General features: G+C 70.0%; 105 protein-coding genes and 3 tRNA genes (2 of these 108 running past the window's edge). 38 read left to right on the top strand and 70 right to left on the bottom strand.

Features of this window, described 5'->3' with window-relative positions; translation table 11 throughout:
- The 10 genes from ACOPJ3_RS08340 to ftsY form a co-directional block, all read right to left on the bottom strand.
- Positions 1–588, bottom strand: the 5' portion of a protein-coding gene (locus ACOPJ3_RS08340) for a type 1 glutamine amidotransferase (protein WP_427868729.1). It extends 204 nt beyond the left edge of the window; 588 of the gene's 792 nt are visible here — the first part of the coding sequence; it begins with the start codon at positions 586–588; the stop codon falls past the left edge of the window.
- On the bottom strand, positions 585–1907 hold the full coding sequence (locus ACOPJ3_RS08335; RefSeq protein WP_427868728.1) for a MurT ligase domain-containing protein: 1323 nt from the start codon (positions 1905–1907) through the stop codon (positions 585–587). The genes ACOPJ3_RS08340 and ACOPJ3_RS08335 overlap by 4 nt, the downstream gene beginning before the upstream one ends.
- A gap of 20 nt (positions 1908–1927) precedes the next feature.
- Positions 1928–2665, bottom strand: coding sequence for a tRNA (guanosine(37)-N1)-methyltransferase TrmD (trmD, locus tag ACOPJ3_RS08330; RefSeq protein ID WP_427868727.1), 738 nt, complete (start codon positions 2663–2665; stop codon positions 1928–1930).
- The gene (gene rimM, locus ACOPJ3_RS08325; RefSeq protein WP_427868726.1) at positions 2665–3246 is read right to left on the bottom strand and encodes a ribosome maturation factor RimM; all 582 of its coding nucleotides are present in this window, start codon (positions 3244–3246) and stop codon (positions 2665–2667) included. Before rimM ends, trmD begins: the two co-directional genes overlap by 1 nt.
- Complete coding sequence (locus tag ACOPJ3_RS08320) at positions 3246–3530, bottom strand: RNA-binding protein (protein WP_427871192.1); 285 nt, start codon at positions 3528–3530, stop codon at positions 3246–3248. Before ACOPJ3_RS08320 ends, rimM begins: the two co-directional genes overlap by 1 nt.
- Positions 3531–3547: 17 nt before the next feature.
- Complete coding sequence (rpsP, locus tag ACOPJ3_RS08315; RefSeq protein ID WP_427868725.1) at positions 3548–3982, bottom strand: 30S ribosomal protein S16; 435 nt, start codon at positions 3980–3982, stop codon at positions 3548–3550.
- Positions 3983–4161: 179 nt separating this feature from the next.
- Positions 4162–5457 (bottom strand): alpha/beta fold hydrolase, encoded by a 1296-nt coding sequence (locus tag ACOPJ3_RS08310; protein ID WP_427868724.1) that lies wholly within the window; start codon positions 5455–5457, stop codon positions 4162–4164.
- Positions 5458–5515: 58 nt separating this feature from the next.
- Positions 5516–7081, bottom strand: a complete 1566-nt coding sequence (gene ffh / locus ACOPJ3_RS08305; protein ID WP_427868723.1) for a signal recognition particle protein — start codon at positions 7079–7081, stop codon at positions 5516–5518.
- Between the two features lie 31 nt (positions 7082–7112).
- Positions 7113–9434 carry a tetratricopeptide repeat protein gene (locus tag ACOPJ3_RS08300; RefSeq protein WP_427868722.1) on the bottom strand — a complete coding sequence of 774 codons (2322 nt, stop codon included), beginning with the start codon at positions 9432–9434 and terminating at the stop codon, positions 7113–7115.
- Between the two features lie 87 nt (positions 9435–9521).
- Positions 9522–10397: a signal recognition particle-docking protein FtsY gene (gene ftsY, locus ACOPJ3_RS08295; RefSeq protein WP_427871191.1), complete on the bottom strand. Its 876-nt coding sequence runs from the start codon at positions 10395–10397 to the stop codon at positions 9522–9524.
- Positions 10398–10537: 140 nt separating this feature from the next.
- Here ftsY and ACOPJ3_RS08290 point away from each other — a divergent pair, with 140 nt between their 5' ends.
- Genes ACOPJ3_RS08290 through ACOPJ3_RS08275 form a run of 4 tightly spaced genes read left to right on the top strand, consistent with a single transcriptional unit; the run spans position 10538 to position 14803 of the window.
- Complete coding sequence (locus ACOPJ3_RS08290; protein ID WP_427868721.1) at positions 10538–12031, top strand: branched-chain amino acid ABC transporter permease; 1494 nt, start codon at positions 10538–10540, stop codon at positions 12029–12031.
- A gap of 9 nt (positions 12032–12040) precedes the next feature.
- The gene (locus tag ACOPJ3_RS08285; RefSeq protein ID WP_427868720.1) at positions 12041–13027 is read left to right on the top strand and encodes a branched-chain amino acid ABC transporter permease; all 987 of its coding nucleotides are present in this window, start codon (positions 12041–12043) and stop codon (positions 13025–13027) included.
- Complete coding sequence (locus ACOPJ3_RS08280; protein WP_427868719.1) at positions 13020–13994, top strand: ABC transporter ATP-binding protein; 975 nt, start codon at positions 13020–13022, stop codon at positions 13992–13994. Before ACOPJ3_RS08285 ends, ACOPJ3_RS08280 begins: the two co-directional genes overlap by 8 nt.
- A complete protein-coding gene (locus ACOPJ3_RS08275) occupies positions 13991–14803 on the top strand; it encodes an ABC transporter ATP-binding protein (protein ID WP_427868718.1) in 813 nt (270 codons plus the stop codon). The genes ACOPJ3_RS08280 and ACOPJ3_RS08275 overlap by 4 nt, the downstream gene beginning before the upstream one ends.
- 89 nt (positions 14804–14892) lie before the next feature.
- On the opposite strand, the gene ACOPJ3_RS08270 is transcribed toward ACOPJ3_RS08275, so the two are convergent.
- On the bottom strand, positions 14893–16161 hold the full coding sequence (locus ACOPJ3_RS08270) for an ABC transporter substrate-binding protein (RefSeq protein ID WP_427868717.1): 1269 nt from the start codon (positions 16159–16161) through the stop codon (positions 14893–14895).
- A gap of 329 nt (positions 16162–16490) precedes the next feature.
- Positions 16491–20189 carry a chromosome segregation protein SMC gene (smc, locus tag ACOPJ3_RS08265; protein WP_427868716.1) on the bottom strand — a complete coding sequence of 1233 codons (3699 nt, stop codon included), beginning with the start codon at positions 20187–20189 and terminating at the stop codon, positions 16491–16493.
- A 165-nt stretch (positions 20190–20354) separates the two neighbouring features.
- Here smc and ACOPJ3_RS08260 point away from each other — a divergent pair, with 165 nt between their 5' ends.
- From ACOPJ3_RS08260 to ACOPJ3_RS08235, 6 genes are all read left to right on the top strand, one after another.
- Positions 20355–20885 carry a GNAT family N-acetyltransferase gene (locus ACOPJ3_RS08260; RefSeq protein ID WP_427868715.1) on the top strand — a complete coding sequence of 177 codons (531 nt, stop codon included), beginning with the start codon at positions 20355–20357 and terminating at the stop codon, positions 20883–20885.
- Between the two features lie 9 nt (positions 20886–20894).
- Complete coding sequence (locus ACOPJ3_RS08255) at positions 20895–21389, top strand: DUF3995 domain-containing protein (RefSeq protein WP_427868714.1); 495 nt, start codon at positions 20895–20897, stop codon at positions 21387–21389.
- A complete protein-coding gene (locus tag ACOPJ3_RS08250; RefSeq protein WP_427868713.1) occupies positions 21376–22119 on the top strand; it encodes an AAA family ATPase in 744 nt (247 codons plus the stop codon). Before ACOPJ3_RS08255 ends, ACOPJ3_RS08250 begins: the two co-directional genes overlap by 14 nt.
- 41 nt (positions 22120–22160) lie before the next feature.
- Positions 22161–22661 (top strand): hypothetical protein, encoded by a 501-nt coding sequence (locus ACOPJ3_RS08245; RefSeq protein WP_427868712.1) that lies wholly within the window; start codon positions 22161–22163, stop codon positions 22659–22661.
- Between the two features lie 62 nt (positions 22662–22723).
- Positions 22724–23782 (top strand): DUF6892 domain-containing protein, encoded by a 1059-nt coding sequence (locus ACOPJ3_RS08240; RefSeq protein ID WP_427868711.1) that lies wholly within the window; start codon positions 22724–22726, stop codon positions 23780–23782.
- A gap of 319 nt (positions 23783–24101) precedes the next feature.
- Complete coding sequence (locus tag ACOPJ3_RS08235; protein WP_427868710.1) at positions 24102–24545, top strand: hypothetical protein; 444 nt, start codon at positions 24102–24104, stop codon at positions 24543–24545.
- A gap of 6 nt (positions 24546–24551) precedes the next feature.
- Here the strand turns inward: ACOPJ3_RS08235 and ACOPJ3_RS08230 are convergent, their stop codons facing one another.
- The 3 genes from ACOPJ3_RS08230 to ACOPJ3_RS08220 form a co-directional block, all read right to left on the bottom strand.
- Positions 24552–25172, bottom strand: a complete 621-nt coding sequence (locus ACOPJ3_RS08230; RefSeq protein ID WP_427868709.1) for a class I SAM-dependent methyltransferase — start codon at positions 25170–25172, stop codon at positions 24552–24554.
- Positions 25173–25278: 106 nt separating this feature from the next.
- Positions 25279–25506 carry a DUF378 domain-containing protein gene (locus tag ACOPJ3_RS08225; protein WP_427868708.1) on the bottom strand — a complete coding sequence of 76 codons (228 nt, stop codon included), beginning with the start codon at positions 25504–25506 and terminating at the stop codon, positions 25279–25281.
- The gene (locus ACOPJ3_RS08220; protein WP_427868707.1) at positions 25503–25775 is read right to left on the bottom strand and encodes a hypothetical protein; all 273 of its coding nucleotides are present in this window, start codon (positions 25773–25775) and stop codon (positions 25503–25505) included. Before ACOPJ3_RS08220 ends, ACOPJ3_RS08225 begins: the two co-directional genes overlap by 4 nt.
- 341 nt (positions 25776–26116) lie before the next feature.
- Here ACOPJ3_RS08220 and ACOPJ3_RS08215 point away from each other — a divergent pair, with 341 nt between their 5' ends.
- Positions 26117–26917: an RCC1 domain-containing protein gene (locus ACOPJ3_RS08215; RefSeq protein ID WP_427868706.1), complete on the top strand. Its 801-nt coding sequence runs from the start codon at positions 26117–26119 to the stop codon at positions 26915–26917.
- Positions 26918–27258: 341 nt separating this feature from the next.
- On the opposite strand, the gene ACOPJ3_RS08210 is transcribed toward ACOPJ3_RS08215, so the two are convergent.
- Complete coding sequence (locus tag ACOPJ3_RS08210) at positions 27259–28500, bottom strand: type II toxin-antitoxin system HipA family toxin (protein ID WP_427868705.1); 1242 nt, start codon at positions 28498–28500, stop codon at positions 27259–27261.
- Positions 28497–28784, bottom strand: a complete 288-nt coding sequence (locus tag ACOPJ3_RS08205; RefSeq protein WP_427868704.1) for a helix-turn-helix domain-containing protein — start codon at positions 28782–28784, stop codon at positions 28497–28499. Before ACOPJ3_RS08205 ends, ACOPJ3_RS08210 begins: the two co-directional genes overlap by 4 nt.
- Positions 28785–29336: 552 nt before the next feature.
- Here ACOPJ3_RS08205 and ACOPJ3_RS08200 point away from each other — a divergent pair.
- On the top strand, positions 29337–29726 hold the full coding sequence (locus tag ACOPJ3_RS08200; protein ID WP_427868703.1) for a hypothetical protein: 390 nt from the start codon (positions 29337–29339) through the stop codon (positions 29724–29726).
- A 155-nt stretch (positions 29727–29881) separates the two neighbouring features.
- Here ACOPJ3_RS08200 and ACOPJ3_RS08195 read toward each other — a convergent pair whose 3' ends face one another.
- The 10 genes from ACOPJ3_RS08195 to ACOPJ3_RS08150 form a co-directional block, all read right to left on the bottom strand.
- A complete protein-coding gene (locus tag ACOPJ3_RS08195; protein ID WP_427868702.1) occupies positions 29882–30904 on the bottom strand; it encodes a DNA-formamidopyrimidine glycosylase family protein in 1023 nt (340 codons plus the stop codon).
- 15 nt (positions 30905–30919) lie between these two features.
- Positions 30920–31624 carry a ribonuclease III gene (rnc, locus tag ACOPJ3_RS08190; protein WP_427871190.1) on the bottom strand — a complete coding sequence of 235 codons (705 nt, stop codon included), beginning with the start codon at positions 31622–31624 and terminating at the stop codon, positions 30920–30922.
- A 52-nt stretch (positions 31625–31676) separates the two neighbouring features.
- Positions 31677–31880, bottom strand: a complete 204-nt coding sequence (rpmF, locus tag ACOPJ3_RS08185; protein ID WP_017885009.1) for a 50S ribosomal protein L32 — start codon at positions 31878–31880, stop codon at positions 31677–31679.
- Positions 31881–31893: 13 nt separating this feature from the next.
- Positions 31894–32448 (bottom strand): YceD family protein, encoded by a 555-nt coding sequence (locus tag ACOPJ3_RS08180; RefSeq protein ID WP_427868701.1) that lies wholly within the window; start codon positions 32446–32448, stop codon positions 31894–31896.
- A complete protein-coding gene (gene coaD, locus ACOPJ3_RS08175; RefSeq protein WP_427868700.1) occupies positions 32448–32942 on the bottom strand; it encodes a pantetheine-phosphate adenylyltransferase in 495 nt (164 codons plus the stop codon). The genes ACOPJ3_RS08180 and coaD overlap by 1 nt, the downstream gene beginning before the upstream one ends.
- Before the next feature lie 97 nt (positions 32943–33039).
- Complete coding sequence (locus ACOPJ3_RS08170; RefSeq protein ID WP_427868699.1) at positions 33040–33741, bottom strand: response regulator; 702 nt, start codon at positions 33739–33741, stop codon at positions 33040–33042.
- Positions 33738–35180 carry a sensor histidine kinase gene (locus ACOPJ3_RS08165; RefSeq protein WP_427868698.1) on the bottom strand — a complete coding sequence of 481 codons (1443 nt, stop codon included), beginning with the start codon at positions 35178–35180 and terminating at the stop codon, positions 33738–33740. The genes ACOPJ3_RS08170 and ACOPJ3_RS08165 overlap by 4 nt, the downstream gene beginning before the upstream one ends.
- A 61-nt stretch (positions 35181–35241) precedes the next feature.
- On the bottom strand, positions 35242–36279 hold the full coding sequence (locus ACOPJ3_RS08160; RefSeq protein ID WP_427868697.1) for an ABC transporter permease subunit: 1038 nt from the start codon (positions 36277–36279) through the stop codon (positions 35242–35244).
- A gap of 45 nt (positions 36280–36324) precedes the next feature.
- Entirely contained in the window at positions 36325–37278 is a 954-nt protein-coding gene (locus ACOPJ3_RS08155) for an ABC transporter ATP-binding protein (RefSeq protein ID WP_427868696.1), read from the bottom strand.
- 140 nt (positions 37279–37418) lie between these two features.
- A complete protein-coding gene (locus tag ACOPJ3_RS08150) occupies positions 37419–39605 on the bottom strand; it encodes an ATP-dependent DNA helicase RecG (protein ID WP_427868695.1) in 2187 nt (728 codons plus the stop codon).
- Positions 39606–39743: 138 nt separating this feature from the next.
- Here ACOPJ3_RS08150 and rsmD point away from each other — a divergent pair, with 138 nt between their 5' ends.
- A complete protein-coding gene (gene rsmD / locus ACOPJ3_RS08145; RefSeq protein ID WP_427868694.1) occupies positions 39744–40343 on the top strand; it encodes a 16S rRNA (guanine(966)-N(2))-methyltransferase RsmD in 600 nt (199 codons plus the stop codon).
- A 207-nt stretch (positions 40344–40550) separates the two neighbouring features.
- On the opposite strand, the gene ACOPJ3_RS08140 is transcribed toward rsmD, so the two are convergent.
- Both ACOPJ3_RS08140 and gabT read right to left on the bottom strand, forming a co-directional pair.
- Complete coding sequence (locus ACOPJ3_RS08140) at positions 40551–42017, bottom strand: NAD-dependent succinate-semialdehyde dehydrogenase (RefSeq protein ID WP_427868693.1); 1467 nt, start codon at positions 42015–42017, stop codon at positions 40551–40553.
- Positions 42018–42084: 67 nt separating this feature from the next.
- Positions 42085–43425: a 4-aminobutyrate--2-oxoglutarate transaminase gene (gene gabT / locus ACOPJ3_RS08135; protein ID WP_427868692.1), complete on the bottom strand. Its 1341-nt coding sequence runs from the start codon at positions 43423–43425 to the stop codon at positions 42085–42087.
- A gap of 162 nt (positions 43426–43587) precedes the next feature.
- Between gabT and ACOPJ3_RS08130 the strand changes: the two genes are divergently transcribed.
- The gene (locus ACOPJ3_RS08130; protein WP_427868691.1) at positions 43588–45192 is read left to right on the top strand and encodes a PucR family transcriptional regulator; all 1605 of its coding nucleotides are present in this window, start codon (positions 43588–43590) and stop codon (positions 45190–45192) included.
- A 52-nt stretch (positions 45193–45244) separates the two neighbouring features.
- Here the strand turns inward: ACOPJ3_RS08130 and thiL are convergent, their stop codons facing one another.
- On the bottom strand, positions 45245–46255 hold the full coding sequence (thiL, locus tag ACOPJ3_RS08125; RefSeq protein ID WP_427868690.1) for a thiamine-phosphate kinase: 1011 nt from the start codon (positions 46253–46255) through the stop codon (positions 45245–45247).
- A gap of 62 nt (positions 46256–46317) precedes the next feature.
- Here thiL and ACOPJ3_RS08120 point away from each other — a divergent pair, with 62 nt between their 5' ends.
- On the top strand, positions 46318–46809 hold the full coding sequence (locus tag ACOPJ3_RS08120) for a DUF3515 domain-containing protein (protein WP_427868689.1): 492 nt from the start codon (positions 46318–46320) through the stop codon (positions 46807–46809).
- Between the two features lie 48 nt (positions 46810–46857).
- On the opposite strand, the gene ACOPJ3_RS08115 is transcribed toward ACOPJ3_RS08120, so the two are convergent.
- The 7 genes from ACOPJ3_RS08115 to ACOPJ3_RS08085 all read right to left on the bottom strand — a co-directional run bounded on the left by ACOPJ3_RS08115 (position 46858) and on the right by ACOPJ3_RS08085 (position 54889).
- Positions 46858–48006, bottom strand: coding sequence for a D-alanine--D-alanine ligase family protein (locus ACOPJ3_RS08115; protein ID WP_427868688.1), 1149 nt, complete (start codon positions 48004–48006; stop codon positions 46858–46860).
- The gene (locus ACOPJ3_RS08110) at positions 48003–49100 is read right to left on the bottom strand and encodes an NAD(P)H-dependent glycerol-3-phosphate dehydrogenase (RefSeq protein WP_427868687.1); all 1098 of its coding nucleotides are present in this window, start codon (positions 49098–49100) and stop codon (positions 48003–48005) included. Before ACOPJ3_RS08110 ends, ACOPJ3_RS08115 begins: the two co-directional genes overlap by 4 nt.
- A 20-nt stretch (positions 49101–49120) precedes the next feature.
- On the bottom strand, positions 49121–49897 hold the full coding sequence (locus tag ACOPJ3_RS08105; protein ID WP_427868686.1) for a lysophospholipid acyltransferase family protein: 777 nt from the start codon (positions 49895–49897) through the stop codon (positions 49121–49123).
- Positions 49898–49966: 69 nt separating this feature from the next.
- Complete coding sequence (gene murA / locus ACOPJ3_RS08100; protein WP_427871189.1) at positions 49967–51274, bottom strand: UDP-N-acetylglucosamine 1-carboxyvinyltransferase; 1308 nt, start codon at positions 51272–51274, stop codon at positions 49967–49969.
- Positions 51275–51420: 146 nt separating this feature from the next.
- Entirely contained in the window at positions 51421–52023 is a 603-nt protein-coding gene (gene leuD / locus ACOPJ3_RS08095) for a 3-isopropylmalate dehydratase small subunit (protein WP_427868685.1), read from the bottom strand.
- Positions 52024–52026: 3 nt separating this feature from the next.
- Positions 52027–53571, bottom strand: coding sequence for a 3-isopropylmalate dehydratase large subunit (leuC, locus tag ACOPJ3_RS08090; protein ID WP_427868684.1), 1545 nt, complete (start codon positions 53569–53571; stop codon positions 52027–52029).
- A gap of 295 nt (positions 53572–53866) precedes the next feature.
- Positions 53867–54889 carry a TerC family protein gene (locus ACOPJ3_RS08085; RefSeq protein ID WP_427868683.1) on the bottom strand — a complete coding sequence of 341 codons (1023 nt, stop codon included), beginning with the start codon at positions 54887–54889 and terminating at the stop codon, positions 53867–53869.
- Between the two features lie 234 nt (positions 54890–55123).
- Here ACOPJ3_RS08085 and ACOPJ3_RS08080 point away from each other — a divergent pair, with 234 nt between their 5' ends.
- Positions 55124–55891 (top strand): TIGR00645 family protein, encoded by a 768-nt coding sequence (locus ACOPJ3_RS08080; protein ID WP_427868682.1) that lies wholly within the window; start codon positions 55124–55126, stop codon positions 55889–55891.
- Between the two features lie 237 nt (positions 55892–56128).
- Positions 56129–56210, top strand: a tRNA-Leu gene (locus ACOPJ3_RS08075).
- A gap of 123 nt (positions 56211–56333) precedes the next feature.
- On the opposite strand, the gene ACOPJ3_RS08070 is transcribed toward ACOPJ3_RS08075, so the two are convergent.
- Positions 56334–57035 (bottom strand): TetR/AcrR family transcriptional regulator, encoded by a 702-nt coding sequence (locus tag ACOPJ3_RS08070; RefSeq protein ID WP_427868681.1) that lies wholly within the window; start codon positions 57033–57035, stop codon positions 56334–56336.
- Positions 57036–57287: 252 nt separating this feature from the next.
- On the opposite strand from ACOPJ3_RS08070, the gene ACOPJ3_RS08065 reads away from it, so the two are divergent.
- The 5 genes from ACOPJ3_RS08065 to ACOPJ3_RS08045 all read left to right on the top strand — a co-directional run bounded on the left by ACOPJ3_RS08065 (position 57288) and on the right by ACOPJ3_RS08045 (position 63712).
- A complete protein-coding gene (locus ACOPJ3_RS08065; RefSeq protein WP_427868680.1) occupies positions 57288–59054 on the top strand; it encodes an ABC transporter ATP-binding protein in 1767 nt (588 codons plus the stop codon).
- The gene (locus ACOPJ3_RS08060) at positions 59051–60784 is read left to right on the top strand and encodes an ABC transporter ATP-binding protein (RefSeq protein WP_427868679.1); all 1734 of its coding nucleotides are present in this window, start codon (positions 59051–59053) and stop codon (positions 60782–60784) included. The genes ACOPJ3_RS08065 and ACOPJ3_RS08060 overlap by 4 nt, the downstream gene beginning before the upstream one ends.
- A gap of 144 nt (positions 60785–60928) precedes the next feature.
- Positions 60929–61510, top strand: a complete 582-nt coding sequence (locus ACOPJ3_RS08055; protein ID WP_427868678.1) for an MptD family putative ECF transporter S component — start codon at positions 60929–60931, stop codon at positions 61508–61510.
- The gene (locus ACOPJ3_RS08050; RefSeq protein WP_427868677.1) at positions 61503–62207 is read left to right on the top strand and encodes an energy-coupling factor transporter transmembrane component T; all 705 of its coding nucleotides are present in this window, start codon (positions 61503–61505) and stop codon (positions 62205–62207) included. The genes ACOPJ3_RS08055 and ACOPJ3_RS08050 overlap by 8 nt, the downstream gene beginning before the upstream one ends.
- Positions 62204–63712, top strand: a complete 1509-nt coding sequence (locus tag ACOPJ3_RS08045; protein ID WP_427868676.1) for an ABC transporter ATP-binding protein — start codon at positions 62204–62206, stop codon at positions 63710–63712. Before ACOPJ3_RS08050 ends, ACOPJ3_RS08045 begins: the two co-directional genes overlap by 4 nt.
- A 125-nt stretch (positions 63713–63837) precedes the next feature.
- Here ACOPJ3_RS08045 and ACOPJ3_RS08040 read toward each other — a convergent pair whose 3' ends face one another.
- From ACOPJ3_RS08040 to ACOPJ3_RS08030, 3 genes are all read right to left on the bottom strand, one after another.
- Entirely contained in the window at positions 63838–64764 is a 927-nt protein-coding gene (locus ACOPJ3_RS08040) for a dihydrodipicolinate synthase family protein (protein WP_427868675.1), read from the bottom strand.
- Positions 64761–65345: a peroxiredoxin gene (locus ACOPJ3_RS08035; RefSeq protein WP_427868674.1), complete on the bottom strand. Its 585-nt coding sequence runs from the start codon at positions 65343–65345 to the stop codon at positions 64761–64763. The genes ACOPJ3_RS08040 and ACOPJ3_RS08035 overlap by 4 nt, the downstream gene beginning before the upstream one ends.
- 78 nt (positions 65346–65423) lie before the next feature.
- Positions 65424–66623 (bottom strand): low temperature requirement protein A, encoded by a 1200-nt coding sequence (locus ACOPJ3_RS08030; protein ID WP_427868673.1) that lies wholly within the window; start codon positions 66621–66623, stop codon positions 65424–65426.
- Between the two features lie 413 nt (positions 66624–67036).
- Between ACOPJ3_RS08030 and mgtE the strand changes: the two genes are divergently transcribed.
- Positions 67037–68395, top strand: coding sequence for a magnesium transporter (gene mgtE, locus ACOPJ3_RS08025; RefSeq protein ID WP_427868672.1), 1359 nt, complete (start codon positions 67037–67039; stop codon positions 68393–68395).
- A gap of 96 nt (positions 68396–68491) precedes the next feature.
- Positions 68492–69130: a LysE family translocator gene (locus ACOPJ3_RS08020; protein WP_427868671.1), complete on the top strand. Its 639-nt coding sequence runs from the start codon at positions 68492–68494 to the stop codon at positions 69128–69130.
- Between the two features lie 275 nt (positions 69131–69405).
- Here the strand turns inward: ACOPJ3_RS08020 and ACOPJ3_RS08015 are convergent, their stop codons facing one another.
- From ACOPJ3_RS08015 to ACOPJ3_RS07970, 10 genes are all read right to left on the bottom strand, one after another.
- Positions 69406–72519, bottom strand: a complete 3114-nt coding sequence (locus ACOPJ3_RS08015) for an aminotransferase class III-fold pyridoxal phosphate-dependent enzyme (RefSeq protein ID WP_427868670.1) — start codon at positions 72517–72519, stop codon at positions 69406–69408.
- Between the two features lie 52 nt (positions 72520–72571).
- Positions 72572–73189 (bottom strand): RdgB/HAM1 family non-canonical purine NTP pyrophosphatase, encoded by a 618-nt coding sequence (rdgB, locus tag ACOPJ3_RS08010; RefSeq protein WP_427868669.1) that lies wholly within the window; start codon positions 73187–73189, stop codon positions 72572–72574.
- The gene (gene rph / locus ACOPJ3_RS08005) at positions 73186–73926 is read right to left on the bottom strand and encodes a ribonuclease PH (protein WP_427868668.1); all 741 of its coding nucleotides are present in this window, start codon (positions 73924–73926) and stop codon (positions 73186–73188) included. Before rph ends, rdgB begins: the two co-directional genes overlap by 4 nt.
- A 102-nt stretch (positions 73927–74028) precedes the next feature.
- Entirely contained in the window at positions 74029–74886 is an 858-nt protein-coding gene (murI, locus tag ACOPJ3_RS08000; protein ID WP_427868667.1) for a glutamate racemase, read from the bottom strand.
- Complete coding sequence (locus ACOPJ3_RS07995) at positions 74883–75548, bottom strand: ribonuclease HII (RefSeq protein WP_427868666.1); 666 nt, start codon at positions 75546–75548, stop codon at positions 74883–74885. The genes murI and ACOPJ3_RS07995 overlap by 4 nt, the downstream gene beginning before the upstream one ends.
- A gap of 1 nt (position 75549) precedes the next feature.
- Complete coding sequence (lepB, locus tag ACOPJ3_RS07990; RefSeq protein ID WP_427868665.1) at positions 75550–76272, bottom strand: signal peptidase I; 723 nt, start codon at positions 76270–76272, stop codon at positions 75550–75552.
- A 120-nt stretch (positions 76273–76392) separates the two neighbouring features.
- Positions 76393–76740 (bottom strand): 50S ribosomal protein L19, encoded by a 348-nt coding sequence (rplS, locus tag ACOPJ3_RS07985; protein ID WP_427868664.1) that lies wholly within the window; start codon positions 76738–76740, stop codon positions 76393–76395.
- A 191-nt stretch (positions 76741–76931) separates the two neighbouring features.
- The gene (locus tag ACOPJ3_RS07980; protein ID WP_427868663.1) at positions 76932–77960 is read right to left on the bottom strand and encodes an Fpg/Nei family DNA glycosylase; all 1029 of its coding nucleotides are present in this window, start codon (positions 77958–77960) and stop codon (positions 76932–76934) included.
- A complete protein-coding gene (locus tag ACOPJ3_RS07975; protein WP_427868662.1) occupies positions 77960–78451 on the bottom strand; it encodes a ribose-5-phosphate isomerase in 492 nt (163 codons plus the stop codon). Before ACOPJ3_RS07975 ends, ACOPJ3_RS07980 begins: the two co-directional genes overlap by 1 nt.
- A 79-nt stretch (positions 78452–78530) precedes the next feature.
- Positions 78531–79151 (bottom strand): DsbA family protein, encoded by a 621-nt coding sequence (locus ACOPJ3_RS07970; protein ID WP_427868661.1) that lies wholly within the window; start codon positions 79149–79151, stop codon positions 78531–78533.
- A gap of 70 nt (positions 79152–79221) precedes the next feature.
- Between ACOPJ3_RS07970 and pepN the strand changes: the two genes are divergently transcribed.
- The 6 genes from pepN to ACOPJ3_RS07940 all read left to right on the top strand — a co-directional run bounded on the left by pepN (position 79222) and on the right by ACOPJ3_RS07940 (position 85999).
- Entirely contained in the window at positions 79222–81795 is a 2574-nt protein-coding gene (gene pepN / locus ACOPJ3_RS07965) for an aminopeptidase N (RefSeq protein ID WP_427868660.1), read from the top strand.
- Complete coding sequence (locus tag ACOPJ3_RS07960) at positions 81796–82713, top strand: mechanosensitive ion channel family protein (protein WP_427868659.1); 918 nt, start codon at positions 81796–81798, stop codon at positions 82711–82713.
- Between the two features lie 116 nt (positions 82714–82829).
- The gene (locus ACOPJ3_RS07955) at positions 82830–83219 is read left to right on the top strand and encodes a globin (protein ID WP_427871188.1); all 390 of its coding nucleotides are present in this window, start codon (positions 82830–82832) and stop codon (positions 83217–83219) included.
- Positions 83220–83460: 241 nt separating this feature from the next.
- Positions 83461–85056, top strand: a complete 1596-nt coding sequence (locus ACOPJ3_RS07950) for an isocitrate lyase (protein WP_427868658.1) — start codon at positions 83461–83463, stop codon at positions 85054–85056.
- A gap of 187 nt (positions 85057–85243) precedes the next feature.
- The gene (locus ACOPJ3_RS07945; protein ID WP_427868657.1) at positions 85244–85825 is read left to right on the top strand and encodes an HhH-GPD-type base excision DNA repair protein; all 582 of its coding nucleotides are present in this window, start codon (positions 85244–85246) and stop codon (positions 85823–85825) included.
- Between the two features lie 98 nt (positions 85826–85923).
- Positions 85924–85999: transfer RNA gene (locus ACOPJ3_RS07940), tRNA-Arg, on the top strand.
- Between the two features lie 83 nt (positions 86000–86082).
- Here ACOPJ3_RS07940 and ACOPJ3_RS07935 read toward each other — a convergent pair.
- The 7 genes from ACOPJ3_RS07935 to ACOPJ3_RS07905 all read right to left on the bottom strand — a co-directional run bounded on the left by ACOPJ3_RS07935 (position 86083) and on the right by ACOPJ3_RS07905 (position 94044).
- Complete coding sequence (locus ACOPJ3_RS07935; RefSeq protein WP_427868656.1) at positions 86083–86913, bottom strand: hypothetical protein; 831 nt, start codon at positions 86911–86913, stop codon at positions 86083–86085.
- Positions 86910–87215 (bottom strand): hypothetical protein, encoded by a 306-nt coding sequence (locus tag ACOPJ3_RS07930; protein ID WP_427868655.1) that lies wholly within the window; start codon positions 87213–87215, stop codon positions 86910–86912. The genes ACOPJ3_RS07935 and ACOPJ3_RS07930 overlap by 4 nt, the downstream gene beginning before the upstream one ends.
- 171 nt (positions 87216–87386) lie before the next feature.
- On the bottom strand, positions 87387–88298 hold the full coding sequence (locus tag ACOPJ3_RS07925; protein ID WP_427868654.1) for a sensor histidine kinase: 912 nt from the start codon (positions 88296–88298) through the stop codon (positions 87387–87389).
- 17 nt (positions 88299–88315) lie between these two features.
- Positions 88316–88996, bottom strand: coding sequence for a response regulator transcription factor (locus ACOPJ3_RS07920; protein ID WP_427868653.1), 681 nt, complete (start codon positions 88994–88996; stop codon positions 88316–88318).
- A 102-nt stretch (positions 88997–89098) separates the two neighbouring features.
- Positions 89099–90028 (bottom strand): class C sortase, encoded by a 930-nt coding sequence (locus ACOPJ3_RS07915; RefSeq protein WP_427868652.1) that lies wholly within the window; start codon positions 90026–90028, stop codon positions 89099–89101.
- A gap of 81 nt (positions 90029–90109) precedes the next feature.
- Entirely contained in the window at positions 90110–91543 is a 1434-nt protein-coding gene (locus tag ACOPJ3_RS07910) for a SpaH/EbpB family LPXTG-anchored major pilin (protein ID WP_427868651.1), read from the bottom strand.
- 29 nt (positions 91544–91572) lie between these two features.
- Complete coding sequence (locus ACOPJ3_RS07905) at positions 91573–94044, bottom strand: SpaA isopeptide-forming pilin-related protein (RefSeq protein ID WP_427868650.1); 2472 nt, start codon at positions 94042–94044, stop codon at positions 91573–91575.
- Between the two features lie 494 nt (positions 94045–94538).
- Here ACOPJ3_RS07905 and ACOPJ3_RS07900 point away from each other — a divergent pair, with 494 nt between their 5' ends.
- Together ACOPJ3_RS07900 and ACOPJ3_RS07895 are read left to right on the top strand one after the other, a co-directional pair.
- Positions 94539–96194 (top strand): helix-turn-helix domain-containing protein, encoded by a 1656-nt coding sequence (locus ACOPJ3_RS07900; RefSeq protein ID WP_427868649.1) that lies wholly within the window; start codon positions 94539–94541, stop codon positions 96192–96194.
- Between the two features lie 50 nt (positions 96195–96244).
- On the top strand, positions 96245–97498 hold the full coding sequence (locus tag ACOPJ3_RS07895; protein WP_427868648.1) for an MFS transporter: 1254 nt from the start codon (positions 96245–96247) through the stop codon (positions 97496–97498).
- Positions 97499–97539: 41 nt separating this feature from the next.
- Here the strand turns inward: ACOPJ3_RS07895 and def are convergent, their stop codons facing one another.
- The gene (def, locus tag ACOPJ3_RS07890) at positions 97540–98103 is read right to left on the bottom strand and encodes a peptide deformylase (RefSeq protein ID WP_427868647.1); all 564 of its coding nucleotides are present in this window, start codon (positions 98101–98103) and stop codon (positions 97540–97542) included.
- 116 nt (positions 98104–98219) lie between these two features.
- Here def and orn point away from each other — a divergent pair, with 116 nt between their 5' ends.
- Positions 98220–98903 carry an oligoribonuclease gene (orn, locus tag ACOPJ3_RS07885; RefSeq protein WP_427868646.1) on the top strand — a complete coding sequence of 228 codons (684 nt, stop codon included), beginning with the start codon at positions 98220–98222 and terminating at the stop codon, positions 98901–98903.
- A gap of 11 nt (positions 98904–98914) precedes the next feature.
- Here the strand turns inward: orn and ACOPJ3_RS07880 are convergent, their stop codons facing one another.
- From ACOPJ3_RS07880 to ACOPJ3_RS07870, 3 genes are all read right to left on the bottom strand, one after another.
- On the bottom strand, positions 98915–100540 hold the full coding sequence (locus tag ACOPJ3_RS07880) for an ABC transporter permease (protein WP_427868645.1): 1626 nt from the start codon (positions 100538–100540) through the stop codon (positions 98915–98917).
- Complete coding sequence (locus tag ACOPJ3_RS07875; RefSeq protein WP_427868644.1) at positions 100537–101469, bottom strand: ABC transporter ATP-binding protein; 933 nt, start codon at positions 101467–101469, stop codon at positions 100537–100539. Before ACOPJ3_RS07875 ends, ACOPJ3_RS07880 begins: the two co-directional genes overlap by 4 nt.
- 78 nt (positions 101470–101547) lie before the next feature.
- The gene (locus tag ACOPJ3_RS07870) at positions 101548–101973 is read right to left on the bottom strand and encodes a DUF1801 domain-containing protein (RefSeq protein ID WP_427868643.1); all 426 of its coding nucleotides are present in this window, start codon (positions 101971–101973) and stop codon (positions 101548–101550) included.
- A 64-nt stretch (positions 101974–102037) separates the two neighbouring features.
- Between ACOPJ3_RS07870 and ACOPJ3_RS07865 the strand changes: the two genes are divergently transcribed.
- A complete protein-coding gene (locus ACOPJ3_RS07865) occupies positions 102038–102448 on the top strand; it encodes a DUF6157 family protein (protein ID WP_427868642.1) in 411 nt (136 codons plus the stop codon).
- A 71-nt stretch (positions 102449–102519) separates the two neighbouring features.
- Here ACOPJ3_RS07865 and ACOPJ3_RS07860 read toward each other — a convergent pair.
- A tRNA-His gene (locus ACOPJ3_RS07860) sits at positions 102520–102595 on the bottom strand.
- A gap of 164 nt (positions 102596–102759) precedes the next feature.
- On the opposite strand from ACOPJ3_RS07860, the gene ACOPJ3_RS07855 reads away from it, so the two are divergent.
- From ACOPJ3_RS07855 to ACOPJ3_RS07845, 3 genes are read left to right on the top strand one after another with little or no spacing between them, the layout of a single operon-like run.
- Positions 102760–103107, top strand: a complete 348-nt coding sequence (locus tag ACOPJ3_RS07855) for a metallopeptidase family protein (RefSeq protein ID WP_427868641.1) — start codon at positions 102760–102762, stop codon at positions 103105–103107.
- Positions 103108–103109: 2 nt separating this feature from the next.
- Entirely contained in the window at positions 103110–103400 is a 291-nt protein-coding gene (gene clpS / locus ACOPJ3_RS07850; protein ID WP_427868640.1) for an ATP-dependent Clp protease adapter ClpS, read from the top strand.
- Positions 103397–103993 (top strand): DUF2017 family protein, encoded by a 597-nt coding sequence (locus ACOPJ3_RS07845; protein WP_427868639.1) that lies wholly within the window; start codon positions 103397–103399, stop codon positions 103991–103993. The genes clpS and ACOPJ3_RS07845 overlap by 4 nt, the downstream gene beginning before the upstream one ends.
- 13 nt (positions 103994–104006) lie before the next feature.
- Here ACOPJ3_RS07845 and dinB read toward each other — a convergent pair whose 3' ends face one another.
- A complete protein-coding gene (gene dinB / locus ACOPJ3_RS07840) occupies positions 104007–105224 on the bottom strand; it encodes a DNA polymerase IV (protein WP_427868638.1) in 1218 nt (405 codons plus the stop codon).
- A 141-nt stretch (positions 105225–105365) separates the two neighbouring features.
- Between dinB and ACOPJ3_RS07835 the strand changes: the two genes are divergently transcribed.
- Positions 105366–107147: an FAD-dependent oxidoreductase gene (locus ACOPJ3_RS07835; protein WP_427868637.1), complete on the top strand. Its 1782-nt coding sequence runs from the start codon at positions 105366–105368 to the stop codon at positions 107145–107147.
- Positions 107148–107373: 226 nt separating this feature from the next.
- Here the strand turns inward: ACOPJ3_RS07835 and gatB are convergent, their stop codons facing one another.
- The 6 genes from gatB to ligA all read right to left on the bottom strand — a co-directional run.
- Positions 107374–108873 (bottom strand): Asp-tRNA(Asn)/Glu-tRNA(Gln) amidotransferase subunit GatB, encoded by a 1500-nt coding sequence (gatB, locus tag ACOPJ3_RS07830; protein WP_427871187.1) that lies wholly within the window; start codon positions 108871–108873, stop codon positions 107374–107376.
- The gene (gene gatA / locus ACOPJ3_RS07825) at positions 108873–110408 is read right to left on the bottom strand and encodes an Asp-tRNA(Asn)/Glu-tRNA(Gln) amidotransferase subunit GatA (protein ID WP_427868636.1); all 1536 of its coding nucleotides are present in this window, start codon (positions 110406–110408) and stop codon (positions 108873–108875) included. The genes gatB and gatA overlap by 1 nt, the downstream gene beginning before the upstream one ends.
- Positions 110408–110743, bottom strand: coding sequence for an Asp-tRNA(Asn)/Glu-tRNA(Gln) amidotransferase subunit GatC (gene gatC / locus ACOPJ3_RS07820; RefSeq protein ID WP_427868635.1), 336 nt, complete (start codon positions 110741–110743; stop codon positions 110408–110410). The genes gatA and gatC overlap by 1 nt, the downstream gene beginning before the upstream one ends.
- Before the next feature lie 41 nt (positions 110744–110784).
- Complete coding sequence (locus tag ACOPJ3_RS07815; protein ID WP_427868634.1) at positions 110785–111426, bottom strand: DNA-3-methyladenine glycosylase I; 642 nt, start codon at positions 111424–111426, stop codon at positions 110785–110787.
- Positions 111427–111636: 210 nt separating this feature from the next.
- The gene (locus ACOPJ3_RS07810; protein ID WP_427868633.1) at positions 111637–112707 is read right to left on the bottom strand and encodes a S41 family peptidase; all 1071 of its coding nucleotides are present in this window, start codon (positions 112705–112707) and stop codon (positions 111637–111639) included.
- 159 nt (positions 112708–112866) lie between these two features.
- Positions 112867–113396 carry the 3' end of an NAD-dependent DNA ligase LigA gene (gene ligA / locus ACOPJ3_RS07805; RefSeq protein WP_427868632.1) on the bottom strand. It continues 1858 nt past the right edge of the window, so only the last 530 of its 2388 coding nucleotides appear in the window; its start codon lies beyond the right edge, outside the window; it ends in the stop codon at positions 112867–112869.

The raw sequence follows: 113396 nt of genomic DNA, 5'->3' as shown, positions 1-113396 counted from the left end.
GCCGTCGCTCGGGTTGTTGCCCGCCCCCTGCACAACGCGGCCGAGCGGCTGGGAGCCCGGGCCGAGCGTCGTGTTGCCGCTGTGGTTCTCGTAGCCGATGATCTCACCGAACTCGGGCGACTCGAGCACGATGTTGCCGATCATACGCTCGGTGCCGCCGCGGGTCTCCACGTCGAGCACGCCGATCCCCGTGAGCTCGTCGCCCGTGTGCGTCACGAAGCGATGCCCGAAGAGCTGGTAGAGGCCGCAGATCATGAGCATGGGCGTGCCCGCGGTCGCGAGCCCGCGGAACTCGTCCGCGCGCGCCTGCAGGTCGAGCGCCACGCGGCCCTGACCGGAGTCCTGTCCCCCGCCGCCGATGACGATGTCGACCCGCTCGGGGAGAGCGTCCCCCGGGTTGACCTCGACGACGACCGGATCGTAGCCGTGCGCCCGGGCGCGCCGCGAGAGCGAGAGCACGTTGCCGCGGTCGCCGTAGATGTTCATGTCGCGCGGGTAGAGCGAGACGATGACGAGCTCCGGGCGATCCGCGCCGTCCCGATCCGCGCCGTCCCGATCCGGCGTCTCCTGCTGGGCCGATCCGTTCACCAGATGTCCTCCACGTCCGTGAGTTCCGCGAGCGATTTCCGCAGCTCGAGCATCGCCGTGTACGTGCAGAAGATGCGCCGCGGACGCCCGGCTGTGCGTGCCCGGAACGCCGCGAGCGCCGCGCCGAGGTTCTCCTCGACGTGGCCCACGGCAACGTCGTCGTGCTCGAGCCTGAGCGCCATGTCCCACGCCCTCGTGCCGCTCACGGTGTCGACGCCGTCGCCCGCGAGGGATCCGAAGTCGACGTCCCACAGCCAGGACATGTCGCGGCCGTCCGCGTACTGGTCGTTGATCGCAATCATGGCCGCTACCCCGTCGGCCGCGAAGGAGGCGAGGCCGAGCCGGAAGCCGGCCGGGTTCTTCACAAGCACGAGCTCGAGCGGCTGGCCGTCGAGTTCGAGCTGCTCGCCGCGGCCGAACGCCGGCCGCACCTCGGCGAGCGCGGCGACGAGGGCGGCCGTCGTGGGCCGCGGGCGGCGCTCCGCGTCGAGGCCGGCGAGGGGGCCCGCCGAGAGCACCATCCGCACCGTCGCGAGCGCGGCGGCCGCGTTGAAGGTGTTGTAGAGGCCCTCGAGCTTGAGGCTCGTGTCGAAGCGCTCCCCGTCGATCTCGAACGTTGCGGCGTGGTCGCCGAGGCCGACGAGCGTCACGTCCGAGTCGCCGCGCGTCTCGAGCACGGCGGCGGGCCCCGCGTGGAAGTCGTCGTCGCTCGGGAACGTCGCGAGCAGGTCGTCGGACAGGCCGAAGGAGATGACCTGGGGACCACCCGTCCGCGCCGCGGTGCGCTCGCCGATGGCGGCGACGAGCCGGTCCTCCCGGTTCACGACGAGCCCCTCGGTCGTCGCGTCAGCGATCCGCTGCAGGAGCTTCGCGGTCGTGTCGATCTCGCCGAAGCGATCGAGCTGATCCCGCAGCACATTGAGGAGCAGGGTGAAGCGCGGCGGCACTCGATCGATGAAGTACATCGCGTGCGCCTCGTCGAGCTCGAGCACGGCGATGTCCGCCGCGAGCCTGCCGCCGATCGAGCACTCCTGGATCGCCGCGGCGACGACGCCGCGCGAGAAGTTCGAGCCGGTCTTGTTCGTGAAGACGCGAAGGCCCTCGGCCTCGAGCATCTCAACGACCATTTTCGTGGTGGTCGTCTTGCCGTTCGTGCCGCTCACCGCGATCACGCCGTAGGGCAGGCGCCCGAGCACGCGGCCGAGGAAGCCGGGGTCGAACTTCTCGACGACGAGCCCAGGGAGGGCGGATCCGCCGCCCCGCAGCCGCGCCACGGCCCGCACCGATTTGCCGACGAGGGCGGAGAACAGATCACGCATGCGACAAGCCTAGCGGCGCGCTACTCGGCCGCGTGCCGCCCGCGCGCCTCGCCGCGCAGTTCGCGCGGCAGGAGCTCGGGGCGCCCGGCGCGGGTTCGCTCGATGCTCTGCTCGCGCCGCCACTCGGCGATCGCCGCGTGGTTGCCGCTGAGGAGGACCGGGGGCACGGCGCGGCCGCGCCACTCGGCCGGCTTCGTGTAGCTCGGGTACTCGAGGAGCCCGTCCTCCTCGTGCGACTCCTCGACAAGGCTTTCGGGGTTGCCGACGACGCCGGGAATGAGGCGCGCGATCGCCTCGATCATCGCGATCGTCGCGACCTCTCCCCCGTTCAGCACGTAATCGCCGATGCTCACGAGCTTCACGCGGGCACGGGAGCCGTACTCCTCGAAGACGCGCTGGTCGATCCCCTCGTAGCGGCCGCAGCCGAAGACGAGGTGGCGTTCGCCGGCGAGCTCGCGCGCCATGCGCTGCGTGAACACCTCGCCGGCGGGAGACGGGAAGATGATGAGCGGATCCGGATCCGCCCCCTCCGCCTCGAGGATGCCGTCGAGCGCCTCGCCCCACGGCTCGGGCTTCATGACCATGCCGGCGCCGCCACCCGTCGGGGTGTCGTCGACCGTGCGGTGGCGATCGTGCGCGGCGTCGCGCAGGTCGTGCACGCCCACCTCGATGAGCCCGCGCTGCTTGGCCTTGCCGAGCAGCGAGAGCTCGAGCACGTCGAAGTAGCCGGGGAAGATCGAGACGATGTCGATCCTCATCAGGCGTCGTCCCCGCTCTCGAAGAGCCCGTCAGGCGGGGTGATCGTCACGATGCCGGCCTCGAGATCGACGCTCGGCACGATGGCCTCGACGAACGGCACGAGCACGGGCCCGGCCGGGGTCGCGACCGTGAGGAGATCCTGCGCCGGGAAGTGCTGCACCTCGGAGACCTTGCCGACGACCTCGCCGTCGCGCACGACGTCGAGCCCGACGAGCTGGTGGTCGTACCAGGCGTTCTCCTCCTCGCCGGCCTCGACGGCGTCCTCGTCGATCCACAGGATCGCGCGGACGATACTCTCGGCGGCGGTGCGGTCCTCAACCTCGGCGAAGAAGCCGACGGGCGCCTCGTTGAACCAGCGCAGTTCGCGCATCGTGATCGTGCGGCCGAACCACTCGGAGTCCTCGGGGACCTGCAGGTGGAACACCGCGCCGGGCACGAAGCGCAGCTCGGGGTTGTCCGTGAAGAGTTCGAGCTTGATGCCACCCTTCAGCCCGTGGGGCTTCGTGAGGCGGCCAACACGCAAACTCCCCGCCCCGCTTGCGGGACGGGGAGCTCTCACGCGATCGCGAGGATCCGCCATCAGGCGTCGCCCTCCTGGCCGGGGGCGCTGCTCTCGGTCGCGCCGCCGGCGTCGTCCGTGTCGACGACGTCGACGCGGACGCGCTCACCGTCGGAGAGCGCGGAGACGACCGTGCGGAGCGAGGAGGCGGTGCGCCCGCCGCGCCCGATCACGCGGCCGAGGTCGCCCGGGTGCACGCGCACCTCGAGGACCTCGCCGCGCGCGGTGCCGCGAGCGTCGACGCGCACGTCTTCAGGACGGTCGACGATCCCCTTGACGAGGTGCTCGAGCGCCTCGGAGAGCATGTGCTCGGCCAAGGTGATTAGGCCTCGGTGTTCTCGGCTGCCGCGTCCTCGGCGGGAGCCTCGGCCTCAGCGGCCTCCTCGGCGGGAGCCTCTGCGGGCTTCTCCGCCTTGGGGCGCAGGACGGTCTTCTTCGAGGAGTCTGCCTCGAAGGCGGCCTTGGCCTCGGGGGCCTTGACCTGCGACTCGGTCGAGCCCTCGCCCGTGAACTTGCCCCAGTCGCCCGTGAGCTTGAGGATCGCGGCGACCTGCTCGGTCGGCTGCGCGCCGACGCTCAGCCAGTACTGCGCGCGATCCGAGTCGACCTCGATGAAGGAGGGGTTCTCGGTCGGGTGGTACTTGCCGATCTCCTCGATCACGCGGCCGTCGCGCTTGGTGCGCGAGTCGGCGACGACGATGCGGTAGAAGGGGGCGCGGATCTTGCCGAGGCGCTTGAGGCGAATCTTGACAGCCATGGATGACTCCTTGGATCGTGAGTGAATGTCACCGCCGCTCAGCACCCCTCGTGAGGGGCGAGCGCGGAAGCACGGGCGCGCGGAAGTGCGCGAACAGATCAAGTGTGCCACAGCGACACCTGTTTTGCAAACTTCGTTGGGATCAGGGGTTTTTCCCAAAATGGGTGATCGGCGGCAGGTCAGCGGGCCGCCCGCGTGCCCCCGATCCGGCGTTCGAGCGCCGTGAACAGCCGCTCCGCGACGCCGTCGTGGTGCACGCCGTCGTGCTCGTACTCGTTCGTGACCCAGGCGTTCAGCCCCGCGACCCGGGCCGCCGTGTCGAGCGAGAGCTCGGCGTCGACGTACATGTCGTCGAAGTAGACGGCGGCCTCGACCGGCACCTCGTTCTGCGCGAGCCGCGCCGCGTCGTACATCTCGATCGGCCACTCGCGGCCAGCGAGGAGCTCGACGCCCGCGCGGAAGCCGCGCAGGGCCCGGATCTCCTCGAACATCCACGGGAACACCATTTCCCCCGTGAAGTTCAGCGGTCTCGCGGTCTCTGCGAACTCGGGGCGGCGATCCCGCTCGGCCTGCGCGGCCCACCCTGACGGCCCGGGGCCGTAGATGCTCTCCTGGAGCGCGATAAAGAGCGGGTTCGTCGCGAAGCCCGTCTCCGCGGCGACGGACTCGATGAAGCTGTCGCTCAGCCGCGTCTCCCCCGCATCAGCAAACGCCTCGTCCAGGATCCAGTGCACCCGGTCGTAGCCCGGCGCCATACCGAAGTCGAGGCCGAGGGTCTGGAGCCTGCGCACGGTGAGCCGATCCCCGTCGGGCAGCTCGACGCGCTCGGCGTCCAGCAGCTCGGCGATCCGCGCGACGCGGCCGGCGAGGTGGGGCGCCCGCTCCCGGAAGACCCGGTTCTTCGCGGCGACCCGCGGGAACGTGCGGCGATACACCTCCGCGGGATCCGGATCGAGCCCCGCGAGCCCGCCCGTCACGGCGGAGGCGACGAGCGCCTCGGGCGCGACCGAGAGGTAGTGCAGCGTGAGGAAGCCGCCGTAGCTCTGCCCAATGGACCACCACTGGCGGCCGTCGTAGTGCCTCGCGCGGATCGCCTCGAGATCCTGCACGATCGAATCGGCCCGGTGTAGCGAGAGCCGCCGCGCCGATTCCTCCGCTGGCATCTCGGCGTGATCGCGCCCGGACAGCGGGGTCGAGCGGCCGGTGCCCCGCTGATCCGGTATCACGAGCCGGAAGCGCTCGAGCGCGGCCGCCACCCACGCGGAGCGCGAGAGCGGCCGCGTGCCCTTTCCGCCCGGACCGCCCTGCAGGTGCACGAGGAGCGGAAGATCGTCATGCCGCTTCTCGGCCGCCACGAGCTCGCGCGCGAACACGCGGATCGTCTCCCCCTCGGGATCCGACCAGTCGAGCGGCACCTCCGTCCAGACGTCGCGCGCCACGATGTCGGTTCCGATCAGGTATTCGCCGCTCGCCAAGTGCTCGCCTTCCGGTCAGGGGCGCATCGTCGCCCGGGTGTGGGGCTCGGGGAGGCCGCTAGCGCAGGCCCTTGCCGAGCATCTGCTGCAGCTTCGCGAGCTCTTCCTCGCTCGGCGCGGCGGCACCGCCCCCGCCGAGCCCGAAGCCCGAGCCTGTGGGTGCCTCCGCCTGCTTCGCGGCGATGCCCGCCTCCTGCTGCGCGCGCTTCGCGGGGTTGCCCGAGCGCTTCGCGCCCTTGCCCTTGCCCTGCACCTTCTTCTTGCCGCCGTGCCCACCCATTCCGGGCATCGGTCCCATGCCGGGGATCTGCGGGACGCCGCCGCGCGCGACCGTCTTCATCATCTTCGCGGCCTGCTCGAAGCGCTGCACGAGCGAGTTCACGTCGGTCACGGTCATGCCGGAGCCGCGCGCGATGCGCAGGCGGCGGGAGCCGTTCAGGATCTTCGGGTCGCGGCGCTCGTCCTTCGTCATCGACTGGATGATGGCCTCGGTGCGCAGGATCTCGCGCTCGTCGAAGTTGTCGAGCTGCTCCTTCATCTTCCCCATGCCGGGGAGCATGCCCATCATCTTCTTCAGGGAGCCGGCGCCGCGCAGCTGCTGCATCTGGCCGAGGAAGTCGTCGAGGGTGAACTCGTCCTTCGCGATCTTCTCGGCGACCTTGCGGGCCTCCTCCTCGTCGAACGCGGTCTGCGCCTGCTCGATGAGGGTGAGGATGTCGCCGAGATCAAGGATCCGGCTCGCCATGCGGTCGGGGTGGAAGGGCTCGAAGTCGCCGAGGCCCTCGCCCGTCGACGCGAAGAGGATCGGGCGGCCCGTGACGCTCCGGATCGAGAGCGCGGCGCCGCCGCGGGCGTCGCCGTCGAGCTTCGTGAGGACGACGCCCGTGAAGTCGACGCCCTCCTGGAAGGCCTGCGCCGTCGCGACCGCGTCCTGGCCGATCATGGCGTCGATGACGAACAGCACCTCGTCGGGGTCGATCGCCTTGCGGATGTTCGCGGCCTGCTGCATGAGCTCCTGGTCGACGCCCAGGCGGCCGGCCGTATCGACGATGACGAAGTCGTACTGCTTCGACTTCGCCTCGGCGACGCCGTTCTTCGCGACCTTGACCGGATCACCGACGCCGTTGCCCGGCTCGGGGGCATAGATCGCGACGCCGGCCTGCTCGGCGACGACGCCGAGCTGCGTGACGGCGTTCGGGCGCTGCAGGTCACAGGCGACGAGGAGCGGGGTGTGGCCCTGCTCGCGCAGCCACTTCGCGAGCTTGCCCGCGAGCGTCGTCTTACCCGCGCCCTGAAGGCCGGCGAGCATGATGATCGTCGGCGGGTTCTTCGCGAACTGGAGCCTGCGCTGCTCGCCGCCCAGGATCTCGACGAGCTCCTCGTTGACGATCTGGACGACCTGCTGGGCAGGGTTCAGCGCCTGGTTGACCTCGTCGCCGAGGGCGCGCTCGCGCACCTTCCCGGTGAACGACTTGACGACGTCGAGCGAGACGTCGGCCTCGAGCAGGGCGCGCCGGATCTCGCGGACCGTGCTGTCGACGTCCGACGCCGAGAGCTTGCCCTTCGCGCGGAGGTTCTTGAAAGTGTCCGTGAGCCGTGCGGACAGGTTTCCGAAAGTAGCCATGATGCTCCGATTCTAGCCGCCCCGGAGCCGCTCATTCACTGCGGGCGGATTCCTGCCGCATGCGTTCGAGCGCGCGCACGCGGCCGACCGTGTGCGGATGGCTGTTCCCGAGTACGCGCGCGGAGAGCTCCGCCGCCCGTTCCGCGAGCGGAAGCGCCGCGCGCACGTCGCCAGCGCGTCGAATCGACGCCGCGAGGCTCGCGAGTGAGGAGATCGCGTCCGGATCCTCCGCTCCGAGCGCGTCGACGCGTCGATCGAGCACGCGCTCGAGCAACCGCGCGGCGCGCTCAGGCCTGCCGAGGTGCAGCTCCTCGAGGGCACGCCGGTGCATGGTGGCGAGGGTCTGCCTGTGGTCCACACCGAGGAGCAGGATCTGCCTCGCGAGGAGTGTGTCGTAGACCTGGGCCGCTTCCTCGTCCCGATCCTGGCCGCACAGCGCGATCGCGAGGTTGCCGAGCGCCGTGACCATGCGCGGCCCCTCACCCTCACCCGCCTCGCCGAGGCGATCAAGCGCCTGCCGCACGACGCGCTCAGCCTCGGCCGGGCGGTCGACTGCGAGGTAGAGGTTCGAGAGGTCGAGCAGGTAGCCGATCTCGCCCGAATCCTCGGCGAGGCCCGCGAGCTCCTCAGCGGCCTCGTCGACGCGGCCGAGTTCCTGCAGGCCGAGCGCCCTGACGTCGCGCAGCCGCGCAATCATCTCCGGGCGCACCTGGCGCCGCACGGCCTCGCCGATCGCGGCCTCGAGCCCCTCGACGGCCTCGCCCGCGCGCCCCAGCCTGCGGCGCGCGAGTGCGACCATCAGCTCGGAGCGGGCGACGCGCTCCGCGGGCCCTTCGCCGCCGGGCACGTTGCCGAGGGCGCGCTCGAGCTCGAGCGACCGCTCCCCCTCTCGCAGCGAGTCGTCGGCGCGCTCGGCCGCGAGCAACTCCTCCGACAAACGGCCCCGGATCAGGATCTCGGCGTCAAGGCCTGCGGCCCCGTCCGTGTCGCTCGCGAGCGCCTCGGCGCCCGCCGCGAGCTCGGAGTGCCGTTCCTCGGTGCCCGCCGAGTACCAGTCGGCGCTCGCCTCAATGGTCCAGCGGAGTTCGTCGATGAAGCGGTCGCAGTTCTCAACGTCCTCGGCGGATGCGCCGTCGACGGCCAGGTTGCGCAGGCGGCGGAGCGCCTGGAGGCCCTCGGCGCGCGCGCCCTCGGCCTGGCCGGGGAGCTCGGCGCAGCGCCGCAGCACGCGCTGCCGGAGCCGGCCGAGCGAGAATCCGAGCGAGGAGTAGCCCCCGAACGCGTGGTCCAGGTCCTCGGCAAGGATCGCGGCCTGCAGGCGCGCGTCCTCGGGAAGGTCGAGCTCGTCGAGCAGGTCGACGATCATGATCCGGGAGCCGAGCGCTTCGGTGCTTTCCTCGCCGTAGCGCGCCGTCTCGAGCAGCGCGATCCTGCGCACGAGCTCGAGCGCGTCCTCCCTGAGGCTCCGCCCCGCGTCGCCGGCCTCGGCACCGATGCGCTGCAGTGTGCGCACCTTGAAGCGGGCCGCCATGAGCGACGGCTCGGAGTCCTCGCCGTACACCGCGATGTATACGGGGAGAAGCCTTGTCAGCTCGGCGTCGGCGCGCGCCACCTGATCGGCCCAGTACAGTGCCCGAATCTGCCACCACCAGGCGTCGAGGGCATCCTGCGAATCCGGCCCGAAGAGTTCGCTGCGCCCCTCGTGCACGCGCTCCCACAGCATCGCGGCCTCGCCGTCCCGGTCGAGCATCGAGAGCGCCGCAGCCTTCTCGCCGAGCGCGTGGAGATGCAGCGCGCCGCCCTCCTCCGCGCCAGCGGCGCGCGCGATGAGCGTGTCGAACACGGCGAGCGCGTGCTCGTCGTTCGTCGTCACCAGGCGTCGGCCCCGCTGCTCCATAAGCCAGAACGTCCGGGGATGATCGGAGCCGAGGTCTGCCTCGGCGACCGAGATGAGCTCGACGAGGGCCTCGTCGCAACGGGTCGCCGCGGCGACCTCGACGCCGTCCGCGCTCTCCTTCGCGTCGCCGGAAAGCAGGCACAGGTTCGCGCGCGCCTCGAGCAGGTCGTCGAGCACGTCAGCGGCGCCCGCGGTGAGTTCCTGTTCTGCAAGCTGGGCGAGTTCTCCGAAGAGTTCCGCGGCGCGCGCACGGTCGCCCGAGACCCTGGCGCACTCGGCAAGCACGCGCAGGCCACGGCGGTGTTCTCCGCTCCCCGCCCCGAGTTCGCCGATCACCTCCGGCATGAGGCTGCGCACTCGTGCGCCCGCCTTCGCCGCGCCCGTGCCAGCGCCGAGCCGCACGGCCTCCTCAGCGGCCTCGAGCGCACGCTCGAACACGATCAGCCCTTTCCCCACCCACGGCTCCCCTCGCGAAACGTGGCGCGCGCCTTCGCGCACCGGCTGGTTTCAGCCTAGCCGAGCATAACGCCGCTGGCGGACGCGTCAACCGACGAGCTGCTGCGCGAAGACATGCGGCGTAAAGCCCGTGAGATCGCCGATCCCCTCACCCTGTCCGACCAGCTTGATCGGCAGATCCGTTTTCTCCTGCACAGACAGCACAAATCCGCCCTTGGCCGAGCCGTCGAGCTTGGTCAGCACGAGCCCGGAGACCCCGGCATGTTGAATAAAGGCCTCCGCCTGCGCCAGGCCATTCTGTCCAGTTGTTGCATCCAGGACAAGAAGTACCTCGGACACGGGCGCGAGCTTTTCGATCACGCGGCGGACCTTGCCGAGCTCGTCCATCAGCCCGCCCTTCGTCTGCAGGCGACCCGCGGTGTCGATGATGGCGATGTCGCAGGACTCGTCGATCGCCCGCTGCACCGTCTGGAACGCCACCGAGGCGGGGTCCTGGCCCTGCTGCTGCGGGCGCACGATCTCCACGCCGGCGCGCTCCGCCCAGGTGGCCAGCTGCTCGACCGCCGCGGCACGGAACGTGTCCGCAGCGCCGACGATGATCCGCTTGTCGAATGCCTTCAGATAGTTCGCGAACTTGCCGATCGTGGTGGTCTTCCCGACCCCGTTCACGCCGACCACAAGGATCACGGCGGGGCGCTCCGAGAGCCGAAGCGTGGGATCGTACACGGCGAGTCGCTCCTCGATGGCGTCTCTCAGCATCCGGCGCATCTCCTTCACTTCCGTCACGCGGTGGCGCTCGACGTCGGTGCGCAGCTGATCCAGGATCGAGTCGGTCACATCCGGGCCGAAATCGGCTGTGATCAGTGCGGTCTCGAGGTCATCCCACGTCTCCTCCGTGATGAGTTCGGGGCCGCTGAATATGTTGCGGAACGCTTTCGAGAAGGACCAGGATCGCTCAGCCATGCCCTCGATCCTAGTCGCCGCGCCACGCCCTTTCGTTTTGGGGGCGAGCACGGGCATTGGATTCCGCTACGATCTTCCCTGAAAGCTCTGAGATCAGCGTCGAGGGGAGCATCGGCGCACAGGTGACCCCCGGAGGCACAGTGACCCGCAAGAAGTTCCCGACGCACGTCGTCGGGCCCAGGCGACGGCTTGTGGGCATTGCCCTGCTCGTCGCCGCCCTCGCAATGACCATCGCCACGGCGCTCATTCCAGCGCCAGCGCAGGCCGCAGAGTCGTGCGTGCCCGACGCGAGCACCGCGTGCATCCAGGGCATCATCAAGACGAGCGCGGGCGAACCCGCGGCCGGCATCGGCCTCGACCTCACGGGCGCGGGCGATCCGGCCTCGACGCAGACCGACGCCGAGGGCCGCTGGGTCTTCGCGGTCACGAAGGCCGGCGAGTACACGGTCAAGCTCGACCAGGCGACCCTCCCCGAGGGGCAGTTCCCGAAGAACGCCGACTCGCGCACGGTCAACGTCGAGCTCTACAACAGCGCGAGCGCCCTGTTCCCGCTCACCGACGACCAGGCGGCAGCTGGCGGCTCGGGATCCGGGTCCGGATCCGGATCCGGAACCGACGGGGGCGGCTCGGACTCGGCGAGCGGCTCAGATTCGGCCTCCGGCTCGGATTCGACGCAGGGGCCCGCGAGCACGAACCAGCAGGGCGGCGGCGACACCGCGGCGGGAACCGGCACGAGCATCGACGGCGGCGGCTTCTCCTGGCCGCGGTTCTGGCAGCAGTTCGCCTCGGGCATCCGCATGGGCCTCCTGCTCTCGCTCGCGGCGCTCGGCCTCTCGCTCGTCTTCGGCACCACGGGCCTCAGCAACTTCGCGCAGGGCGAGATGCTCTCCCTCGGCGGCATCCTGGCCTGGGCGATCATGTCCCTCACCCACAACATCTGGCTCGCCGGCCTCGCGGTCGTCGTGCTCATGGCCGCCTTCGGCTGGGTGCAAGACGCAGCGCTCTGGAAACCCCTGCGCAAACGCAGACTCAGCCTCATGCAGATGATGATCGTCTCCATCGGCCTCTCGATCGCGCTGCAGAACCTGATCCAGTTCTTCGTCGGCGCGCGGGTGCTCCGGATCGACAACTCGACGCCGAAGACGGTCACGATCCTCGGTGTGACCCTCACGGTCCAGTCCTACGTCGCGATGGGCATCGCGCTCGCCGCGGTCATCGCTGTCGGCCTCGCGCTCAAGTACACGCGCTTCGGTCGCGCGACCCGCGCCGTCTCCGACAACCCGGCGCTCGCCGAGGCGTCGGGCATCGACGTGAACCGCGTGATCCGGCTCGTCTGGACCGTCGGCACGGCGCTCGCCGGCCTCTCCGGCGTGCTGCTCGGCCTCGTGCTCAACGGCGTCGCGTGGAACACCGGCTGGTCCTTCCTGCTGCTGCTCTTCGCCGCGGTCGTGCTCGGCGGCATCGGCACCGCGTTCGGCGCGTTCATCGGGGCCATGATCATCGGGCTCATCGTCGAGATGGCGAACATCTGGCTGCCGGGCGACCTCAAGCACGCCGCGGCCCTCTTCATTCTCATCGTCGTCCTGCTCGTCAGGCCGCAGGGCATCTTCGGACGCCGCGAACGGATCGGGTAAGGGATCACCATGGACTTTCTCGTCAGCCTGCTGGAGTCGATGCTCCAGACCGCGCTCTCCCCGATCACCGCGGCGTTCGTGATCGCCGCAATCGGCCTCAACATCCACTTCGGCTTCACCGGCCTCATGAACATGGGCCAGGCGGGCTTCATGCTCGTCGGCGGCTACGGCTTCGTGATCTCCGTCATGAACGGCCTCGGCTTCTTCCCCGCGATCATCATCTCGATCCTCGCCTCGGCGCTCTTCGCGCTCCTGCTCGGGATCCCGACGCTGAAGCTCCGCGGCGACTACCTCGCGATCGTCACGATCGGCGCGGCGGAGATCCTGCGCATGGTCGCGAGGCTCGCGAACCTCACCCCCATCACGGGCGGCCCGTCCGGGATCCAGAGCCCGCAGTTCCGCGAGCAGCTGAACGCGCTGTCGCCGCTTCCCGAGGGACGCACCTCGATCCTGGGGCTCGACTACATCAACACGGGCGTCGACGACTGGTGGTCTCGGATCGTGGCCTGGGGGCTCGTCGCACTCTTCCTGCTCGTGACCTGGCTCCTGATCCGGAGCCCGTGGGGCCGCGTGCTCAAGGGCATCCGCGAGGACGAGGACGCCGTGCGCAGCCTCGGCAAGAGCACCTTCTCCTACAAGATGCAGGCGCTCATGATCGGCGGCGTGATGGGCGGCTTCGGCGGCATCATCATGTCGCTCCCCGCGGCGATCAACCCCGACGGCATGGGCCGCGCGACCACATTCAACCTGTGGATGATCATGCTGCTCGGCGGCGCCGCGACGATCCTCGGCCCGCTGCTCGGCTCGATCCTCTTCTTCGTCGTCCGCCTCGTGATCACGAGCGTCGCCACCGAGTTCGTGCCGAGCTCGATCCTGAACGCGCAGCAGACGGAACTCGTGTCCTGGATCCTGATCGGCGCGCTGCTCATGATCCTCGTGATATTCAGGCCACAGGGCATCCTCGGGAACAAGAAGGAGCTGTCGTTCAATGTCTGACGCTCAGAACTACCCTTACGACCGCGCCGCCCTGCGCGCGGAGCTCGCGACGCTCGAGCAGACGCCGGGCGTCTCGAAGCCCGACCCGATCCTCACGGTCGACCGCATGGAGCGCCGCTTCGGCGGCATGACCGCGGTCGACGTCGAGCACCTCGAGGTGCAGCGCGGCGCGATCACCGCGCTCATCGGCCCGAACGGTGCGGGCAAGACGACCTTCTTCAACCTGCTCACGGGCTTCGACCGGCCGTCGAACGGCGCGGGCGGGGGCGCGGGCAAGGCCGGCTGGTCGTTCGAGGGCCGCGCCCTCGGCCGCACGAACGCGACGAAGGTCGCGCGGGCGGGCATGATCCGCACATTCCAGCTGACGAAGGCGCTCGGCCGCATGACCGTGCTCGAGAACATGCTGATCGGCGCGAACAACCAGCCGGGCGAGAACCTCTTCGTCGGGCTCGTGAAGCCGCTCTGGGCGAAGCGCGAGCAGGAGAACATCGAGCGCGCGGACGAGCTCCTCAAGCGCTTCAAGCTCGACGCGAAGCGCGACGACCTGGCCGGCGGCCTCTCCGGCGGCCAGAAGAAGCTCCTCGAGATGGCGCGGGCGCTCATGGCGAACCCGTCGATGATCATGCTCGACGAGCCCATGGCCGGCGTGAACCCCGCGCTCACGCAGAGCCTGCTCGAGCACATCCAGACCCTCCGCGACGAGGGCACGACCGTGCTCTTTGTCGAGCACGACATGCACATGGTGCGCCACATCTCCGACTGGGTCGTCGTCATGGCCCAGGGCAAGGTGATCGCCGAGGGGCTGCCCGAGGAGGTCATGACGAGCCAGGCCGTCGTCGACGCCTACCTCGGCGCGCACCACGACCGCGACCTCGGCGACGACGACGTGCTCACCACAGGGGTCATCAACGCGATCGCGGCCGAGGTCGCCGAAGAGGTCGCCGACGAGAAGGAGGACGCGCGATGAGCGAGACCGCGATCCCGAACAGCGCCGAAATTCCGAGCGAGCAGGTGATCCCGAGCGAGCCCGTGATCCTCCGGGCCGACGGACTCGACGCCGGCTACCTCCCGGGCATCAACATCCTGAACAACTGCTCGCTCGAGGCGCGCGAGGGCGAGCTCGTCGGCATCATCGGCCCGAACGGCGCCGGCAAGTCGACGCTCCTCAAGTCGCTCTTCGGACTCGTGAACATCCGCAAGGGCACCGTCACGCTGAACGGCAAGGACGTGACAGGGCACCGCACGAACCAGCTCGTGCGCGAGGGCGTCGGCTTCGTGCCGCAGACGAACAACGTCTTCCCCTCGCTCAGCATCGAGGAGAACCTGCAGATGGGCCTCTTCCTGAAGCCCAAGGAGTTCGCCGCGCGCTCCGCAGAGATGTGGGAGCTCTTCCCCATGCTCGCCGACCGCCGAAAGCAGCTCGCCGGCTCGCTCTCCGGCGGCGAGCGGCAGTCCGTCGCCATGGCGCGCGCGCTCATGATGAACCCGAGCGTGCTGCTCCTCGACGAGCCGAGCGCCGGCCTCTCCCCCGTGCGCCAGGACGAGACCTTCATCCGCACGCGCCAGATCAACCGCACGGGCGTCACGATCGTGATGGTTGAGCAGAACGCGCGGCGCTGCCTGCAGATCTGCGACCGCGCCTACGTGCTCGACCAGGGCACGAACGCCTACGAGGGCACGGGGCGCGAGCTCGCGAACGACCCGCGCGTCATCGAGCTCTACCTCGGCACGCTCGCGACCGACGTCGAGGCGAAGGCGGCCGGATCCGGATCCTGATCCGGATCCTGATCCTGCCCCGCACACACTGAGGCGGGCGGCCCGGATTGCTCCGGACCGCCCGCCTTCGTGTGTTGTGTGATCGGGGGTTATCCCTCGATCTCGCCCACTGCCTCAGGCTCGTTCTGGGCGTTGAACTTGTAGATGCCGACGAGCGCGCTCGACGGATCGTTCTTGTCGTTCAACGGCCCGATGCCCGCCTTGCCCTTGTACTGGATGTCCTTTCCATCCTTCACGAGGGCGACGCAGTCCTTGAACGTCGTGCACTCTTCGCCGCCGTCGGCGCCGGAGACCGCGAGCAGGTTCGCGCGGATCGTCTCGGAGTCGGCCGAGCCGCCCTTCTCCGCGGCGAGAGCCGCGAGCACGACGGCGTCGTACGCCTCGGGCGAGAAGTTCAGGCTCTTGCTCGCGTCGGGCGACACGCTGACGAGCTCCTTCTCGAAGCCGTCGTCGACCGTGCGGCCGGGGGTCGTGCCCTGGGCGCCCTCAAGGAGGCCCGGATCGAAGTCGGGGTACGGGACCGTGTTGCCGTCGACCAGGTACAGCTTCGAGAGGTCGAAGCCCTGCGCCGCGAGCTCGGGGATGATCTGCGTGGCCTCGATGTAGCTGAGGATCGCGATCGCGTCGGGCTTCGTCGCGAGGACGGCCGAGACCTCCGAGGAGAACGCGGTCTGGCCCTCAGGGAACTCCTGGCCCTTGCCCTCTGCGCCGTAGCTGACCTCGGCGCCGCTGTCCTCGAGCGTCTTCTGGAGGTTGTCGCGCAGGCCCTTGCCGTAGTCGTTGTTGAGGGCGAGGATGCCGACCGACGCGTGCCCGTCCTTCAGGATCAGGTTGCCGAGCGCGCTGCCCTGCACCGTGTCCGGGGCGATCGTGCGGAAGTAGAGGGGGTTGACGCCCGAGAGCGCGATGCCCGTGTTGGAGGGCGAACCCATGAGGATCCCGGCCTCGGTGAGCTTCGGCATGGCCGCGTTCGTGTTGCTCGTGCCCATGGCGCCGAGCACGAAGGCCGGCTTCGCCTTGATGATCTCGTCGACGCTCTTCGCGATCACGGTCGGATCGTTCGTGTCGCCCTCGTTGCCCTCGACCACGAGCTCAACGTCGTTACCGAGCACGCCGCCCGCGTCATTGATGTCCTTCATGGCGAGCTTGAGCGCAGCCTGGGGGCCGTAGATCAGGTGTTCGAGCGAGCCCGTCTGCGGGAGGAGCGAGCCGATCTTGAGCGTGTCGGCCTTCGCCGAGTCTCCGCCGCCCTCCGATCCGCCGCCTCCGCCGGAGCCGCCGGAGCAGCCCGTCAGCACGAGCGCCGCGCTCGCAACGAGTGCGAGCCCGCCCAGGGTACGTTGTGCGTTCTTCTTCATGAAGGCCGCCTTTCTGCGCTTCTCGATACCGCTCCACTGCGGCATACACGCACGAGCATAGCGAAGCGCGCGATCCCGGCTCGCGAGTTTCCACACGCTCGCGCCGTTCGTTAGCGTCCTGTGACCCGCGCCGCCGGTTGTTAGCGATTTCGGGGCTTCGCGGGCGTCCGAAGCCCCGAAATCGCTAACAAACTGCGCTGTGGGGGCGGTTAGGCGCCGGGCGCCCGGCGCTCGCTCCGCATTCTGCGCTCCCTCCTACGATCCGGGGTCTTTTCTACAGAACGAGCGCAGATCCCGGATCGAGCGCCGCCCGCCCGCGGCGCGGCGGGCTATGGCTGCTCGGGGCCGATGCGCTGGCCGACAACGGCCGAGATGCCGTCCTGGCGCATGGAGACGCCGTAGAGCGCGTCGGCAATCTCCATCGTGCGCTTCTGGTGCGTGATCACGATGAGCTGCGAGCTCTCACGCAGCCGCTCGAACACCTGCAGCAGGCGCCCGAGGTTCGCGTCGTCGAGCGCGGCCTCCACCTCGTCCATGATGTAGAACGGGCTCGGCCGGGCCTGGAATATCGCGATGAGCCACGCGACCGCGGCGAGCGAGCGCTCCCCGCCCGATAGCAGCGACAGCCGCTCGACCTTCTTGCCCGCGGGCTTGACCGCCATGTCGATTCCCGTGTTGAGCAGGTCTTCGGGATTACTCAGCGCGATCTCCCCCGAGCCGCCGGGGAACAGGATCGGGAACACCTCAGCGAACGCGGCCCGCGTATCCTCGAAGGCCGCCGCGAAGATCCCCTGCATCTTCTCGTCGAGCTCGCCGATGATCGCGAGCAGGTCGGCGCGCGTCTTCGTGAGGTCCTGCAACTGCTCCGACAGGAACGAGTGCCGCTGCTCGAGCGCCGCGAACTCCTCGAGCGCGAGCGGGTTGATCCGCCCGAGCTCGGCGAGGCGCTTCTCCGCGCGCGCGAGGCGTTTCTCCTGCTCGGCGCGCACAAACGGGCGGGTCTCGGGTGCGACGGCAGGCACAGCGGCGGGCGCAGCCGCCGCATCATTCTCCGGTTCGGGATCCGGATCCGGATCGCCGCCCGCAAGCCCGAGCTCGGCCGCAAGCTCCGCCTCGAGCCGGTTCGCGAAGCCGTCGTGGTTCTCCTCGCCGGGCGCCTCAGGTGGCTCCGCAGCGACAACCTCCACGGGAATCCCCTGCTCCGGCCCGTACTCGGCGATGAGCACGTCCTCGACGAGCCCGAGCTCGCTGCCCGAGCGCTCGAGCAGGGCGGAGAGCTGCAGCTTCCGCTCGTAGCTCTTCAGCTCGGCGCCGTGCACGAGGTCGGTGAGCCCCTGCAGCTTCCGCCGCAGCTCGGACTCCTCGGAGCGCAGCAGCGTGAGCTCCTGGCTGTGCCGCGCCCGCTCCTGCTCGGCGCGCTGCTGCGAGAGCCGCGCCTCCGCGAGCGAGCGGTCGCAGGCGTCAAGAATCGCGGGCAGCACGTCGGCGACGCGCTCGGCCTGCGCCACCTGCCTGGCGCGCAGCACGGCGCGGCGCGCGGCCTCCTCGGCGGCCCGGCGCTCCGCCGCGAACTGCTCGGCGAGCGTCTCGCGGTGCGCGTTGCCCGCGCGGGCCCGCTCGCGCGCCGTCTCGAGCGCGAGCCGCGCCTCCATCTCGGCGGCGCGCGCCTGGTCGACGTCGGCGAGCAGCCCGTCGCGCTGGCTCGCGTCGAGGATCGGCCGGGGCTCGGCCTCTGCATCCGCGAGCACTCGCGCGGCCTGCTCCACACCCTTCGTGGCCTCGGCGACGGAGTCGGCGACGCCCGCGAGCGCGTGCCGCGCGCGCTCGGCCTCCGCCTGCGACGCCTCGGCCCGCGTCGAGAGCCGGTTGGCCTCCTTCGCGACCTCGGCGAGGCGCGCGTCGGCTGAGCGCAGCTCAGTGTATGCCTCCTGCGCCGAGGACTTCGCGGCGGCAGCCGCGGCCCGCGACTCCGCGAGCTCGGCCTCGGTCTCCTCGATGCCCGCGAGCACGACGGCGAGCTCGCGCTCAGCCGTCTCGAGCTCGGCGGCGAGCTCGATCCGGGACGGCGCGAGGCCGGATCCGCCGCTCATCGTGTGCTGCGTCAGCACGTCGCCCGCGGCCGTCACGACCGCGAAGCCGCCCTCCGGCCAGTGCGCGCTGAGCGCCTCGACCGCATCGAGCGCGGCGGCGAGATCGTCGACGATGTAGCTCCGCGAGAGCAGCCCGCGCACCCCGTCCGGGGCCTTCACGAGCGCGTCGATCACCCTGGTCGCACCGTGAATCGAGGGCCCATCAGCTGCGCCAGCCTCGCCGCCAGAGCCAGCCCCACCACCGGCGATCACCGCGTTCAGCCGCCCGAGATCGCGATCGTGCGCGGCCGCGACGGCGCGGCCTGCGTCGGCTCCGGATCCGGCGAGCAGCGCGTCGGCGTAGGAGCCGAGCGCGGCGGCGACCGCCGCCTCGAAGCCCTCGCGTACGCGCACGTGGTCGGAGACGCGGCCGTCGATCCCCTCGGCCGACTCGGAGAGCAGCGCCCCGGACGCGTCGCGCAGTTCGAGCGAGCGCGTCAGCGCCGTGATCCTGGCGTCGAGCCCCGCGCGCTCCTGCTCGAAGCCGTGCACCCGATCGCGCGCCTCGTCGCGCGCCTGCTCGGCGGCGTTCTGGCGGTCCTGGGCCGCGCGATACGCGTCGTCGAGCCCCTCCTCGGGGGTCTCCTCGACCTGTTCGCGCTCCTGAAACGAGGCGAGCTCGCGGGCCGCCTCGGCCGCGCGCTCCTCGGCCTGCGCGAGGGCGTGCTCGCGCCGCGCAAGCTCCTGCGCGACGGCGTCGCGCTTCTGCGTTGCGGCCTCGGCGCGCCCGCGCAGCTGCGAGAGTTCGAGGTCGTGCCGCGACACGAGCTCGCTCTGGGCGGCGATGTGCTCGTCGATGGCGTCGAGTGCGCGCTGCGCGTCGCGGGTCCGGGATCCCGCGAGCTCCCAGGCGCGCTCGGCGTCCGGGATCAGGGCCTCGAGCCGCCGCGCCTCTTCGGCGGCCTCGTCGACCGCGGAGCGCGTCACGCCGCCGGCGCTCTCGGGCGCCTCCGCCTGGGTCGCGAGGAACGTGAGCCGCTGCTGCGTCTGCGAGAACAGCCCGCGCAGTTTCGACTGCACCGACTCCAGCCCCATCGTGACCCGGCGCGCGGTGTCGAGCTCGTCGCCCTGCTGCTCCTGCTCGAGCCGCGAGATCCGCAGCTGCTTCTGCTCCGCCTGCTCCTGCAGCACGATGCGCTCGGAGTGGCGCTCTTGCTCGTCCTTCGAGAGCTCGTTGAGCTCGCGCCGCAGCCGGGAGACGTCGTCGGCGAGCAGCCTGGCCTTGGCGTCGCGCACCTCTGCAGCGATGCCCTGGGCCGCCCGCGCGACCTCGGCCTGGCGACCGAGCGGCTTCAGCTGGCGCCGGATCTCGCCCGCGAGGTCGTTGAGACGAGTGAGGTTCGTCTCCATCGCCTCGAGCTTCCGGATCGTGCGCTCCTTGCGGCGCCGGTGCTTCAGGATCCCGGCGGCCTCCTCGATGAAGCCTCGCCGGTCCTCGGGCGTCGCGCGGAGCACCGCGTCGAGCTGGCCCTGGCCCACGATGACGTGCATCTCACGGCCGAGGCCCGAGTCGCTCAGGAGCTCCTGCACGTCGAGCAGGCGGCAGGCGTCGCCGTTGATCGCGTACTCGCTCGATCCGTTGCGGAAGAGCGTGCGGCTGATCGTGACCTCGGTGTACTCGATCGGCAGCGCTCCGTCGGAGTTGTCGATCGTGAGCTTCACCTCGGCGCGGCCGAGCGGCCCGCGCGTCGAGGTGCCCGCGAAGATGACGTCCTCCATCTTGCCGCCGCGGAGGGTCTTCGCGCCCTGCTCCCCCATGACCCACGCGAGCGCGTCGACAACATTCGACTTGCCCGAACCGTTGGGGCCGACGATCGCCGTGACCCCCGGCTCGAACTGGAAGGTGGTCGGCTGCGCGAAGGACTTGAAGCCCTTGAGGGTGAGGCTCTTGAGATGCACCCCGCCTCCCTTCCGGCTCGTCGTCGGGCGCGCCGCGGCCTCGTGGCGGCCGCGTCATCCCTAGAACATTACCGCCGGGCAGGCCCCGCGCCCCGCAAACACGGCGCTGAGCGGCAGGAAAGGCGGCCGCGGCGGGTGAGTGAGCCCGTTTGCTAGCCTGCGTGCATGCGAATCCCCCTGACGCGCCTCACGCTCCGGGAGCTCCGCCAGGAGGACTTCCCCGCGCTCTGCGCGATCATGCAGGACCCCGAGGCGATGCACGCCTACGAGGGGGCGTTCGACGACGGCATGGTGCGCGAGTGGCTCGGGCGCATGATCCGGGGCCAGGAGCAAGACGGCTACTCGCTGTGGGCCGTGATGCTCACGGAGACCGGGGAGCTGATCGGGCAGTGCGGGATCACGTGCCAGCCGGTCGGGAGCGCGGAGGTGCTCGAGGTCGGCTACCTCTTCAACCGGGCCCACTGGGGTCACGGCTACGCGGGCGAGGCAGCCGCCGCGTGCGTCGAGTTCGCGTTCGCGCGGCTCGGCGCGGAGCGGGTGTGGGCGATCATCCGCGACACGAACCTCGCGTCGATGAACGTCGCGATCCGGCTCGGGATGACCGTGCGAGAGCGCATCATCAAGCACTATCGCGGGATCGACATGCCTCACCTCGCGTTCGCGGTCGACCGTGACGTCTGGCGCGCCCGCACGTAGGCTGGCCGCATGGGACGGATCGCCAGGCTTCTCCGGGTCGCACGCGGTGCGGCCGCCGCAACCGCGACGCTCGGCCTCGCCGGCGTGAGCGCGCTGCACCTCGTGTGGGCGAGCGGGTCGCACTGGCCCGCGCGCAGCGAGCGGGCGCTCGCCGACGCGGTCGCCGGATCCCGACGCATGCCGCCGCCGGCTGCGTCCGCGGTCGTCGGCGTCGGGGCCGCCGTCGCCGCGGCCTGGGTGCCGGCCGCCCGCGGCCGTCTCGGGGCGCTCGGCACGGGGCTCATCGGCGCGGGCCTCCTCGCGCGCGGCGTGGCCGGCGGAGCCGTCGCGGCCCGCGCACTCGGAATGCCCGAGACGAGCAGGCGCTTCCGCAGGCTCGACGAACGCTGGTACAGCCCGCTCTGCCTCGTGCTCGGCACGGCCGCGATGAGCGCGGCCGCGATAAGTGCGGCGCTCACGAACGCGGCCGCACAGAGCGCAGCGATCACCCGTGATCCGGCGTGAGCGCCCCGCGATGAGCGCGGCCGCGCGGCCACCGCTCCCCGTCCGGCGCGTCGAGGAGCACGGGCTCGCACCGATGCCGCGCGAGGCCTGGCCCGCGACGGTCCCGGCCGTGCGCCAGCTCCTCGACGACGGCCTCGACCTCGCCCCGCTCACGATCCTCGTCGGCGAGAACGGCTCGGGAAAATCCACGATCGTCGAGGCAATCGCCGAGGAGTTCGGGCTCAACCCGGAGGGCGGCACCCGCAACGCCAACCACCGCACACAGCGCACCGAGTCGGGCCTCGCCGCGCACCTCCAGCTGGTGCGCGGCGGCGGCGCGTCGAAGCGGGGCGTATTCCTGCGGGCGGAGACCATGCACGGCCACTTCGCCTACCTGAGCGAGACCGGCCTGCCCGGCCGCCTGAACTTCCAGAGCCACGGCGAATCCTTCATCGAGTTCTTCACCGAGCGCTCGAGGATCCAGGGGCTCTGGATCCTCGACGAGGCGGAGTCGGCGCTCTCCTTCTCGGGCTGCCTCGCCCTCGTGGCCCACATCTCGGACATCCTCGCGGCCGGATCCCAGGTCGTCCTCTCCACGCACTCCCCGATCCTCGCCGCGATCCCGGGCGCGACGATCTACGAGCTCGGCGAGTGGGGCATGCGGCCCGCCTCCTACGACGAGCTCGAGATGGTGCAGAGCTGGCGCCTCTTTCTCGACGGGCCGGGCAGGTTTCTGCGGCATTTGTCCTGATCCGGGGCCTTCTCCTCCGCGCCGCGCGTAGGATCGAGCGGGTGAGCAGCGTCGACGTCGAAAAGATCCGCGCCGAGTACACGGCACCGTTCTATTTGGAACTGCCTGACCTCGATGAGGCGCAGCGTGAGCTGCTGGCTTGCACCGCGCGGGGCGCCAGGTTCGACGAGGTGCTCTGGATGCTCGAGACCGAGGAGTGGCGGTGCCGACGCATGGGTGCGTGGTTTGCCCTGATGCGCGACGAACCCGGGGCCGTGGAGGCCATCTTCGCGAGCCTCGCCACCTCGCGCGGTGAGTACACGGCCCCGGATCTCGGCGTCGCACTCGCCCAGCGCGTCGGGTCGTCCGCGCTGCCTGCGATCTTCGCGTGCCACCGCCGCGGGGTCGAGGAGCAGCGCGGGCCGCAAGGGCTGCTCTCGGCGCTGGTCCGCGAGCTCGGCGGCGATCCGGAACCGGACGACGCCACGGAGGTTCATCGCGCGCGCGTGACGCGAATGCGAGAGACCGCGGCACGCCTCGCCGCGCTGCGCCCCTGGGTGTAGACTCCGGTCTCGGTTTTCCACTAGCTTGGAGCAAGCTATTGCTTTCTCATGAAGGGCACATCGTGACCGAAAACACTTCCCCGGCCGGCGCCGTTGCGTCTCCCGACATCGACCTCACCCCGGCGGGCGTGAAGCTCGGCGACGCCCTCATAGCCGAGGTCTCGCTCGCCGCGCTGACGGAAGCGCTCGGCGATCCGCGCATCATCGAGCCGAGCGAACCGTCCGACTCCGTCGTCACATGGTACGTCTGGGACGACGCGGGTATCTTCACGCTGGCAAAGCCCGGCGCCGAGCCGACGGAGATCCGGATCGCTCTCGCCGACGACACCGTCAAGGCGGAGCGCAGGGGACGCGGCCGCGAGGCACACAAACCCGCGCGCAACTTCAGCGGCTCGCTCACGATCCGCGGCAAGGACCCCCGCGAGGCGGTCGCGGCGAAGGACCGGCGCATGGTGCACGCCATGATGGGGGCCAAGGCCGGCGACTGGCGCTGCGAGTTGATGACCAACAAGACCGAGCTGGGCTTCGTGGACGACATGAGCTTCTCCGAGCGATTCGCGAAGGCGGAGTCGGGCGAGCTCGCCGAGGCGGTACTCGCCGCGGAGGCGCCGTTCTCCCAGGCCTACATCTTCGTCGACACGAAGCCGAAGCCCGCGAAGCCCTCGGGACGCTGGAAGCTGCCCGAGGCCACGGAGCCCGTCCTCGAGATCAAGTCGTTCCCCTTCAGGCTCGCGATCATCGAGGAGCTCATGTATAACCAGGGCATCCTCGAGCCCCGCTTCGACGTGCACCATTTCGCGCAGGATCGGGGAGCCCGCAACTTCGATCCGAACGAGTACTACACCGAGATGATCCCGGCCGTCCGCACCTGGTTCCGCAAGCTCCCGATCCCGGCCAGGCTCGCCGAGAAGGTCGAGTCGCTCGTGCTCGACGGCGGCAACGAGGTGAACCTCCAGCTCATCCCGCAGTGGGACGGCGAGGACGGCGCCTTCGACATCCCCTCGCTCACGCCGGCAGATCTGGACCTCTTCCCCAATCTGCGCACCGTCGACGACATCGGCGGCATGCTCGGCCCCCGCGCCCGCAAGGCGCTCGAGGCGCGCGGGATCGAGATTCAGTAGGGGTCGGGAGCGGCCGCTGGCGTTTGCCGGGACGCATGGCAGGCCGTCGCCGAATGACGCACTCTACTTTGCCTTGGTTGTGGCGCCCGGAATGAGAGCAACATAGAATCAACGACATCACGATCAGCCCGTTGCCGCTAGGCGCGGGCTGATTTTCATTCGCGCCGGGTGGGCGCCGGATCGGGCATTCTGCAGACAGCCTGCCAGCTCGATCCGGCGGCGCTCCCGGCACCCCCTAGACTCGGCACCACACTCCGACCGCGAGGACCGGGTCGGCGCCACCACCCAGGTTGAAGCGCACGCAGGAAGGAGCACGCTGATGTTCGGTTTCGGGAAGAAGGTCGACGACCTCGTGGGCCAGCTGCGCCCCGAGCTGAGCCGGGAGCCGCTCGGCGTCGGCCCGGCGTTCCCCGGCATCGCGCCGAACCCGCTCCTGAGCAAGGCCGCGCGCCAGCGCGGCGCCGAGCTGCGCGAGGGTGCGCTCGCGATCGGCACGCTCGTGGACTGGCGCGAGATCAGCAGCGACGGCAGTCCGCGCGTCGCCCTCATCTTCGACGTCGAGACGGCCGAGGGCGTCGCCTTCCGCGGCATCGCCGATGAGTCGATCTCGATCACCGAGCTCACTCGCCTGGCCCTCGGCCAGCGCATCGCCGTGCGCTACCGACCCACGATTATTGACCACTACGTCGCGCTGGCCACCGATGTGGATCCTACCCAGGTGCAAGACCTGATCGACCGGATCCAGCGCCGCTCCGAGGGGTGACGGGGACTACCGCCGCACCGCAGTGACCGCCGCGTGCGCGCGGGATCCCGGATCCGTGCGAGTCTCCGTGTGGCTCGTGTCAAACCCGGCCGCGTCGAGCTCCCGGATCATGCGCGCGAGCGGCCAGAAGTACGCCGTCACGACCGCGTGATCGAACACCTCGAGCCTCGGCCCCTCGAAGAAGCCGAGCGCGAGCTGTCCCCCGGGCGCGAGGATCCGACGGAACTCGGCGAGCGCCTCCCCCACGCGATCCGGTTCCGTGTGGATCAGGGAGTACCAGGAAAGCACCCCGCCGAACTCCGCGTCGCCGAACCCCGTCGCCTCCGCCGCGCCCGCCCGGAACCGGCACTCGGGGAACGCCGCCCGCGCAAGCTCGATGAACTCGGGCACGGGATCAATGCCGATCGCGGGAACGCCGAGCTCGCCGAGCAGCCGCGTCCACTGCCCCGGCCCGCAGCCCACGTCGAGCACCCCGCCGTCGACACCGCGCGCCCATCGCTCGACCAGCGCGCGGTCCTCTGGCGCGATCCGATCCGCCGCGCCGAACAGCTCGGCGTACTCGCGGGCGCGGGATCCGTACGCGCTCCGCACTGCCGAGATCGGCGGATCCTGGTGTGGTGCGTGCACCTGACCACGATAATGCAGCGCCGAGCAACCCCACAGCGGGTGCTCTGCACGCGGGCGGGAACTTCACGAAGCTCGCGCCGGCGGCACCGGTGCTGGTGCTGGTCTTTTACAGCGTGCGCTCCCGATCCCGAACGCGTTCCCGGCCGACCGGCCGGAACAGTTCGAAGATCGCGATGACTGCGGCGATCCCGACCACGATGTACACAATCTTGGATCCCATTGACCCAGCTCCAAAGATCGCGTCAACGAGGTTGAAATCGAATGCACCCACGAGCCCCCAATTGAGGGCCCCGATGATGACGAGAATCTTGACCAGGGTGAAGAGCGCGTTCATCGCTTCTCCTCCTCAAGCTTGAGGCCAACACCGAGCGCGAACAGCGTGGGCGCCCATTCGCCGATGAACAGACCCCACCGGTCCGACTGCGCCTTGCCGTCGTCCTTCCCGCGCGACACGAGCCAGGACAGGAGCGAGACGGCCACAGAAGCGAGCGCCGCGGTGTAGACGTGGTTGCTGCGAATTCCCCAGCTACCGACCAACCGCATCGGGTTCCAAGACACCTTGCCGGCAGCCTTGCGGACTTCTTTTTTCGGATCAATACTCATGATTCTTCCTGTCTCCGGTCATGTGCGCAGGGGTGCCTGAACAACGTGATGTGACTCAGGTAGTCTGCGAGGATCGGCGTACTCACCTGCAAACCACCTGATCCGCAATGCAATCGTGGTTGACTCATCCGAACAACCCCCTTGCGCCAGGCGCGGAAGTATGAAGAAGGAAGTGACCGGCAGGACGAGCGCGCACGCTCATCGACGCGAGGCATTGCCCGCGGATCACCTGCCTCGACGGCACGGCGGAGGGGTGACCCGTTGATCCAGCAACACGGGGATTGAGAAGATGAGGTGTGCGAGCAGATACTTCGGCGCTGGCGGCGGGGCGTCGCCATTCAGTGGCCGTCCGACCAGACGGCACCGTGGCTGCGGTCGGCAACAACCGAGCCGGAGAGTGCGACGTCGCCATGTGGGGCGGCGTGGTGTCGGTTGCGGCCGGCAACGTCCACACCGCGAGGAACACGGGCAAGTCGCACACTGTCGCGCTCCGCTCGGACGGCACCGTGCTCGCGACGGGCTGGAACGCCGACGATCAGTGCGAGGTCGGGGCCTGGCGAGACGTCATCGCGGTCGCCGCGGGCTGGCGGCGCACCCTCGCGCTGCACTCCGATGGCTCTGTGAGCGCGGCTGGCCGCGCGGCGGAGGGAGCATGCGAGGTGCAAACCTGGCGGGACATCGTCGCAATCTCCTGCGGCGATTGGCACTCGGTGGGGCTGCGCGCTGATGGCACCGCCGTAGCCGTGGGCAACAATCATCGCGGTCAGTGCGACGTTTCCCGCTGGCAGGACGTCACGTCGATCGCCGCCGGGTACCTGCACACCGTCGCCCTCAGAAGCGACGGCAGGGTGCTTGCCGCTGGCACGTCAGAGGCCGGCGCGTGCAACCTCGAAGACTGGAGCGACATCGTGGCGGTCGCCGCCGGGAGCCACCACACCGTCGGCGTCACCGCGGACGGGCGCGTCCTCGCCGCTGGCGAGAACCGCGACGGGCAGTGCGACGTCGAGGGTTGGGACGGCATCATTGCGGTGGCCGCGGGATCGGCGCACACGCTTGGCCTACGTGCCGACGGCAGCGTCGTCAGCGCAGGAAGCAGCGCGGACGGCAGGCGGGACGTCTCGGGCTGGACGGTGCTGCGCTGAGGTGGGGTCAAGCGAGCTGTCTGTGCCCTCCGAGCTGTTGGGCCGATACGTCAGTGACAGTGGAAGCCTGTCAAGCGAGACACTGTTGAGCAGCGTCGGGGAGAGCATTCGTTTTTCCCGCCCGTTGAGCTGGCGCTCTTAACCCCGGTCCCGTATTCGTTTTCGTCGGCGAAAGGGAACGAGGCCTGATGCAAAGATCCGCAACGCTCATTCACGCGACCGCGATGAGCATCACACTCATCCGTGTTCCGGGATCGGCCCACGATATTCCGTTCACGAACCCTCAGTTGTTGGCGGCGCTCATTACCTCGACGCTCCGGTTCACCTTGTCGAGGCTGTGTTCACGTCTTCCTCGCGGCGGCGATCACCGCGTTCATCCGAGGCTCGATCGACTCGGCCATCATCGTGATCTCCTGCTCACGGGCGCCGTTCTTCCGCGCGGCGTCGCGCCACCCGGTGACCGCTTCGGCTACGCGTGCGATTCGCTCGCGCGCCTGGGTGGGCGAGAGGCTGCACTCCTCTGCCAGGGCGAGCAGTGCCTCGGCCTCGTCGGGCGGGGCGTCGGCCCCCATGATCGTGGTCGAGCGGGCCCGCTGCGGGTCGGGGTTCGGGTTGACGTCGAATGCGGGGCTCATCGTCCATGAACCGCGATCGGCGAGGAAGCCATGGTTGCGCAGATGGTCGTCGGTGTTACCGAGCGCGACTCCTGCGACGACGCGATCGAAGAGCTCGTGGTGGTCGGTCCGAGGCGAGAGCGACAGATCCCGCATCGCCTCGGCGATCTCGGCGTAGTCGCGGTGCTCTCCGTCGTCGGCGCCCAGCGCCGTCATCGCGCTGATGTAGCCGATCCGGCGCCCCTCCCCCGTCCGGTCGAACCGGCGCAGGATCAGCACGCTGCGCTCGCCCACCCGGGCGAGCCGTCGCTGCGGCACCCGGATGCCCGCGGCCTCCATTACATCGAGCGCCGTCGCTTCCCAGGCCATGACCTCCCACCGGTCGCTGGAATGCGGGAACTTCGCAATCGCCAGCGAGCCGTCCTCGAGGCGCACGGACGCCTTGGGCCGCGCGCCGCCCAGGCCGGTCGTGCCCGTGTCGAGCAGTTGCTTGAGGGCCCGGCTCGGATCCTCGTCCGAGACGAGCTCGTCCGAGGCGCGCAGCAACTCCGGCAGCGAGACGAGACGAGGGACAGTCGCGGGCTTCCCGAGGAACTCCTCGCTGCCTGGCAATCGGTAGCGCAGCGCTCCCTGCCGCGTGTCGTCGCTGACGCCCAGGAGGAAGTCGAGGTCGTCCAGCCGGCGCGGCACGCGGCCCTCGTCGCGGGCACGCGCGCGCTCCGCCTTCTCGACGAGGTTGCGACCCCAGCGATCCGGAGCGCTGTCGGCGAAGGCGCGCACCAGCCCGGGCTGGTGCTGCGCGCCCGAGACCAGCGGCAGGGCGGGGTCGATGCTCGTTCCGTCGCTCGACAGGTAGCCCGGGTCGTAGAGAAACGTGGTGGAGATCTGGTCGCGCTGCCTGGTGAAATGCGCCTGGCCCACCACGCGCGCGCCATCCGCCTCGTCGACGAGGACTTCGACGGTGGTCATCGCGCACGCTTCTTCGCAAGGTTCCCCGCGCGCAGGCGGCCGATGTCGCTCTTGAGCGGGTCGACGGCCTCGACCACCTGGTCGAGTACGCCGAGGGCGCGCAGCACCTGCGCGACGTTGCCGAAGCCCGCACTCGGGTCGCCCGCCTCGATCTTGCGCAGGGTGTCCCGGGTGATCCCGGCGCGCTCGGACACCTGCTGCGCCGTCAGCCCCAGCACCATGCGCCAACCCCGCACGTGCTCGCCGAACTCGGCGAGCTGTCGATCGATCTTGTACCCGGCCATGGCGCATGCTCCTTTCCTACTATGGCTACCATAATAGCCGGATAGCCATGATATGGCGAGCATCGTCGTCACAATCAAAACAATGCACGCCGCGGGATCGACGCGCACGCTTGGCCTCCGTGCAGTCTGTGGAGCGCGAGCCATGAACGAGCACTGGCGACTCCGACCTCACTGCGCGGTGCCGCGCCGGAAGCTTCAACGCCACCCGGTCGCGCTCACAACGCTCGCACCCAGCACCTCTGGCAGCATTCGATCCAGCGCCCGGAGAAACGTTTCCCAGTCTCTCCGCACTCGCCTCGAATTCTGCACTCAGCGAGGCTGGATGCGCAAATTCTTGAAGTTGAATGCAGAAATCGCGCTGGGCGCTGCGGACGGGAGCCCCGACCAGCGCACCCGACACCCGTTGCGATGCCCCCAGCGCTTGGTGCGGCGCGCCTCGAGCACACTCACTTCCAGCCCGATCACCCACAACAACGTGAGCAACAGGAACGCGCCGCAGTTCCCCGCAGACCGCGCCCACGAGCTCACGAGGAACGCAGCTAGGCTCTGGGCATGGACCACGCACCTGCGAGCACCAACGCAGAGCGCAAAATCGCAACCACGGCGTTCTGGACGTGCACCGGCGCGGGCGTTCTCGCTATGGCCGTCGCCTGGCTCTGGCTCGGACTCTCGATCGTCGAGGAGGCGTCCGAACAAGGCAAGGCCGAGGCTGCGGGGACGAGCATGGCGGGCTTTGCCGCAACCGTGGGGGGCACCCCCTTAGCCATTGCCCACCTGCTGGGGTTCGCGCTGCTCTCGAGGATCGCCTGGCGCATCCGGCACGACCCAGGCCTCGCGTATGCGTTGCTCGGCTGCGTGGCCGCGAGCCTCGCGGGCCTCGGTGTGGCCCAGCTCCTCCTCTGGGGCCAACTTTTCTCCGCTGAACCCGCGTACGTCCCCTAATCTCGTCGAGCCGCTTCCGGCAGCGATAGCCGGCATTCAAGAACTCTGACCTCGGTCATCCCCGCATGGGGTCGCCGTTCGGGCCGCGCGGCACGGATCTCGCGGCGACCCTGGAGCGAAGCTCGACAGGCGGTTGCGGTCCCTGCAGCGTTCCCTCACCGCCGCCGCTGACACCTCGGACAGTAGTGCGAAGACCGCCCACCAAACGGAACCCGCCTGATGACCCCGCCGCACCGCCGGCACGCCTCCCCCGTGCGCCCGTACGCATTCAACGAGTGCGCAAAATACCCCGCCTGCCCATTCACGTTCACGTACTGCTCGTCGAAGCTCGTGCCGCCCTCGGCGAGGGCGTGGGCGAAGACGTCACGCAGGTGGGCAAGAAGTTCGGTGAGGCGGCGGGCCGCGATCCGGCGCCCGGGGGTCTCCGGGTGCAGGCGCGCGCGCCAGAGTGCCTCGTCGGCGTAGATGTTGCCGACGCCACTCAGGGCGGCCTGGTCGAGCAGGATCGCCTTGATCGCCGTCCCCCGCAGCCGTGCGGCGCGCACGAAGGCCGCGTCGTCGAACGCGGGGTCGAGCGGGTCTCGCGCAATGTGGAGGGCCTGGCGCGGGATCAGCGCGGCGCCGCCCCAGCCGGGCTCGGGCGCAGCTCCAACAACGGCCGCGCCGCGCAGGAGGCCGGCGCCCGCGTAGCCGCCCGCGAAGCCGTCAGGCGTCGGTGCGAGTCCGTCGAGCGCGAGCGAGCCGAAGAGGCGCTGATCGGCGAAGTCGAGGCGCAGCTCGCCGTGCTCCTCGTGCTCGATCCAGAGCCGGATCCGCACGTGCCGGTCATCCGCGGCGCCGGGCGCGCGCAGCAGCAGCTGGCCGCTCATGCCGAGGTGCGCGAGCAGCGCCTCCGGCCGGCCGGCCGGCGACGCGACCGGGATCCACATGAACTTGCCGCGGCGCACGGGCGCCGAGAGCGTGAGCCCCGTCACGCGGCGCTCGAAGTCGGCCGCGCGCCCGGCGCCAGCCGCGGCAGACAGCGTGACGCCGTGGCCGCCGAGCCCGTCGTCGCCCGAGAGCGGCACGTGGCGCTTCAGCGCGCGCGGGTCCAGCACCTCCGCACCGGAGACGCGCGCGCCGGGCAGCGCGGCCGCGAGGCCGGCGCGCACCACCTCAACCTCGGGAAGCTCAGGCATGAAAACCGCGGGCGATCAACGGGAAGCGGCCGCGCGGAGGCGGGCGACCGCATCGCGCGCTGCCGCGAGCTCCGCGGCCTTCTTGCTCGTGCCCTCGCCCGTGCCCGTGACCCCGGCGAGCGTCACGCGCGACGCGTAGCGGCGATCGTGATCCGGCCCCGTGCCCGTCGTGTCGTACGGCGGGTGCGGCAGGCCCCGGCGCGAGGCCTCCTTCTGGAGCGACGTCTTCGGGTCGAGCGACACCGTGAAGCGTTCGGGATCCTCAAGCAGAGGCGCTACGAGCTCGAGCACGAAGCGATCCGCCGTCGCAGGATCCGTCGACAGGAACACCGCGCCGATCACGGCCTCCATCGTGTCCGCGAGGATCGAGTCCTTGTCGCGGCCGCCCGTCAGCTCCTCGCCCCGCCCGAGGCGCAGCGAATCGCCGACGCCGAGGCCGCGCGCGATCTCCGCGAGCGCGACCGTCGACACGAGCGCGGCGCGGCGCTTCGCGAGCTCGCCCTCGTCGAGGTCGGGGAACTCGCGGAAGAGCTTCACCGTGACGGCCTGCCCGAGGATCGAGTCCCCGAGGAACTCGAGGCGCTCGTTGTGCGGCGCACCCCCGTGCTCATACGCCCACGAACGGTGCGTGAGCGCGAGCTCGAGGAGATCCTGCTCGACCGCCACGCCGAAGGCGACAAGAAAGCCGCCGGGCTCGCCATGTGGCGACCCCGGCGGCACTTGACCCTCGATGGGCGGGAGCGATGCATCGTTCCCGGTCACGAGCGACAACTTACGCGTCGGCGACCTTACGACCCTTGTACTCGAGGAAGAGGGCGTTGCCCTGCGAATCCTCGACCACGCGGGCGCGGTGCGGGAGGCTGTAGACCGTGCGGCCGTTCTCAACGGTCTTCACGAGCTTCGGGGCCTCGGCCTTCCACGCCGAGCGGCGGTGACGGGTGTTCGAGCGCGACATCTTCCGCTTGGGAACAGCCATGATGTTCTCTTTCCTACTTGCTTACGGATCCGGACTCATCGTCCGTATCTGGTTCTTCTTCAGCCTTGAAACCGGCCAGCGCAGCCCAGCGCGGATCAATATCCGCATCGGGCGACCCTGCAGCCTCGGTCTCGCGCAGCTCACCGGACTCGGGATCGAGTCCCGGGCAGTCCGGGCGACACACAGGCTGGAACGGCAGTGCAAGCACTACCGCGTCTCGGAGCGGGGGTTCAAGATCCACGTGATCACCGTGAACCCCGTACTCGTCGGCCTCCGTAGGAGTATACGCGAAAAGCTCCTGGAACTCGACTTGAAACGGCGCGTCGAATTCTTTGAGGCAGCGACCGCACTCCGCGTGCAGCGTCGTGGCGACGTCCGCGGAGACGAGAATCCCCTCGTGAACAGACTCGAGTCGCACGTCGAGGTCGATGTTCTCGCCCTCGCGCACCTGCGCGAGCCCCTCGCCGAACTTCTCGGGCGCCGCGAACGACCGGGAGCGCTCGCGCATCTCCCCCGGGCGCCCCATGAGCTCCCGGACATTCTCCTCATACACGCGCGGGCTGGCCATCAGGCGGGCCTCGTCTTGTCGAGGAACCGGCCGACGGCCGCCGGCACGTACGGGCTCACGTCGCCGCCGAGCGAGGCGACCTGACGCACGAGCGTGCTCGAGACGTGCGCGTGCTGCGGATCCGGCAGCATGAACACGGTCTCGACGTTCGCGAGGCTCCGGTTCATGAGCACCATCGGCGTCTCGTACGCGACGTCGATCTGCGAACGGATGCCCTTCACCAGCACCGATGCGCCGACCTCGGTGCAGTAGTCGACGAGCAGTCCCACCGACCACGAGGCGACGAGGATGTTCTTCGGCATCTCCGGATCCTCGTCGAGCGACTTCTGGATCAGCGCGAGGCGCTCGGAGATCGGCAGCATGGCCTGCTTGCCCGGGTTGTGCACGACGAGCACGTGGACCTCGTCGAATACGGCGGCGGCGCGCCGGATCACGTCCAGGTGCCCGAGAGTCACCGGGTCGAAGGACCCGGGAACGACAGCAATGTTGGTCATGCCTCTAGCCTATTCGGTGCGGTCAGGTGTTTGCTGCACATACAACACGTCGTTCGCAGGATGAGCGGGTGTTTCGGCGCGCCGGATCGCTGCAGGATCAGAGCCCGTGCTGCTTCGCGAAGATGACGGCGTGCACGCGGTCGCGCAGCTGCAGCTTCGCGAGCACTCGGCCGACGTGCGTCTTCACGGTCGACTCCGAGAGGAAGAGCTCGCCGCTGATCTCGGCGTTGTTCTTGCCCTCCGAGATGAGGCGGAGCACGTCGTGCTCGCGCTCGGTCAGCACGTCGAGTGCGGGATCCTGAGCCGGAGCGGCCGCGAAGCCGCGAGCCATGAACGGGGCCGACTCCCCCGGCGCCTCGCGCAGCTGCTCCATGAGCCGCTTCGTGACGCTCGGCGCCATCGTCGCGTCGCCCGCGGCGACCCGGCGCATGGCGTCGACGAGCTCGGTCGGGCGAGCGTCCTTCAGGAGGAAGCCGCTCGCGCCGGCCTGGATCGCGCCCGCCGCGTACTCGTCGAGGTCAAAGGTCGTGAGCACGACGACGCGCACCCCCGGGAAGCGCGCGACGATCGCCGCCGTCGCGTCGATCCCGTTCATGCCGGGCATGCGCACGTCCATGAGCACGATGTCGCAGCCGGATCCCGCGGCATCGAGGCGCGCGAGCTCGGCGAGGGCGGCCTCGCCGTCGCTCGCCTCGGCCACCACGTCGATCCCGGGCTCGCCGAGCAGCACAAGCTTGAATCCCGTGCGGATCAGCTCCTGGTCATCGACGAGCATCACCCTGATGGTCTGGTCGTTCATCGTCTCTCCCCTCGTTCGCTGCCCCCATCGGGCGAGCCTGCCCCGGTTCCGGATCCGGATCCCGCCCCGGACTCGCCCACCGCGCCGTGCGGCGCCGCGCCCCCGACGCGCGCGTCCGTGCTCACGGGGATCTCCGCCCACAGCCGCCATCCGCCGCCATCCTGCGGCGGGACCGGCCCGGACTCGATCCTGCCCCCGAACACCCGGGCGCGCTCCGCGAGGCCCGCGAGTCCGCGCCCGGATCCGACGCCCGTGACGGGGAGCGCGCCGCCCTCGGGCCGGCCGAAATCCCTGACCTCGACGGTCGCGCGGCGGTCCTCGCGCCACACGCGCACCTCGGAGCGGGATCCCGTGCCCGCGTAGCGGAGCACGTTCGTGAGCCCCTCCTGCACGATGCGGTACACCGCGAGCTCCTGGCCGCGGTCCCCGGATCCGTCGCCCGAGATCGAGAGGCCGACCTGGAGCCCGGCGTCGCGAAAGCTGTCCACGAGCCCGGGCAGCTCGGACATGCCGGGCTGCGGCACGAGCTCGGCGCCGTCGCCGGGCGCGTGCAGCGCGCCGAGCAGCCTGCGCATCTCCGCGAGGGCCGTGCGCCCGGTCTCCGCGCTCCGCCGCATCGCGTCCGCGGCAGCATCCGGCGCCGCGTCGACCGCGCGCGAGGCGCCCTCCGAGAGGGCGATCATGACCGAGACGGAGTGCGCCACGATGTCGTGCATCTCACGGGCGATGCGCGAGCGCTCCTCGGCGACGGCGAGCTGCGCAAGCTGATCCCGCTCGCGGGCGAGCTGGTGGGCACGGTCGATGATCGCCTCGACGTAGCGGCGCCGATTGCCGAGGTTGATCCCGAGCATCAGGATCGCGAGGTACCAGACGGCGGTCATGAGGCTCGCGAGGAACGCGGCGCCGACCCCCTGATCGGGGTCGCTGCCGGCGACGAGCGCGCCCGGCCCCGTCTCGACCGTGAGCACACCGGTCGCCTCCATCACGACCTGCGCGATCGAGACGAGGAGCGCCACGGCGTAGCCGAGCCAGCCCGCGCGGACGCTGCGGTAGACCGGCACGGCATAGAGCATGAAGAGGATCGCGACGCCGTTCGCGAGCGCCATGCCGCCGTCGATCCCGAACGACACGGCGAGCGTGACGAAGAGACCCGTGAGCGGGTATTTCCGCCGGAACAGGAGCGCCACGCCGACGGCGATGACGAGCAGCGCCGTGACGGGCCACCACGGCCACTGCAGGTGGATCGAGAGCGGCGGCTGATCGGTCTGCCCCGGGAAGATCTCGACGCTCGTGATGACGTCGATCAGGATCCCGATCCCGATCCCGATGAAGTACCAAGACACGATGAAGACGTCGACCGCGAGCGGGTGCGCCGCCAGCGCCCGCCGGATCACTCCTGGCGGGCGCGGGAGGCGCACCTCTGCTTCGGTCATCATCATCGTTCCAGCCTAGTGTTCGGGCGCGTGGCCGGGACGTTCGGGGGGTGCTTGGGGCCGCGGCTTACTTGGCGTCGCGGCGCTTGAACGCGATCGCGGCGGGGATCACCGCGATCGCCGCCCAGATCACCATCGCGAGGAGCGCGACCCAGAAGGTCGGGCCCTCGGCTGGCATGCCCTGCGTCATCGGCCCCTCGGCCGCGATCCCGAGCGACAGCGTGCTGCCCAGGCTGCTCGGCAGATACGGGCCGACCGCGGGCACCCAATCCCAATTGGTGAGGGCGAGCATCTGCAGTGCGATGGGGAGCACGAAGATGATGCCGGTGATGACCGAGATGCCGCCCGCGGTCGAGCGCAGGAGGCCAGACACCCCGTAGGCGAGCAGCGCGATGAGCACCAGGTAGGCGACCCCGCCGAGCATGCCCGAGACCACCGTCAGGCTGCCGAGCTGCGCCGCGGTCTGCGGCGCGAGCAGCACGGCGATGCCCGCACCGCCCACCATCAGGAGGAGCGCCGTGACCCCCGAGATGAGTGCGAGCACGAGGCCCTTCGCGACGAACACGGGCGTGCGCTTGGGCACCGCGGAGAGCGTCGAGAGGATCATGCCGCTCGAGTACTCGCTCGAGATCGCGAATACACCGAGCACGCCGAACACGAGCGCGAGGAACGGGGTCGTGAACGCGGTCACCGTGAGGATGTAGAACTGAGCGCCCTGCGGATCGCCGAGCTGCGCCGCCATGCCTGGGTCGACCGTGAACACGAGCGCGATCAGGGCGCTGAGGCCTAGGCCCATGATCAGCGTGATGAGAAGCGTCACCCGGATGCTGCGGAGGGAGGTGAGCTTGATCCGCTCCGAGCGGAGGATCCCGGCGAAGCTGAGGCCGGAGGGGCCGGCGTCTGCGCCCGGGGTTCGCTGGGTGCCCTGGGCCGCGGATCCCGTACTCCGGGCGGAAGCCGCGCCGGAGCGACGCGCGGTCTGCGCTTCGGTGGGGCCGGTCGCGACCCCGCCGTCGATGACGATGGTCGAGCGGCCGGGCTGCTCGCCGGCCGACGCGTCGAGCGGCATGTTGTGCGCGGGAACCGCGCCTGCTGCGTTCTGCATGATGTTCTCCTGGAAAGTCAGTGCTGCGTGTTCGGCTGGCTGGCGTCAGGCGGCGTGGGTGCCGGCTGCGACGGGACCTACGGAGTCGGTCGGCGACACGTACTCGACCTCGTCGCGGCTGAGCGCGAGGTAGGCGTCTTCGAGGCTGTCGGCGAGGGGGCTGAGCTCGTGGAGCTCGATCTGGTGGTGGGCCGCCGCGCGACCGATCTCGGGCGCGGTGATCCCGGTCGCCGTGAAGCCGTCGCCGTCGATCGGCTCGAGCGTGACCCCGGTCTCGCCGTCGCCGAGGAGCACTGAGGCAAGCTTCGCCGCGTGCGGGGTGCGGACCGTGACGCGGGATCCGCCCTCACGAGCGACGAACTCGGCGATCGGGGCGTCGGCGATCACCCTGCCGCGGCCGAGCACGATCACGTGGTCCGCGGTCTGCGCCATCTCGCTCATGAGGTGGCTCGAGAGGAGCACCGTGCGGCCCTCCGCCGCGAGCGCGCGGAGGAGTTTGCGCACCCAGAGCACGCCGTCGGGGTCGAGGCCGTTCACGGGCTCGTCCAGGATCAGGGTCTGCGGGTCGCCGAGCAGCGCGGCCGCGATCCCGAGCCGCTGACCCATGCCGAGCGAGAAGCCCTTGACGCGCTTGTTCGCGACCTCGGTGAGGCCCGCGAGGCGGAGCACCTCGTCGACGCGGGCGTCGGAGATGCGGTGCGTCGCGGCGAGGGCACGGAGGTGGCCGCGCGCGGTGCGGCCGGGGTGCACGCCCTTCGCGTCGAGGAGGATACCGACCTCGCGGAGGGGCGCGTCCGAGTCCGCGTAGCGCTTGCCGTTCACCGTGACGGTGCCGGCCGAGGGGCGGTCGAGGCCGACCATGAGGCGCATGCTCGTCGACTTGCCCGCGCCGTTCGGGCCGAGGAAGCCGGTGACGGTGCCCGGCTTGGCGGTGAAGCTGGCGTCGTGCACGGCGGTCTTGCTGCCGTAGTGCTTGGTCAGGCCACGTGCCTCGATCATGGAGTCCTCCTCAGGAGCGTGGCGCCGGATCTCGGCGACACTCCCAAGCTAGGCGCCGCCCCCGCCGAGCGGATCCCCCCACAGGCTGGTGGACGTAGTACCCAGGTACCGTCCCCCGCCCCCGCACCTTGCCGGTTCTGCTAGGACTTGGCGAGGTTTTCCAGGTGACCGCGCTCCTCGTCGGCCGCGATGAGGCGCGCGAGCGCCGGGGACTCCGCGAGGTCCGGATCCCGGTCGAGAAGCGCGCCGGCCACCTCGCGCGCGTGCGCGATGAGCTCGCCGTGCTCGGCGACGCGCAGCAACTTCAGCGTGGATCGCCCGCCCGACTGCGCGGTCCCGAGGATGTCCCCCTCGCGGCGGAGCTCAAGGTCGACCTCGGCGAGCGCGAACCCGTCCGAGGTCGCGGCGATCGCGTCGATCCGCTCGCGCGCGACCGAGCCCTGCTCGGCCGTCGTCATGAGGAGGCAGAGGCCGGCGTGCTCGCCGCGGCCGACCCGGCCGCGGAGCTGGTGCAGCTGCGAGATCCCGAAGCGATCGGCGTCGCGCACGATCATGGTCGATGCGTTCGGCACGTTCACGCCGACCTCGATCACGGTCGTCGCGACGAGGATCTGGATCTCCCCCGCCGCGAACTTCGTCATGATCTCGTCCTTCTCGGCACCCGGCATGCCGCCGTGCAGGCCAGCGATAGTGGCACTCGCGAACTCGGGGCGCCCCCTGAGCTCCGCAACGGTCTCCTCGACATTCGCGAGCGGGCGGGCAGCGGCGTCAGCCTCGTCGGGCCCGAGGTCCTCCTCGTCGGCCCCCGCCTCCCGCTCGCCCGGCGCGATCGCAGGGCACACGACGTAGACCTGCCGGCCGCGCTGAATCTCCTCCGCGGCGCGCGCCCACACCCGCGCGGCGCGATTCGGCATCTCGATCTCCGGCACGGCGAACGTCTCGATCCCCTGCCGACCAGGGGGAAGCTCCCGGATCGTCGTCACCTCGAGGTCTCCGAACGCCGTGAGCGCGACCGTGCGCGGGATCGGCGTCGCGGTCATCGCGAGCACGTGCGGCTGCGTGCCCTTGCGCCGCAGCGCCTCACGCTGCTCGACGCCGAAGCGGTGCTGCTCGTCGACGACGATGAGCCCGAGGTCGAAGAAGGTGACGGCCTCAGCGATGAGCGCGTGGGTGCCGACCGCGATCTGCGCCATGCCCGAGGCGATGGCGAGCAGGGCGCGCTTGCGCTCGGCCGCGGGCATCCGACCAGTCAGGAGGACGGGGTTCAGGTCCGCGGCGAGATCCGGGCCCAGCGCCTCGACGACCGAACGGAAGTGCTGCGCCGCGAGCACCTCGGTCGGGGCGAGCATCGCGCTCTGGCCTCCGGAGCCCGCGACCTGCAGCATCGCCCGCAGCGCGACCAGGGTCTTTCCGGATCCGACCTCGCCCTGCAGCAGCCGGTGCATGGGGTGCGGCTGCGCGAGCTCCGCGGCGATCGTGGCGCCCGCCCGCCGCTGATCACCCGTGAGCTCGAAGGGCAGCGCCGCGTCGAAGCGCTCGAGCGGGATCGACTCGATCTTCCGCGGCGTGCTCGGCTCGGACGCCGCGCGGCGGCGACGGTCGAGGAGCGCGAGCTGCAGCTCGAAGGCCTCCCTGAACAGGAGGCTCTGGCGCGCACCGCGCCAGTCGGCGTCGGTCTGCGGCCGGTGCACAAGCTCGAGCGCGCGGGCGAGCGGCATGATGCCCTCGGCCGCGCGGATCTGATCCGGGATCGGATCGTCCACTGGTTCGAGCGCGTCGAGCACGAGCTCGATCGCACGCTGGACGGTCCAGCTCGGCATCTGCGCGGTCGCCGGATAGATCGGCACGGGCGTCTCTGACCAGGCCTTTGCCGCCGCCTCGTCGAGGGTTTCGGCGCCCGGCGCCTCGTCGCGGTTCTCGAACAGCTCGTACTCGGGGTGCTGCAGCTGCAGCTGGCCGCGGTACTCGCTGACCTTGCCGGCGAAGATGCCGCGCTTGCCCGGCAGAAGATCCCTGGCGCGCCACCCCTGGTTGAAGAACGTGAGCGAGAGCGTGCCGGTGCCATCGGTGATCCGGGCCTCAAGCAGGCTGCCGCGGCGGCGCTGCATGGTGCGCTCGCGCACGTCGAGGACCTGGGCGACGACCGTGATCTGCTCGCCGACCGGGAGCCCCGCGAGCGGGGTGAGCTCGCCGCGGCGCGAGTAGCGGCGCGGGATGTGGGCGAGGAGCTCGCCCACGGTGTGCACGTCGAAGGCCTTGGCCAGGGGCTTCGCGGTGCGCGCTCCGACGAGGCCGTCAAGCTTCGTGTCGAGGTTCGCGCGCGTCATGCACCCAGGCTATCGCTGCCCACCCCCGCCCCAAGTTCCCAGCCCTTGCCGATTCCGCGCTCGATGTGCGTTTTATCCGCGATAAAAGGCTCGGGTAGCGCAGAATCGGCAAGGGCTGAGAGAGGTTAGGCTCTTGTGGTGACCAGAATCATTGCCGGGACCGCCGGATCGCTGCGCCTCGCCGTGCCGAAGTCGGGCACCCGGCCGACGAGCGATCGCGTGCGCGAGGCGATCTTCTCCTCGCTGGAATCGTGGGGGCTCGTGGAGGGCGCCCGGGTGCTCGACCTTTACGCGGGATCCGGAGCCCTCGGCCTCGAGGCCGCGAGCCGCGGCGCCGCGCGCGTCGTGCTCGTGGAGAAACACCCGGCCGCCGCGAAGATCGTGGCCGACAACGCACGAGTGGTGCTCGGCGCGTTCGCGAAGCAGGATCCGGAGTCGACCCCCGAGGTGAGCGCGGTGCGGCAGTCCGTGCAGGGCTACCTGGACGAGGCCGCGGCCGATCCGCGACCCGAGTGGGACGTCGCCCTGCTGGATCCGCCCTATGAGCTGGGCAACGAAGAGTTGACAGCCAACCTCACGACGCTGCTTCCCCTGCTCGCCGCCGACGCGGTGGTGCTCGTTGAGCGCAGCACGCGCTCCGGCTCGCCGGTGTGGCCCGAAGGGTACGCGCCCATCAGGGAAAAGCGTTACGGCGAGACCGCGCTCTGGTGGGCGGAGCGCGCCGACCGCCCCGAGTAGGGGCCCGATCCGGAGCGCGGGTCGCTGCGTTCCCAGGGAAAACTGCATTCAGCAAGGCTGGATGCCCAAATTCTTGAAGTTGAGCGCAGAAAGCTCAGTGAGCGCAGCGCCGCTGCGCCGGCAGCCGCGAAGCACGCGCCCACGGACCCCACAAACAGCACAGGGCGCCAGGATCCAAGACCCCGACGCCCTGCGGTGCAACCGCTATTAGCGCGGCAGCAGCGTGTACTTCGACGAGAGGAACTCGTGGATCCCCTCGAAGCCGCCCTCGCGGCCGATGCCCGACTGCTTGACGCCGCCGAACGGCGCCGCCGCATTCGACACGAGGCCCGTGTTGAGGCCCATCATGCCGGTCTCGAGCTTCTCGATCATGCGGTGTCCGCGCCCGATGTTCTCGGTGAACACGTAGCTGATCAGGCCGTACTCGGTGTTGTTCGCGATCTCGACGGCCTCCTCCTCGGTGGAGAAGCGGATGATCCCGAGCACGGGCCCGAAGATCTCCTCGCGCATGATCGCGGCCTGCGGGCTGATGTGATCGATGACGGTCGGCTGGAAGAAGTGGCCGGGGCCGTCGACGGCCTCGCCGCCGGTGACGATCTTGCCACCGGTCTCCACCGCGTCCTCGACGAGGCGTGCCGTGTTGGTCACGGCCTTCTCCTCGACGAGGGCACCGATGTCGTTGCCCTCCTCGGCGCCGCGGCCGATGGTGAGCGCGGCGACCCGCTCGCCCACGCGGCGCGAGAACTCATCCGCGATCGACTCGTGCACGATGATGCGGTTCGCCGCCGTGCAGGCCTGGCCGATGTTGCGGAACTTCGCGAGCATCGCGCCCTCGACCGCCTTATCGAGATCCGCGTCCTCGAACACGATGAACGGCGCGTTGCCGCCCAGCTCCATCGAGGTGCGGAGCACGTTCTGCGCGGCCGCCTCGAGCAGCTTCACGCCCACCGGCGTGGAGCCCGTGAACGAGAGCTTGCGCAGGCGCGGATCCGAGAGCAGCGCGCTCGACTGTGCGCTCGACTTCGAGGTCGGGACCACGTTCACGACGCCTGCCGGAAGCCCGGCCTCCTCGAGCAGCTGCGCGAAGAAGATGGTCGTGAGCGGCGTGAGCGCCGCCGGCTTGATGACGACGGTGCAGCCTGCCGCGAGTGCGGGGGCGATCTTGCGGGTCGCCATCGCGAGCGGGAAGTTCCACGGCGTGATGAAGTAGCAGGGGCCCACGGGCATCTGCGAGACGATCATCGTGCCGGTGCCCTCGGGGTTCTGGCGGTAGTCGCCGGGAACCCGGACGGCCTCCTCCGAGAACCAGCGGAGGAACTCGCCGCCGTAGTTGACCTCGCCGCGAGCCTCGGCGATGGGCTTGCCCATCTCCATGCTCATGAGCAGCGCGAAGTCTTCCTTGCGCTCCATGAGGAGGTCAAAGGTGCGGCGCAGGATGTTCGAGCGCTCGCGGCTGGACGTCGCCGCCCAGGCCTCCTGCGCGGCGACGGCCGCGTCGAGCGCGCGGACCGCGTCCTCAACGGTCGCATCCGCGATCGACTTGATGACCTCGCCGGTTGCGGGATCGTGCACGTCCATCGTCGCACCGGAGGTCGAGGCCTCCCAGGTGCCGCCGATGCCGAGGCCGGCCTGGACGCTGTCGAGCAGTGCCTGCTCGTTCTGCTGTAGTGCCATGTTCATTCGTCCTTTCGGGATCGAATCGCTGACTGGATCTATCGCTGACTGGGTCGGGAGCGAACGCTTAGGCGTTCGCCTTGAGGGCCTCGGCGACCACGTTGAGGCCGTCGCGGAGCAGCTCGTCGGAGATCGAGAGCGGCGGGAGGAAGCGGATCACGTTGCCGAAGGTGCCGCAGGTGAGGAGGATGACACCCTGCTCGCCGGCGTACTTCGCGACGGCGCCGGTGAGGGCGGCGTTCGCCTGCTTACTGCCCGACTCGACGAGCTCGATCGCCTTCATGGCGCCGCGGCCGCGGATGTCGCCGATGCGGTCGTCCGACTTCTGCAGCTCGGCGAAGAACTCGTCGATGATCGCGCCGATCTCACGGGCGCGCTCCGTCAGGTTCTCCTTCTGGTAGGTCTCGATCGTCGCGAGTGCCGCGGCGCAGGAGATGGGGCTGCCCGTGTAGGTGCCGCCGAGGCCGCCGGCGTGAGCCGAGTCCATGATCTCGGCGCGGCCGGTGACCGCCGAGAGCGGCAGGCCGCCGGCGATGCCCTTCGCCGTGGTGACGAGATCCGGGACGACGCCCTCGAAGTTCGCAGCGAACAGGTCGCCCGTACGAGCGAAGCCGGTCTGCACCTCGTCGAGGATGAAGACGACCTTGTTCGCGGTCGCCCACTCCTGGAGCGCGGGGAGGAAGCCCTCGGCCGGCTCGATGAAGCCGCCCTCGCCCTGGATGGGCTCGATGATCATCGCGGCGAGGTTGTCTGCGCCGACCTGCTTCTCGATCTGGGTGATCGTGAGGGCGGCCGCCTCTGCGCCGGTCAGGCCGTCGCGGTAGGGGTACGACGCGGGCACGCGGTAGACCTCGGGGGCGAACGGACCGAAGCCGTCCTTGTAGGGCATGTTCTTCGCGGTCATGCCCATCGTGAGGTTGGTGCGGCCGTGGTAGGCGTGGTCGAAGACGACGACGGCGTTCTTCTTGGTGTAGTGACGCGCGATCTTGATCGCGTTCTCGACGGCCTCGGCGCCCGAGTTGAAGAGGGCGGAGCGCTTCTCGTGGTCGCCCGGGACGAGCTCGTTGAGCTTCTCGGCGACGGCGACGTACCCCTCGTAGGGGGTCACGGTGAAGCAGGTGTGCGTGAAGTGCTGGACCTGGTTGGTCACGGCCTCGACGACGGCGGGCGCCGCGTTGCCGACACCGGTCACGGCGATGCCGGATCCGAGGTCGATGAGCGAGTTGCCGTCGGCGTCGACCATGACGCCGCCACCGGCCGCGACGATCGAGACGGGGAGGGCCACGCCGACGCCAGCGGCGACCGCAGCGTTCTTGCGCGCGAGCAGCTCCTGCGACTTCGGGCCGGGGATGCTGGTAACGAGCTTGCGCTCCTGCGGAAGCGAGGGGCCGCCGATGACATCGACCATGAGGTGATTCTCCTTGCGTGGTTCTGAGCGGGCGCGACGGGTGTGCGTGCGTCCTGGGTGATTCGGGATCAGCCTACTCCCCGGGGCCCACCCCGTTTGCTGCCACAGTGGTTAAGATGGGTGAATAGTTTCACCAGAGTGGCAAAGCACGACGGAGGCCCCGTGGCAGACACACACCACCCTCACAGCGACACGCCGCTGGGCGCCAGGAGCTCGCACTCCCCCACGATCGAGCTCGGCACGCTGCTCCACGACTATCAGCTCGGCCTCGTGCTGATCGCGGGCGCCGCAGAGGACCCGGGCAGCCGCCCCGTCCAGTGGGTCCACGTCAGCGAGCTCGGCGATCCGACCCCGTTCCTCCCGGCCCGCACGGTGCTCCTCACGACCGGCGCCCGCTTCACCGACGTGCCGACGCAGCGCGCCGCAGACGAGTTCGTCGAGCGCCTGATCGAGGCCGACGTCACGGCGCTCGGCGTCGCGGTCGGCCTGCACTGGGACCGTGTGCCGGATCGCTTCGTCTCCGCCTGCGACCGCCTCGGCCTCCCCCTCTTCCGCGTGCCCTACGACACGGCGTTCATCGAGATCGTGCAGACCGCGGCTCGGCTCCTCGAAGCGGGCACCAGGGCCCGGGATCTCTGGGCGCTCGAGGCCCAGCGCGCCGTGACGAACGCCTCGCTGCACCGAGACGGCCTCGCCGCGGTCGTGCGCGAGGCGACCGCGCGACTCGGCCACTGGCTCTGCGTCACGGACCGCACCGGCCGCATCGTCGAGTCGGCGGGCGGCGCCGGCCCCGCCCCGGTCTCCAGCGAGTGGCTGCGCCGCGAGGCGCGGCGGCTCGTCGATCGCGGCGTGAGCGCCGCACGGATCGAGGACGACCGAGGGCACGGGATCCGGCTCCAGACGCTCGGCCGCCAGCGCCAGATCCTCGGCGTGCTCGCCGTCGAGGATTCAGGGGCACCCGACACTGCGGAGCGCACCCTGCTCGGACTGGTGGCGGCCCTCGCCACGGTCCAGCTCGAGCATCGCAGCGGCCTCGACGCGGCGCAGGCCGCGCTCCGATCCGGCATCGTCCGCCTGCTCATCGAGGGGAACGAGGCCCTCGCCGAGCGGCTCGCGGCCGACACGCTCGTGCGGATCCCGCGGGGAGCCGTCGTCGTCGCGCGCTACGGCGACCCGAGCGCGTCATCCGATTTCTCCCAGGACCTCGGCTCGCTCGATGCGGGCAGCCCCGGCCTGTTCGCGGCGGTGATCGAGGACCGGCCCGTGCTCATCGCCGAGACGCGGCACCTGCCCGCGATCCGGCGCCTCTTCCTCACGCACGGGGTGCCGTGCGGGATCTCCGAGCGCGGGGCCGTGTCCGCGCTCGGAGAACTCCTCGGGCAGGCCGACCGCGCGCTCGACTACGCGCTCGCGAGCGACGCGCAGGGCCCGGTCGACTATCTCCCCGCGCTCCACGACGGCGTGCTCCACCTGCTCGCGGGCAGCACGGAGGCGCGGCGCCGCGCGAAGACGCTCCTCGCCCCCATCCGCCACCACGATCGCCGACACGAGGACGTCATCGAGGAGAGCCTCACGACCTGGCTCACTCACCACGGGCAGACAAGCCCGGCCGCAGCCGAGCTCGGGATCCACCGGCATACACTGAAGGCGCGGGTCCAGACCGCCGCGGGCCTCCTGCAGGCGGACCTCGACTCCCCCGACACCCGCGCCGAGCTCTGGGCAGCGCTCCGGATCCTGGCCGAGCACCGTCCGAAGGACGCAGCATGACCCTCGTCACCGTCGCCCACGGCCTGCCTCACTGCCCCGATCAGGGCCCCGCTCACTCCCCCGGCCAGCGCACCTCGTAGGGATCCCAGCCGCGCGGCTCGCTCGGGGCGCCGTCGACGAGGAACTCGGCCCCGTCAGCGGGCCCGTCCTCGACCCGGCCGATCTCGACGAAGCCGGGCGGCAGCGCGGCGCCCGGAGGGAATGTCGCGAGGAGGCCGTGGTCCTCGCCGCCCGTGAGCATCGCCGCGAGCGGCACCTCGACGCCGCCCTGGCGCCCGAAGCCCGCGACCAGCGCGTCTGAGGAGAGCGCCACAGCCACCCCGCTCGCCCGCGCGAGCCTCGCGGCGTCGATCGAGAGCGAGTCGGAGACGTCCATCATCGCCGTCGCCCCCGCCTCAGCCGCAGCGACGCCGAGCCCAATGGGCGGGGTCGGCGCCAGCTGCGCCTCGATTGCTGCGCCAAACTCGGCTTTCAGCACATCCAGCGTGCGGTCGTGAGCCGTACCGTCCGCTTCGGCCGCGCGCTCGAAGAGCAGCGAGAGCCCGAGACCCGCGAGCCCGAGCTGACCGGCGTAGGCGACCGTGTCACCCGCGGAAGCACCCGATCGCGTCACCGGATCCCGCCCCGCGAGCTCGCCGAGCGCCGTGACGGCCGCGACGATCACGGGCGCCGTGCCGAGATCGCCCCCAACCACGCCGCACCCGGGGGCGAGCTCGCGGCAGGCCGCGTCGAGCCCGCCCGCGATCTCCTCGAGCAGCCGCACCGGGGTGTCGCGCGGCACCGCGAGCGACACCGTGAGCCCGGTCGGGCGCGCGCCCATCGCGGCGACGTCCGAGAGGTTCGTCGCCGCGAGCTTCCAGCCGAGCTCGAAGCCGCTGTGCCACGCCGCGCGAAAGTCGGGGCCCTCGATCATCGTGTCGCTCGTGACGACGGTGTCGCCGGCGCTCCGCAGCACGGCGCAGTCGTCGCCGGGCCCCACGACCGCGGCACTCGCCGCCCCGAGCTGCGCGATCACGCGCGCGAGCACGCCGCGCTCACCGAGTTCCGAGACCGTCAGCTCCATGCTCCCAATGTAGTGGGAGCCGGTGGGGCGGCCTCCCATCCGGACGCGGCTAGGCTTGAGGTGTGACTCAGTTCGGGATCCGGCGCTTCGCCTCCACCGCGGCCCTCACGCTGCTGGCCGCTTCGCTCGTCGGCTGCGCCGGGCAGGTACCCATGGATCCGGCCGTCAACGCCGGGGATCCGGAGTGCGCGAACGTGATCGTGCGGCTCCCGCAGACGGTCGGGGGCTTCGAGAAGCGCTCGACGAACGCCCAATCGACGGGCGCGTGGGGCGATCCCGCGAGCGTGCTGCTCTACTGCGGGATCGAGCCGAGCGGACCGACGACCGACACGTGCGTCAACGTCAACGGGGTCGACTGGATCATCGACGAGAGCCGCGCCCCGCTCTACAGCTTCGAGGCCTACGGCAGGAGCCCCGGGCTCGAGGTCGTCGTCGACTCGCGCAAGGCGAGCGGCACCGAGGCGATCGTTGACCTGAGCGCGGTCGCGAAGATCCTGCCGCAGGAGCGGCAGTGCACGAGCCTCTCCGACACCTTCGACATCAAGAAGCAATGACGCCGGTGCGCCGCCGCACCGGGCGCCGGCCCCCTATCTGCGCCAGCCCTAGTAGGCCGGGCGCTTCTCGATCGCGAGCTCGATGAGCTCCGTGATGAGTTCCGTGTAGCCGAGCCCGGATTCCTCCCAGAGCCGCGGGTACATCGAGATCGGCGTGAAACCGGGCAGCGTGTTGATCTCGTTCAGGATCGGGCCGTCCGCGGTCAGGAAGAAGTCGATGCGCGAGAGCGTCGCACACTGCGCCACCTCGAACGCACGCACGGCCGCGTCCCGGATCGCCGCGAACTCGGCGTCCGTCACCCGCGCTGGCAGCTCGAGGTCGACACCCGACGCGCCGAGATACTTGGCCTCGAAGTCGTAGAAGTCGCGCCCGGAGAACACGATTTCCCCGATCACGCTGCTCGTGCGGGTCGGCTCGCCGCGGCGTCCCTCGAGCACGGCGATCTCGACCTCGCGGCCCGTCACCCCGGTCTCGATGAGCACGGTGCGGTCCTCCGCGAAGGCGATGTCGAGGGCGGCGGGGAGCCCGGCGGCCTCCGTCACGCGGCTCACGCCGACGCTCGATCCGGCGCGGGCCGGCTTCACGAACAGCGGGTACGCGAGCCCCTCGTCGAGGCGCTCCACGAGATACGCATCCCGGGCCAGCTCGTCCTGCGTGACGGTTCGCCACGGGGCGACGGGAATCCCGGCCTCGGCGAGCACCGTCTTCACGACGTGCTTGTCCATGCAGAGCGACGAGCCGAGCACGCCGCTGCCGACGTAGGGCAGGCCGACGAGGTCGAGCATGCCCTGCACCGTACCGTCTTCGCCGTAGGGTCCGTGCAGCATCGGCAGCACCGCATCCGCGCGGCCGAGCGAGCGCAGGACGCCCGATTCCTCGATGACCGTGAGCGAGCGCGTCGCCGTGGACGCAGGCCAGAGGACGCGCGTGCCGTTGTCGTGCACCTCGGGCAGGGAGCCCGCCTCGAGCCGGTAACCCGCGAGGTCCTCCTCGCTCATGAGCACGGTCGCGCCCTGCTTCGTCATGCCGACGAGGATCACGTCGAAGAGGCTGCGGTCGATCGCGCGCAGCACCCCCGCCGCGGTGACGCAGCTGATCCCGTGCTCGCTCGAACGGCCGCCGAACAGGATGACGACCGTGCGCTTGACGGCGCCGTTCGCGCTGGTGATCCCGTTATCCTGGGTGTCCTCGGTCACGACTGGTGTCCTTTCAAGCGATCGATGAACCGGCGCCAGCGGCCCGGCTCCTTGCCCCCGAGGGTGAGCTCGGGCTGCGGCACGTCGTCCTCGGTCGCGAGGTGCGGGCCCAGATTCTTCGGGGCCATCCGGCCGCTCAGCACCATCTGCACCTGCTCGACGATGGGCATCGTGATCCCGCGCTCGCGCGCGAGCTCGAGCACGGGCGGCACCGAGGTGATGCCCTCCGCGACCTGCTGCATCTGCTCCTTCGTCTCCTCCTGGGTGTACCCCTGGCCGATGAGGCGGCCGGCGGTGTTGTTGCGGGAGAGGGGCGACTGGCAGGTCGCGATGAGGTCGCCGAGCCCAGCGAGGCCGGAGAGGGTCGCGGCGTCCGCGCCCGAAGCGACCGCGAACTCGGTCATCTCGGCGAGCCCGCGCGTAATGATCGCGGCCTTCGTGTTCTCGCCGTATCCGACGCCGTCGACGATGCCGATCGCGAGCGCGATCAGGTTCTTCAGCACGCCGCCGAGCTCCGTGCCCACAACGTCGGTGTTGACGTACATCCGGAAGTACGGCGCCGAGGCGGCCGTGGCGATCTCCTGCGCGACCGAGAGGTCAGCGCACGAGGCGACGGCGCCCGTCGGCTGCTCCTTCGCGATCTCGAGCGCGATGTTCGGGCCGGAAATCACCCCGATGCGCTCCGGATCGAGGTCGAGCGTGTCGGAGATCACCTCCGACATCCGCATCGTCGTCGTCTTCTCGACGCCCTTCACGAGGCTCACGAGCACGCTGCGGCGATCCAGATACGGCTCGAGATCAAGCAGGTTCTGCCTGAGCGTCTGGCTCGGCACCGCGAGGAACACGAGCCGCGCGCCGCGGAGCGCCGTCTGCAGATCGCTCGTCGCCTTCAGCTTCTTCGGCAGGTTGATGCCCGGGAGGTACTGGCTATTGCGGCGTCCGACCTGAATCTCGCTCGCGACCTCGGGCCGGCGCGCCCACAGGGTCACGTCGCAGCCCGCGTCGCTCAAGATCTTGGCGAACGTGGTCCCCCAGCTCCCCGCGCCGATGACGGCGACCTTTCGGCCCCGATTGCGCGAGTTTCCGCCCGTCACCACGGGAATCGGCCGTGTGCTCAAAAGCGCCCCGTCTCGCTCTGCTGGTGCTTGCTCGGATCCCATCGCTCTGGCGGCGCCTGCTCGCCCCGCAGCTCCTCGAGGAGCGCGGTGATCGCGTCCATGAGCTGCTTCGTCGCCTCGCCGACGACCTTCTGATCCACCGTCCGGTCGGCGAAGCGGCTGAGATCGAGCGGCTCGCCCACCGACACCCTGATCGTCTTGCGCGGGAACGGGTGAATCTTCTTGCCGTAGCGGGGCATGAGCTCCTGCGTGCCCCAGTGCGCCACCGGGATGAGCGGGATCCCGGACACGAGCGCCAGGCGCACCGCGCCGCTCTTGCCGCGCATGGGCCAGAGATCGGGATCCCGGGTCAGCGTGCCCTCCGGGTACACGATCACGCCGGCCTCCCGCTCGATGAGCTCGGCAGCCGCGCCGATCGGGTTGCCCGAGCGGACGGAGGCGCGGGTCGCTCCCTCGCGCTCGACGGGAATCTGACCCGATCCGCGCAACATCCAGCCAAGCACGGGCACCTTGAAGAGGCTCGCCTTCGCCATGAAGCGGGGCAGCCGGCCGAGGTGCCAGACCGCGGCGCCCATCGCGATGGGGTCGATCTCGCTGTAGTGGTTCGGCGCCAGGATGAACGGCCCGCTCTTCGGCAGCTTGGACTGCGGCGTGAAGCGGTAGCGGACCATGGCCGACCACAGCGGCAGGATCAGTGCCGCGAGGAGCCAGAACATCGAGGGTCGACGCTTTTCCGCCGAGGGGCGGCTGCGGAGCTTTACCGTGTCAACCATGTCTCACATTATCCCGAATCCGGGGTCGCCGAGGCGCATACCGCCCCGGCGGACCGAAGAATACGTGGCTTAGCTCTCGTAGACGAAGTCTGCGCCGAGCAGGCGAAGCTTCTCGATGAAATTCTCGTAGCCGCGGGAGATGATCCCGATGTTCGTCACCTTCGAGGTGCCCTCGGCCGTGAGCGCCGCGATGAGGTGGCTGAAGCCGCCGCGAAGATCCGGAACCTCGACGTCGGCGCCCGTGAGCGGAGTCGGCCCGGTGATGACCGCGGCCTGCTCGAACTCGCGCCGCTTCACGCGGCGGTTATCGGCGGCGAGCCCCTCCGGGTGCACGACGATATTCGCGCCCATCTGGTTGAGCGCGTCGGTGAAACCGAAGCGGTTCTCGTAGACGGTCTCGTGGATCGTGGAGACGCCCTGCGCCTGCGTGAGCGCCACGACGAGCGGCTGCTGCCAGTCCGTCATGAAGCCAGGGTGCACGTCGGTCTCGATCGTCACGGGCTTGAGCTCACCGCCCGGGTGCCAGAAGCGCATGCCGTCGTCGTGGACCTCGAAGTCGCCTCCGACCTTCCGGAAGATGTTCAGGAAGGTCATCATCTCCTCCTGCTTCGCTCCCCCGACGAACACGTCGCCCCTGGTCGCGAGCGCGGCAGCAGCCCAGCTCGCCACCTCGTTGCGGTCGAAGATCGCCTTGTGGTCGTAGCCGCGAAGCTCCTCGACGCCCTCGATGAAGATGACGCGATTCGGCTCGACCGTGATGATCGCGCCCATCTTCTGCAGGATGCAGATGAGGTCGATGATCTCGGGCTCGATCGCCGCGTTGCGCAGCTCCGTCTGCCCCTTCGCGAGCACGCTCGTGAGCAGCACCTGCTCGGTCGCGCCGACCGAGGGGTAGGGCAGCTCGATGTTCGCGCCCGTCAGGCCGTTCGGCGCCGTCAGGCTGATCCCGCTCGGCAGCTTCTCCACGACCGCGCCGAACTCGCGCAGCGCGTCCAGGTGGAAGTCGATCGGCCGATCGCCGATCCGGCAGCCGCCCAGGTCGGGGATGAACGCCTCGCCGAGCCGGTGCAGCAGCGGGCCGCAGAACAGGATCGGGATCCGCGAGGATCCCGCGTGCGCGTCGATGTCGGCCTGATGCGCGACCTCGACGTTCGACGGGTCGAGGCGCCACTCGCCCTGATCCTCGCCGCGCGTGATGAGCACGCCGTGGAGGGCCAGGAGCCCCGCCACGACGCGCACATCGGAAATGTTCGGGACGTTGCGCAGCACGCTCGGCGTCTTGCCGAGGAGCGCCGCGACCATCGCCTTGGTCGCGAGGTTCTTCGCCCCCCGGACCTCGACACGACCCTGCAGCGGTCGCCCGCCGTTGATGATGATCTCATCCGAGGTGAGGCCGACACGGGCACCCGCCTTCTGGGCGTCCTTCTTGCGGCCGGCGGCGTCGGCATCCTCAGCGGGCGCCGCAGCCTTCGGCTCCGAGGTCACTTCCGTGCCCTCAGTGAGCTCATCATCAATTGCGTCGTTCACGCGGCCTCCACAGGTGTTGTCGTGGGCATCCAGCTCGGCCTGCGCGACTCGTAGTCGCTGATGGCGGCCTCGTTTCGCAGGGTGAGCGAAATGTCGTCGAGGCCCTCCTTCAGGCGCCAGCTGGTGTAGTCGTCGATCTCAAAATCTACCGTGAGGTCGCCGACCGAGACTGTGCGGTCGTCCAGGCTCACGGTGAGCTCGACGCCCGGCTCGGCGTCCATCGCCGCCCACAGCTTCTCGACGTCCTTCTCCGCGACCTGGGCCGCAAGGAGCCCCTGCTTGCCCGAGTTGCCGCGGAAGATGTCGGCGAAGCGCGCCGAGATCACGACGCGGAAGCCGTAGTCGCGCAGCGCCCACACGGCGTGCTCGCGGGAGGATCCGGTGCCGAAGTCAGGCCCGGCGACGAGGATTCGCGCCTCGCGGTAGGGATCCTGATTCAGGATGAACTCCGGATCCTGGCGCCAGTGATAGAAGAGCGCGTCGTCAAAGCCCGTCTTGGTGACGCGCTTCAGGAAGACGGCCGGGATGATCTGGTCGGTGTCGACGTTCGAGCGCTTGAGCGGCGCGGCGACACCCGTGAACGTGGTGAACTTCTCCATGGCTCAGGCCCCAACCTTCTCGTCGATTGCGATCGTCTGTGCTGTCGGCTGCGCTTCGGTCTGCGCACCGGGCTCCGCGTCGTGCGTGATGCCCTTCGCCGCGTCCTCCTGCAGGTCCCAGGGGCTCGACAGCGTGCCGCGGATCGCGGTCGCTGCGGCGACGAGCGGCGAGACGAGGTGGGTGCGGCCGCCCTTGCCCTGGCGGCCCTCGAAGTTACGGTTCGAGGTCGACGCGCAGCGCTCGCCAGGCGCGAGCTGATCAGGGTTCATGCCGAGGCACATGGAGCAGCCCGCGAAGCGCCACTCGCCGCCGAACTCCTCGATGATCTTGTCGAGGCCCTCGGCCTCCGCGTCGAGGCGCACCCGCGCGGAACCGGGAACGACCATCAGCCGCACGCCGTCGGCCTTCTTCTTGCCCTTGATCAGGTTCGTGAAGGAGCGCAGATCGTCGAGGCGGCTGTTCGTGCAGGAGCCCATGAAGACGGCGTCGACCGCGATCTCCTTCATCGGGGTGCCAGCCTCGATGTCCATGTAATCGAGGGCGCGCTCGGCGGCGGCCCGCTCGTTCGGATCCGAGAAGTCGTCCGGATTCGGCACGGCGTCGCTCAGCAGCACGCCCTGGCCCGGGTTCGTGCCCCAGGTGACGAACGGCTCGAGCGAGCTCGCGTCGATGTTTACCTCGGCGTCGAATACGGCGCCCTCGTCGGTCGGCAGCGTGCGCCAGTACTCGACGGCGCGATCCCAGTCCTCGCCCTTCGGCGCGTGCTCCCGGCCCTTGACATATTCGAAGGTCGTCTCATCGGGCGCGACCATGCCTGCGCGGGCGCCGGCCTCGATCGACATGTTGCAGATCGTCATGCGGCCGTCCATCGACAGGTTCCGGATCGCCGAGCCGCGGTACTCGAGCACGTAGCCCTGGCCGCCGCCCGTGCCGATCTTCGCGATGACGGCGAGGATGATATCCTTCGCCGTGACGCCCGGGCGGAGCTCGCCCTCGACGTTGATCGCCATCGTCTTGAACGGCTTCAGCGGGAGCGTCTGCGTCGCCATGACGTGCTCGACCTCGCTCGTGCCGATCCCGAACGCGAGCGCGCCGAAGGCGCCGTGCGTCGAGGTGTGGCTGTCGCCGCAGACGACCGTGATGCCCGGCATCGTGAGGCCGAGCTGCGGGCCCATGACGTGCACGATGCCCTGCTCCTTGTCACCGAGCGGGTGGGCGCGGACGCCGAACGCCTCGACGTTCTTGCGCAGCGTGTCGATCTGCAGGCGGCTCGTGAGATCCGCGATCTGACGCGTGATGTTCAGGGTCGGGGTGTTGTGATCCTCGGTCGCGATCATGAGGTCGACGCGGCGCAGCGGGCGATTTGCGGCGCGGAGGCCGTCGAAGGCCTGCGGGCTCGTCACCTCGTGGATCAGGTGGAGGTCGATGTAGATGAGATCCGGCTCGCCGTTCTCGCCCTTGACGACGACGTGGTCGTCCCAGAGCTTCTCGGCCAGGGTGCGGGGCCGGGGTGCTGATGCGGTTGCCTGTGCGCGATCATCGCTCATGTTGTGCTTCTCTTCTCGGTCTCTGGGTAATCAACACCGCGCCTAGCGAATCTATTTCGCCGCTGTGTCTCATCTATTTCGGCACTGCGCGCGGTGAATCGGCCATGCGAGGACTCCGCGACGGGTGGCCGATGGGCTAGACCCCGTCGCGGCGGTGAAGAAGAAGCACACGCCACGAACGCATAACCGGCAGTCTAGCACCGGCCACGGGCTTTGCGCGGCAGCAAGCGGTCGTGCCGCCGCGCCCCCTCTCATTTGGGGGTGCGGCGGCACGCATGCGCTCGGGATCCGGAGCCTACTGCTCCTCGCGGTGCTCCGCGGCGCCGAGGTGCAGGTGCTCGCCGCGCGACCGCGCCTCGCGGTTCGCCTTCACGAGGCTCAGGATCGTGGCGACCGCCATCGCGGCGACGATGAAGCCGAGCGAGAACCAGATGTCGATCTCGGGCACCGGCACATGCTCGCCGCCGTTGATGAACGGCAGCTCGTTCTCGTGCAGGGCGTGCAGGATCAGCTTCACACCGATGAAGGCGAGGATCGCCGCGATCCCGTACTTGAGGTACTCGAGCCGCTCGAGCAGACCGCCGAGGAGGAAGTACAGCTGGCGGAGGCCCATGAGCGCGAACACGTTCGCCGTGAACACGATGAACGGGCTCTTCGTGATGCCGAAGATCGCGGGGATCGAGTCGAGCGCGAAGAGCAGATCCGTCGTGCCGAGCGAAATGAGCACGAGCATGAAGGGGGTCCACATGCGCTTGCCGTCGACCGTGGTGCGGAGCTTGCCGCCGTCGTACTCATCGCTGATCGGCATGACCTTCTTCGCCTGGCGGACCACCCAGCTGTCGCCGCCATGATCCTCCTGGCCCGGCTTGATCTGCTGCCAGGCGGTCCAGATCAGCCAAGCGCCGAAGATGAAGAACACGGCGATGAAGCGCTCGATGATAGCGGCACCCGCGAGGATGAAGAGCCCGCGGAAGACGAGCGCGAGCACGATGCCGATCATGAGCGCGCGCTGCTGGTAGGCGCTCGGCACCTTGAAGCTCGCGAGGATCAGGACGAACACGAAGAGGTTGTCGATTGACAGGCTGTACTCGGTGAGCCAGCCCGCGAGAAACTCGGTGCCGTGCTGCACGTCGCCGAGCAGATAGATCGATCCGGCAAAGATCAGGGCGAGCAGGACGTAGAACCCGACCCACAGGCTCGCCTCGCGCATCGAGGGCACGTGAGGCCTGCGGACAATGAGCAGAAGATCGATCACGAGGATCGCGACGAGCACGATCATCGAGCCGATCTCGAACCAGAGCGGGAGGACGGATGTCACAGGAAGAACTTCTCCTTCGGCAGGCGCAGGGTGCGCGGAACGGCCGAAAGTCTCTTCCCGGCGCATTGCTGCGCCGCCCCCGCACCGGTCGCACGATGGCGTGCGGCGTACTGACGACACGGGCGAAAACCGGAATACTCCCTTTCGCGCTGACCACTATATCCCCTCAGACGCCGAGAGCAACGCTGCGATACGATGTGTCCCAGTTTTCACGAGACGATCCGGGAGCCCCACGTGAACCCACCCCACTCGCTGCCCATCGAACGCAGAATCGAGCGAGGCCCCAGCGCGGCGTCCCGCACGCTCGCAGGATTCATCTTCGCGAGCCGCTGGCTCCAGGCCCCCCTCTACCTCGGCCTCATCATCGCCCAGGCCGTCTACGTCGTCCTTTTCTTCGTCGAGCTCTGGCACCTCATCGAGCACTCCATCGTCGAGGGCAACTTCAGCGAGACCGACGTCATGCTCAGCGTCCTCGCCCTCATCGACATCGTCATGATCGCGAACCTGCTCATCATGGTCATCATCGGCGGGTACGAGACCTTCGTCTCGAAGATCCGCGTGCAGGGGCACCACGACGAGCCCGACTGGCTCTCCCACGTCAACGCGAACCTCCTCAAGGTGAAGCTCGCGATCTCGATCATCTCGATCTCGTCGATCCACCTACTCAAGACCTTCATCGAGGTCGGGCGAATGAAGGACGGTCTGGTCCTCGACGCGAAGGGCGAGCCGATCTACTCGTACGACGGCGTGTTCTGGGAGGTTGTGATCCACCTCGCCTTCATCGTCTCGGCGCTCGCCCTCGCCTGGATCGACAAGATGAGCCAGCACTCCCCCTCGAAGCACACGGACCAGCTCACGGCCGGCGCGGTCGAGGCCGAGCTGAAGGAGGCGCCGCGGGGGCCGGTTGTCGCAGCTGGTGGCACCCAAGAATTCGTGACCGTGCGGCTCCCGGCCGGGACGCCGCTCCCCGAGGGTGCGAGCGTGGTGCCGCCGCGGGGGTAGGCGTCCTTAGGGTTGTTTCCCGCGGTTGAGTCGGCCGTAAGGCCTCATTCCCGCAGTCGAGTCGGCCGGAAGGCCCCATTCGCGCGGTCGAGTCGGCCGTAAGGCCCCATTCCCGCAGTCGAGTCGGCCGGAAGGCCCCATTCACGGGCTTGAAAGGGGCCTTACGGCCGACTCGGCACGCGGCGACACCCCGAGGGCGATAGAGTGGTCGGCGGCGTCGGGATCCCGACAGCCCACGCGCGAGTGGCGGAATTGGCAGACGCGCTGGATTTAGGTTCCAGTGTCCTCGGACGTGGGGGTTCAAGTCCCCCCTCGCGCACGCATTCACCCTGGTCGCTGCATTCTCAGCGCCGGATCATCCCTCGTTTCGAGGACTTTGACCCCCGGGGTTCAGCGGCGCCCCCAGCGCCACGTGCCCCTCGCGCACCACAGTGCAATCGGTTCAGACCCGAGATTCCGCCGTCCCCTGATCAGCGGGCCGCAGGCTGCTCACCCCGCTGATCGCCGCCTCCACTGCGTAGTCGTAGTAGTGCGCGAAGGCGGCCTCGGCTCCTCCGGTCTCGGCGAAGCGCGCCATGAATCCATCGCCAAGCTCGCGGGCCTCGGGTGAATCGTCGGCAACCGCCCGAAACTCGGCCATCATGCTCTCGTGGTCGCGCGGCCCGTCGCCCTGCTCTACGCTCCGCTCATCACGCATCGCGAGCGTCGTCACAGCGGTGTTCAGGAGAAATGAGTAGGCGATCCCGCTTTGCTCCCCGAATCCGCCGGCCCGCAGGCGCCGGATCCCGCCCTCGACGATCGGGATCATGACAGGGATGGTCGGCCCGTGCATGAGCGTCCACTTCGCAACCCCGGGAAACTCCCCCGTGAGCGGGCCGAACTGCGTGAGCAGCTCGCGGAACCAACTCTCCCAGGCGAGTGTTTCGCTCGGGATCGCGACACGCTCGAGCACCCGCTCGACCACGCCCCTGCAGAGCAGATCCTTGCCCCCGACATGGTGGTAGATGGCCGACTGCTTGACGCCGAGCGCGCCGGCGAGATCCCGAATCGACCAGGAGAACAGGTGGGAGGAGCGGGTGAGATCGAGGGCCGCGTCGATGACGCGCTCCGGCGTGAGTCCCACGTGAAATCGCTCCGCCTGCATGCGTTTCATGCTACCCGGCGATGCCCGGCGGATCGCAGACGCGCGACGGGCGTCAACAAACATCCGATTGAAGTAAGGCCCGCCTAACACTATGCTGAAGCCGCTTGATTAGAACGCTGTTACACGCTATCTTGATAATTATTCTCAACAAGGAAGGGCGTGCCCTCGGTGAGCAAGTTGACACCACCCGAGACCCACAGCCCGCCAACGGCTCCCCCGCGGACCGCTGGCGAAGCCTCATTCTTCGCGCCCGTGCGCGGATCGTTCGCCGGCATCGTGGCGCTCAGCGCGCTCGGTGCGGCGGCAGGCGTGGTCCCGTTCATCGCGATTGTCGAGCTCGCGCGCACGCTGCTTCCGGCGCTCTCCGGCACCCCAGTCGACGGCGGGCGCGTCTGGGCGATCGTCGGGATCGCGGTCGCGGCGCTCCTCGTGAGTTTCGCGGGCTCGTTCTCCTCGGGTGTCGTCAGCCACTTCGCTGACGCAGAGTTGCAGGTCTCGGTGCAGCGCAGGATCGTCGATCACCTACGGAGGCTCCCCCTCGGCTGGTTCGACCAGCGCTCCTCCGGCACCGTGCGCAAGCTCATCGAGAACGATGTCAGCGCACTGCACCACCTGGTCGCGCACGCGATCCACGACATCGTGACGGGCGCGCTCGTGCCCGCCATCAGCCTCGCATACCTCTTCGCAGTGAACTGGCGGCTCGGGCTCGCCGCCCTCGTGCCGCTCGTGCTCACGGCGATCATCTACCCCATCATGATGCGGGATGCGGCGGAGAAGTATCGGCGCTACGACGAAGCAACAGCCTCGCTCGCGGGCGCAACGGTCGAGTTCGTGCACGGCATCGCCGTGGTCAAGCGCTTCGGCCAGCTGGGCCGGAGTCACCGCCGCTATCGAGACGCGACGGGCGATTACTCCCGCTTCGTCGCCGAGTGGACCAGGGAAACCTCGGTCCTCTTCACCCTTGCAGAGATCATCACCTCCCCCATCGTCGCGCTCGTCTGGCTCACGGGCGTCGGCACCTGGCTCGTCGCCCAGGGAATCGCCGGGCCGCTGGACATACTTCCCGGCCTGCTGCTCGGCCTCGGCCTCACGGGTCCGCTCCTGAAGCTCGGCTCCACCGCCCAGTTCATGCGGAACGCGCGGAACGCTCAGCGCTCCCTCGCCGAATTCCTCGCGGTTCCCGCAATGCCCCTGGCCACTGAGCCCGTCGAACCGTCGGGGCATCGCGTGGAGTTCTCCGGCGTCGGATTCGGGTACGAGTCGGATCGCAGGGTGCTGCGCGACATCTCCGCCGCCTGCGCGCCCGGCACCGTCACGGCCCTGGTCGGGGCCTCCGGATCGGGCAAGTCCACCCTCGCGAAGCTCGTGCCGCGCTTCTACGACGTGAGCGCTGGCGAGGTCGAGATCGGCGGCGCCGACGTTCGTGCCCTCAGGCAGTCGGCACTGTACGAGAGCGTCGGGTTTGTGTTCCAGGAGGTGCAGTTGCTGCGCGCGAGCATTCGCGACAACATCAGGCTCGCGCGCCCGGACGCGGACGACGCCGCGGTCGAAAGCGCGGCTCGATCCGCTCAGATCCATGACCGCATTCTCGAGTTCCCCCGCGGCTACGACGCGGTCATCGGCTCCGACGCGAACCTCTCGGGTGGAGAGGCCCAGCGGGTGACGATCGCACGCGCGCTGCTCTCGGACGCGCCGATTCTGGTGCTCGACGAGGCGACCGCCTTCGCAGACCCGGACTCTGAGGCCGCGATCCAGCGCGCCCTCGGCGCGCTCGCCCGCGGCAGGAGCGTGCTCGTCGTCGCTCACAGGCTCCACACCATCACGGGAGCGGATCAGATCCTCGTCCTTGGCGACGGCGAGATCATGGAGCGCGGCACACACGACGAGCTGCTCCTGCGGGGTGGCCACTACGCAGGAATGTGGGCGGACTACGAGCGCAATCATGCGCGCTCGCTTCCCACCGAAGCACGGCAGTCGGTTGTGCAGCAGTCCGTGGCGCACTCGGAGGTGCAGCAGTGATCCGGCAGCTTTTCCGCCTCATCTCGCCCACCGCCAGGCGGCTGCTCGTGCTCGAGCTCGCGCTCGTTACGGCCTCCGCGATCCTGCAGGGCATCGTCTTCCTCATGCTCGTTCCCCTGCTCAGGGCCCTCTTCGACGGCGACATGGCGCTCGTCACGAGGTGGCTCGGGGTCTCGGCGGCGACGGGCGTCCTCTACGTCGTCGCACACTGGTGCGGGAGTCAGGTCGGCATGCGGGCAAGCACCGAGCTCATCGAGTCGCTGCTTGCCCGGCTGGGCGCCATCCTCGTCAAGATGCCCATCTCCTGGTTCGACCGGGATCGCAGCGGCATGGTCGCGGGGATCGCCTCGCAGGGCATCATGTTTGTGTCGAACGCGCCCTACAACAACGTTCGCCCCGTCATCACCGGCTTCGCCACGCCGCTCGTCGTGCTGATCGGCATGTTCTTCTTCGACTGGCGCCTCGCGCTCGCGATGGTCGCCGTCGTCCCCCTCATCGTCCTCAGCTACCGTGCGATCGGCAGCAGGGTGTCGCGGGGGGATGCGGAGCACTCCGAGGCCGTCTCCGCGGCATCCGCGCGCGTCATCGAGTTCTCCCGGGCGCAGCCCGCACTCCGCACCGCGGCGAACGATTCCATCGCGGATCGCCTGGTCGCCGAGGCGCTCAGCGAGCAGCACCGCGCCTACCGCGGGCTGCTCGCGAGCGGCGGGCTCGGGCTCGGGGTGTTCACCGGAGTGGTGCAGCTCTCGCTCACCGTGATCCTGGTCGTAGGTGCCACGCTCGCGCTCGGCGGATCGATCGACCCGGCGACGCTCATCGCCCTCCTCGTGCTCGGGGCGCGGTTCAACGAGCCGATCGCCGCGGCGGGCGATACCGGCGGCGGAGTCGCAGTCGCGCGCACCACGCTCAACCAGCTCGAATCCCTCGCCGACGTCCCCGGACTTCCTGAGCCTGCGCGCCCGCGCGACCCCGCGGGCTGGGACATCGAGTTCCGGGACGTCACCTTCGGGTACGGCGGCTCCCCCGTCGTCGAATCGCTCACCTTCGAGGCCCGGGAGAACTCGATGACGGCGATCATCGGCCCCTCCGGATCGGGCAAGACGACGATCACGAAGCTCATGGCGCGCTTCCACGACCCCGAGTCCGGCCAGGTGCGCATCGGGGGCGTGCCGCTCACCGAGCTCGGCTCGGCCGCGGTCGAGGCCGCCGTCGCCCCCGTGTTCCAAGACGTGTACCTGTTCAACGATTCCGTGATCAACAACGTGTGGGTCGGCAACCCGGATCTCCCCCGCGAGCAGGTCATCGCGGCGGCCGAGCGCGCCGGCGTCGCGGAGATCGTCGAGCGCCTGCCGGGCGGCTGGGACGCTCAGGTTGGCGAGGCCGGATCGCGACTCTCGGGCGGCGAGCGGCAGCGCGTCTCCATCGCGCGTGCCCTCTTGAAGGACGCGCCCATCGTGCTCCTGGACGAGGCCACCTCGGCACTCGACATCGGCAACGAGATGGCCATCGGAGCCACGATCGAGGCGATTCGCCCCGGCCGCACGCTCGTGGTCGTGGCCCATCGCCTGCAAACGATCAAGACCGCCGACCGCATCATCATGCTCGACTCGCGCGGCAGGATCCGGGAGCAGGGCAGCCACGACGAGCTCATCGCCGCCAATGGCGCGTATGCCCGCTACTGGGGCGAGCGTGTCGACGCGGCCGGCTGGCAACTCGCCGCGCCCGAGTAACCCGCTGAACCGCAAGAGATCCCGCTCCACCACACCACCATCAGATTGGACTCCCCTATGAGTGACCCCACACGCACCGCGGCCCCCACCGCCGATGGCCGATCGGCGTCGGCGCCGGCGCTGGCACCCGCACGGGCCTTCTCCATGAAATTCAGCGCCCGCGACCTCATGAACATCGGCATCTTCGTCGCCCTGTACATCGTGATCGTGTACGCCATCGGAATGCTCGGGATCATCGGACCCGTCGCCATGCTCGTCTCGCTGCCCGTCTCAGCGGCCATCGGGGGCATCCCCTTCATGCTCTTCACGACTAGGATCAGGCACGCGGGGATGCTCACCGTCTTCGGGCTCGTCTTCTCGCTGCTGTTCATGCTCACGGGGCACCCCTGGGAGAGCGTCGCGTTGACCGTGACGCTCGCGGTCGTGGGCGAGGTCATCCTTGCCGCCGGCAAGTACCGCTCCAAGTGGGCGGCGATCCTGAGCTACACCGTCTTCTCGCTCTGGTACTTCGGCCCGTTCATCCCAATGTTCCGCAACCGCGAGGAGTACCTGAATGCGCCGGGCATGGCCGCGATGGGGCCCGACTACATCGCCCAGTTCGACCAGATCGTCTCGACGCCTGCGGTGCTCGGCATGACCGCGGCCGCCCTCGTGTGCGGATTCCTCGGCGCGCTCCTCGGCACCTCTCTCCTCCGCAAGCACTTCCGCAAGGCCGGTCTTGCCTGAGCGTCCGCCGCTGCTCGACCCTCGGTCCAAGATCCTCGTCGTTGCGCTGTCGAGCTTCGCGGTCATGGGCCCGCAAGGGCTCCGCTTCGTGCCGCTCGTGCTCGCCCTCGGCGTCGGCTTCGCGCTGCTCGAGCGAGCGTGGACTCGCGGGGCCATGATCGTTGCGGTGGCGGGGGCCTTCCTCTTCTGCGGCTGGGAGCTGCCGGTGCTGTGGCCGAACGGATTCACCGCGGTGCTGTCGATCGGCAGTGTGTACGGGATCCGGTTCCTTGCCGCGATCGGCGTGGGAATGCACCTCGTCAGCACGACCTCGCCGACGGCCCTGGGCGCCGCGCTGCGAGCCTGGCGGGTACCGCGCCCCGTCGCGGTGCCGTTCGCGGTGCTCCTCAGGTTCTTCCCCGTGGTGCGCGCTGAGTCGGCCGCGGTGCTCGACGCCATGCGGCTGCGCGGCCTCGCGGGCGCGCGCGGGATGTTCAGGCATCCGGTGCTCGCGGTCGAGCGTTTCACCGTGCCGATGATCGCGGCGAGCCTGCGCGCGAGCGAGGATCTCGCCGCCTCGGCGATCGTGCGCGGCATGGGCTCGGCGCGACGCCCGACCTCGGTCCTCGCGCCCCACTTCACCGCACGGGACCTGGTGTTCTGGATCTGCATCGCCGCCGCAGCGGCAACGACGCTGATGATCGGAGGCACGCGATGATCCGGCTGGAGCGGGTCAGCTGGACGTATCCGCACGCGGAGGCACCCAGCCTCGTCGACCTCGACCTCGCAATCCAGCCAGGAGAGTGCGTGGTGCTCTGCGGGGCGAGCGGCTCTGGCAAGTCGACCGTGCTCCGGGCGATCAACGGCCTGATCCCGCACTTCCACGAGGAGGGCGTCCTGAGCGGGGAGGTCACGGTCGACGGCCGCGACACACGCGCGTCAACACTCGACGAGCTCGGGATCGGCATCGGAACCGTGCTGCAGCACCCGCGCCGCCAGTTCTTCACCGACAGCGCCGCGACCGAGGTCGCGTTCGCGATGGAGAACTTCGGCTTCGAGCCCGCGGAGATCCGCGCGCGCCGCGACGAGCTCCTCACGGAGCTCTCGGAGACCGTACCCATCGGGCAGCGACTGCGAGACCTCTCGGGCGGCCAGCAGCAGCAGGTGGCGATCGCCGCCGCGACCGCGCATGGGCCGGCGATCCTGCTCCTCGACGAGCCGAGCTCGAACCTGTCCCGCGACGCCGTCGAGCGCCTGGCCGAACGGCTGCGCGCGCTCAAGGAGACCGGCACCACGATCGTCGTCGCCGAGCACAGGCTCCGGTACCTCGACGGAGTTGCCGACCGCTTCGTCGTGATGAGCCAGGGCCGGATCGCCGCCGAGTGGTCCGCCGAGGAGCTTCGCGCGCTCCCCGACGATGTGCTCGCCGAGGAGGGCCTGCGCGGCGCGCCCCGCGACTCGACGCTGCCGCTCGCGAGCGCGGCGGGCCGCCTCGTCGCGGACACGCTCGCGCCGGTCGGCGGCACGAGCGCGGGCCTCCAACTCAAGGGTGTGCGGTGCACGCTCGGCGGGCGCAGAGTCGTCGAGGTCGAACGCGCCTGGCTCCCGGCAGGCACGGTGACGGCGTTCCGCGGAGTGAACGGGGCGGGCAAGTCGACGCTCGCCCGGATCGTGGTCGGGCTGCAGCGGGCGTCCGGCACGGTGAAGCTCGACGGGGTCGCGCTCAGCCGGTCCCGGCGGCAGCGGACGAGCGCGATCGTCATGCAGGACGTCCAGCGCCAGCTCTTCACCGAGAGCGTGAGCGAGGAGGTCAAGCTCGCGGCGCCCAGAGGCCTCGCAGCCGACGCTCACGCAGGGCTCCTTGGCGCGCTCGACCTGGAGGAGCTCAGCGAGCGGCACCCGCTGTCCCTCTCGGGAGGGCAGCAGCAGCGGCTCGTCGTCGCCACGGCACGCCTCTCGGAACGGCGCATCGTCGTCTTCGACGAACCGAGCTCGGGCGTCGACCGCAGGCACCTCGACTCCATCGCCGAGCAGATCCGCGCGGTCACCTGCGACGGCGCGGTCGTGATCCTGATCAGCCACGACGAGGATCTCCTCCTGCTCGCGGCGGACCAGGAACTCACGCTGCTCCCGCCCGAGCCCGATCGTGTCGCGGGCGCCCCACGCGAGGAGCTAACAGCCTCCTCGCCGCGGGCGCGGCCCCGGCTGAGGTTGCGGCGATGACCTAGACCAGATCCTGAATCGAGTGGGCCGTAAGGCCCCATTCAGGCCCGTGAATGGGGCCTTACGGCCCACTCGACGCGCGCGCGGAGGTGAGCGCGGCGCGCGCGGCGCGGCGCGGCGCGCGGCTAGCTTCGCGGCGCCGGGCCGAGGATGCCGCTCAGCACCCGGTCCACGTCGGCGCGCGCGGGCTCGTCGAGGCCCCGGATCGGGAGCGGCAGCGAGCCGAGCTGCGCGAGCCCGAGCGACTCCGCGATCGCGGCCGTCACGCGCAGGCTCCCGTGCTGGGCGAAAAGCTCCCAGAGCGGTGCGAGCTCTGCCGAGCGCGCGAGCGCTGCCGCCGGATCACCCGAGCGCGCGGGATCCGAGATGCCGAGCGCCAGCTCGGGCAGGGTGCCCCCGATCACCGAATACCAGGCGTCGCAGCCCGCGGCGAGACCGCGAGCGGCGAAGGCGTCGCCCGAGACGCCGACCGTGACGCGATCCGGCACCGCAGCGCGGATCTCGGCGACCCGCTCGCGCGCCGCGCCCGCCTCGGCCGGGACACCCGGGATCTTGATCGACGCGACGCTCGGGATCTCGGCGATGCGGGCGTACAGCTCGAGGTCGAATTCGAAGTGCGTGGTCCCCGGGTTGTCGTAGACGACGATCGGCAGCTCGCTCGCCGCCGCGAGATCCGCGTAGAGCCCGAACACGTCGTCCCCGGTGAGCCGCTGATAGCTCATGGGCGCGAGGAGCAGGCCAGCCGCGCCGGCGGCCTCGACGTCACGCGCGTGCCTCATCGCGTCCGAGGTGCGCAGCGCGGAGACACCGACGAGCACCGGCACGGAGCCGGCGCCCGCGACCGCGAGCTCGGCCACCCGCGCGCGCTCGTCACGGCTCAAATACGCGGCGCAGCCGGTCGAGCCGAGTGCCGTAATCGAGTCGACGCCGGCCGCCGCGAGCCGGGTCACGATCCGGGTGAACGCCGCCTGGTCGACGGTGTCATCGACGAGCGGGGTCAGCGGAAACGCACTCAACCCCGAGAACGCCGCGCGGACCGCTCCCGGGCTCACGAGGCGTCCCCGAGACCGCCCCGCCCACGCAGCCAGGCGAGCACCTCCTCGGCGTGCTCGTTCGGCGGGAACACGGGGTAGAACACCTGCTCGATTCGGCCGTCCGTCACGACGAGCGTGCACCTCGCATACAGGCGCTCGTGCCCGGGCGCCGAGAAAGTCGGGAGCCGCATGGCGTCGGCGAGGGCGAGCGACTCGTCCGAGAGCATCGCGAAGGGCAGATCGAGCCGCTCGGCGAGCTCGCCCTGGTACTCGGGATCCTGACTCGACACGCCGTACACGTCGGCGGCCCCGGCCTCGATGAGCTCAGCGAAATGATCGCGGAACGAGCACGCCTCGGTCGCGCAGCCGCGCGCGCCGGGGATCGCGTCCCAGCCCTCGGGCAGATCCTCCCCCGGGCGCCCCGACAGCGGGTAGAAGTACAGGATCGTGCGCCCCTCGCCGAGCTCCGAGAGGTTCACGAGCGCGCCCTCCGTCGAGGGCAGCAGGATCGGGGGCATTGCTTTTCTGATCAGGTGGTCCGTGGCGCCGTCGTCGGCCGGAACTGGCAAGCCCTCCGGGAGGGTCGTGTAGTCGCTCACCGTCGTACCTCCTGGTCACAGCTGGGATCCCGCGCCGGGCAGCCCCGGCGCGCGCATGATCTCAGCGTAATCCCCGACTCAGGAATCCGCCCCATCGCGCCCCGCGGCGACCCGCACCCCGGAGGACTCGACGACCACGACGAGCAGCAGCATCACGACCGCCGCCGCGATGAGCGGCATCGGCACGAGGGCGCAGGCCGCGATCCCGAGCGCGCCAATCGGGAGGATCACGGTGCGCACCCCGCTGAGGCAGTGGCGCAGGATCAGGATCCACACCCCGAACACGTACACGGCGACGGGCACCGTCAGAGTCGCGGCCGCGGCGACGGGGCCGAGCCGCGTCTCCCCCGTCTCGAGCCCCAGGATCACCGCGATCCCCGCCGAGAACGCCCCGGCGGAGGCGAAGATCGCGTAGTGCCCGTAGCCGAACGGGAGCGCCCTGCGGAGGGACGAGAGGTGCTGCGCGATGTCGCCGGAGAAGTAGAGCCACCACATGCAGGCCGCCATCACGAAGCCTCCGATCCCGATCTCGATGATCCCGGCGACGTGGACGTGGTCCTCGAGCGCGCTCGAGAGGGTCGAGGTCGCGGCGAGCACCGACTCGCCGAGCACGATTAGGGTGAAGAGCCCGTAGCGCTCGGCGATGTGGCCCGGATGCCACGGCGTCATGCGTTTGCGCTCCGCGATCACCGGGACGAGCAGCTCCGCACAGGCAAGCAGCACGAAAAGCCCGGGCGAGGGCCCGCCTGGCGCGAGCGGAAAGCAAAGCCAGAGCACCTGCACCGTGGCGATCCCGACCGCGTACCGGATCGCGGTCCCCCGCAGCTCCGGCGCGCTGCGCGAGGCGCGCACCCACTGCGCGACCATCGCGAGCCGCATGATGACGTAGCCCCAGATCATGATCCAGTAGTCGGCGCGCGCCATCGCCGGCGTCGCGCCCACGGCGAGCACGATCACCCCGCCCATCTGCACGAGCACGAGCGCCCGATAGGGCCAGTCGTCCGTGTCGAAGGCGCTTGCGAACCAGGTGAAGTTCATCCACGCCCACCAGATGCCGAAGAAGGTCAGCAAGTAGGCGGTGACCCCCTGGCCGACGTGGCCCTCGATCTCGAACAGGTGCAGCTGCCCGGAGGCGAGCGACACCGCGACGACGAAGCTCAGGTCGAAGAAGAGCTCGAGCGGGCTCGACGCGCGGAACAGCTCGAGCGGATCCCGCGGGCGCATGCGGCGGATCCCGAATCGCGCTTGAGCCGCCTCGGACTCGGATTGTTTGGTCATGCGGAACCCCTCCCACCGGACGAGCTGATCGTAGCGGATCCCGCGGCGATCCGGCTTTGCCGCGCCACAGCACTCTGCTAGGGTGCAGGCGGACGGTCTCTCCGACCGACTGGCCTGCGCGTGCGCCGCGACAGACCCAGAACCCGAACGAGCGAGGTGATCCCGTGCAGAGCGACAGTTGCTCTCCCCAGCCGGGCCCCGCTCGCGCCGCAGCCTAGTCACCGACTAGCGCCGCCAGCTCCCGCCTCGCCCGGCTCCCTCCTGCGGGCCATCGCGCCAGAAGCGCGGTGATCGGCCGAGCCCTCGCCAGCTGCGAGGCCGTTCCGCCGCCCGCTCTCCGCGCCGGCCGACCCCGCCGTGCGCCCATGCCGCCCGGCCCTGCGCCAGGCGCCCTCTCCGGCGAAGGAGCAGACATGACCACACAGCCCATCATCACCATCGAGGACCGCTTCGACGAGCTCGACGACCAGCTCGCCGCGAACGACCTCCCCGGCATCACCGAAACGCTCGCGACGCTCGACGCGAACGACCTCGTGCTCGTCATCGAGCGGCTGGGGCACAAGCAGCGCGCCGTCGTCACGCGGCTCCTGCCGAAGGACCGCGCGATCGACGTCTTCGAGGCGCTCGACCCCTCGCTCCAGAGCGACCTCCTGCACGACATGCAGGACACCGAGGTCGCCCGCCTCTTCGAGGAGCTGGATCCCGACGACCGCCTGTGGCTCCTCGACGAGGTGCCGGCCGCGCTCGCGACCCGCCTGCTGCGGGGGCTCTCCGAGGAGGAGCGCGCGCTCACCGCCGCCCTGCTCGGCTACCCGCAGGGCAGCGTGGGGCGTCGCATGACACCCGAGTACGTCTCGACGCGCGCGACGCTCACGGTCGCCGAGTCGCTCGAGCGGGTGCGCGCGAGGCTCGACGATGCCGAGACCGTGTACACGATCCCCGTGCTCGACGATTCACGCCGCGTCATCGGCGTCGTGAGCCTGCGGGAGCTCCTCGGGGCGGATCCCGCCGCGCCGGTCTCCACGCTCGCGAGCCCGGCCCAGACCGCGACCGCCCAGGAGGAGGCGGAGGTCGTCGCTCGCCGCTGCGCCGACCTCACGCTCCTCGCGATGCCGATCGTGGATCGGGAGGGCCGACTCGTCGGCATGTTCACGATCGACGACGCGGTCCGGATCCTGGAGCACGAGGAGAGCGAGGACGCGGCACGCCAGGGCGGATCCGAGCCACTGCGCCGCCCCTACCTGTCGACGCCGGTCCTGAAGATCGTGCGGTCACGCGTCGTGTGGCTGCTCGTGCTCGCGGTCGGCGCGACGCTCACCGTGCAGGTGCTCTCGGTCTTCGAGTCGACGATCGACAAGGTGACCGTGCTCGCGCTCTTCGTGCCGCTCCTCATCGGCACGGGCGGCAACACCGGCAATCAGGCCGCGACGACCGTGACGCGCGCGCTCGCCCTCGGCGACGTGCGGCCCCGCGACATCCTGAAGGTGCTCTCGCGCGAGCTTCGCACGGGCGCGCTGCTCGGGCTCCTCCTCGGCGGGCTCGGCTTCACCATCGCGAGCTTCACGTACTCCGTGCAGATCGGGCTCGTGATCGGGCTCACGCTGCTCGCCGTGTGTACGGTCGCCGCCGCCGTCGGCGGGTGCATGCCGCTCCTCGCGCGCGCCGTCAAGGTGGACCCCGCGGTCTTCTCGAACCCGTTCATCTCGACGTTCGTCGACGCGACCGGGCTCGTGATCTACTTCGTGATCGCACGCACGATCCTGGGGCTGTAGCGCGGCCTTCTCCGCTTCGCGGATCTGGCAGAATCGATCCGTGCACCAGGCCGCTCGCGTTCCCGACTTCCGCCCTCTCTGTGCGGGGGCCTGGGCGTGAGCGCCGCCGCCTGGGGCGGGCTGCTCATCGCGTGGCTCGCCGCGATCGCGCTCCCGGGCCCCGACGTATTTCTCCTGCTCAGGCTCGGGATCCGGGAGCGCCGTGCGGCGGTGCTCGCCGCGCTCGGGATCATGACAGGCAATGCGGTCTGGATCCTGGTCTCCGTGCTCGGCCTGAGCGCGCTCTTCGCGGCGCTCCCGTTCCTGCTGCCGTTCATGCAGGTCGCGGGCGCTTTCGTGCTCGGCTACCTCGGTGTGCAGAGCATCCGGGGCGGGATCGCGGGGCTGCGATCCCGAGCCGAGCAGAGCACCGCCGGCAGCGTGCGGCGCCCCTGGCTCCTCGGGCTCACGACAAACCTCGCGAACCCGAAGGCGCTCATCTTCTTCACGGCGCTGCTCTCGCAGTTTCTCCCGGTCGGCGCGGGTTGGGAGGTGCGCGCCGCGATCATCGCCGTGATGATCGCGACGGGGGTCGCCTGGTTCGTGGCGGTGGCGCTCGCGTCGTCGGCCGCGGCGTTCCGGCGCTGGTTCGGGGGCGCGGCGCCCTGGTTCGACATCGTCGCGGGCGCGCTCTTCGTGCTCGTCGCCCTGGCGATCCTCGCGGAGGTCGCCGTCGCGCTGGCTGCCGCGCCCTAGGCCCTGCCGCGCCCGCCCCCGCCTGGCCCCGGGTTGACCCGCCACGCCACGGGTTGAGTTGACCCAAACTCTCCCCTGGAACGCAGAATGCGTCACTTTGGGTCAACTCAAGGGTGGGAGGGGCGCGCTGGGTCGCCGCAGGGCACTCGCCCCGAGTTGAGTTGACGCAAAGTGTCTGCTGGAGCGCAGAAAGCGTCACTTTGGGTCAACTCAAGCTCCCGGGCTCGGGCCCGGGCCCGGGTCCGGGAGGGAGCGGGCGGGGCGGCAGCCGCGGGCTACCAGCCCTCGGTGAGGGTGCGGTCGAGGGCCGCCACCACGAAGTCGGCGCTTTCCGCCGTGAGGCAGAGCGGCGGCTTCACTTTCAGCACGTTAGAGCGCTCGGATGTCGTGAGCACGACCACCCCGAGCTCCCGCATCCGCTCGCAGATCGCGGCGGCCTCCGCGGTCGCGGGCTCCATGGTGTCCCGGTCCCGCACGAGTTCGACCCCGAGGTACAGGCCCTCGCCGTGGACCGGCCCGACGAGCGCGTGCTTCGACGCGAGCGCCCGGAAGCCGTCTGCGAGGCGGGCGCCCACGGCGCGCGCGTTCTCCTGCAGGCCCTCGGCCTCCATGGCGTCGAGGACCGCGATCCCGACCCGGCAGCTCAGCGGATTGCCGCCTGCCGAGGAGAAGAACTGGCCCTGCGTCGCGAGCGCGTCGGCGATGCGCTTCGACGTGATCACGCCTCCGATCGGGAATCCGTTGCCCATCGGCTTCGCGATCGTGATGAGGTCGGGCGAGACGCCGGACTGCTCGAAGCCCCAGAAGCTCGAGCCCATGCGCCCGAAGCCGACCTGCACCTCGTCGGCGATGCAGAGCCCGCCGGCGGCCCGCACACGTGCGTAGACGTCGGCGAGGTATCCCTCGGGCAGCACGACGCCGCCGGCGTTGCCGAGCACGGACTCGCAGATGAACGCCGCAACGTCGCGGCCCGCAGCGGCGAGCGAGGCGAGGTCGGCCCCGAGGTCGGCGGCGTACCGCCCCCCGGTGTCGTCGCCGCGGTACGTGCCGCGGAAGCGGTTCGGCACGTCGGCGACGTGCACCCAGTCGGGCCGCGTGGCGATCGCGTACGGGTTGTCGTAGGCGCTCGTCGTCACGGCGTCTGAGGCCATCGTCCAGCCGTGGTAGGCCTCCCGCAGCGACACGACGGTCTTCCGACCCGTCGCGGCCTGCGCCAGGCGCAGCGCGAGATCCACCGCCTCGGAACCGCTGTTCACGAGCAACACCGTGTCGAGCTCGCTGCCCTCGGGAAGCAGCGCGAGCAGCCGCTCGCTGTACTCCGCGAGCTCGCGATACAGGAAGCGAGAGTTCGTGTTCAGGATCCGGATCTGGCGGTTCACCGCATCCGCGACGCCCGGGTGGCCGTGGCCGAGCCCCGTGACGTTGTTCACCATGTCGACGTAGGAGCGCCCGGTCGTGTCGACGAGGTGGTGGCGCCACCCGCGCTCCACCTGCATGGGCCGCTCGTAGTAGCGCTCCTGCGCGCTCGCGAAGATCTGCTCGCGCCGCAGCTGTTCGTTCGCGGCCTCGTCGCGCTCGGCGCGGCTCTCGATGCCGAGGATCGCGGCGGGGTCGCTCGTGAAGCGCGACCAGGCCGCCACCCGCTCGGGCGCGACGAGCTGAGCGCGGCCGGGCTCGGGCACGTCGACCGCGAGGATCGGCGGCGCCGCGCCGTCGATCGCGTCGGCGCGGCAGAGCGTGAGGGCGATGGAGCGGGGCGCCGCGTCGCCGGCGCCCACCGCGGGCAGGGCGCCGGTGCCCACCGCGGGCAGGGCGTCGGCGCCCACCGCGGGCAGGGCGCCGGTGCCAGCGCCGGATCCGGATCCCGCACCCACCGCGCCGAGCGACCCGATGCCGGCTCCGGCCGCAAGCTCAGCCCCCTCGGCGACCGACGGCGAGAATCCGTCGATCGACAGGAACCAGCCGTCGCGCAGGTCGAGCAGGATGCCGCGCTCGCTCGCCGCGACGACCTCGCCGCCGAGCGGCGCGGTGAGCGCGAGCTCGTCGCCCGCCGGCAGCCAGACCTCCGTGCCGATCGGCCACGTCTCGGCGGCATCGCCCGCGTCGACCGCGGTGCGGGTGAGTCGGTACACTCCGTACGGCATCACCGCTGCATCGGCGCCACCACCGAGCGCCGCGGCGACGAGCCGTTCCTCGGCGTCGGCCGCGAGCCAGGCGCCCGAGTCGAGCTCCTCGGACTCGACGCCGGGGTCCAGGATCGTCACGGTGCCGGTGAGACCGGGGATCAACGAGCGAAGAGGCGCCGCGGACGAAGCAGCGGCGGGAACCGCCTGCAGCGCGAGCCCCGTGCCGGAGGCCGCGCCGACGAAGCCGAGGCGCGCCAGCACTTGCTCGGTCGCCTCGACGAGCGGCAGCGCGGTCGCGGCGTCGAAGATCGCCTGCTCCCCCGCGACTCGCTCCCTCGCGTAGTCGTTGTCGCCGTCGATCGCGAGCTGGTACCAGCCGCTCGCGACGAGCACGGCAGCGCGCAGCACGATGAGCGGCCACAGCGCCCGCGCCTCGGCCGCGGAGAGGGGCGCGGCTGCGTGGAATGCGCCGATCGTATCAAGCAAGCGGAGCGGCCGCTCCGGCTCGTGGTGCAGCATCGAGGATGCGGTCACCGCGAGCTCAGCGACGCGCCAGCCTGTGGCGAGATCGCCGAGGTCGAGCACGGTCACGGGGTGCACGCGGGCGTCGGATCCGAGGGCGCCCATCACGTTGTCGTCGGTGAGGTCGCCGTGGATCGCCTGCCGTGGGAGCGCGCCGGAGACGAGCAGCAGCGCCGCCTGCGCCTCGTCGGCCGCCGCGAGCACGCGCTCGCGCAGCTCCTCGTCGGCGATCGAGCCGGCGAGCTTCACGGTCTCCGCGTGCGCGACGTCCATGAGCCACATGTGGTCGCGCTCGAGCCCCTCGTGGGCGAGCTCCGAGAGCGCGTTCACTGAGGCGGCGGCAAGCGCGCCGAACTCCTGAAGCACGACGGGCGCGAAGTAGCCGAGGTCGACCATGGGCTCCCCCGCCGCGAACTCGCTGCGGCGCACCGCGAAGCCGCCCCAGCGCTGCGTCAGCTCCCCGTCGGGCCCGGGGATGACTGCGGCGACGGGGACGCCCGCGGCGCGGTACGCCTCGATCGCGGCGTGCTGCGCCGCGCGCTCGCGATCCTCGAACACGGGGTGGTCGATCCGGAGCACGCTGCGCGCGCCGCCCGGCTCCTCGAGCAGGAAGTTACGGTCCTGGTTGCTGCCGAGCTCGGTCGCGCTGGCCTCGATCCCGTAGCACTCGCGCGCGATCCGGACCGCGTCGGCCTCCGTGACGGCGGGACGCACGAGCCCGCCCTGCTGCTGCTCAATCATGGCGCTGTGCCCTCTCTCCCCTTCGAGTGTCCGCCCGCGCGGGCGGCCCGAGTCAGATGCTGATGCCGTCCGCGGTGATCCCGCCCTGGATCACCTCGGCCAGCGCGCTGAACGCGCGCGTCCGGTGCGAGAGCGCGTCCTTCTCGGCCGCGCTGAGCTCGGCCGCCGAACGGGTCTCGCCCTCCGGCCTGAAGATCGGGTCGTAGCCGAAGCCGCCCTCGCCCGCTGGCGCGCGCAGGATCGAGCCGGGCCAGACTCCGAGCCGGTGCGTCTCGGCGCCGCTCGGCAGCGCGAGCGCCGCGGCGCAGACGAAGCCGGCCGCGCGGTGCTCGTCAGCGATGTCGCTGAGCTGCCAGAGCAGGAGCTCGACGTTGCCCGTATCGCTGCGGGACGGCCCGCCCCAGCGCGCCGAGAAGATGCCGGGGCAGCCGCCGAGCACGTCGACGACGATGCCCGAGTCGTCCGCGATCGCGGGGAGGCCCGCGTGCGCGGCCGCGGCGCGCGCCTTGATCAGGGCGTTCTCCTCGAAGCTGAGCCCGTTCTCGACGGGCTCTGGCCCGTCGTAGCCGACGAGCTCGATCCCGGGCGCGAGCGGCGCGATGATGCGGCCCAGCTCCTCGAGCTTGTGCGCGTTGTGCGAGGCGAGGACGACCTGGACGCCCACGGTCACAGCTCCTCGGCGAGCACGGCGCGCTGGAGCTCCGCGAGCTCCGCCGCGCTGCCGAGCGCGAGGTCGAGGAGCGTGTCGAGCTCCGCGCGGTTGAAGGGCACGCCCTCCGCGGTGCCCTGCACCTCGACGAAGTCTCCGGATCCGGTCACGACGACGTTCATGTCGGTGCCGGCCTTCGAGTCCTCGACGTAGGCGAGGTCGCTCATCGGGACGCCCCCGACGATGCCGACCGACACTGCTGCGACGCTGTCCGTGAGCGGCGTCGCGCGCCTCGAAATGTGGCCCTGGGCGCGCGCCCAGCTGATCGCGTCCGCGAGCGCCACGTAGGCGCCCGTGATGGAGGCGGTGCGGGTGCCGCCGTCGGCCTGGAGCACGTCGCAGTCGAGCACGATCGTGTTCTCGCCGAGCGCCTTCGTGTCGATGACGGCGCGCAGGCTGCGGCCGATCAGGCGCGAGATCTCGTGCGTGCGGCCGCCGATCTTGCCCTTCACCGACTCGCGCTGCATGCGGTCGTTCGTCGAGCGCGGCAGCATCGAGTACTCGGCGGTGACCCAGCCCGTGCCCTTGCCGGTGAGCCAGCGCGGGACGCCGGGCGTGAAGGACGCGGTGCAGAGCACGCGGGTGCGGCCGAACGAGATGAGGGCGCTGCCCTCGGCCTGCTCGCTCCAGCCCCGCTCAATCGTGACGGTGCGCATCTGCGCGGGCGTGCGGCCGTCGACTCGGGTGTTCTCGGTCATGGTCTGTGTCCCTCTCTTCGGAACTGCCGGTCGGATGTGTGCGGTGCCCGGTCGCCCCGGCGCCTGGTTTCTCGGGCGCCGGATCGCACGGGCGCCTGGTCTCTAGGGCGCGCGGAAGGCGCCTGGCGGGATCGCGATCGTGCCCGTCTGCACGCGGTCGACGGCGTCGATGCCGATCCCGAGCATTCGCTTTGCGAGCGCCTTGAACTCAGCGGTGTCGGGCCCCGTCGCCTCGTAGCGCAGCACCGGGTCACCCGAGTCCGCCGGGCGGAGCATGCCGCGCGCGGTGAGCACCTCGTAGACGGCGTTCGCCGTCTCGATGTCGCTCGAGACGAGCGCGACGTCTGGCCCCACCACCTGGCGCAGCGCGCCGCGCAGGAACGGATAATGCGTGCAGCCGAGCACGAGCGTGTCAATGCCGGCCGCGACGAGCGGCGCGAGGTACCCCTCCGCCACGTCGATGACGACGGGCCCCGAGGTCTCGCCGGCCTCGACGAGCTCGACGAAGCGAGGGCACGCGGCCGAGGTCAGCTCGATGTCGCTGCGCATCGAGAAGAGATCGTCGTAGGCGCGCGACTGGATCGTGCCCTGGGTGCCGATGAGGCCGACGCGGCCGTTGCGCGTGATCGACATGGCGCTCCGCACGGTCGGGCCGATGACCTCGATCACGGGCACGTCATAGCGCTCGCGGGCGTCGCGCAGCACCGCGGCCGAGGCAGTGTTGCAGGCGATCACGAGCATCTTGACGCCCTGCGCGACGAGATCGTCGAGGATCTCGAGCGCGAAGCGCCGCACCTCGGCGATGGGCCGCGGCCCATACGGGGTGCGTGCCGTATCGCCGACGTAGATCATGGACTCACCCGGCAGCTGGTCCCGGATCGCCCTCGCGACCGTCAACCCGCCGACGCCCGAGTCGAATACGCCGATCGGCGCCTCGGGCGAGACTTCACGCGTACTCACCGCTCCAGCTTATCTGAGCGTATCCAGGACTTGCGGTGGAGCTCGGTGAGCCCGTGGGCTTCGATGCCGTCGTAGTGGGCGCGCGAACCATAGCCCTTGTTCGACGCCCACGCGTACTCGGGGTGGGCGTCGTGGGCCTCGCGCATGAGGGCGTCGCGCTCGACCTTCGCCCGCACCGAGGCGGCGGCGACGCTCGCGCAGCCGCGGTCGGCTCCCACCCTGGTGCGCACGTCGAGGGGCTTCCGGAGCGCCGCAGAGAGCCAGTCGTGCGAGCCGTCCAGAATGATCGCGGCGGCATCGACGGGGATGCCAGCGCGATGCAGCTCGAGCAGCGCGCGGCGGCCCGCAGCGCCGAGGCAGGCGCCGATCCCGAGCTCGTCGATCTCCTCGGCGCTCGCGAAGCCGACGGCGCCGGATCCCCACCCGGCGACGAGCGGGGCGAGCGCCTCGCGCCGCTTCTCGCTCAGCAGCTTCGAGTCGCGCAGCCCCTCGGGGAACGCGCCGATGCCGAGCGGGATCGCGTGCGCGCCCACGGCGACGGGCCCGGCGATCGCGCCGCGCCCCACCTCGTCGATGCCGATCACGAAGCGAGATCCCGCGGCGAAGAGCGCCGCCTCGACCTCGAGCGTCGGATCCTTCGACGGATCGCTCGCCCGGGCCACGTTACTCGCTCGTCGCCTTGGCCTGCTCGACGCCCGTGAAGGTCGATTCCGGCCGGTCGAGCCAGGTGAGGCGGTCGAGCGGCCAGTTACGCACGAACGCGCGGCCGACGATCTCGTCCTCAGGGACGAAGCCCTTGCCAGGCTGCTCCTGGTTGTACCGGGAATCCTTGCTCTGGTAGCGGTTGTCGCCCATGACCCAGACGGAGCCCTCGGGCACCGTCACGTCGAAGTCGATCCCGGAGGCGCGGGTCTCGCCCTCCTGGATCACGATGTAGGGCTCGTCGAGCGGCACGCCGTTCACGGTCACGCGCCCCTCGGCGTCGCAGCATGCGACGCGGTCGCCGCCGACGCCGATTACGCGCTTGACCACGTACTCGTGGCTCGTGTCAGCGGCGAGGCCGACCGACTGCAGGAAGGACTCGAACGAGGTCGGCGGGTTCGTGGAGGTCGGCAGCAGCCAGCCGCCCGGATCCTTGAACACGACGATGTCGCCGCGCTTCACGCTCACGACCTTGGGGACGAGCTGGTTCACGAGGATCCGGTCGTCGACCTTGAGCGTCTGCTCCATCGACTGCGAGGGGATGTAGAAGCTCCGCACGAGGAACGTCTTGAGGAGGAACGAGACCAGGAAGGCGACGACCACGATGATGACGAGATCGCGCAGGAATCCGAGGATCCCGGATCGCGCCCCGCGACGCGGCGCGTCGCTCGCTGCTTCTCTCATTCCAGTTCCTGTCCGTTCGGTCCCGGTGGGACCGGGAGCAGGGAAGACACCTCAGGCTCCCATACCCTTGCGGGAGGGAGCCTGAGAGCGTCTGGGCGAGTCGCCCGAAAAAGGCTGAGGTTAGACCTCGCGCTTCTCCTTGATCTTGGCCTTCTTGCCGGTGAGGCCGCGCAGGTAGTAGAGCTTCGCACGGCGGACGTCACCGCGGGAGACGACCTCGATCTTGTCGATCGCGGGCGAGTGCAGCGGGAACTTACGCTCGACGCCGACCTGGAAGCTGATCTTGCGGACCGTGAAGGTCTCGCGGACGCCCTCGCCGTGGCGGGCGATCACGATGCCCTGGAACACCTGGACACGCGAGCGGTTGCCCTCGACGATGTTGACGTGCACCTTGACGGTGTCGCCGGCACGGAACTCGGGAATGTCGCTCTTCAGCGACGCGGCATCGACGTGGTCGAGCTTCTGCATCTTGATCTCTCTCTGCGCCCGCCGCAAGTCGGTTCGCGGAATATCGAAAAGTACTGAGGTTGGGCTCACGGTTCGTGCGGACCCTCGCGGCAGTGCCGCACCGTGGCACAAGGATCAATTATGCCACATCCGAGGGCCAGGCCGCGCCACTCGCGGCGCACGCGCGTGTCCCGGGTGCCGAAGGCCCCGGATCAGGTCTGGCAGCCGGGGCACCAGTAGAGCTTGCGCGCCCCGAACTCCTCGAGCTGGATGTCGGCGCCGCACCGCTTGCACGGGGTGCCCTCGAGCTTGTAGACCCAGTGCCGCTCGTCGCGCTCGACGAGGGCGCGGCGGTAGTCCTCCCCCTCGAGGCCGTCGATCGTGATCATCTGGCCGACCGTGATCCCGATCTCGAGGAGCTCCGCCCAGTCGTCCCAGAGCGCCTCGAGCACCGTGCGGTCGAGGGTATTCGCGGGGGTGTGCGGATCGAGGCCCGCGCGGAAGAGCATCTCGGCGCGGTACACGTTGCCGATCCCGGCGACGACGGACTGATCCATGAGCACGAGGCCGATGGGAGTCCGCTTCTTGTGCGCGCGCTCGACGAAGCGCTCGCGCTCGGCCGGGGTGTTCGCGTTCGCCGGATCAGGGCCGAGCTTCTGGATCACGGCGTCGACCTCGGCCGGGGTGAGCACCTCGCAGGCCGTCGGGCCGCGCAGGTCGGCGCAGACGGCCTCGTTCAGCAGCCTGACCCGGACCTGGCCGACGGGATCCGGCGGGAATGCCCCGCTCACCTCGGTCTCGCGATCCGTCTCCGCCATGCGCACACGGGCGCGCCGCGGCGCGCCGATCGACGTGACCGAGTCCTCGGCGTCGCGGTCGAGCGGGAGCGACCCCCGCGCCTGGCCGGGCCTCGCGCCGCCGGGCCCCGCGTTCTCCCCGGTCTGCCCGAGCTTCGAGTGGCCGGGCGTCACCCCGTGGATCTGTATCGACGGGTCGACCTTCACATCGCCCGCGAAGTCCCAGGCACCGTAGATGCCGAGGTGCACCCTGAGCCAGCGGTCGCCCGCGAACTCGAGAAACATCTGCTTGCCGACCGCGCGCGCGTCCGTCATCTCGCGGCCCGTCAGCTGCTCGGCCCCGAGGGCGAAGCGCCCCTGCGGGCTCGTGACCTCGGGCGCAGTGCCGACGAAGTTCGCGCCGAACTGCCGCGCGATCCGGTGTACGGAGTGACCCTCAGGCATTACAGGGCGTCGACCTGCTTGCCCGCGATGCGGCCCGTGCGCTCGTACTCGCCGAGCTGCCCGATCCGACGCACGTGGCGCTCATCACCGGGGAACGGGGTCGCCACGAACAGGTCGATGAAGCGGATCGCGTCCTCCACGGGGTGCTGGCGCGCGCCGATCGAGATCACGTTGGCGTTGTTGTGCTCGCGGGCGAGCGTCGCGGTCGAGTCGTTCCACACGAGCGCGGCGCGGATACCCTCGACCTTGTTCGCGGCCATCTGCTCGCCGTTGCCCGAACCGCCGAAGACGACGCCGAGCGCCTCGACCCCGTCGCGCTCGTCGCGCGCGACGCCGAGCGCCGCGTTGATGCAGAAAGAGGGGTAGTCGTCGAGCGCGTCGTACTCGGCCGGGCCGTGGTCGATCACCTCGTGCCCCTGGTCGCGCAGGTGCTGCTGCAGCTGCTGGCTGAATTCGAGGCCGGCGTGGTCTGTGGCGACGTGGATGCGCATGGGGGCCAGTCTATCGGTCCCCGCGCGCACCCGAACCGCCGGTCAGGCCCGCGAGAACCGCGGCGTTAGAACCGCGGCGCTAGAACTGCGGCCCGGCGCTGCGGCCGCGCTTCAGTTCGTAGAAGCCCGGCACGCTCGCGGCGGCGTAGATCCCGTCCCACAGACGGAGCGCCTGCTCCCCCGTCGGCGCCGGGGTGACGACCGGGCCGAAGAACGCGACGCCGTCGATCGAGATGATCGGCACACCGACGTCGGGGCCCGCAATGTCGAGCGCGTGCTTCGTGTTCTCGCGCAGCTGGGCGTCGGACTCCTCGGTGTCCGCCGCCTTCGCGAGCTCGGGATCGAGGCCCAGCGCGGCGAGCGCCTCGGCGATGACCTCGTCGACGTCCCTGCGTCCACCCGGGTGCACGCGGGTGCCGAGCTCCGTGTAGAGCTTGCCGACGATCCCCTCGCCAGCGGCCTTGCGCGCGGCCTCCACGACGCGGCCCATGCGGTGACCCTGGCTGTGCAGGCCCGCGTGGGCGTTGTCGTCGTTGTCCTCGTTGATGATCGCGAGGCTGATCGGGTGCCAGGCGATCTCGAAGCCGCGGGCCTCGGAGACCTCGGTGGCCCAGCGGCTCGTCATCCAGCACCAGGGGCAGCTGGGGTCGAACCAGAACTCAACGGACGGGGTCGCAGCAGTGGGGCTCGCATCGCTCATGCGGTCAGCCTAACTCAGGCCGTCGGGCATAGGCTGGTCTGGTCACAGATTCAACTCGTCAGGAGCACACGTGCCAGGAACGAACCTTACCCGCGTCGAGGCCCAGGAGCGGGCCGCAATCGTTGATCTCGAGAGCTACCGCGTAGCGCTCGACCTCACGACCGGTCCCGAGACCTTCTCCGCGGACACGACCGTCGCCTTCGCCGCGAAGGCCGGAGCCTCAACCTTCATCGATATCATCGCCGACTCGGTCGAGTCGGTCGAGCTGAACGGCAAGAGCCTCGATCCCGCGGAGGTCTTCGCGGACTCCAGGATCCAGTTGCCGGATCTCGCCGAGCAGAACGAGCTCCGGATCCGCTCGACGCAGCGCTACACCAACACCGGCGAGGGGCTCCACCGCTTCGTCGACCCCGTCGACGGCGAGGTCTACCTCTACTCGCAGTTCGAGGTGCCCGACTCGCGCCGGATGTTCCCGGTGTTCGAGCAGCCCGACCTGAAGGCCACCTTCCAGTTCACGATCACGGCGCCCGCGCGCTGGCAGGTCGTGAGCAACCAGCCGACGCCCGAGCCGGTCGACGCCGGCGAGCAGGCGGCCGCGCGCGCCGGTGAGCCCGCCTCGACCTGGGAGTTCGGCCCCACACCGATCATGTCGAGCTACATCACGGCCCTCATCGCCGGCCCGTACCGCGTCGTGCGCTCCGAGCTCACGAGCCGCGACGGCCGCACGATCCCGCTCGGTGTCTTCTGCCGCGACTCGCTCGGCCAGTATCTCGACGCCGACTACATCTTCGAGAAGACGCGCGAGGGTTTCGCCTTCTTCGAGGAGCAGTTCGACTACCCGTACCCGTTCGACAAGTACGACCAGCTCTTCGTCCCCGAGTACAACATGGGCGCGATGGAGAACATCGGCGCCGTCACGTTCACGGAGGCCTACGTCTTCCGCAGCCAGGTGACCGACGCGATGCGCGAGCGCCGCGTCGTCACGATCCTGCACGAGCTCGCCCACATGTGGTTCGGTGACCTCGTGACCATGCGCTGGTGGAACGACCTGTGGCTCAACGAGTCGTTCGCCGAGTACATGTCGACGCTCGGCGTCGCCGAGGCGACCGAGTGGAGCGAGTGCTGGACGACGTTCGCCGCCTCGGAGAAGTCGTGGGCCTACCGCCAGGACCAGCTCCCCTCGACGCACCCGATCGTGGCCCCGATCCGGGATCTCGAGGACGTGCTCGTCAACTTCGACGGCATCACCTACGCCAAGGGCGCGTCCGTGCTGAAGCAGCTCGTCGCCTGGGTCGGCCGCGAGCCGTTCATGCGCGGCGTGCACGACTACTTCGTGAAGCACCACTACTCGAACACCGAGCTCCCCGACCTGCTCGTCGAGCTCGAGGCGCAGAGCGGCCGGGACCTGTCGGAGTGGTCGAAGCTGTGGCTCGAGACGGCCGGCGTGAACACGCTGCGCCCCGTCTTCGAGCTCGACGCCGAGGGCCGCTACGCGAGCTTCGCGATCGAGCAGACGGCGATCGCCGACTACCCGACGCTGCGCCCTCACCGCATCGCGGTCGGTCTCTACGCGGCTGAGGGCGACGCCGTGCGCCGCACCCAGCGGATCGAGCTCGACGTCGACGGCGCCCGCACCGAGGTGCCCGAGCTCGTCGGCGTGGCGCAGCCGGATCTGCTGCTGCTCAACGACGACGACCTGAGCTACGCGAAGATCCGCCTCGACGAGCGCTCGCTCGAGACGGCCGCGGCGAAGCTCGGCGAGGTCGAGGACTCGCTCGCCCGCGCGCTCCTCTGGGGCACGCTCTGGGACGCGACCCGCGACGCCGAGTTCCCCGCGAGCCGCTTCATCGACATCGTGCTCGCCCACGTCGCGAAGGAGACGGGCTCGACGACGCTCCGCACCCTGCTGAACCAGCTGCTCCTCGCGGCCGGCAGCTACGTCGCCCCCGAGCGCCGCGCCGCGAGCCTCGAGCGCGTCGGCGACGCCCTCTGGCGCCTCGCCGTCGACGCCGAGCCGGGCAGCGACACCCAGTTCCAGTTCGTGAAGGCGTTCGGCCAGCTCGCGGCGAGCCCCGAACAGCTCGACACGGTGCAGGGCCTCTTCGACGGCTCGCTCCCCCTCGAGGGCCTCGACATCGACACCGACCTCGGCTGGGAGCTGCTCATCGCGCTCGCGGCCGGCGGCCGCGCCACGGCGGAGCAGATCGAGGCGCGCCTCGCCGAGGATCGCACCGCCTCGGGCAATCAGTCGGCGGCGCACGCCCGCGCCGCGCTCCCGACCGCGGAGGACAAGGCGCGCGCCTGGGCCTCCGTCTTCGAGGAGAGCGACAAGCCGAACGCGATCGTGCGTGCCACGGGCCTCGGCTTCACCCGAGCGCACGACCTCACGCTGCTCGACACGTACGTCGACCGGTTCTTCTCGGAGCTCCTCCCCGTCTGGGAGTCGCGCAGCTACGCGATCGTCGAGGAGCTCGTCGACGGCTTCTACCCGTCGCCGCTCGCGAACCGCGCGCTCGCGGACGCCACGAGCGCCTGGCTCGACGCGAACCCGGAGGCGCCGGCCGCCCTCCGCCGCATGATCACCGAGCACCTCTCCGGCATCGAGCGCGCGCTGCGCGCACAGGCGGCCGACCAGGAGAGCTAGATGGACGGCGCTGAAGAGGTCGAGAAGGTGGTGGGGAACGCCTTCCAGGAGTTCCTCACCATCTACCAGACCCCGCTCGTGATCCTCGGCATCATCGTCGCGGCGGTCCTCCTCAACTGGATCCTGCGCCGGATGCTGATCCGGACCGTCACGGGCATCGTGAAGGGCGTGAAGCGCGCCCAGGACGTCGACACGACCTCCGAGATGCAGGCCGCGCCGTACGTGAACGCGCGCGCGGTCCAGCGCACCCGGACCCTCGGCACGGTCGGGCGCGTGCTCATCACCTGGATCATCGTGATCATCGCGATGATCCTGATCCTGGCGCAGCTCGGCGTGAACCTCGGCGCCGTGCTGACCTCGGCCGGCATCGTGGCCGCGGGCCTCGCCTTCGGCGCGCAGAACGTCGTGAAGGACATCCTGAACGGGATCTTCATGGTGTTCGAGGACCAGCTCGGGATCGGCGACCACGTCACGATCGGCACCGTCAGCGGCACGGTCGAGGACGTGGGGATCCGGGTCACCCAGGTGCGCGCGATGGACGGCACGCTGTGGTTCGTCCGCAACGGCGAGATCCTCACCCTCGGCAACTCCTCGCAGGGCTGGGGCCGGGCGCTCATCGACGTCACGGTCGACGCGCACCAGGATCTCGCCCACGTCTCCGAGGTGACGCTCGACGCCGCGCGGATGCTCCTGAAGTCGGAGCGCTACGCGCGGAAGGTCACGGGCGAGCCCGAGCTGCTCGGCCTCGAGAGCGTCTTCGGCGATCGGGCCACGCTCCGCCTCGCGGTGCGCACCCGCCCCGAGGCGCAGTGGGAGGTGCAGCGCGGGATCCGGGCGGAGATCCGCCGCAAATTCCGTGAGGAAGACATCAAGATGGCCGACGAGCTGCCGAGGCAGCCGGGAGGTGGACCAGCATGAGCGACCCCCAGAGCGCAGCACCGGGACTCGGGTCGGGATCCGGAGCCGACGCAGGATCCGGATCCGGCCCCGTGCAGCCCGCGCAACCCGCGCGGCTCACGCTCCGCGCGGGCGAGGTGGGCGACGCCGTCACCGAGACCCTCTGGTCGCAGGTCGGCGGCACGGCGACGTTCGAGCGCATCGTGAGCACCTTCTACCGGGGCGTGCGTGAGGATCCCCTGCTCGCGCCGATGTACCCGGAGGCCGACTGGGAGGGGGCCGAGTGGCGCCTGCGCACCTTCCTCGAGCAGTACTGGGGCGGGCCCGCAACGTACTCGGAGCAGCGCGGCCACCCGCGCCTGCGCATGCGGCACGCGGCCTTCCCGGTCACGCCGGCCGCGAAGGAACGCTGGCTCGTCCACATGCACGCCGCCCTCGACGAGGCGGCGCTGCCGCCCATGCACGACGCCGCGTTCCGCGACTACATCGAGCGCGCGGCGCTCGCCCTCGTCAACCGCTTCGAGTAACCCGCGCGCGCCGGTCCTGATCCGGCGCCGCACATCGGCCCGGCCCTCCTCCGCCCCGCGCGGACCGAGCGTCGGGCCTTTTCGCGTCTCCGGTGCATGAAAACTTCCCCGGAGCAGAAGAACTGCGAATCTTCACCCCCCGAAACGCCGGTGCGGCCCCTTCTCGATGCCCCAGAGTGGAACTAGTCCACCTGGACCACAGCGCATGTGGTCGAGTCACCACCAGGCAGAAGGAAACATCATGGGCGCGTTCCAAAATGACATCGAGGCCATTGAGACGCTGAAGGAGCAGAACGGCTCCAGCTGGGATGCGATCAATCCCGAGTACGTCGCTCGCATGCGGGCGCAGAACCGCTTCAAGACGGGGCTCGAGATCGCTCAGTACACCGCGGACATCATGCGCCGCGACATGGAGGAGTACGACGCAGACTCCTCCGTCTACACGCAGTCGCTCGGCGTGTGGCACGGCTTCATCGGCCAGCAGAAGCTGATCTCGATCAAGAAGCACCTGAAGACCACGAACAAGCGCTACCTCTACCTCTCCGGCTGGATGGTCGCGGCCCTCCGCTCCGAGTTCGGCCCGCTGCCGGATCAGTCGATGCACGAGAAGACCTCGGTCCCCGCGCTCATCGAGGAGCTCTACACCTTCCTCCGCCAGGCCGACGCCCGCGAGCTCGACCTGCTCTTCACGCAGCTCGACGACGCACGCGTCGCGGGTGACGAGACCGCGGTCGAATTCCTGCAGTCGCAGATCGACAACTTCGAGACGCACGTCGTCCCGATCATCGCCGACATCGACGCCGGCTTCGGCAACCCCGAGGCGACCTACCTGCTCGCGAAGAAGATGATCGAGGCCGGTGCCTGCGCGATCCAGATCGAGAACCAGGTCTCGGACGAGAAGCAGTGCGGCCACCAGGACGGCAAGGTCACGGTCCCCCACGAGGACTTCATCGCGAAGCTCAACGCGGTGCGCTACGCGTTCCTCGAGCTCGGGATCGACAACGGCGTGATCGTCGCCCGTACCGACTCGCTCGGCGCAGGCCTCACGCAGAAGCTCGCCGTCACGAACGAGCCGGGCGACCTGGGCGACCAGTACAACTCGTTCCTCGACGTCGAGGAGATCTCCGAGGCCGAGCTCGGCAACGGTGACGTCGTCATCAAGCGCGACGGCAAGCTGCTGCGCCCGAAGCGCCTCGCCTCGAACCTCTACCAGTTCCGCAAGGGCACGGGCGAGGACCGCTGCGTGCTCGACTGCATCACCTCGCTGCGCAACGGCGCCGATCTGCTCTGGATCGAGACCGAGAAGCCGCACGTCGAGCAGATCGCCGGCATGGTCGACCGCATTCGCGAGGAGATCCCGAACGCGAAGCTCGTCTACAACAACAGCCCGTCGTTCAACTGGACGCTCAACTTCCGCCAGCAGGCCTTCGACCAACTCGAGGCCGAGGGCAAGGACGTCTCGGCGTACGACCGCGAGAAGCTCATGAGCGTCGAATACGACGGCACCGAGCTCGCGCAGCTCGCCGACGAGAAGATCCGCACCTTCCAGCGCGACGGCTCGGCCCGGGCCGGCATCTTCCACCACCTCATCACCCTGCCGACCTACCACACGGCGGCGCTCTCGACCGACAACCTCGCCAAGGGCTACTTCGGTGACGAGGGCATGCTCACCTACGTCCGCGACGTGCAGCGCCGCGAGATCCGCGAGGGCATCGCCACCGTCAAGCACCAGAACATGGCCGGCAGCGACATCGGCGACAACCACAAGGAGTACTTCGCCGGAGACGCGGCCCTCAAGGCGGGCGGCAAGGACAACACCATGAACCAGTTCAGCTAGTCTGCGTGGTCTGCGCCGCGTGTCTGCGCGACGCGGGAGGGGGAGCCCCGGTTTCGGCCGGGGCTCCCCCTTTGTGTTGGGGTGTTGTTAGCGATTTCGGGGCTTGCGGCCCGCTTCAAGCCCCGAAATCGCTAACAACAACCGGAGGCGGGGTGCGGCGGGGCGCGGGGTTTGGCAGACTGTGGGCATGGACCTCGACCTGCACCTCACCGACGACGCCGCGGCCGACCGGCTACTGAGTGACAACCCGTTCGCCCTGCTCGTGGGCATGCTCCTCGACCAGCAGGTCGCCATGGAGGTCGCGTTCGCCGGGCCCCTCAAGATCGAGGAGCGGACCGGCTCGATCTCCCCCGCGGCGATCGCGGACATGGATCCCGACGCGCTCGAGGCCGCGTTCCGCGAGACCCCTGCCGTGCACCGCTACCCGGGCTCGATGGCGGGCCGCGTGCAGACCCTCGCCCGAACCATCCGCGACGACTGGGGCGGCGACGCGAGCGCGCTCTGGACCGAGGGCGATCCCGACGGCAAGACCGTGCTCAAGCGACTGAAGGCCCTCCCCGGGTTCGGCGAGCAGAAGGCCAGGATCTTCCTCGCGCTGCTCGGCAAGCAGTGCGGCTTCGACGGCGCCGGCTGGCGGGAGGCCGCAGGCGCCTACGGCGAGGATGGCTCCTACCGCAGCGTCGCCGACATCGTCTCCCCCGAGTCGCTCGCGAAGGTCAGGGAGACGAAGCGCGCCGCGAAGGCGGCGGCCAAGGCCGCCAAGCAGTAGCCCGCCCGCCACGAGCCCGCCCGCCCCGAGGCGGCCCGGCGATCCGCCGTCCCGCAGTGTCATCGGCGGCATCCACAACGGTGTACGCTCGATTCGTCGCCTCCGTAGCTCAGTGGATAGAGCAACGGCCTTCTAATCCGTTGGTCGCAGGTTCGAATCCTGCCGGGGGCACCAGATTCGCCGTCGCGAGATCGGCCTGGCTCGGCGCGGGCCCCGCGGTCTCCGGCGGCCCGAGCGGGGCAGGCCTGCTGCCCTCCTCAGACACGGGATCGCCGTTCTTGCACGGTGAACCATGCGATGGAGGCGATGATGCACACCCCGAATGCGATGCTCACCGGGATCGTGCCGAGCCCCAGCCCGCCGTGCTTCACGGGCTGCGAGAGGAAGTCACCGAGGGAGGCACCGAGCGGGCGAGTGAGAATGTATGCGACCCAGAACGAGAACACCGCGCCGAGCTTGAACGCGAAATGGGCGAACGCGATCAGCAACACTCCGCTGAGGAATACGAGCGCGGCAAGGGGGTAGCCCAGGTGCAAGGCTTCGCCGAGAAGGTCACCTCCTGCAGTTCCCAGGGCGAACGTCACGAGAATTGCTGCCCAATAGAACATCTCGCGGCGCCCCGTATTGATCGTGTGAATGGACAGCGTGCGCTCTTCCCTCCACCAGATCACGAATACGGCTGCGAGCAGGATCGAGAATGCGGCCGTCGTGACTGACAACGGCACCCCGAGCATGTCGACGAGGAGGTCACTGACGAGGGTGCCCGCGATGGACACGAGTAGGACGACGGTCCAGTATCGGATCGGCTCGTAGGAACGAGCTCGGAACTGCAGCACGAGCGCAAGGGCAAGGAGGGCAGACACGAGCGCCGCGGTGACGGGCATGCCCCATCCCAGGGTGCCCGAGAGCAGATCCGCGCCGGTCTCACCGACCGTGGTCGACATCATTTTGACGATCCAGAACAGCAGCGTGATCTCGGGAACCTTGTTCGCTAGCTGTCTGACGTCGATTGCCGCGGCATGCCCGCTGGCCGTCCTTCCCTGGAGCGCCGTGGCGGGGAGGGCCTCCCCCGCCACCGAGGTCGTCATTTCCCCGCTCCGGTGTCGTCGGCGGTCTCGCCGTCGTGCGCGCCGTCTTCATGACCAGCTGGTTGCGTGCTGTCGGCTGCCTCAGTGCCAGCCTGCTCTGTTCCCTCGTTCTGATCATCGGCGGTTTCACCGTCGTTCGTGCCGTCCTCGTGTCCGGCGGGTGTGGGCGAAACCGCGGCGTGCGTCGGCTGAGCGGCATTGTTCTCGGCGAACGCCGGACCGGCCAGGAGCGCGGCGCCGCCGAGGGAGACGAGAAGGGCCGCCCCGGATGCGATTGCATAGGACTTGCGCTTGGAGATCATGATGGAGTTCCTTTCTCACCCCTCCGCCGAATGCGAAGGCCTGTGATTGCACGCTATTTCGCGCATCGTGACGAGAGGATGACAGCGCTCTGCGAACCCGCTCAGCTTCGCCCTGCTCGGTTGCGGACACTGCACCCTGCCCGGTCCGAGCAAGACGGGTCGCGCGCGGGACTACGGGCGTGCGGGAAGCTCCAGGATGGCTTGTGTGCCGCGGCCGGGCTTGCTCCTGAGCATGGCGCTTCCGCCGTGGAGCTCCGCAATTCTCCGCACGATGGAGAGCCCGATGCCGTGTCCAGGCAGCGTGCGGGAGGAATCGGCGCGCCAGAACCGATCGAACGCGGCGGCGGCCTGTTCCGCGGCCATGCCGGGCCCCTCATCACTCACCACGACCCGGACTTCGTCTCCGGATCGTTCGACGACGACGGCGATGGGCGTGCCTGCAGGGGAGAATTTGCCCGCGTTTTCGACGAGGTTGGCGATCGCGCGCACCAGCAGCTCCGCCGCTCCGGTGATTTCCGCCCTGCCGGTCACTTCGAGATGTACGCGCTCTCGAATCTCCTGGGGCATCGCCAGCATCGCCCGCTCGGCGGCGTCGCGCACGTCAACTGGCGAGCCTATCGCGGCGGCTCGCTCCGTGCTCGTCAACAGCAGAAGGCCCGATGTCAGACTGCCGAGTTCCCCGAGCGCCGCGAGAGCCCGGGCGATCGCTGCCCGGTATTCGACGGGTTCCCGGGGGTTCAGGAGCGCCAATTCGAGCTCGCCCTGCGCCACCGCGATCGGGGTGCGCAACTCATGGGAGGCATCGTCGATGAACTGTTGTTGCGCCTCCATGTTTCGCCGTACCGGCGCGAGCGTGCTCCTCGCCAGGACGTAGCTGATGAAAGGCACGAAGAGCAGAAGGACGCTGAAGCACACGAGCAGTCCGGTGCGCAGCGTCGCGTTTGCGCGATCGATCGCTTCCTCGGACAGCGACGATTCGGGAAGCTCAAGATCAAACGCCGCAGCGGCGTACCAGGCGACTCCGATCCCGAACAGGGCCACGACCAGGAGGAGGAGGAGCGAGTAGATGACGGTGAGCCGCATCGTGGCGCGCCTAATGATCACGAGACTCCCCCGTCGAGCAGGTAGCCGCGCCCCCGCACGGTGACGATGGGGTCGACACCGCCCGTGCTGGTGAGCTTGCCGCGCAGGTGCCGGATCGCTGAGGCGACGACGTTGCTGTAGCCGTCGTACTGGGCATCCCACGCGTGTTCGATGAACTCGCTCGCGGTCAGCACGCGACCGGGGTGGCGCAGGAACAATTCGAGCACGGCGAACTCTCGCGCAGTGACCTCGAGCGCGCGCCCGTCACGGGTGACCGTGTGCGCGGCCGGGTCCATGCGCAGCCCTCCCACCTGCAGTACTGGCGCCGCGGCGAGGGGGGCTCTCCTGAGCAGCGCCCGGACCCGTGCCAGCAGCTCACCCAGGTGGAACGGCTTCACGAGGTAGTCGTCCGCTCCTGAGTCGAGGCCTCGCACCCGATGCTGTGGCCCGTCGAGCGCGGTCAGGATCAGGATCGGCACCCCCGCCGTTGTGGCGCGTACCCGCTTGCACACCTCGATGCCGTCGAGGTCTCCCGGCATCATGATGTCCAGGATCAAGAGATCGAATGAGTCGGTCTCCGCGGCGAACAGGGCCGACTCACCGTCGGGGAAGGCGTCGACCGCATACCCGGATTCTCGCAGCGCGCGCTCGATGAGCGAGCGCAGTCGCGCCTCGTCTTCAGCAACGAGAATCCTCATGCGAACAGCATACGGAGGGACTCTCTCGCCAGGACACACCCGGAAGCCGACCGTGAGGTTGCGCTCCCGCCTGCGCGGGCCACGGCTCGAGGCGATCCGGCGCTAACCGGCCGGGTTCCTGCTCGGTCCTGAGCGGGCGGCGCGAGTGACGACGACCACCCATCCCACGGTTCCGGCCCCGAGCCCGAGAGCCCACCAGGGGAACGGCATGGGTGATCCGGCCGCGTCCGCGTCCGCGTCGGCTGGACTCGCGGTCCGTTCCGCATGGACGAGAAGCCGGTGGCTGTTGACGCCGATCGGGGTGCAGGTGACGAGCGTCAGCAGGTCCTCCCCCGGCACGACCACGAGGTTCTGGATGTCCGTCGGCTCCACCACCTCGGTGCCCGTCACCCGGTAGCTGAGTTCCCGGCCAAGCGTCGACACCGAGACGAGGTCGCCCCGCCCCAGCCGGTCGAGGCGGGTGAACAGTTCGGCCTCCGGGATCCCGGAGTGCGCGGTGAGGACCGCATGACTGCTTGGCCCCCCGACGGGCAAGGACGAGCCGTAGATGTGGCCGACCCCCTCCGCGAGGACCTGATCGGTCGCGCCGTGGAACACGGGCAGCTCGAGGTCCAGCTCGGCAATGCGGAGCGTCGCCATGACACCGTCGTCCGTGAGGTCGAGTTCGGCGAGATAGCCCTGGGCGTCCTCGTCGAGGGCGCCCTGCTGATCCGCCGTCCCGAACGGGTCCACGATCAGGCCGTGCGTCGTCCGCCGGTTGTACGCCTCGGCCGAGGCGAGTTCGGCGGCGACCTCCGAGGGGTCGAGCTTCGCGACCTCCTCGGTGTGCGCCGCGACGATGCCGCGCTCGCGCAGCGCGAAGAGCCAGCTCGAAGCACTCGGATACAACATGAGGGCGAGCCCCGCGAGCACGAGGCTCGCGAGGCTCACCGACAGCCACCGCGGGAGCGGGGCCGCCAGGCGTGCAGGATGCGGTTCGTCAGCCAGTGGGGGCCTGCCGACTCCTGCATCCCGCAGCACCTTCTCGTTCACGAGCGGATCCCGCTCGTGCTGGCGCGCCGAGCCCAGCGCCGGAGTGGGGGCACCGAAACGCTGGCTCGACGCACCGGCCTATCACTCCCCAGCAACCGCCGCTCCCGAGCGCCGGCGCGCGGCCACCAGGAGTCCGGCTGCGAGCACGAGCAGCGCGCCGCCGCCGAGGATGAACATGCCGCTTCCCGCGCCACCCGTGAGCGGCAGGGTGAAGGGCGGAACCTGGGTATTCGGCACCTGCACGACCACGGCCTCAGCGACCGAGCCAACGGTCACGGTGAACGGGATGGGTGAGGTGAGGAGCTCGTAGCCCGTCGGAGCCACGGTCTCAACGAGCCAGTAGTCGCCGACCTTGAGCCCGTCGATGAGGGCGGTGCCGTCCGAACCCGTGGTGATTCCCGTGCGCACCGGCTGTGCGCCCGCGCTCGCGGGGTCGACCGCGTAGAGGTCGAACTCTGCGCCCGCGAGGGTCTTCGAGGTGTCGTCCTTCGCGTACTTCAGGATCTTGGCCGCGCCCCAGTGGGACTCGACGACGTTACTCTCGAACCCGCTGTCGGGATCGTTGATGAACACGATCGCCTGGTTCTCGATCACGCCGTTCCCGAGTGAGAGCACCTCGGTGACGAGCTCGACCTGGACCTTCGCGTTCGCGCCGGCCTGGTCGAAGAGGGTGAGCGCCTCCTGCGTGAAGAGAATCTCGACCAGCCCGCTCGCACTCGTGGTGAGTCCGTAGTGGTCCGGGGTCACGAGCACCGACTCGCCACCGCCGCTCAGCAGCTTCACGGTCGCGGAGGTGAATCCCAGCCGATCATCGAGCTGATCCGTGATCCGGTAGTGCTCGTACTGGGTGCCCTCGGGGAGCACCGGCACGTCGGAGGTGATGGTCCACGTGATCGTGTCGCCGATGAGGGTGGCCCCCGAGTCGTCGACATCCTTGGTCACGGTGTTCAGCGCGTTCTTCGGGTAGACGTGAACGTTCGTGTTCCAATCGCCGCTGCCCGTCTGGCTGGGCATCGGAAGGGTCACGAGGAACGGAACCGAGGGCTGGACGATCGGGTTCGGGCCGGGGGCGGTCTCCCGCACCAGGTACACGCCGATCTGCACGTCCGGCGTCGCGAGCTCGATCTTGCCGCCGCCCGCGGTCGTGCGCACGATGGGTGTCCCGAGGGGGTAGGACGCCGGATCGCCCATCACCGTCGCCGCGGTGAGCCCGTCGGCCTTCGCCCACCCGTCATTGGTGAGGAGATCGATGTTCTCGACGCGTTCGAAGGTGAACTCCACGCCGTCGAGGGCGGTCCCCTGCGGGTTCGGGATCTCCGTGCCGTCGTTCTCGCCGAGGGTCCCGCCGTCGGGCTGCACGTACTTGTGGAGCGTGAGCGACACGGGCGCATCGGGGTCGATGTTTCCGGCACCGGGAGCGGCCTGCGCTGGGAGCGCGATCGCGGTGATCGCGAGCCCGGCCGCGAGGACCGATGCGCCGAGACGCTTGAGCCGTCTCGAGAGTTGCGGTTGCATGTGTGTTTCCTTTCTCGGCAACGTGGGGGTCAGTGAAGGTCTGCAGCGGCGCCTGATCCGGCTCTCGCGCGCTGGCGCACGGTGCGGGTCATCAGCCAGGTCGCCCCGGCGAGCGCGGCGATGGCGGCCCCGCCCAGGGCCCAGTACCCGGGCCCGGATCCGCCGGCGGTTGGCAGCGCAACGGCGCGGGAGTCGTAGACGTGGATCGCCTTACCATCGGGCGCGAGCGCCACCAGTGGGTCGTCGGGGTCTGTGAGCGCGAGCGCCCCGTCGGGGTGCGCGGCGTCGTGCGTGACGGTGAACTCGATGGGCTCAACGAGTGCCGCGTAACCATCCGGACTTGCTGTCTCGACGAGCCAGTAGGTGCCAGGGGTGAGCCCCGTGAGGGTGAAGACTCCGGCCTCGACGTCGCCCACGGCTCCCGGGATCACGGCGCCGGGCGCGCCACCGTCATCGGCCCGCACCTCGAATGCCGCCCCGTCGAGCAGTTCTGGCTGGGCTTGCGAGGCCGTCGCGAGCGAGAACTTCTTGACGCCGAACTCGAGCAGGAGGCGGTTCGGAACGCTGGGAAGCCGCACCTCGAGGTCTTCGGCAGCGACGGTGAACGCGATGGGGTCCGGGTTCGCAATCTCGTAGCCCTCAGGGGCTACCGTCTCGACCAGCTCGTAGTCGCCGTGGGCGAGCTCCGCCACGGTGAAGCTGCCCGGGCGTTCGTCGGTGTCGCGCCCGGCGTATCCCTCCTGCCCCGTGTTGTCGGTCACCTCGATCTCGCCCTGGGGTCCGGTCAGGAGCCACTGCGCACCGGCAAGCCGGTCCCCCGTGAACTCGTCGACCTTGCTCCAGGAGACGCTTCCCGGCAGGTCGGCATTCGTGAGCACGCACGCGACGTTCTCCCCTCCGCCGATGTCGATCCGGTGGTCCGCGTCAACTGGGACCGCTCCCGCGTCAGTGCTGCACTCGACCGCCCGCAGCTCGTAGCCGGGCCTCGGCGCCTCACCGATCGTGAAGCCTCCGGCGCCCACCACGTGTGTCTCCCCCGAGGCAAACGAGATCGGGTCGCCCCCGTCCGGGGTTGCGTGCAGATCCCACACCGCGGGATCGTCGGAGGCGCCGTAGGAGTTGTCGAAGGCCTTGGTCAGGGTGAGCGTCGATCGCGCGGCGTTGCTGATATCGCACACGATGCTCGCCCCGGACGACGGCTGGGGATCCGGGATCGAGACCTCGCCTGAGGTCCCGGTGCCACTCGCGAGGGTCGCGCCGGTCGAAGCATCCGTGCAGGTCCACTCCGAGGTGTAGGCGGACAGCTCGGCGCCCTCCGCGCCGGCCTCGGAGAACGCGTAGGTCTTGCCCGAGCGCACCGGGAACGGGCCGACCTGCTCCGGGCGGATGCCGAGACCCGAGCCCGTGGTGGTGGCCGAGCCGATGGTCGCGGCCCCCTCGGCCATGCTGATGGTGAACTGGTCTGAAGCCTGCGCGCGAGAGACGATGTTCTTGCGCAAGGTGAGGCTCGAGGGAGAGGAACAACTCGCGAGGTCGGAGCTCGTCTTTAGCCCGGTGGCGTGAGTGCCCAGGTGCTGCCAGGTGATGGGGTCGTACCGCTCGACCCGCTCATAGTCGCCGAGATACACGGTGCCATCGGAGTCGAAGGCGATCCCGTTCACGTTCTTCAGCGCCCCTTGGGAGACCGGCGTTGCCGAGGCGCGCAGATCGCCTCCGCTCGCGTTCTCCAGCTCCGCGGCCGACACCGAGAAGATGTTCAGGTCCTTCTCGCCGCTCCGCACGAAGTAGAGGTTGCCCTGGCTGTCGAACGCCATGTCGCCGTTGCGTGCGGGCTTCGTCGCTTCGGTCCTGAACCGCTCTCCGGTCCGGATCACACCGACCTTCGAGAAGCCACCCGTGGCGGCCTCCGCCGGGACGAACTCGTAGATCACGAAGACGACCTCGTACAGCCGCCAGCCCACGAGCTCCGAGGCAAAGCCTCCGATCATGAACGTTCCGGTTTTCAGATCGGCGGCGCCGGCGACGATGCTCCCGCGAGTCGTGGAGTCGCCGCCCGTGAGTTCGGGGAGCGACTGCGCGGGGCCCAGCGTCGTGAAGGTGCCCGTCGCCGCGTCGTAGCCGCGTGCGGCCACCGTGTTCGCGTTGTTGTAGGAGTCTGAGTAGCGCTCGACCGCGTAGGCGTGCGCTCCGCCCTGGTCGATGGCGATCGAGTTGAGGTTTCCACCCGCCCAAGCACCGGATCCGACCCGGGTGATGCTGCCATCTGGTCCGATCTCGCGGATCGTTCCGTCCGTCTGGCTCACCGTGTAGACGTACCCCGGTTCACACACGAAGTCGGTGCCAGCACGGGCCACGGAGGCCTCCGGTTGCGCGGCGGTCTCGGGTTGGTCTACGGCAAGCGCCGACGGGGCGAAGGCGGGGAGTGCGAGCAGTGAGCAAGCCACGACCGCGAGACTGCGGATGATCCGCTTCCCTACGGCTGATTGCTTCGGCTTCGTCACTGCGCTCTCCATTCGTCGTTCCACCGGCGGTCGCCGGCCCCGTCGTCCCTGCCCTGCTCTGCGTTGCTCTGCTCTGATTTCCGTTGCCCTGCCCGCCCACGGGCGCACGCCAACGACCTCCTGGGGGCGATGCCACGAGCAGTCTCGGATCGGCTACACGCCCGTTTCCCGTGCGCGCTGCCTGTGTTCATCGCCCGAGCCCATTGCCCGTGCTCCGTGCCCTCAGGCTGTGCTTCAGGAGCTCAGCGGGGGCCGCCGTGCCGACCGGTGCGGCTACGGTTCACACTCCCACAGCGCGTTCAGCCGCCCCTCGGTTTCTCGCGCATATCATCCCTTTCTCCTCCGCAGGGTGAGGAATAGTTCGGCTGGGGTGAAGCCGACGGGGGCCAAACCGAGGTTCACCGTTTCCGCGGACGCGTCCCTTCCCGCCCGCCAGCTATGGTGAAGATGGGGCCACACGAGCCGGAAGGGGGCAAGGGTGGGAAGGGGACAGCGTGCGTCGGATCGGCGATCCTCACATTGAGGGGAGAAGCTGGCCTGCTGAGCGCGCCGCAGAAACCCTCCCCCGGCTGCGCCGGGCGAACGACGCCGAGGGGATCAGAGCCTTCGTCGAGGCCAACCCGCTGGCCACCTGGTACGGCTGTGTTCCGGCGAGCCTTCGGGTGATTCTCGACGGGGTGGGGCCGAGCGCCCAGGGACCGGCCACCGTGACGAGCGCGTTGCGCGCTTTTGTGAACGGGCGGGACCCCTTGCTCCGCGCGGTGCCGGGTGAGCCCCTCGCGCAGCCTCCGAGCGCTGATCCCCCGCGCTCCCCCCACTCCGCGCTCGAACGGCCGGAGTCGCCGGCCGGGGCCGAGCGAGGCGCTGACGCCGACGGCTTCGCTCCCGAACTCGTCTGGCCCGAACTCCTCTCGGCGATCCGGAGGCGGCTGCTCGGGCACCCCCGTGACGCAGCCGCGCGCCTCACCGCGCTCCACCACCGCTTCCCCGCGCTCACGGCCGCCTTCGATCTCACGGGCGGGGTCGCCGCCTTCGCCGCCCTCGAGCAGGGCAACGCTCAGATGCTGGCGGGAGACTTCACGGGGGCGCTCGTCACCTTCCATCGGGTCTTCGGCACGCCCCTCAGCGCGCACCCCTACCTGCTCCGGGATGCCCGCGCGAAGGCGGCGCTCCTGCATGCGCTGTATGGCGATGTCGAGCAGGCGGCGAGCCACCTGGACATTGCTCGGCAGATCCCGCGGACGGAGAGCTGGGCCGAGAGCTTCATCGATGCGATCACCGCGACCGTCGAGGCACTTCTCGGGCCAGCAGAGGAGTCGCTCGACTGGCTTAACCGGATCCCGGCACACCACCTCGGCGCCATGTGGCCGTTTCACGCCGCAGCACTCTTCAACGTCTACAGTCGCGCGGGACGATTCCACGAGATGGCAGTGCGTCTCGCCGTGAAGACGGCCGCACGAACCGTCGCCGAGCAGCCGGAGGGGATCGCGGGGAGCGCGATGCCGCTCACGATGGCGCGCCTCATGCTGGCCTCGGGAGAGATGGCCGTCGCCCGAACGCACCTGGAGCGGGCCGACCCCGAGCTCGTACTGACGCGCCTCACCTCGGCGCAGCTCTCGGTGGCGGCCGGGCAACCCCGCGAAGCCCTCCGCGAGCTGTCGCGGTTGCGCGCGGACACGCTGAACTTCCGCAGGCTCGACGTGGCACGCGCCGCGGCACTCGCGGCGAGCCTGATCCAGCTCGGCGAGTTTGCGCAGGCGCGACGGGAGGCGACGCGCGCAGACCAGGATTGGGGCGGCCTCTCGGAGGCGGAGATCGCCGGTTTCCCTCCCGCGATCCAGGAGTTTCTGAGCACTGCGCGCGCGGAGGTTTCTCGGGGAGGGGGTTTCGGCGCCCTCCCCGGCACGGGACCAGACATTCCTCCCAAGCTGACGAAGCGGGAGCGCGAGGTGCTCGTGCACCTGACCACCGGCTCGTCCCGCAAACTCATTGCCAACGCGCTCTACGTCTCGGAGAACACCGTGAAGACCCATCAGCGCTCCCTCTTCAAGAAGCTCGGCGTCGCCACGCGCTCCGAAGCGATCGCCGTCGCGGCTCGGATGGGGCTCATCGCGCCCGCCTCGGAGGGTTCGCCGGAGGCCGATCGGTGACCGTGGGCCCGCGCCAACCGCAGCCTCCGCCCCTGCACTAGGCTGGATCGGTGTCACGAAGCTCCCGATCCCGCCTCCCGTTCGAGGTGTGGGCGCTCGTCGCCGGCGGCTTCACGGTGGCGCTCGGCTACGGCGTGGTCGCGCCCGCCATCCCGCAGTTCGCCCTCGAGTTCGGGGTGACGAGCTTCGCCGCGTCGGCGATCGTGAGCGCCTTCGCGCTCATGCGCCTCGTTTCCGCGCCGCTCGCGGGCTGGGCGGTCGGCCGCTTCGGAGAGCGCGCGACCTACACGACGGGCATCCTCATCGTCGCGCTGTCGACGGGGGCGGCCGCCATCGCCGGGAACTACACGCAGTTCCTGCTCCTGCGCGGGATCGGAGGCGTCGGCTCCGCGATGTTCACGGTCGCGGCGACGGCTCTCCTCATCAAGGTGAGCCCGCCCGACGCCCGCGGCCGCGTCGCGAGCCTGAACTCGGCCGGCTTCCTGCTCGGAGGGCTGCTCGGGCCCGTGTTCGGCGGCATCGTCGCGGGCTTCGGGCTGCGCGCCCCCTTCGTGTTCTACTTCTTCACCCTCGTCGCCGCCGCGACCGTCGTCGCCGTCGCGCTGCGCACCTCGGCGGCGGCGCGGCGCGCCGAGCCGGGTGTCCTCCCCCTCCCCGCGATGCCGCTCGGCGAGGCCCTCCGCGTCTCCCAGTACCGCTCGCTCCTGCTCTCCGTCTTCGCGTTCGGCTGGTCATCGTTCGGCGTGCGGGTGTCGGTCATCCCGATCCTCGTGGCGGTCAGCTTCGGCGGCGACGCGGCCACGGCGGCCTGGGTGCTCGCAGCCTACGCAGCGGGCAACGCGGTCCTGATCCTGCCCTCGGGCCGCTGGAACGACACGATGGGCCGGAAACCCATGCTCGTCGTCGGCCTCGCCGTGCTCGCCGCGAGCTACGCCGCGATGCCGGCCTCACCCAACGTGTGGGTCGCCGCCGTCGCCATGTTGGTCGCGGGGGCCGGTTCGGCTCTCGTCAACCCGGGCCAACAGGCCGTCCTCGCGGACGTTCTCGCCCAGCGCCGCGGCGGCAACGTGGTCGCCGCCTACTCCATGACCTCGGACCTCGGCGGCGTGCTCGGCCCGCTCATCGCCGGCGCGCTCGTCGACCTCGCGGGATTCGGGTGGGCCTTCGGCGTCACCGCCGCGCTGCTCCTCTTCGCGTGCGTCGCCTGGGCGGTGCTGCCCGACTCCCGGCAGCTCGCGCGCGCGGGCGATCCGGCACCGGGCGACCCGGCATCGGGCGATCCGGAACCGGGCAGCGCGGCGTAGCCGGCGCGGCGCGGATTCCGGATCCGGATCCGGACCCGCGCTCAGCCCTCGAGGTCGTCGCGGCCGGGCAGCCAGCTCAGGCCGGGCTTCCCCCAGCCGTTGCGCCGCTCCGCCTTCTGCGCGCCGCGGTTCTCCGGGTGCACGAGGCGGTCCACGTAGAGGAGCCCCTCGAGGTGGTCGTACTCGTGCTGCAGGATCCGGGCGAACCAGCCGCTCGCCGTGATCTCGAACGGCTTGCCGTCGATGTCCTGCGCGCGCAGCAGGGCGCGGGAGGAGCGGCGGAGCGCGAAGCGCTCGCCCGGGAACGAGAGGCAGCCCTCGACCTCTTCCTCGCCCGGGAGGCCGGGCTCGAGCGGCGCGATCCAGAGCTCGGGGTTGATCGCGACCCCCTGGGGGGCCGCCTCGTCCTGGTCCTCGTACATCCACACGAACAGGCGCTTGCCGACGCCGACCTGCGGCGCCGCGAGGCCCACGCCGGGCGCCTCGACGGTGGTCTCGAACATGTCGTCGACGAGCGTGCGGAGCTCCGCATCGAACTCGGTCACGGGGGCCGCGGGGCGGTGCAGAACGGGCTCGCCGGAGATCGTGATGGGAAGAACAGCCATGGAGACCAGTTTAGGGTCAGCGGCGGCCCTCCCGAGTTCGGCCTGGTGGCGCGACGGTAGACTGAGCATTCGCGGGCGGCAGGATCCCCGCGAGTCGAAGGAATCGAGGAATCACCGTGTCGAACGCACCCGCAGATCAGATCGTCTGGATCGATTGCGAGATGACCGGGCTCGACGTCGACCGGGACGGCCTGTGCGAGATCGCCGTCATCGTTACGGACTTCGACCTCACCCCGCTGGACCCCGGCTTCGAGATCGTCATCAACCCCGGCGCCGAGGCGCTCGCGAACATGAACGACTTCGTGCGCGGTATGCACGAGACCTCGGGCCTCCTCCCCCGCATCGAGGCGGGCGTGTCGCTCGAGGAGGCCGAGGAGCAGGTGCTCGCCTACCTCAAGCGATTCGTCACGGCGGGCCGGCGGCCGCTCGTCGCGGGCAACACGATCGGCATGGATCGCCGCTTCATCTCGAAGTACCTGCCGAAACTCGACGAGCGCCTGCACTACCGCAGCATCGACGTCTCCACGATCAAGGAGCTCAGCCGCCGCTGGTACCCGGCCGCCTACTTCGGCTCCCCCGAGAAGCGCGGCGGACACCGCGCCCTCGCCGACATCGCCGAGTCGATCCAGGAGCTCTCGTACTTCCAGGCCGCGGTCATGATCCCGCAGCCGGGCCCGGATAAGAAGGCCGCTGCGGAGCTCGCGACGACGGCCTCGGAGCGCTTCGCCTCGCTCATCGACGGGCCGGAGGCACCCGACTCGGATTCACACGCCGCCGAGGAGCGGGCGGAGCGGGCGTAGCACGAGTCGCGTCAGTCGCTCGCGAGCTCGCGCCTGCGCATGAACCCCAGCGCGAGGCCCGCTGAGAGCACGGCGGCCGCCAGCAGCCACCATGCGCCGCGAGCGTCGATGCCGCCGCCATCAGCGATCGGCGCAACCGCGAACGGCGAGAGGCGGGAGACCCAGTCGGGCGCCCTGAATAGCGGCGCGAACAGCCCGGCCCCGAGTGCCACGAGGACGAGAGACCAGCTGAGCGGTATCGTCGCGCGCGGGATCAGCACGAACACGATGCCGGTCACCCCAATGAACACGAGCGCGGCGAGAATCTGCCCGAGCGCTGCCACGGCGGCGTCCGGGATCAGCCGCGTCGCGTCGGCGGAGAGCGCTCCTGCCACGGATCCGAGCAGCGCGGCCGCGCAGACGAGCACGACCCCCGCTGCCGCGTTCACCGCGAACGCGCCGAGCCACGCGACGCGGTCGAGCGGCGGTGCGGCGACGAGCTCGCGAGTGCCGTGCACCTCTTCCTGCCGCGCGCGGCACATGCTCTGCACGGCCCAGCACGCGGCGAGCACGCCGACGACCACGTAGAAGATCACGACCATTCCCGCCTCGACGTCGGCGCGGCCGACGAGCGAGCGCAGCAGCTCCTGCACCGCGGGGATCTCGTTTCCGGCGGCCCGCACCGCGGCGCCCATGCCGGTGGAGAGTAGCCCGGTCAGGAACCCCCCGATCATCCACCCGAGGAGCGAACCTCGTGAGAGCCGCCAGGCGAGCCCGGGCATCGAGCTGAGGCTCGCTGGCGCGTGGGATCGGCCCGGCAGCTGGGGAAGCATGCCCTCGTCCTGATCCCGCGCCTGCCTGAGGGCGAGCGCGAGAGCCACAAGCACCGTAGACACCAGTAGGCAGAGCAGCAGCGGGCCGCTGGCGTCGGCATCGAACGGTCGGGTCTGCTCCGCCCAGCCGAACGGGCTCGCCCAGACGAGTCCGCTGCTCTCGATCCGTGTGAGGTCTTTGCTCGGCACGCCGAGCGCGTTGCCGATCCCCGAGATCACGAACGTGATGAGCATGAGCCAGACCGCGATCGAACGGGCCCCGCGCGCCGAGCGGGCGAGCTGCGCCGAGCAGAGCCCGACCGCGAGGAACACGATCCCGACCCCAGACGTCGCGGCGCCCGCGACCCACGAGCCTCGCGGCGGGAGGCCGCAGACCATAAACACCCCGGCGACCGCGAGCCCGACGGCCGCCTGAACGATGCACCCTGCGATCAGCGTCGCCGTCACCTCGGACAGACGACCGACGGGGGCCGCGCCGATGAGAAGCCCCCGGCCCGACTCCTCCTCCGCGCGCGTGTGCCGCACCGCGAGGAGGAGGCCTGCGAGCGCCGCCAGCATCGTGAGCCACGGCAGGATCAGGAAGAGCGCGAACGCCGCCGACTCGGCGCCCGACGGCAGCCCCCTGAACAGGAGGATCACGGGGTTCACGGCGACCGTCTGCAGGAGCGCTGCGCGCTGCGCATCTGAGCCGTAGCTCTGCTCGACGCCGATGACCGCCGACCAGGCAAGGATCGCGGTGGCCGCCACCCAGATCGGCGCCTGGATCCGGTCCCGCCTGAGCTGATGCGCGACGAGGACCCCGATCGTGCCCCGCCTCCCGCTCATGACCCGCCGTGCTTTCCTGCGACAGTCGCCGGATCCTTCCCGTAGTGGTGGAGGAACAACGACTCGAGTGTCGGCGGTGCGACCCTGAGGTCCCGCGCCCCGATGCGTGCGATCTCGGGCAGGAGCAGCGCAACCCGGTCGGCGGGCAGGGTGAGACTCGTGCGGCCCGCGCTCTCGGCGTAGTCGGAGACGCCGTCGAGGCCGCGCAGCGACTCCCCTGAGCCACTGAACGACACCTCCGTCATCCTGAAGTGGCCGAGCTCGGCGAGCGTGCCCGACTCGACCGTGCGGCCGTCCTTGATGATGCTGATCCGGTCACACAACTGCTCAACCTCGGAGAGGATATGGCTCGAGAGCAGCACCGCGGCGCCCCGCTCCCGCAGCCTCACGACCTCCTCGCGGAACACGCTTTCCATGAGCGGGTCGAGCCCACTCGTCGGCTCATCGAAGACATACAGCTCCGCGGGGACCGCGAGCGCCGCTACCAGCGCAACCTTCTGCCGGTTGCCCTTCGAATACGAGCGGCCTTTCTTGCGCGGGTCGAGGAGGAAGGCCGAGCAGAGCCGCTCCCGCTCGGCGAGGTACTGCTGGTCACGATGCGTCACTCCGCGCAGTCGCGCGATCAGGTCGATGGCTTCGCCACCCGTGAGGTTCGGCCAGATGCTGACGTCGCCAGGCACCGAGGCGATCCGGCGATGGATCTCCACGGCGTCCTCCCACGGGTCCAGACCAAAGACCGTGGCGGTGCCGCCGCTGCGCCGCGCGAGGCCCAACAGGATCCGGATCGTCGTCGACTTGCCCGCACCGTTTGGCCCGAGGAAGCCGTGCACCTCGCCGAAGCGCACGCTGAGATCGAGGCCGTCAAGCGCCCGCACTCTGCCGAAGCGCTTCTCCAGCCCCTCGGCCAGCACTGCGAAATTTTCGCTCATGCCGTCATGCTACGCCCGTAGCCGAGTCGTGACGCCGCAACTTTTCCGCAGCTCATAGCGGAGTTTCAGGATCCGATGTCAGGCGGCAGGGTCGTCCTCGCGCGACCAGGCGATCGCGATCAAGCGGCGCAGCACGCCGAGGTCGATTTCCTCGAGCTTGCGCACGTACACGCAGCCGGCGCCCTCGGTGAACTTGCCGAGTTCGGGGAGGAGCGCGGCCCCCTCAGGCAGGTCCTTGATGCCGTAGATCGAAAGCTGCGCCTTGCGCGGGGAGAACCCCGTCTTCGGCCAGTCGCCACGGCGCTTCGGATCCGACGGGGAGACGTAGCGGTAGCTCCCGTAACCGACCATCGTCGGCCCCCACATGACAGGATCCGCCCCGGTCACCTCTGCAAAAATGGTGGCGAGCGCGAGCCCGTCCTCCCGCCGCTTGGCGGGCGTCGCCGCCTCGAGGAAGTCCTGCACACTCGCGTCGGTCGGCTTGGTCTTGGGTTCGCTGGCCATGCGCCCATTCTGCCCCCTCGGGGCGCCCCTTGCACTCCCCTGCGACAAGCCGTTGAATATTGGCATGACCAGCACAAACTACGCGAACACCTTCATCCGCGTCGCGCCGGATTGCCCGGCGGCAACGGGCGAGATCCCCCCGGAGCGCGCGGGCGGCCCGTCGGTCGCGCGGCTGCAGTTCGAGCTCGCCTCCGAACGCCCGCACGAGCTGACCTCCGACGATCTGCTGTTCACCGTGCACGCGCTCCGCAACGCCGTGCCCGACGCGGATCGCGACGCGGCCCGCTCGGCATTCTTTGCGAAGTCGCAGGCCTGCCTGCGGGCGAGCCCGCTCCCCAAGCGCTACGGCTGGGGCGTGCACCACGACGCGGAGGGCCGGATCGCGCTCGTCGCGCGCGGCACCGCCGAGTACGAGCGGCTCGCGGCGGATCCGGAGCTGAAGCAGCTCGACGCGATGCGATCGAGCAGGAAGTAGCTGGCCTTTCATTCTGTGGCACCCGGCCTAGAAATGCGAAGAGGCCCCGACGGATCGGGGCCTCTTCGGATTGGGGTGGCTAACGGGACTTGAACCCGCGACCACCGGCACCACAAGCCGGTGCTCTACCGACTGAGCTATAGCCACCATGCTGTCCCTGCGCGCCGTGGCGTGCGAGGCAACCCTACGATCATAGCCCATAATCGGCGGAAGTTGCCAACCGGCCGCAGCCCGCGCGATCCGCGCACGCGGAGTGTGGGGAGCACACAGGATCCCACGCTTTTCCGGCCGGCACTGTGTAGGGTGAAAGCATGCTCGAGATGTCGCACGAGGAGTTCGAGTCGATGGTCGCGGACGGCCTCGATTCGCTTTCCGACGACATGATGGAGAAGCTCGACAACGTCATCTTCCTCGTCGAGGATCGACCCCAGGACGGCGGCGATTTGCTCGCCGTCTACGAGGGGTTTTCCCTCGCCGAACGGGGCGTCTACGGTTACGGCGAGGAGCCCGACCGGATCATCCTCTTCCGCGAGAATCTCCTCGCGATCTGCGAAACCGTGGAGGAACTCGCGGCGGAGATCCGGATCTCACTCATCCACGAGATCGCCCACTTCTACGGGATCTCGGAGGAACGCATCCACGAGCTCGGGTGGGGTTGATGATGGCGACCGAGACGTCAGCGCGCAGTCACGAACAGACCGGGATCGCCCCCGAGCGGCCCTGGCAGACCGTGGTCTGGGATGACCCCGTGAACCTGATGTCGTATGTCTCGTACGTGTTCCGCAGCTACTTCGGGTTCGACAAGGAGCGCGCCGACTCGCTCATGCTCAAGGTGCACCACCGCGGGAGCGCGGTCGTCGCGGAGGGCGGGCTCGAGGCGATGGAGATGCACGTCGAGGCGCTCCACGGCTTCGGGCTGTGGGCGACGGTGCAGAAGGCGGACGAGGGATGAGGCTCAAGCCGACCGAGGGAGGCAGCCTCGCGCTCCTGCTCGAGCGCGACGAGGCGGGGATGCTGGACCAGCTGATCACCCAGTTGATCCAGCTGCTGCAGAGCCACAGCGGCACGTCGCTCGATCCTGACCCACTGTTTGCGAGCCTCGAGGTCGGCGGCACCGACGAGCCGCCCGAGGATCCCGCGCTCGCCCGGCTCTTCCCTGACGCGTTCTCCGACCGTGACGATGCGTCGAAGTTCCGCCGCGTCACCGAGCAGGGGCTGCTCAACCGCAAGCTGCAGGACGCCCTCGAGGTAACGAGCGCGGTGGGCATCGACGGGATGCCCGAAGAGGTCAAGGTCGTCGAGGTGCTCATCACGCCGCCCATGCTGGGCGCCTGGGTGCGCACGCTCACGTCGCTCAGGCTCGCGATCGCCGCCCGGATCGGGCTCGACGAGGCGGAGGACCACGACCGGCTGCTCGCCGACGACGAGACCCGCGGCACCGTGCTCGTGTTCGACTGGCTTGCCGCGATCCTGGAGTCGATTCTCGCGATCATGGTGGGGCCGGAAGACACTGGCGACGCGGGCGGCGCCCCCTCCCCCTCGTGACCCTGCGGGACGATTAGGCCGGCGGCTGGAGCGACCGCGGGTCGACGACGTTCTCGCGCTCCACGAGCAGGCTCGCGGGCTTCACTCCGACCGCGCCGAAGCGCCCGCGCACCCGGTCGACCGCCTCGTCGACGGCGCGCCAACCGTCGTCGTCGCTCCACAGCGCCGCGGGATCCGTGCCGGCGGGGAGCAGCTGCTCCGCGCGCACGCCGATGAGCCGGACGGGGCGGCCTGCCGCGCCGAGGCTTTCGAAGAGCTCCTTCGCGGTGCGGTAGATGCGGTTGCTCGCGTTCGTCGCCTCGCCGAGGGTGCGCGAGCGCGTGATCGTCTCGAAGCTGCTCCAGCGCACCTTGATCGCGATCGTGCGCGCCTCGAGGTCAGCGGCGCGCAGCCGCTCCCCCGTGCGCGTCGCGAGCCGCAGGAGCTCCCGCTCGAGCAGCGCCGGATCCCCGACGTCGTGCGCGAACGTCTCCTCGTGCCCGATGCTCTTCTCCACCCGCGTCGTCTCCACGCCGCGTGCGTCACGCCCGTTCGCGAGCTCGTGCAGCTTTCGCGCGCTCGCGTCGCCCACGATCCTGATCAGCGAGGGCAGCGGCTCGCGAGCGAGATCCTGTACCGAGTGGATCGCCCGCGCCTTGAGCGCGGTCGCGGTCGCCTTGCCGACGCCCCACATCGCCTCGATCGGCAGCGTGTGCAGGAACTCGAGCGCCCGCTCCGGCGGGATCTCGAGAATCCCGTCAGGCTTCGCCCGCTGCGACGCGAGCTTCGCCACGAACTTGGTGCCGGCGAGGCCGACCGAGGCGGGCAGTCCCGTGCGCTTCCGGATCCGCTCGCGGAGGGCGCGCGCGATCTCGACGGGGCTGCCGAACAGCCGCAGCGAGCCCTCGACGTCGAGAAACGCCTCGTCGATGCTCAACGGCTCGACGAGCGGCGTAAACTCTTCGAAGATCGCCATGACCTGCTTCGACGCTCGCCTGTACTTCTCGAACGTCGGCGGGATCAGTATTAACTGCGGGCACAGCTGCTTGGCCCTGCCAACCGGCATCGCGGAGCGCACCCCGAATCTGCGCGCCTCGTAGCTCGCGCTCGAAACGACCGAGCGCCCCGTGTCGTGCGCCGCGGCCACGGGCTTGCCCACGAGATCCGGCCGATCGAGCAGTTCGACCGAGACGAAGAAGGAGTCCATGTCGACGTGCAGGATCGACGCGACCTCCCTCTGCGTTTCCGGCATGCACCCATTGCACCACAGACCACTGACATTCACGGCGCTGACATTCACGGACGGCGCCGCGAATTGATCCCGCTCGGAGCCTGATCTTGTACCGTGGAGGGAAGCAGCACAGCTTGACGCCGACAGAGAGGCGAGGGGCGAATGGCCAGCAAGACGGCAGGTACAACGGCACACACAGCCGAGGGGCAGACGAGCGGCAGGGGGTCGGTCGCCCGACTCCGGGAGCGGCCGAGCGCCGATGTGCTCGTGATCGGCGGCGGCATCAACGGCATCGCGACGTTCCGGGAGCTCGCGCTCCAGGGCGTCGACGTCGCACTCGTGGAGCGCGGGGACTTCGTGTCCGGCGCGTCGTCCGCGTCGAGCCACATGGTGCACGGCGGGATCCGGTATCTCGAGAACGGCGAGTTCAGGCTCGTGAAAGAGGCAGTGCAGGAGCGGAACCGCCTGATCCGAAACGCCCCGCACTACGTCGCGCCGCTGCGCACGACGATCCCGATCTTCTCAACGTTCTCGGGCATTCTCACGGCGCCGTTCCGGCTGCTCGTGACCCACGGCCGCGGGAAGCCGCGCGAGCGCGGCGCCCTCCTCATCAAGGTCGGGCTCGTGATCTACGACACGTTCTCGCGCGGCGGCGGCCGAGTGCCGCGGCACCGATTCCACGGCCGTGATCGCTCGCTGCGCGAACTGCCGCGATTGAATCCCCAGATCAAGTACACGGCGACCTACTTCGACGCGTCGATGCACGATCCCGAGCGGCTCGCGCTCGACGTGCTCTCGGACGGGCTCGCCGCCGGCGCCGTGCGCTCCGGGCGGCGCGATTCCGATGCGACCGCGCGCGCGGCGAACTACGTCGCCGCCACGGGCTTCAGCGACGGCGAGGTACTCCTCACCGACGAGACGACGGGCGAAGAGTTCCCGTTCAAGGCGCAGGTCGTGGTGAACGCGAGCGGGCCGTGGACGGACCTCACGAACGCGGCGCTCGGCAAGCCGACGCGCTTCATGGGCGGCACGAAGGGCTCGCACATCGTCCTCGACAATCCCGAGCTCCTCGACGCGACGGGCGGGCGCGAGATGTTCTTCGAGCACTCGGACGGCCGGATCGTGCTCATCTACCCCCTGAAGGGCCGCGTCATGGTCGGCACGACCGACATCGACGCTGACCCGAGCGACCCGTCGGTCTGCACGGACGACGAGATCGACTACTTCTTCGACCTGATCCCACACGTATTTCCGAGTGTGCAGGTCGACCGGTCGCAGATCGTCTACTCCTTCTCGGGGATCCGGCCGCTCCCCCGCCACGACGACACCGCGCCCGGCTTCGTCTCCCGTGACTACCGGATCGAGCACGGCTGGCTCAAGGGCGTGCGCTCGCTCAGCCTCGTCGGGGGCAAGTGGACGACGTTCCGCGCCCTCGCCGAGCACCTCGCCGACGAGACGCTCGGGATCCTGGGCGTGCGCCGCACCGCGAGCACCCGCGCGACCGCAATCGGCGGCGGCGCCGGCTTCCCCAGAGACCCGGCCTCGCGCCGGATCTGGATCGCGCGCAACGGCAGCGGACACGATCCCGCGCTCGTGGAGCAAATGCTGGAGCGGTACGGGACGCGGGCGACGGACGTGCTCGCCGCCCTGCCGGCCGCGCCACGCGAACTCGAGCACGTGCCCGGCTACTACGCCGAGGAGCTCGCGCACCTCGCCGCCACCGAGGACGCGGTGCACCTCGACGACCTGCTGCTCCGCCGCACGTCGATCGCGTTCGTCGGAGGGCTCTCCGAGGAGTCGCTCGCCGAGGTCGCCGGGGCGGTCGCCGAGGCACTCGGCTGGGACGGCAAGCGCACCGAGGCCGAGATCGAGCGCGCGCGCCGGATCCTGCGCGACGCGCACCGCGTGGAGCTCGGTCGGGGCGGGATCGCGCCGCTCGCCTAGGGGTTCGGGGTGGGGCGGGCGAGGCGCGCACCGGCGCTCGCTCCGCAAACTGCAGTCGCTCACAAGCTTTCGCGCCAAATCGTAGGAACGAGCGCAGAACGCGGAACGAGCGCAGGGCCTGCCGTACCGGCGCAGCGCCGCAGCGCCGCTCCAACCCACCTCAAACGCAGCGACCCGCGCCGTCACCCGAGGGCGGCGGCGCGGATCGCTGCGCGGGGACGGAGAGCTACGCCTGGGCGCGCTCCAGCACGAGCTCGCGCACGCGGGCGGCGTCGGCCTGGCCGCGCATCGCCTTCATGACGGCGCCGATGATGGCGCCGGCCGCCTGGACCTTGCCGTCGCGGATCTTCTCGAGCACGTCGGGCTGCTCCGCGAGCGCTGCGTCGACCGCGGCGATGAGGGCGCCGTCGTCGGAGACGATCGCGAGGCCGCGGGCCTCGACGATCTCCGCGGCCGTGCCTTCTCCCGCGATGATGCCCTGGATCACCTGGCGCGCGAGCTTGTCGTTGAGGGTGCCCTCGTCGACGAGCGCCACGACCGAAGCGAGCTGCTCGGGGGTGATGAGCTCGGGGGCGGAGGCGCCCTGCTCGTTTGCGATGCGGGCGATCTCGCCGGTCCACCACTTGCGGGCGGTCTGGGCGGGGACGCCTGCGGCGACTGTCGCCTCGACGGTGTCGAGCAGGCCGGAGTTCACGACGTCCTGGAACTCGAGCGCCGTGAAGCCCCAGTCGGCGCGCAGCCGGCGGCGGCGCAGCGTCGGGTGCTCGGGCAGCTCGGCCCGCAGCTCCTCCACGAGCTCGCGCGACGGCGTGAGCGGCGCGAGGTCGGGCTCGGGGAAGTAACGGTAGTCGTCCGCGTCGCTCTTCGGGCGACCCGGCGACGTCTCGCCCGTGTCCTCGTGCCAGTGGCGGGTCTCCTGTGTGATGGAGCCGCCATCTGCCAGTATCTGCGCCTGGCGCTGGATCTCGAAGCGCACGGCGCGCTCGATCGAGCGCAGCGAGTTCACGTTCTTCGTCTCGGTCCGGATCCCGAGCTTCTCCGCGCCGCGGGGCCGCAGCGACACGTTCGCGTCGCAGCGGAGGTTGCCGCGCTCCATGCGCGCGTCGGAGATGCCGAGCGCGATGACAATGTCCCGGATCGTGGAGACGTAGGCCGCCGCGATCTCGGGGGTGTCGGCCTCGCCGCCGAAGACGGGGCGGGTCACGATCTCGACGAGCGGGACGCCGGCGCGGTTGTAGTCGACGAGCGAGTACTCCGCGCCCTGGATGCGGCCCGTGGAGCCGCCGACGTGGTTCAGCTTGCCCGCGTCCTCCTCCATGTGGGCGCGCTCGATCGGCACGTGCACGACGCGGCCCGAGGCGATCTCGATCTCGACGGAGCCGTCGAAGGCGATCGGATCGTCGTACTGCGAGATCTGGTAGTTCTTCGCCATGTCCGGGTAGAAGTAGTTCTTCCGCGCGAAGCCGGAGACCTCGGCGATCTCGCAGCCGAGCGCGAGCCCGAGGCTGATCGACGACCGCACGGCCTTCTCGTTCACGACGGGAAGCGCGCCGGGCAGGCCGAGGCACACGGGCGTCAGGTTCGTGTTCGGGTCGGAGCCGAACACGTTCGGCGCCGACGAGAACATCTTCGTCGCAGTGTTGAGCTCGACGTGCACCTCGAGCCCGATCACGGGCTCGAACAGCTCGAGCGCCTTCTCGAAGTCCATGAGCTTCGTCTTCGCGATCACTCGGCCGCCTTTCCGGTCGCGGTGCCTGCAAGGGACGGGGCCTGGGCCCAGAAGGGCGAGCCGTCGCGCTCCGAGATGAGGTTCTCGATCGCGGCACCCGCGCGGTAGAGGCGCGCGTCCTCGAACGCCGGCGCCATGAGCTGCAGGCCGACCGGCAGGCCGTCCTCGCTCGCGGTGCCGATGGGCAGGCTGAGGCCCGGGATCCCGGCGAGGTTCGCGGGGATCGTCGTGGCGTCGTTCAGGTAGTCCTGCATCGGGTCACCCGAGTGCTCGCCGAGCTTCCACGCCGTGGTGGGCGCGGTGGGCGAGGCGATCACGTCGACCTGCTCGAACGCGGCCGCAAAGTCGCGCTGGATCAGGGTGCGCACCTTCTGGGCGCTGCCGTAGTAGGCGTCGTAGTAGCCGGCCGAGAGCGCGTAGGTGCCGAGGATGATCCGTCGCTTCACCTCTGCGCCGAAGCCGGCGGCGCGGGTCTCGCTCATGACGCTCTCGACCGTGCCGCCGCCGTCGGGCGTGACGCGCAGGCCGAAGCGCACGGAGTCGTACTTCGCGAGGTTGCTCGAGGCCTCGGCGGGGAGGATGAGGTAGTAGGCGGCGACCGCGTACTCGAAGTGCGGTGCGTCGATCTCGACGATCTCGGCGCCCTGTGCGGCGAGCAGCGCGAGCGACTCCTCGAAGCGAGCGCGCACACCGGGCTGCACCCCGTCGATCATCAGCTGCTTCACGACGCCGACGCGCAGGCCCTTGAGGGAGGCCGGATCGGCGCCACCGCGGGCGGCGGCGGCCATCGAGGGCCAGGCGAAGTCGAGCGAGGTCGAGTCGTGGCGATCGTGCCCGGCGATGACGTCGTGGAGCAGCGCCGTGTCGAGCACTGTGCGCGCGCACGGCCCGATCTGGTCGAGCGAGGAGGCGAGCGCGATCGCGCCGTAGCGGCTCACGCCGCCGTACGTCGGCTTCGCGCCGACCGTGCCGGTGAGTGCGGCGGGCTGCCGGATCGAGCCGCCCGTGTCCGAGCCGAGCGCGAGCGGGGCCTCGAAGGCGCCGACCGCCACCGCGGAGCCGCCGCCCGAGCCGCCGGGCACGCGCCCCGCGTCCCACTGGTTGCTCGTGGGGCCGTAGGCCGAGTTCTCGGTCGAGGAGCCCATCGCGAACTCGTCCATGTTCGTCTTGCCGATGTTGACGAGCCCGGCAGCGCGCGCCTTCGCGACCGCGGTTGCGTCGTAGGGCGAGCGGTAGCCCTCGAGGATCCGGGAACCCGAGGTCGCGGGCATGTCGGTCGTGACGAGCACGTCCTTGATCGCGAGCGGGACGCCGGCGAGCTCGCCGAGCTGCTCCCCGGCCGCGCGGCGCTCGTCGATCGCGCGCGCCTGCGCGATCGAGGTCTCGCGGTCGGTCGCGAGGAAGGCGTGGAGCCCGCCATCGACGGCGTCGATCCGGTCGAGGTGGGCGGTCGCGGCGTCGACGGCCGAAACTTCGCCGCTCGCGAGCTTCGCGGAGAGCTCCGCCGCGGTCAGTCGGATGATGTCGCTCACTACTGCTCCTCCCCCAGGATCGACGAGACGCGGAACATGCCATCGGTGGTCTCCGGCGCGTTGCGCAGGGCCTCCTCGCGGGTGAGCACGTCGGCGACCTCGTCGCGGCGCGTCACGTTGTTGATCGGGATGGGGTGGCTCGTCGCGGGAACCTCCGGTCCGGCCACCTCGCTCACCTTGGCAATGTTCGTGAGGATCGAGTCGAGCTCGTGCGAGAGCGAATCGATCTCGGCGTCGGTCAGTGCGATCCGGGCGAGTCCGGCGAGATGCTGCACGGTCTCCGCCGTGATCTCACCGCTCGCCGCGGCCGGCTCGGCCGCAGGGGTGTCAGACATGCTGCTCCATCGTGACGTGGGCGTTCGGGAACCCTCCTATCCTAGCGAGCGAGGAGCGCCCCTTGCTTCGAGAACGGGGCGTCGCCGCTCCGCGTTCCGTCGGCGTTCCAGAGCCCTGAGCAGCCCCTCCTGTGGCTGCTGACGAGGTGGACGTCGACGATCCCGATCGCGGTCATGAGCGCGTACGCCGTCGTCGGCCCGACGAACGAGAAGCCGCGGCGCTTCAGCTCCTTCGCGAGCGCCTTGGACTCGGCCGAGCTCGCCGGCACCTCGCCGTCGTGCCGGGGCGCCGGCGAGCGCTCGGGCATGAACGACCACACGACGCGCGCGAGCGAATCCCCTGCCGCCGCGAGCGCGAGCGTCGCTCGGGCGTTGCCGATCGTCGACTCGATTTTCCTGCGGTTGCGGATGATCCCCGCGTTGGCGAGCAGCGCCTCGATCTCGGCCTCCCCGAAGGCCGCGACCCGCTCCGGATCGAAACCGGCGAAAGCCTCACGGAAGGCCTCGCGCTTGCGCAGGATCGTGAGCCAGGACAACCCCGACTGAAACGCCTCGAGGCTCAGCCGCTCGAACACCCCGGCGTCGTCGGTCACGGGCATGCCCCACTCCTCGTCGTAGTACGCCGTGAGCAGCGGGTCCTGTTCCGCCCAGTTCGACCGTGTGGGAGGGGGCGCCTCGTCCATGTTGCTCCTTCGCTGGGTGAGTCATCGGCGGCGAGTGTTCGTCCGGCCTGAATCTCAGGCTACGCGCCCGAGGGTGGCAGGAGCGGCTCGGGGCGCGATCTGTGGATAGTTCTCGCAGCCACGTGCTTTTCCACAGCCACGCTGACGCGAACAAGCTGGGCGCCCCCAGCCGAGCCCGCGCGACCGGCCCGCATGGGGCTTATCCAGCAATCACGGGGTAGCGCACTGCTGCGAGGCCCACTCCTTTGCTGCCTGAAGCGGAGCGTCGTAGGATCCAGTGACGGCCTGATCAGGCTCCAACGGGCCCTCGGGGAATGACTCGCTGCGGTCGCCCATCAGCGCGAACGAGAGCGTGATCGTTGAGCCGTCGGAGAGATAAACGCCTTTGTTGGCCGTGGTGTAGCCGCTTGTCACTTCGCCAAAGGTCTCGACCCCATCTTGGCCGCGGAACGCGAGGATCAACGCCTCACCCGCGCTCGCAGTGGCAGAAGACTGTACGAGCGCAATCGGTTTGCCGGAAAACCCGGGCGTCGGCTCCGCGAGTTCGCCCCAACGATCTCCGTTCCAGGTGATGCTTCGGTTCTCGTTGACCACGTGGGTCTTCGTTCCGTCACGATCGCGGAACGTCATGACGGTGCCTTCATCCAGGAGCGGGCTCATTGACACGAGCATCGTCCGCATATCCCCGCCGGTGGTTGCTCTGAGATCGATCACCCACCCACAGGCAGACTCCGCGACATCGTCAGAGAACACCTGCTCTGATGCATGCAAGAAGTGCCGGACTTCTTCCTGGTGGGTTGAAGAAAAGGCTGGTATGGCGAGCACCGCAAGCTCGCCGTCATAAGCGACTGTGGGCACGGGCACTGCGCCGCCTGGGTAGCGTTTCGTCCATCCCGCGATTTCCTCAGGGTTCGAGAAGAAGCTGTGATCACCGCCAGCGACCTTCGTGAGCCTCACCAGGATCGGATAGGCCGCCTCGACGCTCTGTGCCGCCTGCAATGCGGGCTTCTCCCGCTCAACCGCAGCCTCCCATTCTGGAGTGTTCGCATAGTAGCCCTGTTCGAGCCCAGCCAACGCCTCGTCAACGAAGTCTGAGACCTCAGCGTGTGGCTGCGCGCTGCATCCGAGCACCGCGCACAGGCCGAGAACCGCAAGCGTCGCTGAGAACCCACGCGAGCGGCGCGCAGCCACCACCCCGGGCGCAGGCACCGGCGGCATCAGCGAAGCAGCAGAACGGACCACGGTGCGGCCCTCATAGGTTCGCGTGCTCTTCGCGTCCATCGCGCCACCCCTTCCAGCTCGTGCGAAGGTCAGGACCAGCGACCGGACAGCGGTCGCATCATTGTCGACTCATGCAGCACGATAGCAATCGCCCTCGCATGGCGCCGCTGCGATGTCCTCTACGCAATGCTCAGAACCGGCAGCCTCTACCCCTCGGCGTTAGGAGGAAGCCCCGTCGACCTCCGCGCCCGCGCCAGCAAGACCGAGCCCGAGCGCCCCGGGCCCCTCGCTCACGAGCACGGCGAACTGCGCAGCGTCGAGCACCGGGATCCCGAGTTCCTCCGCCTTCGCGAGCTTCGAGCCGGCGCCTGGGCCCGCAGCGACGTAGTCGGTCTTCTTCGACACGCTCGAGGCGGCCTTGCCACCAGCCTGGATGATGGCCTCCTTCGCGCCGTCGCGGGTGAAGCCGTCCAGCGAGCCGGTCGCGACGACCGTGAGCCCCGCGAGCACGCCGCCCTCCGCGACCGCGGCACCGGGGCCCGGGTGGCCTGGCGTCGCCCACTGCACGCCCGCCGCGGTCCACCGCTCGACGATGTCGAGGTGCCAATCGACGCCGAACCAGTCGACGAGCGACTCGGCGATGATCCCGCCGACGCCGTCGACCTGGGCGAGCTCCTCGACCGAGGCCGCGCGGATCGCGTCGAGCGAGCCGAACCAGTCGGCGAGGGCGCGCGCCGCGACCGGCCCGA

It is taken from the genome of Leucobacter luti (genome assembly GCF_050310065.1).
In the GTDB taxonomy this organism is placed as follows: Bacteria; Actinomycetota; Actinomycetes; order Actinomycetales; family Microbacteriaceae; genus Leucobacter; species Leucobacter luti_B.
The sequence above is the reverse complement of the archived record's forward strand: the minus strand, read 5'-3'. Positions and strand labels throughout refer to the sequence as shown.

Coding starts and splice junctions, on each gene's coding strand:
- ACOPJ3_RS08335 (WP_427868728.1), bottom strand. CDS start 1,907: ATGCGTGATCTGTTCTCCGCCCTCGTCGGCAAATCGGTGCGGGCCGTG.
- trmD (WP_427868727.1), bottom strand. CDS start 2,665: ATGAGGATCGACATCGTCTCGATCTTCCCCGGCTACTTCGACGTGCTC.
- rimM (WP_427868726.1), bottom strand. CDS start 3,246: ATGGCGGATCCTCGCGATCGCGTGAGAGCTCCCCGTCCCGCAAGCGGG.
- ACOPJ3_RS08320 (WP_427871192.1), bottom strand. CDS start 3,530: ATGCTCTCCGAGGCGCTCGAGCACCTCGTCAAGGGGATCGTCGACCGT.
- rpsP (WP_427868725.1), bottom strand. CDS start 3,982: ATGGCTGTCAAGATTCGCCTCAAGCGCCTCGGCAAGATCCGCGCCCCC.
- ffh (WP_427868723.1), bottom strand. CDS start 7,081: ATGGCTACTTTCGGAAACCTGTCCGCACGGCTCACGGACACTTTCAAG.
- ftsY (WP_427871191.1), bottom strand. CDS start 10,397: ATGGCTGAGCGATCCTGGTCCTTCTCGAAAGCGTTCCGCAACATATTC.
- ACOPJ3_RS08285 (WP_427868720.1), top strand. CDS start 12,041: ATGGACTTTCTCGTCAGCCTGCTGGAGTCGATGCTCCAGACCGCGCTC.
- ACOPJ3_RS08280 (WP_427868719.1), top strand. CDS start 13,020: ATGTCTGACGCTCAGAACTACCCTTACGACCGCGCCGCCCTGCGCGCG.
- ACOPJ3_RS08275 (WP_427868718.1), top strand. CDS start 13,991: ATGAGCGAGACCGCGATCCCGAACAGCGCCGAAATTCCGAGCGAGCAG.
- ACOPJ3_RS08270 (WP_427868717.1), bottom strand. CDS start 16,161: ATGAAGAAGAACGCACAACGTACCCTGGGCGGGCTCGCACTCGTTGCG.
- ACOPJ3_RS08260 (WP_427868715.1), top strand. CDS start 20,355: ATGCGAATCCCCCTGACGCGCCTCACGCTCCGGGAGCTCCGCCAGGAG.
- ACOPJ3_RS08255 (WP_427868714.1), top strand. CDS start 20,895: ATGGGACGGATCGCCAGGCTTCTCCGGGTCGCACGCGGTGCGGCCGCC.
- ACOPJ3_RS08235 (WP_427868710.1), top strand. CDS start 24,102: ATGTTCGGTTTCGGGAAGAAGGTCGACGACCTCGTGGGCCAGCTGCGC.
- ACOPJ3_RS08225 (WP_427868708.1), bottom strand. CDS start 25,506: ATGAACGCGCTCTTCACCCTGGTCAAGATTCTCGTCATCATCGGGGCC.
- ACOPJ3_RS08220 (WP_427868707.1), bottom strand. CDS start 25,775: ATGAGTATTGATCCGAAAAAAGAAGTCCGCAAGGCTGCCGGCAAGGTG.
- ACOPJ3_RS08210 (WP_427868705.1), bottom strand. CDS start 28,500: ATGACCACCGTCGAAGTCCTCGTCGACGAGGCGGATGGCGCGCGCGTG.
- ACOPJ3_RS08205 (WP_427868704.1), bottom strand. CDS start 28,784: ATGGCCGGGTACAAGATCGATCGACAGCTCGCCGAGTTCGGCGAGCAC.
- ACOPJ3_RS08200 (WP_427868703.1), top strand. CDS start 29,337: ATGGACCACGCACCTGCGAGCACCAACGCAGAGCGCAAAATCGCAACC.
- ACOPJ3_RS08195 (WP_427868702.1), bottom strand. CDS start 30,904: ATGCCTGAGCTTCCCGAGGTTGAGGTGGTGCGCGCCGGCCTCGCGGCC.
- rpmF (WP_017885009.1), bottom strand. CDS start 31,880: ATGGCTGTTCCCAAGCGGAAGATGTCGCGCTCGAACACCCGTCACCGC.
- ACOPJ3_RS08180 (WP_427868701.1), bottom strand. CDS start 32,448: ATGGCCAGCCCGCGCGTGTATGAGGAGAATGTCCGGGAGCTCATGGGG.
- coaD (WP_427868700.1), bottom strand. CDS start 32,942: ATGACCAACATTGCTGTCGTTCCCGGGTCCTTCGACCCGGTGACTCTC.
- ACOPJ3_RS08170 (WP_427868699.1), bottom strand. CDS start 33,741: ATGAACGACCAGACCATCAGGGTGATGCTCGTCGATGACCAGGAGCTG.
- ACOPJ3_RS08165 (WP_427868698.1), bottom strand. CDS start 35,180: ATGATGATGACCGAAGCAGAGGTGCGCCTCCCGCGCCCGCCAGGAGTG.
- ACOPJ3_RS08160 (WP_427868697.1), bottom strand. CDS start 36,279: ATGCAGAACGCAGCAGGCGCGGTTCCCGCGCACAACATGCCGCTCGAC.
- ACOPJ3_RS08155 (WP_427868696.1), bottom strand. CDS start 37,278: ATGATCGAGGCACGTGGCCTGACCAAGCACTACGGCAGCAAGACCGCC.
- ACOPJ3_RS08150 (WP_427868695.1), bottom strand. CDS start 39,605: ATGACGCGCGCGAACCTCGACACGAAGCTTGACGGCCTCGTCGGAGCG.
- ACOPJ3_RS08140 (WP_427868693.1), bottom strand. CDS start 42,017: ATGGCACTACAGCAGAACGAGCAGGCACTGCTCGACAGCGTCCAGGCC.
- gabT (WP_427868692.1), bottom strand. CDS start 43,425: ATGGTCGATGTCATCGGCGGCCCCTCGCTTCCGCAGGAGCGCAAGCTC.
- thiL (WP_427868690.1), bottom strand. CDS start 46,255: ATGGAGCTGACGGTCTCGGAACTCGGTGAGCGCGGCGTGCTCGCGCGC.
- ACOPJ3_RS08105 (WP_427868686.1), bottom strand. CDS start 49,897: ATGGTTGACACGGTAAAGCTCCGCAGCCGCCCCTCGGCGGAAAAGCGT.
- leuD (WP_427868685.1), bottom strand. CDS start 52,023: ATGGAGAAGTTCACCACGTTCACGGGTGTCGCCGCGCCGCTCAAGCGC.
- leuC (WP_427868684.1), bottom strand. CDS start 53,571: ATGAGCGATGATCGCGCACAGGCAACCGCATCAGCACCCCGGCCCCGC.
- ACOPJ3_RS08070 (WP_427868681.1), bottom strand. CDS start 57,035: ATGCAGGCGGAGCGATTTCACGTGGGACTCACGCCGGAGCGCGTCATC.
- ACOPJ3_RS08055 (WP_427868678.1), top strand. CDS start 60,929: ATGAAATTCAGCGCCCGCGACCTCATGAACATCGGCATCTTCGTCGCC.
- ACOPJ3_RS08045 (WP_427868676.1), top strand. CDS start 62,204: ATGATCCGGCTGGAGCGGGTCAGCTGGACGTATCCGCACGCGGAGGCA.
- ACOPJ3_RS08030 (WP_427868673.1), bottom strand. CDS start 66,623: ATGACCAAACAATCCGAGTCCGAGGCGGCTCAAGCGCGATTCGGGATC.
- mgtE (WP_427868672.1), top strand. CDS start 67,037: ATGACCACACAGCCCATCATCACCATCGAGGACCGCTTCGACGAGCTC.
- ACOPJ3_RS08015 (WP_427868670.1), bottom strand. CDS start 72,519: ATGATTGAGCAGCAGCAGGGCGGGCTCGTGCGTCCCGCCGTCACGGAG.
- rph (WP_427868668.1), bottom strand. CDS start 73,926: ATGACCGAGAACACCCGAGTCGACGGCCGCACGCCCGCGCAGATGCGC.
- lepB (WP_427868665.1), bottom strand. CDS start 76,272: ATGAGAGAAGCAGCGAGCGACGCGCCGCGTCGCGGGGCGCGATCCGGG.
- rplS (WP_427868664.1), bottom strand. CDS start 76,740: ATGCAGAAGCTCGACCACGTCGATGCCGCGTCGCTGAAGAGCGACATT.
- ACOPJ3_RS07980 (WP_427868663.1), bottom strand. CDS start 77,960: ATGCCTGAGGGTCACTCCGTACACCGGATCGCGCGGCAGTTCGGCGCG.
- ACOPJ3_RS07975 (WP_427868662.1), bottom strand. CDS start 78,451: ATGCGCATCCACGTCGCCACAGACCACGCCGGCCTCGAATTCAGCCAG.
- ACOPJ3_RS07970 (WP_427868661.1), bottom strand. CDS start 79,151: ATGAGCGATGCGAGCCCCACTGCTGCGACCCCGTCCGTTGAGTTCTGG.
- ACOPJ3_RS07960 (WP_427868659.1), top strand. CDS start 81,796: ATGGACGGCGCTGAAGAGGTCGAGAAGGTGGTGGGGAACGCCTTCCAG.
- ACOPJ3_RS07950 (WP_427868658.1), top strand. CDS start 83,461: ATGGGCGCGTTCCAAAATGACATCGAGGCCATTGAGACGCTGAAGGAG.
- ACOPJ3_RS07945 (WP_427868657.1), top strand. CDS start 85,244: ATGGACCTCGACCTGCACCTCACCGACGACGCCGCGGCCGACCGGCTA.
- ACOPJ3_RS07935 (WP_427868656.1), bottom strand. CDS start 86,913: ATGACGACCTCGGTGGCGGGGGAGGCCCTCCCCGCCACGGCGCTCCAG.
- ACOPJ3_RS07930 (WP_427868655.1), bottom strand. CDS start 87,215: ATGATCTCCAAGCGCAAGTCCTATGCAATCGCATCCGGGGCGGCCCTT.
- ACOPJ3_RS07925 (WP_427868654.1), bottom strand. CDS start 88,298: ATGCGGCTCACCGTCATCTACTCGCTCCTCCTCCTCCTGGTCGTGGCC.
- ACOPJ3_RS07920 (WP_427868653.1), bottom strand. CDS start 88,996: ATGAGGATTCTCGTTGCTGAAGACGAGGCGCGACTGCGCTCGCTCATC.
- ACOPJ3_RS07910 (WP_427868651.1), bottom strand. CDS start 91,543: ATGCAACCGCAACTCTCGAGACGGCTCAAGCGTCTCGGCGCATCGGTC.
- def (WP_427868647.1), bottom strand. CDS start 98,103: ATGGCTGTTCTTCCCATCACGATCTCCGGCGAGCCCGTTCTGCACCGC.
- ACOPJ3_RS07880 (WP_427868645.1), bottom strand. CDS start 100,540: ATGAGCGGGAGGCGGGGCACGATCGGGGTCCTCGTCGCGCATCAGCTC.
- ACOPJ3_RS07875 (WP_427868644.1), bottom strand. CDS start 101,469: ATGAGCGAAAATTTCGCAGTGCTGGCCGAGGGGCTGGAGAAGCGCTTC.
- ACOPJ3_RS07870 (WP_427868643.1), bottom strand. CDS start 101,973: ATGGCCAGCGAACCCAAGACCAAGCCGACCGACGCGAGTGTGCAGGAC.
- ACOPJ3_RS07865 (WP_427868642.1), top strand. CDS start 102,038: ATGACCAGCACAAACTACGCGAACACCTTCATCCGCGTCGCGCCGGAT.
- ACOPJ3_RS07855 (WP_427868641.1), top strand. CDS start 102,760: ATGCTCGAGATGTCGCACGAGGAGTTCGAGTCGATGGTCGCGGACGGC.
- clpS (WP_427868640.1), top strand. CDS start 103,110: ATGGCGACCGAGACGTCAGCGCGCAGTCACGAACAGACCGGGATCGCC.
- ACOPJ3_RS07845 (WP_427868639.1), top strand. CDS start 103,397: ATGAGGCTCAAGCCGACCGAGGGAGGCAGCCTCGCGCTCCTGCTCGAG.
- dinB (WP_427868638.1), bottom strand. CDS start 105,224: ATGCCGGAAACGCAGAGGGAGGTCGCGTCGATCCTGCACGTCGACATG.
- ACOPJ3_RS07835 (WP_427868637.1), top strand. CDS start 105,366: ATGGCCAGCAAGACGGCAGGTACAACGGCACACACAGCCGAGGGGCAG.
- gatC (WP_427868635.1), bottom strand. CDS start 110,743: ATGTCTGACACCCCTGCGGCCGAGCCGGCCGCGGCGAGCGGTGAGATC.
- ACOPJ3_RS07815 (WP_427868634.1), bottom strand. CDS start 111,426: ATGGACGAGGCGCCCCCTCCCACACGGTCGAACTGGGCGGAACAGGAC.
- ACOPJ3_RS07810 (WP_427868633.1), bottom strand. CDS start 112,707: ATGGACGCGAAGAGCACGCGAACCTATGAGGGCCGCACCGTGGTCCGT.